At 45.7% G+C, this 96,226-nt stretch carries 86 protein-coding genes and 2 tRNA genes; 50 read left to right on the forward strand and 38 right to left on the reverse strand.

Annotation, left to right across the window (positions count from 1 at the left end; genetic code table 11):
* Positions 1-15: 15 nt before the first annotated feature.
* The 3 genes from BGP75_RS23030 (at position 16) to BGP75_RS23040 (ending at position 1,743) form a co-directional block, all read left to right on the forward strand.
* A complete protein-coding gene (locus BGP75_RS23030; protein WP_304441985.1) occupies positions 16-135 on the forward strand; it encodes a hypothetical protein in 120 nt (39 codons plus the stop codon).
* Between the two features lies 1 nt (position 136).
* On the forward strand, positions 137-925 hold the full coding sequence (locus BGP75_RS23035; RefSeq protein WP_083705002.1) for an ABC transporter ATP-binding protein: 789 nt from the start codon (positions 137-139) through the stop codon (positions 923-925).
* A gap of 158 nt (positions 926-1,083) precedes the next feature.
* Positions 1,084-1,743, forward strand: a complete 660-nt coding sequence (locus tag BGP75_RS23040) for a CBS and ACT domain-containing protein (protein WP_076721274.1) — start codon at positions 1,084-1,086, stop codon at positions 1,741-1,743.
* Here the strand turns inward: BGP75_RS23040 and BGP75_RS23045 are convergent.
* The 4 genes from BGP75_RS23045 to BGP75_RS23060 form a co-directional block, all read right to left on the reverse strand.
* Positions 1,732-2,403 (reverse strand): nucleotidyltransferase family protein, encoded by a 672-nt coding sequence (locus tag BGP75_RS23045; protein WP_076721275.1) that lies wholly within the window; start codon positions 2,401-2,403, stop codon positions 1,732-1,734. The genes BGP75_RS23040 and BGP75_RS23045 overlap by 12 nt on opposite strands.
* A gap of 24 nt (positions 2,404-2,427) precedes the next feature.
* Positions 2,428-3,498 (reverse strand): XdhC family protein, encoded by a 1,071-nt coding sequence (locus tag BGP75_RS23050; RefSeq protein WP_076721276.1) that lies wholly within the window; start codon positions 3,496-3,498, stop codon positions 2,428-2,430.
* Positions 3,499-3,588: 90 nt separating this feature from the next.
* Positions 3,589-5,826 carry a xanthine dehydrogenase family protein molybdopterin-binding subunit gene (locus tag BGP75_RS23055; protein WP_233153013.1) on the reverse strand — a complete coding sequence of 746 codons (2,238 nt, stop codon included), beginning with the start codon at positions 5,824-5,826 and terminating at the stop codon, positions 3,589-3,591.
* Between the two features lie 10 nt (positions 5,827-5,836).
* Positions 5,837-6,295 carry a (2Fe-2S)-binding protein gene (locus tag BGP75_RS23060; protein WP_076721277.1) on the reverse strand — a complete coding sequence of 153 codons (459 nt, stop codon included), beginning with the start codon at positions 6,293-6,295 and terminating at the stop codon, positions 5,837-5,839.
* 349 nt (positions 6,296-6,644) lie between these two features.
* Here BGP75_RS23060 and BGP75_RS23065 point away from each other — a divergent pair, with 349 nt between their 5' ends.
* Positions 6,645-7,526 (forward strand): AraC family transcriptional regulator, encoded by an 882-nt coding sequence (locus BGP75_RS23065; protein ID WP_076721278.1) that lies wholly within the window; start codon positions 6,645-6,647, stop codon positions 7,524-7,526.
* A 73-nt stretch (positions 7,527-7,599) separates the two neighbouring features.
* On the opposite strand, the gene BGP75_RS23070 is transcribed toward BGP75_RS23065, so the two are convergent.
* Together BGP75_RS23070 and BGP75_RS23075 are read right to left on the reverse strand one after the other, a co-directional pair.
* Entirely contained in the window at positions 7,600-9,432 is a 1,833-nt protein-coding gene (locus BGP75_RS23070) for a bifunctional diguanylate cyclase/phosphodiesterase (protein ID WP_076721279.1), read from the reverse strand.
* Between the two features lie 198 nt (positions 9,433-9,630).
* The gene (locus BGP75_RS23075; RefSeq protein ID WP_198939520.1) at positions 9,631-10,527 is read right to left on the reverse strand and encodes a type 1 glutamine amidotransferase; all 897 of its coding nucleotides are present in this window, start codon (positions 10,525-10,527) and stop codon (positions 9,631-9,633) included.
* Positions 10,528-11,177: 650 nt separating this feature from the next.
* Here BGP75_RS23075 and BGP75_RS23080 point away from each other — a divergent pair.
* The 4 genes from BGP75_RS23080 (at position 11,178) to BGP75_RS23095 (ending at position 15,262) form a co-directional block, all read left to right on the forward strand.
* Entirely contained in the window at positions 11,178-12,239 is a 1,062-nt protein-coding gene (locus BGP75_RS23080; protein WP_076721354.1) for an extracellular solute-binding protein, read from the forward strand.
* A gap of 166 nt (positions 12,240-12,405) precedes the next feature.
* A complete protein-coding gene (locus tag BGP75_RS23085; RefSeq protein ID WP_076721280.1) occupies positions 12,406-13,527 on the forward strand; it encodes an ABC transporter ATP-binding protein in 1,122 nt (373 codons plus the stop codon).
* 6 nt (positions 13,528-13,533) lie between these two features.
* Positions 13,534-14,397, forward strand: a complete 864-nt coding sequence (locus BGP75_RS23090) for an ABC transporter permease (RefSeq protein WP_076721281.1) — start codon at positions 13,534-13,536, stop codon at positions 14,395-14,397.
* Positions 14,398-14,407: 10 nt separating this feature from the next.
* Positions 14,408-15,262: an ABC transporter permease gene (locus tag BGP75_RS23095; RefSeq protein WP_076721282.1), complete on the forward strand. Its 855-nt coding sequence runs from the start codon at positions 14,408-14,410 to the stop codon at positions 15,260-15,262.
* A 315-nt stretch (positions 15,263-15,577) separates the two neighbouring features.
* On the opposite strand, the gene BGP75_RS23100 is transcribed toward BGP75_RS23095, so the two are convergent.
* Positions 15,578-15,784 carry a cold-shock protein gene (locus BGP75_RS23100; RefSeq protein ID WP_076721283.1) on the reverse strand — a complete coding sequence of 69 codons (207 nt, stop codon included), beginning with the start codon at positions 15,782-15,784 and terminating at the stop codon, positions 15,578-15,580.
* 720 nt (positions 15,785-16,504) lie between these two features.
* Entirely contained in the window at positions 16,505-17,434 is a 930-nt protein-coding gene (locus BGP75_RS23105; RefSeq protein WP_076721284.1) for an exopolyphosphatase, read from the reverse strand.
* Positions 17,435-18,002: 568 nt separating this feature from the next.
* Here BGP75_RS23105 and BGP75_RS23110 point away from each other — a divergent pair.
* Positions 18,003-18,824 carry an endonuclease/exonuclease/phosphatase family protein gene (locus BGP75_RS23110; RefSeq protein WP_076721285.1) on the forward strand — a complete coding sequence of 274 codons (822 nt, stop codon included), beginning with the start codon at positions 18,003-18,005 and terminating at the stop codon, positions 18,822-18,824.
* 158 nt (positions 18,825-18,982) lie between these two features.
* On the opposite strand, the gene BGP75_RS23115 is transcribed toward BGP75_RS23110, so the two are convergent.
* The 4 genes from BGP75_RS23115 to BGP75_RS23130 form a co-directional block, all read right to left on the reverse strand.
* Positions 18,983-19,726 carry a MipA/OmpV family protein gene (locus BGP75_RS23115; RefSeq protein WP_076721286.1) on the reverse strand — a complete coding sequence of 248 codons (744 nt, stop codon included), beginning with the start codon at positions 19,724-19,726 and terminating at the stop codon, positions 18,983-18,985.
* A gap of 120 nt (positions 19,727-19,846) precedes the next feature.
* Entirely contained in the window at positions 19,847-20,263 is a 417-nt protein-coding gene (locus tag BGP75_RS23120; protein WP_198939522.1) for a hypothetical protein, read from the reverse strand.
* Between the two features lie 183 nt (positions 20,264-20,446).
* Positions 20,447-22,048 (reverse strand): HAMP domain-containing histidine kinase, encoded by a 1,602-nt coding sequence (locus BGP75_RS23125; RefSeq protein ID WP_076721287.1) that lies wholly within the window; start codon positions 22,046-22,048, stop codon positions 20,447-20,449.
* Positions 22,041-22,820 (reverse strand): response regulator, encoded by a 780-nt coding sequence (locus tag BGP75_RS23130; RefSeq protein WP_304441984.1) that lies wholly within the window; start codon positions 22,818-22,820, stop codon positions 22,041-22,043. The genes BGP75_RS23125 and BGP75_RS23130 overlap by 8 nt, the downstream gene beginning before the upstream one ends.
* 443 nt (positions 22,821-23,263) lie before the next feature.
* Here BGP75_RS23130 and BGP75_RS23135 point away from each other — a divergent pair, with 443 nt between their 5' ends.
* Entirely contained in the window at positions 23,264-24,010 is a 747-nt protein-coding gene (locus BGP75_RS23135) for an ABC transporter substrate-binding protein (protein WP_076721288.1), read from the forward strand.
* Between the two features lie 292 nt (positions 24,011-24,302).
* On the opposite strand, the gene BGP75_RS23140 is transcribed toward BGP75_RS23135, so the two are convergent.
* On the reverse strand, positions 24,303-24,683 hold the full coding sequence (locus BGP75_RS23140; protein ID WP_076721289.1) for a hypothetical protein: 381 nt from the start codon (positions 24,681-24,683) through the stop codon (positions 24,303-24,305).
* A gap of 266 nt (positions 24,684-24,949) precedes the next feature.
* Between BGP75_RS23140 and BGP75_RS23145 the strand changes: the two genes are divergently transcribed.
* Positions 24,950-25,525 carry a YceI family protein gene (locus BGP75_RS23145; RefSeq protein WP_076721290.1) on the forward strand — a complete coding sequence of 192 codons (576 nt, stop codon included), beginning with the start codon at positions 24,950-24,952 and terminating at the stop codon, positions 25,523-25,525.
* 118 nt (positions 25,526-25,643) lie between these two features.
* Here BGP75_RS23145 and BGP75_RS26670 read toward each other — a convergent pair whose 3' ends face one another.
* From BGP75_RS26670 to BGP75_RS23180, 4 genes are all read right to left on the reverse strand, one after another.
* Entirely contained in the window at positions 25,644-26,996 is a 1,353-nt protein-coding gene (locus BGP75_RS26670; protein WP_083705005.1) for a DUF4214 domain-containing protein, read from the reverse strand.
* Between the two features lie 488 nt (positions 26,997-27,484).
* The gene (locus BGP75_RS23170) at positions 27,485-28,552 is read right to left on the reverse strand and encodes a cache domain-containing protein (protein ID WP_076721292.1); all 1,068 of its coding nucleotides are present in this window, start codon (positions 28,550-28,552) and stop codon (positions 27,485-27,487) included.
* Positions 28,553-28,790: 238 nt separating this feature from the next.
* Positions 28,791-28,967 carry a DUF454 family protein gene (locus BGP75_RS27835; protein ID WP_083705006.1) on the reverse strand — a complete coding sequence of 59 codons (177 nt, stop codon included), beginning with the start codon at positions 28,965-28,967 and terminating at the stop codon, positions 28,791-28,793.
* Between the two features lie 173 nt (positions 28,968-29,140).
* Positions 29,141-30,577: a catalase gene (locus BGP75_RS23180; RefSeq protein ID WP_076721293.1), complete on the reverse strand. Its 1,437-nt coding sequence runs from the start codon at positions 30,575-30,577 to the stop codon at positions 29,141-29,143.
* A 288-nt stretch (positions 30,578-30,865) separates the two neighbouring features.
* On the opposite strand from BGP75_RS23180, the gene BGP75_RS23185 reads away from it, so the two are divergent.
* The 17 genes from BGP75_RS23185 (at position 30,866) to BGP75_RS23265 (ending at position 49,028) form a co-directional block, all read left to right on the forward strand.
* Complete coding sequence (locus BGP75_RS23185; RefSeq protein ID WP_076721294.1) at positions 30,866-32,326, forward strand: sensor domain-containing diguanylate cyclase; 1,461 nt, start codon at positions 30,866-30,868, stop codon at positions 32,324-32,326.
* A 372-nt stretch (positions 32,327-32,698) separates the two neighbouring features.
* Positions 32,699-33,514 carry a motility protein A gene (locus BGP75_RS23190; protein ID WP_076721295.1) on the forward strand — a complete coding sequence of 272 codons (816 nt, stop codon included), beginning with the start codon at positions 32,699-32,701 and terminating at the stop codon, positions 33,512-33,514.
* A 28-nt stretch (positions 33,515-33,542) separates the two neighbouring features.
* Positions 33,543-34,781: an OmpA family protein gene (locus BGP75_RS27525; RefSeq protein ID WP_076721296.1), complete on the forward strand. Its 1,239-nt coding sequence runs from the start codon at positions 33,543-33,545 to the stop codon at positions 34,779-34,781.
* Positions 34,782-35,072: 291 nt separating this feature from the next.
* The gene (gene napF / locus BGP75_RS27840) at positions 35,073-35,570 is read left to right on the forward strand and encodes a ferredoxin-type protein NapF (RefSeq protein WP_076721297.1); all 498 of its coding nucleotides are present in this window, start codon (positions 35,073-35,075) and stop codon (positions 35,568-35,570) included.
* An 8-nt stretch (positions 35,571-35,578) separates the two neighbouring features.
* Positions 35,579-35,851 carry a chaperone NapD gene (locus BGP75_RS23205; RefSeq protein ID WP_076721298.1) on the forward strand — a complete coding sequence of 91 codons (273 nt, stop codon included), beginning with the start codon at positions 35,579-35,581 and terminating at the stop codon, positions 35,849-35,851.
* Positions 35,848-38,334, forward strand: coding sequence for a periplasmic nitrate reductase subunit alpha (gene napA / locus BGP75_RS23210; protein ID WP_076721299.1), 2,487 nt, complete (start codon positions 35,848-35,850; stop codon positions 38,332-38,334). The genes BGP75_RS23205 and napA overlap by 4 nt, the downstream gene beginning before the upstream one ends.
* A 34-nt stretch (positions 38,335-38,368) precedes the next feature.
* Positions 38,369-38,836: a nitrate reductase cytochrome c-type subunit gene (locus tag BGP75_RS23215; RefSeq protein WP_076721300.1), complete on the forward strand. Its 468-nt coding sequence runs from the start codon at positions 38,369-38,371 to the stop codon at positions 38,834-38,836.
* A 31-nt stretch (positions 38,837-38,867) separates the two neighbouring features.
* Positions 38,868-39,443 (forward strand): NapC/NirT family cytochrome c, encoded by a 576-nt coding sequence (locus tag BGP75_RS23220; RefSeq protein WP_076721301.1) that lies wholly within the window; start codon positions 38,868-38,870, stop codon positions 39,441-39,443.
* A gap of 23 nt (positions 39,444-39,466) precedes the next feature.
* Positions 39,467-39,604 (forward strand): TIGR02808 family protein, encoded by a 138-nt coding sequence (locus BGP75_RS23225; protein ID WP_076721302.1) that lies wholly within the window; start codon positions 39,467-39,469, stop codon positions 39,602-39,604.
* A gap of 432 nt (positions 39,605-40,036) precedes the next feature.
* On the forward strand, positions 40,037-41,452 hold the full coding sequence (locus BGP75_RS23230; RefSeq protein WP_076721303.1) for a rhomboid family intramembrane serine protease: 1,416 nt from the start codon (positions 40,037-40,039) through the stop codon (positions 41,450-41,452).
* Positions 41,453-41,780: 328 nt separating this feature from the next.
* Positions 41,781-42,992, forward strand: coding sequence for a M48 family metallopeptidase (locus BGP75_RS23235; protein WP_076721304.1), 1,212 nt, complete (start codon positions 41,781-41,783; stop codon positions 42,990-42,992).
* A 155-nt stretch (positions 42,993-43,147) separates the two neighbouring features.
* Positions 43,148-44,257, forward strand: a complete 1,110-nt coding sequence (locus tag BGP75_RS23240; protein ID WP_076721305.1) for an ABC transporter substrate-binding protein — start codon at positions 43,148-43,150, stop codon at positions 44,255-44,257.
* Positions 44,258-44,260: 3 nt separating this feature from the next.
* On the forward strand, positions 44,261-45,334 hold the full coding sequence (locus tag BGP75_RS23245; protein WP_076721306.1) for an iron ABC transporter permease: 1,074 nt from the start codon (positions 44,261-44,263) through the stop codon (positions 45,332-45,334).
* A complete protein-coding gene (locus BGP75_RS23250; protein WP_076721307.1) occupies positions 45,334-46,101 on the forward strand; it encodes an ABC transporter ATP-binding protein in 768 nt (255 codons plus the stop codon). Before BGP75_RS23245 ends, BGP75_RS23250 begins: the two co-directional genes overlap by 1 nt.
* Before the next feature lie 21 nt (positions 46,102-46,122).
* A complete protein-coding gene (locus BGP75_RS23255; protein ID WP_083705007.1) occupies positions 46,123-46,905 on the forward strand; it encodes a nicotianamine synthase family protein in 783 nt (260 codons plus the stop codon).
* Position 46,906: 1 nt separating this feature from the next.
* Entirely contained in the window at positions 46,907-48,184 is a 1,278-nt protein-coding gene (locus BGP75_RS23260) for an opine metallophore biosynthesis dehydrogenase (protein WP_076721308.1), read from the forward strand.
* Positions 48,177-49,028 carry a DMT family transporter gene (locus BGP75_RS23265; protein WP_076721309.1) on the forward strand — a complete coding sequence of 284 codons (852 nt, stop codon included), beginning with the start codon at positions 48,177-48,179 and terminating at the stop codon, positions 49,026-49,028. The genes BGP75_RS23260 and BGP75_RS23265 overlap by 8 nt, the downstream gene beginning before the upstream one ends.
* A 382-nt stretch (positions 49,029-49,410) precedes the next feature.
* On the opposite strand, the gene BGP75_RS23270 is transcribed toward BGP75_RS23265, so the two are convergent.
* The 7 genes from BGP75_RS23270 to BGP75_RS23300 form a co-directional block, all read right to left on the reverse strand.
* Positions 49,411-50,382, reverse strand: coding sequence for a rhodanese-related sulfurtransferase (locus tag BGP75_RS23270; protein ID WP_076721310.1), 972 nt, complete (start codon positions 50,380-50,382; stop codon positions 49,411-49,413).
* Between the two features lie 142 nt (positions 50,383-50,524).
* A complete protein-coding gene (locus BGP75_RS23275) occupies positions 50,525-51,295 on the reverse strand; it encodes an ABC transporter substrate-binding protein (protein ID WP_076721311.1) in 771 nt (256 codons plus the stop codon).
* A gap of 325 nt (positions 51,296-51,620) precedes the next feature.
* The gene (locus BGP75_RS23280) at positions 51,621-52,724 is read right to left on the reverse strand and encodes an adenosylhomocysteinase (RefSeq protein WP_076721312.1); all 1,104 of its coding nucleotides are present in this window, start codon (positions 52,722-52,724) and stop codon (positions 51,621-51,623) included.
* A 138-nt stretch (positions 52,725-52,862) separates the two neighbouring features.
* Positions 52,863-53,765, reverse strand: coding sequence for a phosphate ABC transporter ATP-binding protein (locus tag BGP75_RS23285; RefSeq protein WP_233153014.1), 903 nt, complete (start codon positions 53,763-53,765; stop codon positions 52,863-52,865).
* Between the two features lie 16 nt (positions 53,766-53,781).
* Positions 53,782-54,618, reverse strand: coding sequence for a phosphate ABC transporter permease PstA (gene pstA, locus BGP75_RS23290; protein WP_083705008.1), 837 nt, complete (start codon positions 54,616-54,618; stop codon positions 53,782-53,784).
* Positions 54,611-55,453 carry a phosphate ABC transporter permease subunit PstC gene (gene pstC / locus BGP75_RS23295; protein ID WP_076721313.1) on the reverse strand — a complete coding sequence of 281 codons (843 nt, stop codon included), beginning with the start codon at positions 55,451-55,453 and terminating at the stop codon, positions 54,611-54,613. The genes pstA and pstC overlap by 8 nt, the downstream gene beginning before the upstream one ends.
* Positions 55,443-56,282, reverse strand: a complete 840-nt coding sequence (locus tag BGP75_RS23300) for a phosphate ABC transporter substrate-binding protein (RefSeq protein WP_076721314.1) — start codon at positions 56,280-56,282, stop codon at positions 55,443-55,445. Before BGP75_RS23300 ends, pstC begins: the two co-directional genes overlap by 11 nt.
* Before the next feature lie 351 nt (positions 56,283-56,633).
* On the opposite strand from BGP75_RS23300, the gene BGP75_RS23310 reads away from it, so the two are divergent.
* The 7 genes from BGP75_RS23310 to BGP75_RS23340 all read left to right on the forward strand — a co-directional run bounded on the left by BGP75_RS23310 (position 56,634) and on the right by BGP75_RS23340 (position 65,574).
* Positions 56,634-57,944 carry an NAD(P)/FAD-dependent oxidoreductase gene (locus BGP75_RS23310; protein ID WP_076721316.1) on the forward strand — a complete coding sequence of 437 codons (1,311 nt, stop codon included), beginning with the start codon at positions 56,634-56,636 and terminating at the stop codon, positions 57,942-57,944.
* 425 nt (positions 57,945-58,369) lie between these two features.
* Positions 58,370-59,281, forward strand: coding sequence for an AraC family transcriptional regulator (locus tag BGP75_RS23315; protein ID WP_076721317.1), 912 nt, complete (start codon positions 58,370-58,372; stop codon positions 59,279-59,281).
* Between the two features lie 378 nt (positions 59,282-59,659).
* The gene (locus BGP75_RS23320) at positions 59,660-60,133 is read left to right on the forward strand and encodes a (2Fe-2S)-binding protein (RefSeq protein WP_076721318.1); all 474 of its coding nucleotides are present in this window, start codon (positions 59,660-59,662) and stop codon (positions 60,131-60,133) included.
* Positions 60,126-62,315 (forward strand): molybdopterin cofactor-binding domain-containing protein, encoded by a 2,190-nt coding sequence (locus BGP75_RS23325; RefSeq protein WP_076721319.1) that lies wholly within the window; start codon positions 60,126-60,128, stop codon positions 62,313-62,315. Before BGP75_RS23320 ends, BGP75_RS23325 begins: the two co-directional genes overlap by 8 nt.
* A gap of 88 nt (positions 62,316-62,403) precedes the next feature.
* Positions 62,404-63,438 carry an XdhC family protein gene (locus BGP75_RS23330; protein WP_076721320.1) on the forward strand — a complete coding sequence of 345 codons (1,035 nt, stop codon included), beginning with the start codon at positions 62,404-62,406 and terminating at the stop codon, positions 63,436-63,438.
* Positions 63,439-63,636: 198 nt separating this feature from the next.
* Positions 63,637-64,347 carry a Sir2 family NAD+-dependent deacetylase gene (gene cobB / locus BGP75_RS23335; protein ID WP_076721321.1) on the forward strand — a complete coding sequence of 237 codons (711 nt, stop codon included), beginning with the start codon at positions 63,637-63,639 and terminating at the stop codon, positions 64,345-64,347.
* A gap of 126 nt (positions 64,348-64,473) precedes the next feature.
* Positions 64,474-65,574, forward strand: coding sequence for a hypothetical protein (locus BGP75_RS23340; RefSeq protein WP_076721322.1), 1,101 nt, complete (start codon positions 64,474-64,476; stop codon positions 65,572-65,574).
* Between the two features lie 58 nt (positions 65,575-65,632).
* Here BGP75_RS23340 and BGP75_RS23345 read toward each other — a convergent pair whose 3' ends face one another.
* Positions 65,633-65,926 (reverse strand): hypothetical protein, encoded by a 294-nt coding sequence (locus BGP75_RS23345; RefSeq protein WP_076721323.1) that lies wholly within the window; start codon positions 65,924-65,926, stop codon positions 65,633-65,635.
* Between the two features lie 483 nt (positions 65,927-66,409).
* Here BGP75_RS23345 and BGP75_RS23350 point away from each other — a divergent pair, with 483 nt between their 5' ends.
* A complete protein-coding gene (locus BGP75_RS23350; protein ID WP_076721324.1) occupies positions 66,410-68,602 on the forward strand; it encodes a DUF4214 domain-containing protein in 2,193 nt (730 codons plus the stop codon).
* 226 nt (positions 68,603-68,828) lie between these two features.
* Here the strand turns inward: BGP75_RS23350 and BGP75_RS23355 are convergent, their stop codons facing one another.
* Positions 68,829-70,055 (reverse strand): bifunctional alpha/beta hydrolase/OsmC family protein, encoded by a 1,227-nt coding sequence (locus BGP75_RS23355; RefSeq protein WP_076721325.1) that lies wholly within the window; start codon positions 70,053-70,055, stop codon positions 68,829-68,831.
* A 135-nt stretch (positions 70,056-70,190) separates the two neighbouring features.
* Here BGP75_RS23355 and BGP75_RS23360 point away from each other — a divergent pair, with 135 nt between their 5' ends.
* Entirely contained in the window at positions 70,191-70,592 is a 402-nt protein-coding gene (locus BGP75_RS23360) for a DUF3830 family protein (protein WP_198939523.1), read from the forward strand.
* A gap of 76 nt (positions 70,593-70,668) precedes the next feature.
* On the opposite strand, the gene BGP75_RS23365 is transcribed toward BGP75_RS23360, so the two are convergent.
* The 3 genes from BGP75_RS23365 to BGP75_RS23375 form a co-directional block, all read right to left on the reverse strand.
* On the reverse strand, positions 70,669-71,043 hold the full coding sequence (locus tag BGP75_RS23365; RefSeq protein WP_076721327.1) for a phasin family protein: 375 nt from the start codon (positions 71,041-71,043) through the stop codon (positions 70,669-70,671).
* A gap of 221 nt (positions 71,044-71,264) precedes the next feature.
* Positions 71,265-71,591 (reverse strand): hypothetical protein, encoded by a 327-nt coding sequence (locus tag BGP75_RS23370; RefSeq protein WP_076721328.1) that lies wholly within the window; start codon positions 71,589-71,591, stop codon positions 71,265-71,267.
* A 248-nt stretch (positions 71,592-71,839) separates the two neighbouring features.
* The gene (locus BGP75_RS23375) at positions 71,840-73,048 is read right to left on the reverse strand and encodes a polysaccharide pyruvyl transferase family protein (RefSeq protein ID WP_076721329.1); all 1,209 of its coding nucleotides are present in this window, start codon (positions 73,046-73,048) and stop codon (positions 71,840-71,842) included.
* A 240-nt stretch (positions 73,049-73,288) separates the two neighbouring features.
* On the opposite strand from BGP75_RS23375, the gene BGP75_RS23380 reads away from it, so the two are divergent.
* Both BGP75_RS23380 and BGP75_RS23385 read left to right on the forward strand, forming a co-directional pair.
* On the forward strand, positions 73,289-74,497 hold the full coding sequence (locus BGP75_RS23380) for a hypothetical protein (RefSeq protein WP_076721330.1): 1,209 nt from the start codon (positions 73,289-73,291) through the stop codon (positions 74,495-74,497).
* Between the two features lie 525 nt (positions 74,498-75,022).
* Positions 75,023-76,042, forward strand: a complete 1,020-nt coding sequence (locus BGP75_RS23385; RefSeq protein WP_076721331.1) for a DUF4214 domain-containing protein — start codon at positions 75,023-75,025, stop codon at positions 76,040-76,042.
* 163 nt (positions 76,043-76,205) lie between these two features.
* Here BGP75_RS23385 and BGP75_RS23390 read toward each other — a convergent pair whose 3' ends face one another.
* From BGP75_RS23390 to BGP75_RS23405, 4 genes are read right to left on the reverse strand one after another with little or no spacing between them, the layout of a single operon-like run.
* A complete protein-coding gene (locus BGP75_RS23390; RefSeq protein WP_076721332.1) occupies positions 76,206-76,784 on the reverse strand; it encodes a DUF3299 domain-containing protein in 579 nt (192 codons plus the stop codon).
* Positions 76,785-76,793: 9 nt separating this feature from the next.
* Complete coding sequence (locus tag BGP75_RS23395; protein ID WP_076721333.1) at positions 76,794-78,050, reverse strand: ABC transporter permease; 1,257 nt, start codon at positions 78,048-78,050, stop codon at positions 76,794-76,796.
* Positions 78,025-78,768 carry an ABC transporter ATP-binding protein gene (locus tag BGP75_RS23400; protein ID WP_076721334.1) on the reverse strand — a complete coding sequence of 248 codons (744 nt, stop codon included), beginning with the start codon at positions 78,766-78,768 and terminating at the stop codon, positions 78,025-78,027. Before BGP75_RS23400 ends, BGP75_RS23395 begins: the two co-directional genes overlap by 26 nt.
* 49 nt (positions 78,769-78,817) lie before the next feature.
* Entirely contained in the window at positions 78,818-79,414 is a 597-nt protein-coding gene (locus tag BGP75_RS23405) for a DUF2796 domain-containing protein (protein ID WP_076721335.1), read from the reverse strand.
* Between the two features lie 790 nt (positions 79,415-80,204).
* Between BGP75_RS23405 and BGP75_RS23410 the strand changes: the two genes are divergently transcribed.
* The 3 genes from BGP75_RS23410 (at position 80,205) to BGP75_RS23420 (ending at position 82,376) form a co-directional block, all read left to right on the forward strand.
* Positions 80,205-80,293 (forward strand) — tRNA-Ser (locus BGP75_RS23410).
* 26 nt (positions 80,294-80,319) lie between these two features.
* Positions 80,320-80,396 (forward strand) — tRNA-Arg (locus tag BGP75_RS23415).
* A gap of 192 nt (positions 80,397-80,588) precedes the next feature.
* Positions 80,589-82,376 (forward strand): DUF1566 domain-containing protein, encoded by a 1,788-nt coding sequence (locus BGP75_RS23420; RefSeq protein ID WP_076721336.1) that lies wholly within the window; start codon positions 80,589-80,591, stop codon positions 82,374-82,376.
* Positions 82,377-82,525: 149 nt separating this feature from the next.
* Here the strand turns inward: BGP75_RS23420 and BGP75_RS23425 are convergent, their stop codons facing one another.
* Positions 82,526-85,090 (reverse strand): FAD-dependent oxidoreductase, encoded by a 2,565-nt coding sequence (locus tag BGP75_RS23425; RefSeq protein WP_076721337.1) that lies wholly within the window; start codon positions 85,088-85,090, stop codon positions 82,526-82,528.
* Between the two features lie 500 nt (positions 85,091-85,590).
* Here BGP75_RS23425 and BGP75_RS23430 point away from each other — a divergent pair, with 500 nt between their 5' ends.
* Both BGP75_RS23430 and BGP75_RS23435 read left to right on the forward strand, forming a co-directional pair.
* Positions 85,591-86,055: a flavodoxin family protein gene (locus BGP75_RS23430; protein ID WP_076721338.1), complete on the forward strand. Its 465-nt coding sequence runs from the start codon at positions 85,591-85,593 to the stop codon at positions 86,053-86,055.
* A 113-nt stretch (positions 86,056-86,168) separates the two neighbouring features.
* Positions 86,169-87,053: a DUF1989 domain-containing protein gene (locus BGP75_RS23435; protein WP_076721339.1), complete on the forward strand. Its 885-nt coding sequence runs from the start codon at positions 86,169-86,171 to the stop codon at positions 87,051-87,053.
* A gap of 62 nt (positions 87,054-87,115) precedes the next feature.
* Here the strand turns inward: BGP75_RS23435 and BGP75_RS23440 are convergent, their stop codons facing one another.
* Together BGP75_RS23440 and BGP75_RS23445 are read right to left on the reverse strand one after the other, a co-directional pair.
* A complete protein-coding gene (locus BGP75_RS23440; RefSeq protein WP_076721340.1) occupies positions 87,116-87,526 on the reverse strand; it encodes a globin in 411 nt (136 codons plus the stop codon).
* Between the two features lie 180 nt (positions 87,527-87,706).
* Positions 87,707-89,011, reverse strand: a complete 1,305-nt coding sequence (locus BGP75_RS23445) for an acetyl-CoA carboxylase biotin carboxylase subunit family protein (protein WP_076721341.1) — start codon at positions 89,009-89,011, stop codon at positions 87,707-87,709.
* Positions 89,012-89,309: 298 nt separating this feature from the next.
* Here BGP75_RS23445 and BGP75_RS23450 point away from each other — a divergent pair, with 298 nt between their 5' ends.
* A complete protein-coding gene (locus BGP75_RS23450; protein WP_076721342.1) occupies positions 89,310-89,549 on the forward strand; it encodes a hypothetical protein in 240 nt (79 codons plus the stop codon).
* Positions 89,550-90,416: 867 nt separating this feature from the next.
* Here the strand turns inward: BGP75_RS23450 and BGP75_RS23460 are convergent.
* Complete coding sequence (locus BGP75_RS23460; RefSeq protein WP_158070165.1) at positions 90,417-91,301, reverse strand: hypothetical protein; 885 nt, start codon at positions 91,299-91,301, stop codon at positions 90,417-90,419.
* Complete coding sequence (locus tag BGP75_RS23465; RefSeq protein WP_076721345.1) at positions 91,231-91,947, reverse strand: tetratricopeptide repeat protein; 717 nt, start codon at positions 91,945-91,947, stop codon at positions 91,231-91,233. The genes BGP75_RS23460 and BGP75_RS23465 overlap by 71 nt, the downstream gene beginning before the upstream one ends.
* Before the next feature lie 1,030 nt (positions 91,948-92,977).
* On the opposite strand from BGP75_RS23465, the gene BGP75_RS23470 reads away from it, so the two are divergent.
* The 5 genes from BGP75_RS23470 to BGP75_RS23490 all read left to right on the forward strand — a co-directional run bounded on the left by BGP75_RS23470 (position 92,978) and on the right by BGP75_RS23490 (position 96,019).
* On the forward strand, positions 92,978-93,253 hold the full coding sequence (locus BGP75_RS23470; RefSeq protein ID WP_076721346.1) for a hypothetical protein: 276 nt from the start codon (positions 92,978-92,980) through the stop codon (positions 93,251-93,253).
* An 88-nt stretch (positions 93,254-93,341) separates the two neighbouring features.
* On the forward strand, positions 93,342-93,692 hold the full coding sequence (locus BGP75_RS23475; RefSeq protein WP_076721347.1) for a hypothetical protein: 351 nt from the start codon (positions 93,342-93,344) through the stop codon (positions 93,690-93,692).
* Positions 93,693-93,823: 131 nt separating this feature from the next.
* Positions 93,824-93,958 carry a zinc ribbon-containing protein gene (locus BGP75_RS27845; RefSeq protein ID WP_076721348.1) on the forward strand — a complete coding sequence of 45 codons (135 nt, stop codon included), beginning with the start codon at positions 93,824-93,826 and terminating at the stop codon, positions 93,956-93,958.
* Positions 93,959-94,215: 257 nt separating this feature from the next.
* Entirely contained in the window at positions 94,216-95,124 is a 909-nt protein-coding gene (locus BGP75_RS23485) for a hypothetical protein (protein ID WP_143821166.1), read from the forward strand.
* Between the two features lie 97 nt (positions 95,125-95,221).
* Positions 95,222-96,019: a hypothetical protein gene (locus tag BGP75_RS23490; protein WP_076721350.1), complete on the forward strand. Its 798-nt coding sequence runs from the start codon at positions 95,222-95,224 to the stop codon at positions 96,017-96,019.
* Positions 96,020-96,226: the final 207 nt, after the last annotated feature.

Genomic DNA, 96,226 nt, shown 5'->3' on the forward strand with positions numbered 1-96,226 from the left:
AACATGGGGCTGGTGATGCAGATCTCGGATCGGGTACTGGTGCTGGGCTTTGGTTGTCTGCTGGCCGAAGGCACCCCGGAAGCGGTGCAGAACAACCCTGAAGTGATCAAGGCCTATCTGGGTGAGGAAGTCTGATATGACCACAGAGCATCAAGCGAATCCTGACGTGATTGCTGAAAACCGAGCCCAGCCGCCGATCAGCCCCGCGACAGAGCCTTCGTTAAAAGTGACCGGGCTGAGCAGCCATTATGGACCGATTCAGGCCATTGCCGATATCAGCCTGGACGTCTATCCCGGTGAACTGGTGACGATAGTGGGGGCCAACGGTGCCGGAAAAACCACGTTGCTACACACCCTGTCCGGTGTTCAGAAGGCCACCGCAGGCTCGGTTATCTTTGAAGGGCAGGATATTACCAACCGGGCTGCCCACCGTATTACCGCTGAGGGGATCTGTCACTCTCCTGAAGGACGTCAGGTGTTTGCGCCCCTCAGTGTTGAAGACAACCTGCGACTGGGAGCATTTGCCCGCAGGGCCGATAAGGCTCAGCTGGAGGCGGAGATTGAGGGGATCTATGCGCTGTTTCCGGTGTTAAAAGAGAAACGGCAGTTAGCGGCCGGTACCCTTTCGGGGGGCCAGCAACAGATGCTGGCGATTGGCCGGGCGATGATGGGACAGCCGAAATTACTGTTACTGGATGAACCCTCGATGGGACTGTCACCGTTGCTGGTGGGGGAGATCTTTCGGGTGATTCAGGATCTGAACAGTCAGGGCGTGACCATTCTGCTGGTGGAGCAAAATGCCCGGGCGGCGCTACAGATCGCGGATCGGGGCTATGTGTTGGAATCCGGGCGGGTGGCGATCTCGGCGCCGGCCAGAGAGCTGCTGGAAGATGAGTCGGTGCGTAAAGCCTATCTGGGTCATTAAAAGAGAGCCGTTAAAAGAGGGTCAGTAAGAGCAGGGACCTGGAAGCACAGTGTATCTATTGGGCATTTATTCCAGCCGATGCCGTCAATAGCTTCCTGTCGGCTGGCCGATGGCAGCTTCAATACAGCAAAAGAATAAAAGACCAGAGGAACCAAGCAATGTATGTAGAAACCATAATGACCTCTGAAGTACTGATGGTCGAAGAAGACACCAAGATGAGTCATTTGGCCGGATTGATGCAGGCCAAACGGATACGGCATATGCCGGTGGTGAACGGAGCCGGGGAGCTGCAAGGCATCCTGTCTCACCGGGATGTGCAAAAAGCCTCACCCTCGGATATCACCACCCTGTCGGCAGGGGAGGTGAACTACCTGCTGGCGAAACTGACGGCCAAGGACATCATGCATCGCAAAGTGATCAGTTGCGCGCCGGATACGCTGGTGGAAGATGCGGCCTGCCTGATGCGGGAGAAAACCATCGGTTGCTTGCCGGTGGTAAAAGACGGCAAGCTTGAGGGGATCATCACCAGTGTTGATCTGCTGGACTTTTTTCTGGATATCACCGGTTGTCGTGAAGCCGGGGCGGCCCGGGTGGTGGTGCGACTGGAGGATCAAAAAGGGGTGCTGTCAAAGCTGCTGGCCTGTTTGGATGATCTGGGAGGCTATGTGGTGAGTGTGATGACACCGCAGCATCAGGAGCATGATGATGCCGGTATACGTAACGCCATTATTCGTTATAAGGCCGACAATCCGCAGCAGGTCAACGAGCAGTTAAAGGAGCGAGGCTATCAGTTGTTGAGTGAAGTGTTACCCTGCTGATCTCTTCAGCCATTTTTGAAGATCTTCGCGACAGTCAATATCAATCGCCGCTGCAGGCATGGGATACTCAATAACCTCAGGGGCGTTACTGTCGGGACAGTCGTTATCTGAATGGCTTCGATATAATAAGGATTTAGCACCCTGATCGCCGGTTAACGCCTGTAGCCTGGAGAAGCTGTTAGCTCCAAAGATGGCGGGAACACCACGCTTGTTTTGATAATAGCCACAGACAATATTGCTCCCGTTAAATCTGGTTATCAACTGCTGAAGCTCTGCTACTTCAAGGGCTATCTGGTCTGCCAGCAGAATCAGTACACCACTATAGTCTGGGGCCAAGCGGGAGACCCCCTGAGCGATCGAACTGCCCAGGCCATTAATCCAATCGATATGCTTTATTAAAGTAGCGTTTTGTATATCTGCGTTAATCCTGGCTGCAGAGATAGCGGAATGCCAGGCTCCTGTGACGACATAGACTTGATCGGGGCTGAGCTGATTAGCTTTATCTATACAGTGCTGTAATAAGGGTTTTCCTTCGATAATGGTCAGTTGCTTACAACTGCCGAAGCGGGATGCCTGCCCTGCAGCCATGATCATTACCGCTATTTGATTTGACTTTTTTACTGAAGTCACCCGCATCTGTTTCACCATATCCTGGGCCATGATATTCCAATACTACAACGAAGACTAAGCTGCCAGGTCTTTGTCTGGTGCTTTATCTGGGATGCAGGATGTTGTGCTACCAAGGATTCCGCTCAGAGAATGACCTGAGTGTCTTCTTAAGCTGGCATGACATTCTGCCAGAATTGACAGAGCGATACTCTCTGGAAGCTCTGCACCAATATCCAGTCCTGCTGGGCCTGCGATCGCTGTCTTTAACGGTTGCCCTGTTAGTTTGGCCTCTGTCAAAACCCGATCCCGACGACTTTCAGGACCTAATATTGCGAGATATTTCAGGGTATTGTCCTGTAAAGACTTTAGTGCCGATGCATCCAGCAAAATGTTGTGGGTCATCAGAACGGCTGCGTCGACAGCCTGGGTCCTGGCAAAAAGGGACAATTCTTCAACTGAACAATCTGGAATCCTGTCAGCGTCCATAAAGAACTCCCGACGGGCATTAGCAGGTCGTGGATCCCAAAGACTGACCTTCCAGCCCAGCTGGTGGGCAATGGAAACCAGTGGCCGTGCATCAATACCACCACCGACTACCAGCAAATGGGGGTCGGGTACAATGGGTGTTACCAGCCATTGCTGATCGCCTTCCTCTAGCAGTGTGGCTTTTGCCGGAGCCGGTATCGATGAGAGCTGTTCGGATGCGACAAACCGAGCCTCAACTGTGCCATCTTTATCTGCAATACGCTGATAAAAATAACCACACCTGCGCTCGCTGAGCAACTGATGTAATTGATCCAATCGCAGGAACTGATTGTCACTACGGATCGGTTGCAGAAGAATATGTACAGTTCCGCCGCAGCCAATACCCAGTTGAAATGACAGATCATCTTCGTCACTGCCATCGTAGCATAGCGTTAGCGCCTTTCCGCTTTGCATGACGCGTCTGGCGTGTTGCTGGATATCAGACTCCAGACAACCGCCACTGAGCATTCCAAACTGTTGACCAAGACTGTTAAACAACATCATAGCACCGGGTTTGCGGTAACAGGGCCCCTCGGTTTTATATACAGTCCCCAGTACCCATTCACTTTCATCACGATGCTGATGCCACTGTGCAAGAAGATGAGATAACTGATTTGCCATGTCTGCTTCCTCAAAAAGTCGAGTGGAATAACAAGTGCAACAGAGAACAGGGGCAATAGGGTGTGCCCCCGTTTCCAGCTAAGTCCGCAATCAGGACAGTTTCAATGGCAACTTGTTGAAGTGCTGCCCGGTCAGGTCTGTCAGAGCATTTGCAACCGCTGGTGCAATGGGAGGAGTACCTGGCTCTCCTACTCCAGTCGGTGGCTCGGCAGAGGCGACGATATGCACTTCTATCTCGGGCATCTGTGTTATTCGTAGTACCTGATAATCATGAAAGTTTGATTGCTTAACCTGACCGGATTCATCCAGCGTAATTTCACTCATTAGAGCAGGGGATAAGCCGAAGCCTATACCGCCTTCCATCTGCGCTCGGATAATATCGGGGTTTATCGCAATACCGCAGTCCACTGCACAGACTACTCTTTCCACCTTGAAGTTTCCGTCTGCCTGTAGCGATACTTCTGCTACCTGGGCTACGTATGTATTAAATGACTTATGTACGGCGACACCCCGCCCCCAGCCCTTTGGCAGCGGGGTGCCCCAGTTTGCCTTTTTGGCGACAAGTTCCAAAACGCCCCGATGGCGAGGATGTTGTTTCAATAGCTTGAGACGAAAATCAACGGGGTCCTGTGCTGATGCTCTGGCCAGTCGGTCGATAAACACCTCTGTAGAGAAAGCAGTATGTGAGTGGCCGACAGAACGCCACCATTGAATAGGGACCTGAAGGTCAACGGTATGCAAGTCAACGTGAAAATTGGGAATCTGGTAGGGTAGGTTGTAAGCTCCTTCTACTGAGGTCGCATCAACACCATCTTTTACCATAAAGGCTTCGAATGCCGTACCTTTTGCAATAGACTGGCCGACTATCCGCTGATCCCAGGCAATCAGGTTGCCGCTATCGTCGAGCCCCGCACGGATTTTATGGAAATTCATCGGCCGGTAATAGCCTCCACGGGTATCGTCTTCTCGCGTCCATACCAGCTTTATTGGAGTACCTGTAACGGCTTTGGCGATGTAAGCTGCTTCCAGTACATAGTCGGATTGGGGGTTGGCACGGCGACCGAAGCTACCTCCGGCATAGAGCATGTTTATTTTGACCTGTTCTGGAGCGATGCCCAATGCGTTGGCTACGGCACCTTGATCCATCGATTGAACTTGCTCTCCATTCCATATTTCACATCCCTGTTCATTGACCCGTGCGACGCAGTTCATAGGCTCCATGGCTGAGTGCGCCAGGTAGGGAAATTCATAGCTGGCTTCGATCAGTGTCGCCGCATTAGCAAGGCTGGCATTAATATCACCATCGCTACGTGCACTGATACCGGGTTCTTCAGCCAACCTCTTAAATTGATCCATCAAGGCTTTTGAATCCTGTTTGATGGCTTGGCTTTCGTCCCAGTCAAGCACCAATAGATCACGGCCCTGCTTCGCACTCCAGAAATCTTTTGCCAGTACGGCTACACCACTGGGAATCTTAACAACGTTTACAACACCCTTAACTGTGCGCGCTTTACTGTCATCAAAACTGCGTAGCCTGCCACCGAACCGAGGAGGATGAGCGACTAATGTCGTGAGTAGACCCTCCATTTTTACGTCTTGTGTATAAATGGCCGAGCCGTTGGTCTTACCTCGGTCTTTGCGTGGAAGTGAGCGACCAATAAGTACAAAGTCCTTGGGGTCTTTCAATTGTATTGAATCTGTTTCCGGGATGGGTTGCTGGGCTGCCAGCTCGGCCAGTTCGCCAAATCGGGCACTGTAGCCCTTTTGGTCATGACTGACGACGCCTTTTTTTACACTGATCTCTGCCGCTGGAACCTGCCATTTGATTGCAGCAGCTGCCACCAGCATTGTTTTCGCGGTAGCGCCAGCGATACGCATCTGTTCAAAAGAATTTGCAATGGCTGAGCTGCCTCCTGTCCCTTGAGCGCCCCAGTGCAGATTTTTATAGCGTGCTGTATCAGCGGGTGCTCCTTCGGGCTGGATCTGATTCCAATCAGCATCCAGTTCTTCGGCTATCAGTGTTGATAGACCGGTAAATGTTCCCTGACCCATCTCCAGATGTTTCATTACCAAAATAACTTTGTCGTCACTGCTAATGCGGATAAAGGCGTTAGGAGCGAAACTGCCATCCTTCCCCGTGTTCTCTAATCTGTTGCGACCTGAGTCTGAACCTTGAGCCAGGACAGGAGGTATGTTTACAGCTATGGTTAAGCCGGTGCCCACTCCAGTCATTAGTTTCAGGAAGTCACGTCGATTGCTAAGCGTTACTGATTCCTGACTTGTCTGGTTATCAGTTGCTGCTGTAAAAGAAGATCTGGTGTACATCATGCGCTTATCCTCAAGTCAGTTGTGTAGCCGCTTGTTTAATGGCTTTACGAATCCGTACGTAAGTCGCGCAGCGACAGATATTCCCTGCCATGGCAGTGTTAATTTCCTCATCGGTAGGATCAGTGTTCTGTTCCAGCAGGGCGGTAGCTGACATAATTTGCCCCGATTGACAGTAGCCGCATTGAGCGACTTCCAATTCTGTCCATGCCTGTTGAATGGCTTTTGCTGCAGGTGAGTTAACACCTTCGATTGTGGTGATTGACTTGCCTGCCGCTGCTGACAGTGGGGTTACACAGGATCGGATTGGCTGCCCATCAAGATGTACCGTACATGAACCACAGAGTGACATCCCACAGCCAAACTTAGTCCCGGTCATCTGAATGTGGTCGCGAATCACCCAAAGCAGAGGTGTGTCAGGTGTGGCGTCGATGGGGTGGTCAACACCGTTGACCTTAATTGTGACTGGCATAGCTCTCTCCTGATAGTAATCCCTGAACTATTTATTGCTGGATGTTTATTACGAACAACCTGTTGCTGTTTGGTTGTCTTTTAAAAGTGGGCTCAATAACGAACTGAGTACCGGTTGCTGCTGTCAATTACTGGTGTTCTTTACTATGGCTCCAGATAGGGATAAATGGTTATCACGATCTTCCAAACTATTTGCACAATAATCCAAAGTTGCTTCTGGCTTGTGGAGTTATGGTTTGCTCAAGTGCCATAATTCTTTCCAGGGTTATAGTGTAGCCGTAGAGCCTTAAATCAGTATTTTCAAAACCTGATCAGCATTGTTGTTTTAATAAAGAAGTGGGAGAAACGGAGTGGAAAGTAACTTTGAACTGGCTTCAACCATTGCTCGGTTTACTGATCAGGAAGGCCTAAATCCAACCAGGATAAATGGTTTGATGCTCTATCGTTCAGACACTGTGCAACCGCGGACTCCGGTGATCTATGAGCCTGCTGTCTGCCTGGTTGCTCAAGGGCGTAAACAAATACACTTCGGTGAAAATTCTCGTAATTATGATCCCTGCAATTATCTGATTAACTCCCTAACCATGCCTATAGAAGCGGAAGTGCTGGATGCTAGTCCGGAAAAACCCTATTTGGGTTTAAGTCTTGCGGTGGATCGTTCAGTTGTCAGTCAGTTAATTATGGATATGGATCGGGTTGATGTGAAAGCAGACCATCCTGAAGTTCAGGATATTATTAGAGCGACTGCTATTACGGATCGATTACAACAGTGTTTTGTCCGATTGATTGAGTGTCTGGAACAGCCTATGGATCGAAGTATTCTTGGGGCAAGTCTGCAACGGGAAATTTTCTATGAAGTTTTAAAGGGACCTCAGGGGCCACTGCTTCGCAACTGTGTTGCCAATCATGCAGGTGCTAATCGCATAGCCGGGGTCGTGCATTACATCGAACAGCACTACCAGAAGCCGCTGGATATCGAGTCAATTTCCAAGTATGCAGGCATGAGTTCTTCATCATTGCATGAGCATTTTAAACAAGTCACTTCCATGTCTCCGATGCAGTTTGTTAAAAGTTTACGGTTGCACCGGGCACGTAGCCTGTTATTGAATGGCAACCAGGCTAGCGAAGCTTCTTATAGTGTCGGCTACAGCAGTCCATCTCAGTTTAGCCGCGAGTTCAAGCGCTTTTTTGGCGACACACCTCGTGAAGTCCAGGCAGCGGTGGCGAGGTAATTTCCAAACATCCTGGTGGTCGATGGTTTGACTATTATTGCTGGTGACAGTCACTGGTTGTTATTGATGATCGTCACTGATTGTTATTGGTGACGATCAGAGACAGTTCCTGAGGTTGCTGGCGGGCCAATAAGTGCTGATACGTCTCCCAGTCTGTTGGTTTGTGTAGCAGGTAACCCTGGGCTAGATGGCAATGGCGTGCGGACAGATATTCCAGCTGTTGCTGAGTTTCGACACCTTCAGCGACAACCGTCAGGCTGTACATTTCAGCCAGCGACAGGATTATATCAACTAACCGATTCTCTTTGCTGTTATCAACGTTGGAAATAAAGCTACGATCAATTTTTAATTTATCGATGGGATAGTGAATCAATTGATTAAAGGCGGTATAACCGGTTCCAAAATCATCCAACGCCAGGCTGATGCCAAGATCCTTTAACGCTCTAAGGTGCGTGATACTGGAATCATCGGCGTTCACTAAGCTGGTTTCAGTCAGTTCCAGCTCTATTTGAGAGGCTGCAATTCCATGCCGCTGCAGGCAGCCATCAAACCATTGTACAAATTGAAAATTAAGCAGCTCAATGGCAGAGATGTTGATCGACAGTGTTTGGATCTTCCTCTGCTCCTCAGTCAAGGTTGAAAATTGACTTAATGCTTGTTCTATAACCCAATAGTCGATGTCTCGAATCAATCCGTACTCTTCAGCAATAGGGATAAATTGATCAGGACCGATATTTGCCATACCAGAGTGAGTACAACGAATTAAAACCTCTGCACCGACATAGCTATCAGTGGCTATATCATACATTGGCATGAAAACCAGTTTGAATTGGTTGTCTAGTATCGCTTCCCGAAGGGTGCTTTCTATATGGGTTTTGGTTTCTGCCTGCTGGTGTATCTTATCGGTAAAAAACTGGAAGCGATTTTTACCCAGGGACTTGGCTTCACGCATGGCGGCATTGGCGTGATTGAGCAACACTTCTGAAGAGTCGCCGTGGTTTGGAAAAATAGCAATCCCGACACTGGCCTGTATTTGAATTACGGAACCACTTTCCGTCAGCAATGTTGATAGCCTGGCCATCAAATCCTGAACAATAGACTGGGCTTCAAAGTCTGAGAGATCTGCGATAGCGAGAACAAATTCATCAGCTGAGGGGCGAGATAATATCCATTGATTTCCCGCTGACGGCTCTAGCTGGTGAGGTTCTATCGTGTCCACGATAGTGCGGCTGACAGCTACCAGCACCTGATTACCAATACTATGACCAAAGCAATCATTAACCCGCTTGAAATTATCCAGGTCAATTGCAAATACTGCCAGACTTTGATTTCGTTTAATTAACGTTGGTATCTTTGATGTGAGCCATTGTATAAGTCCCCGGTGGTTTAATGTCTCTGTCAGAAAGTCTTCCGACAGCAGTTTCTCAAGTCGCTGTTGTTGAGATACCAAAGTGACAGTGAGAGAAGCAACCAGTACTACGGTAATAAACAGTCCCAAAAAGAACTTGGCAGCGAGCATTCCTCCCAGATGCTCTGCCGCAGCAAGAACACCAAAAACGGATAGTAATATACTGTATATACAGGCCCTGCGGACAGGATGAACGATGAACAAACCCGCAATGGCTGGATATAGAAACAGTACGCCACGCACCCCTATTTGATGGCAGGCAATGAGTAAGGTGACGCTTAGCGAAAGTAGAAACGACTTCGCGATGATTTTATTTGGTTTGTCTTGTAATGCCTGAGCTAAAGAAACAGCTAACAAAATTGCACATACTGCGGTGCCAATGCCAATGTATGTACTCTCAGTCAGTAGATGATGTAACGCATAAACCACTAGTGGTATTAGCACTACGGTATGAAAAATGATTCTGACTTGCTTTGAAAAAGTATCTGCGTAGAGCATCTGCCGGGTTCCTATGATTGGCAGAACAAGAAGAGAGTAATGCCATAGAAGCAGCCTACAGGAAGCGCTAGCTTTACAACGGTCTTGGGTAACACTAGCAGGGTATTGCTAAAGATACCCAATTAGATCGGGTAGATTTTTGATTGGAGAGCATGGCTCGCAGAGCCTGAGTGTTTGATAAAAGGCATAGAGCTTGCGTCAGAGTGCATTCAGTTTCCTGTTCTGTCGATTCTTCTGGTCCATGGATGGTAATACCAGATGATTAATCCAGTTTTTGATTTCTTGTTGGCGTATGTCAGTGTTGGTGAGGTCGGGACTGATACCAAGACGCCAGGCGATATCTTTGCGTGATGCATCCCGGTGTAGCTTTTCCAGTTCTTTTACAAACACATCTGCGCTTTCTTCAGAGTCAAAAAAGCCTCTTTTTGTATGAGCCTCCCGGCGACAGTGGCAGAGTGTGGCAAGTTCATGCAAATCATATTCGGGGTGATATTGGACTGCCCAGAAAACCCCTCCCTGATATGTAACGCTAACTGCCTGAATTTTAGAGTGATCGTTACCTGCCAATACCTGAGCGCCTGGGGGTAAGTGAGTTATTTCATCACAATGACTGATAAAGCCATCAAATACGCTTTTCTTGTCCTGAAACAGAGGGTGACTTCTGCCTTCCTGTGTCAAAGCTATGGATCGGGCTATACCGAATTCCATGCCAGCGGGGTGGGCAGCACAGCTCCCCCCGGCAGCGGTGACCGCTAACTGTGCTGCCCAGCAACTACCAAATTGGGGTATCCGTGATTTGAATAAGGTTTGTGCCAGATCTATCTGTTGGGAAACTTCAGGAACATCCTGGTAGATCGTCAGGTTTGACCCAGTCCAGACGATCCCATCGTATTGAGAAAGCACCTGCTCGCTTGGCAGGGAGGCTGGATTGTCTGCGCCGAACAGGATATCGATCCGACTTCCTGGTGCACACTGCTGAAGCACTTTTTTATAGAGCTCTCCTGCTACACTCGCTCCACCGGCCTGAAGTTCTTCGCGAGCTGGTTCTGGATAGCCATCAATGACTAGAAAAACTGGACTTTTATCCGTCAACACAGAGTCTCCAGGCAGGTTTTAAATTCAATTTCTTTGGTTCTGGCCAATCCGGCCTGTTTTGATCTGTGTAGCTAAAGCTTGTTTGCCACTCTAATCCGGTACTCTGAGCCGATACTAGGGCAGCATTGGTTTTTTCGTTATATCCATTTTATACCAATTGATAAGTCCAATTTGTCTGTGTTGTGATATATCAGCTTTGCTGAGAAAGCAGTTATTTTTCTATTGACATTTCTAAATGATACTTGCTAGTTTGAAATAAGGCTTGCTTCGCATTAGATGTGTCTAATGTTCTATGAGATCCACAATCAAACACCTGTGGTAAGGCTGCTGTCTTCATTTTTACGTAAATTAAATCATAGTTAACAATGCTTTATCTCAGTTTTGAGATAAAGCAGGCAGTTGCTCTGTGTTGGTTTTTACGTTGTATTTTAATGTTCGAAAATATTCGTAAAAGAATATTTCATGTTTGGCTTTGCGGTGACAAGACTGTATTTGTAGTGACAAGACTGTAGATGTTGTATTCATAAATATGAAATATTGAACACATATAGTGTGGCGGGGCGACATCGATATCGCATTAAAGAACAGTTCTGATGGGTTCACAATCACCAATAACGATACACTGGAGCATAATAACAATGAAGAAACCGATGAATAAGACAGCCTTAACTGTGCTTGCGGGAACATTGGCGCTGGTCGCCTTACCGTTGAAAGCAGAGACCCTGAGATTGATGACATGGGGAGGGTATGCTCCAGATAATGTTGTCGAAATGTTTGAAAAGGAAACCGGCATTAAGGTTAAGGTGACCAAGTCGAATAATGAAGGAATGATTTCCAAGCTACGAGCAACTCGTGGTGCAGGTTTTGATTTAGTTCAACCCAGTCAGGATCGAATTGTGAGTGCCCAGGCCGATTTTAATATCTACAAGCCTATTGATCTGTCGCAGATTGACACCACTCAGATGGTGGGATCAATGCTGGAAGCCACCAAGAAGAGTACTACCCACGAAGGGAAGGTATACGGAGTTCCACATGTCTGGGGTACAAGCGGGCTTGTGGTAAATCGTGATATGGCGAGTAACGTCAGGGACTATACCGATCTTTGTGGTGCTGATGTAGCGGGAAAGGTTTCATACCGACTGAAACGTCCTACCTTGATAGGTTTTGCTTTTGCAATGGGTGAAGATCCATTCGCGGCCTACGGCGATAAAGAAAAGTACAGCCGGATTATGGATAAAGTAGAGAAGAAGCTGATCAGCTGTAAAGCCAACGTGAAAACTTACTGGAGTGGTGGTGATGCCTTGATCAACCTGGTTCGTTCCGGAGAAGTTCATGCAGCCATGGCGTGGGATGCCGGCGGTTGGAAAATAAATAATGAAAACAAATCTGTCACCTTTGTTGCTCCTCGCTCCGGTGCTCTGGGTTGGATCGATACATTTGCCTTGCCACGTAAAACTAAAAACGAAGCCGCTGCATACAAATGGATTAACTTTGTAATGCAACCGAAGGTAGCAGCGATGATTACCGAGTCTGCCGGTAACTTTACAGCATCCAAGGGGGCTGATAACTATGTTAATGATACGCTTAAAGCTCAGTATCAGGAGAGTTTTCCTTCGGCTGATGTAGATAATATTAAGTGGTATCCACCGGTTCCAGCAGGCCTGGAAGAAATAGAAGGTAAAGTATTGGATCGTGTAAAATCAGCAGGATAATCGCTGCAATAACAGATCAAGTTACAAGGAAGTAACATTCCCGCGTCTGAAAGCGGGGGATGAATAGGGGGAATAAAATCCTTTAACAATTTATTTGCCCTTGATTGTCTCGCGACTTCCTTTGGTTTTTTGCCAGTATCTTTTGCATGTATTTTCAGGGCCAGTTATGACCACCAGCTCCCCTATCGATCTCATTGATCTTGAGTGTCGGCAGATAAGAAAAACTTTCGACCGCTATTTTACAGCGGTGGATGATGTGTCTTTCAGTATTCCCAGGGGATCATTTTTCTCTATTCTGGGTCCTTCTGGCTGTGGAAAAACAACCCTTCTCCGTATGCTCGCAGGTTTTGAACAGCCGACCAGTGGTGAAATATTTATCAAAGGAAAATCGGTCACTCGTACACCGCCAAACAAAAGACCTGTAAACATGGTATTCCAGCATCTGGCGCTTTTTCCGACGATGACCGTCGCGGAAAATATTGCCTACGGACTGCGTCGGCGCCGGGTGGGGAAGAGTGAAATAGCTGACCGCGTCAAGAGTGTTTTGAAACGGGTGGGATTACCTGATTCTGGGTATAAGAAAATTGATCAGCTGTCAGGAGGACAGAAGCAACGAATAGCGATTGCACGTTGTCTGGTTTTAAATCCAGATGTTTTACTGTTAGATGAGCCTCTTGGCGCTCTCGATCTAAAACTCCGGGAGCATATGAAAGTTGAGTTAAAGCAGTTGCAGGAGGAGTTTGGGACGACCTTTGTGTACATCACCCATGATCAATCTGAAGCTTTGGTTATGTCAGATCAGGTCGCCGTGATGAATAATGGGGTTTTTGAACAGCAAGGGGCTCCCCGGGATCTTTACTATCAGCCGCAAACTGCGTTTGTGGCGGGTTTTGTTGGAGAAAGTAATCGCTGGTTGGGAAAAGTAACCAGTACCAATCATGCAGGGATTGAGCTGATGACCGACTCGGGGCTCAAGCTAAGCGGACAATTCGGAGCAGAGCAGTCACTGGTTGTCGGAGATCGGGTGGAGGTCTTTGTTCGCCCTGAGGCTATTAGTCTTAGCCGGGGAGGCGGTGATTCCAAAGGACAGAACAGACTACGGTGTGATGTCGGTAATGTGCTCTTTGATGGGGCTAAGAGTCAGGTGCTTGTCGTTGATCCTGTGACCGATGGTGAAATAACGGTCAGTCTTCCACAGACGGCAGATTTTGCCAGTTTAATCCGTGGTGAACCGCTGGCGCTGGCCTGGACTGCTGAACAAACCCGATGTTTTCGTGCTGAGGGGTAGGCTGTTATGAGAACTTCGGGTGGATTTCGCTTAGGTCTGATGTTGCTGCTAAGTCCAATGTTGCTGTGGTTGTTGCTGTTGATCATTCTGCCCCATATAAATATGGGGATTATTTCACTGAGTGAACGTGTTTCGTCTAACAACTATGTATTTAGTCTGAATAACTATGAAGAATTCTTTGCTGAATCTTTGTATTGGAACACATTCTTGCGTACTGCATTAATGAGTATTCTAGCCACCATTCTGACTCTGTTGATAGCCTTTCCTGTTTCTTACTATATTGCCAAAATGCTCAAGGGGCGCTCTAAGGGATTGGTGTTTGCACTTTGTTTGATACCTTTCTGGGTTAGCGAGTTAGTACGTACTTATGGATGGATGATCTTGTTAAGAGAGTCAGGAGTTTTTAGTAATTTCCTTCAGTGGCTTGGATTGGCGGATGGTCCAGTAGAGTTCCTTTATAATGATATAGCCATTATGGTCGGTCTGGTTTATACCTCTATGCTGTTCATGGTTGTACCTTTGGTGACCACTCTGGATAGTTTGGATAACAGCTATATTGAAGCAGGATACGACCTGGGCGGTAATGGCTTCACTGTGATGCGCGAAATAGTTATTCCTCATGCGACTCCTGGAATTGTATCCGGGTGTATTGTTGTATTTATGTTGACGCTGGGCAATTACCTGACTCCGGCGTTACTGGGGGGCAAGGATAGCCTCTGGTTTACCGAACAGATCTTTACACAGTTTATTACTCGTTTTAACTGGGAGCAGGGATCTGCTTTTGGAATACTGTTGCTGGTTTTATCTTCGTTGATTGTCTGGCTTGGTTTGAAAGTGACCCGCCAGTCCTTCACTCGCGTTATGTCCTGAGGTACTGGCTATGATTCCGTCAATTCCCCAGAGTCGCCGTTTTCGCATAACCTACAATGCTTATGTGGTGTTGTTTTTTCTTTATCTTGCTGCTCCTCTGGTGGTGGTCGGGACCTTTGCCTTTAATGATAGTTTGTTTCCATCATTACCTTGGAATGGGGGGACGCTGGATTGGTTTCTGGGTGAGCAGGGGCCTAAGCTTGGGCTGTTTCACGATGAAGAGTTGTTAGAAAGTGTTGGTATCAGTCTGGTGGTCGCGACCTTTACTACGGTTTTGGCGCTGGCTTTAGCCTGCTGTAATGCTTTTTTATTTGAGCGGGAGAGTTTTCCGGGTAAAAATTTGCTGTATATCCTGATGTTGATGCCTCTGGTTATTCCCGGGGTCATTCTTGGTGTTTCAATACTGGTATTTTCAAGCAGCATTGCCAACTGGTTTGAGCTTCAGCTCGGCTGGGATCTGGAATTTCTGCTCCCAGGGACGACTTTGGTGATCATCGGTCAATTCGCATTTATCAGCACCATCTGTACGCTGATTGTTTCTGCCCGGTTACGTAAGTTTGATCAGAGCCTGGAAGAGGCTGCATTAAATTTAGGTGCTTCAAAACTTGAAGCTATCTACACTGTTACGCTGCCCTATCTGAAACCTGCCTTAATTGGTGCGGGCATTGTGAGTTTTCTGATGTCATTTGAAAACTTTAATACCACGTTGATGTTAGTTGGATCAGATGCGCCTCTGACTATTGCTATGTTTGATCGTCTGCGTGAAGGGGCAACACCTGTATTGAACGCAGTATCACTGATGTTGATGCTGGTGTCTTCAGTACTTGCGATAATTAGTCTGATTGTTCAGGGGAGCAAAAGATGAAATGGCTTTAATGACCGCTGAATTCAATTGTTGATTCCAAACCTCTGAAAGCTGCTTGAACAGAAATACAGGGTAACGTTTCGTCGTTTACAGCAGCAAGAAGCGTTAGGTGAGTCGGTGCTCTTACCTGCTGCGAAGACAAGATAATATTATTGTGGTCGGAAGGAGGGGGTTGGTTAGCTGCCGCGGATGGCTTTATTTCAGCACGGACACACAAGCAAAAAAAAGCAAGCCTTGAAGGCTTGCTTTTTTTTGCCCTCTTTAAGAGGGAAGGCTTGAAACGCGTACGCCGCAAGCCCTAAGTCAATCGAGCAATTAGATAGCTACGATGTTCTCAGCTTGAGGACCTTTTTGGCCTTGAGTTACGGTGAACTCAACTTTCTGACCTTCAGTCAGAGTTTTGAAGCCAGAACCAGAAATAGCGCTGAAGTGAGCAAAAACGTCAGGACCAGATTCCTGCTCGATGAAACCAAAACCTTTAGATTCGTTGAACCACTTAACGGTACCAGTAGTAGTAGACATAGTCATATCCTATTAATTCAAGAGTAATTAAAGCCTTCTAGGAAGGCAATTTGGCTGGAAGTGGTGCTGTTACTTATGAAGAACAGGACGAAGTACTGAAAAACAGGACATCGAAAATCTGTGCATAAATATAAGACGTACTTTCAAGCTGCAGGAATTATATACAGCTTTCGATCGGAGTCCAACCAAAATACGAGATAGTGTTACCGAAAAAGTAAAAATTCAGTAAAAAAGTGTGTTTGCCTTACGAAAATGACCCGGTGAATCGCGATTGCTACTGAAATTGTTCGATTTTTTATCGGTTCTGAGTTGCTGGAATCTGATAGGAGTCGAGCTGAAACAGGGGGTTTTAAATAACATTGTCAGAGTTTTTGATGGGGCATTGGTTCCCTGGCCTGAGTATTAATTGAGTTGCTTTTATCTGACGGAGTATTGCTTGGCTATCACAGCCTCGGGTTTGAAGTGTGTTTTTACATGCTTGTGAGAATACTGTAGAAGGTAGGGCTGTCAATGTCAGCTATAGATTGGTTTATAGCGGGGGATGTTTGTGTCATCGGCTGTACAAAGAAGATGGTGGCCAGGGTTGCCTGACCACCGCTCACTTTTCAACACAAAGTGTCGCACTTGTTATCTGAAATTACGGCTGCCTGATAGTATTTGAAGCTGATCTCATTGGATCTTATGAAGCTTACCTAATCGGATCTATATAGCAGACAGGATCTAGCCGTCTGCATTGATCTGAGTAATCAGCTCCTTCAGTACTGCTTCCGCCTGGTCGTTTGCTACCTGGCAGGTGCCCGCTGCGTGATGGCCTCCGCCTCCATGTTTTAGCATTAGTTCACCAATGTTGGTTTTTGAACTGCGGTCAAATATGGATTTGCCGGTAGCGAACACCGTGTTCTGTTGCTTAAGCCCCCAGAGTACGTGAATGGATATGTTGCACTCTGGATAAAGGGCATAGATCATGAAGCGATTGCCTGCCCAGATTGTCTCCTCATTACGTAAGTCCAGAACTACCAGATTACCGTGAACCGTTGAACAACGTTGAATCTGTTCTTTAAACTTGCTCTCCTGCTCAAAATACAGCTCAACTCGTTCTTTGACATCAGGTAATGCGAGTATCTGTTCGATCGTATGGTCCTTGCAATACTCGATCAGGTCCATCATCAATGCATAGTTGGAGATTCTAAACTCTCGGAAGCGCCCGAGGCCGGTGCGTGCGTCCATAAGGAAGTTCAGAAGTACCCAGTTTTCGGCATTGAGTACTTCTTCCTGACTGAATTGGGCAGAATCGCCCTTATCAACCGCCTCCATCATTTCATCCCAGGCTGCTGGGAAAGCTTTATGACCACCGTAATGCTGCCATACTACCCGCGCTGCTGAAGGGGCATCAGGGTCAATTACATGGTTGTCTGCTTTTTCATTGCGGATTGTTTCAGAGAGGTGATGATCAAAAGACAGATACACTCCCGGGACATAGGGCAGGTTGGTAGTGATATCACGATCGCTTATGTCAACCTTACGATCCTGCATATCCTTGGGGTGAACAAACTTGATATCGTCAATTAGGTCCAGATGCTTAAGCAACACTGCACACACGAGACCGTCAAAGTCACTTCGAGTAACGAGTCGATATTTTTCACTTGCCATCAGAGCACTTCCTTAAGATTGTACTTTCCTGAAAAAATACCACAGCTGGCAAGGACTCTAAAGTGTTTATCAGCGATAGAAAGCCAACTTCCCGGGTATGAATTGATGCATGGCAAGCGGATTCATTGTTAATAAGGAGCCGCTATCCTAATCAACAGCCATTATTTAAAAAACTGATCCTGCGGGGTAGCAAACAGTGGTAACAGTCAGTCAGAAAGTTGCCGCATGTCTATGGCAGGGTGATGCGTTTAAAACCTCTACCCAGACTCTTTAGCTTTGTTACAATGCGAAATCCGCTTCACTATCACTCGGGGGATTATATAAACTCGGTGCAGTGTATCGCTGTGATACCCGGGTAAAGATATAGTAGGCGCGATAGGTCGAACTTAAGGAGCAGTGAAAAGGAATAACTTCGCGACAAAAAATTATAAAAAGAACTTGTCGACACAAGCAGTACTGGCTAAATCCAGTGACTACTTCCGCAATATTCTCCTGGCACACACGGGAATTGGTAGCGGCTGCTAGATTGCATGCGGCGAGTCAATGAGCAGGAACTAAGGAGAAGTAGATGAGACGTGCATTCACCCTAATCACTTTACTTATGATAGCCGCTAACGTGCAAGCGCTCACGGTGATGTCTATCAATACTGAATGGTTCTGGGATGAGGAAAAACCCCATGAAGGAACTCAGCCTTTCGGTCCTAAGGGGAAGCCGCCTTCCACCAAGCAGGTAGAGTTAAAAGCTCTCGCTCTCGCCCAAATCATTAATCAGAATAAAGCAGATATTGTCGGCCTGGCAGAAGTGGAGGGACGGGCTGTCGTCAAGCGGATCATTCCGTATCTGGATGGTGAATGGAATATCGCCTTTAGACAAGGCAGAGACAGCAAGACTGGGCAGGATGTTGCGCTGATAACCAAGCTTGATCTGATAGCCGGTACCGTCACAAATTTCCCAGATGCCAAGGGGGTCTATAAGGGAAGGCAGGCACGCCCGACTAAGGTACTGGGGGTTGGATTGCGCCAAAATGGACAAAAGTACTTTGTGGTAATGACCCATTTTATCTCCAAGCACGATAAAAATGATAAAAAAAGATCCGCTCAGGCTAATGCCGTTGCTCGAGCTGTAGTAAAGCAGGCCCGGTCTTACGATCATATGATTGTCATGGGGGATATGAATGACACACCGAACTCCGTGACCTTAAGACAGATCAGATCGGCGGGGCTGACTTTAATCTCTGGGGAGGACGATTACTCTTACGTCTATAAGGGTAAAAAGGAGTTGATAGATCATGTACTGGTAAGTAAATCGCTGGCAGAGGGTGCAAGCTTTAAGTCCGTTGATCTGGGCCCTATCAGTGATCATCATGCTGTGGTCGCAACGTTGAAATAATGACAGTGTTTAATGGTTGTAAAGCGGAGGTTCTTATACGCATAGAGGCCTGGATTATTGTTTTATACAACAGTCCCTGCCCCTATGTGTTGGCTGTTGGGAGGATTTTCTCGATCCAGCGTTTTTTGAACTTACCGCAAGACTGGTTGAGCCCGGTGTTAAAAACTATAGGTCACGCCCAGCATCATCATCCAGGTGTTATCTCTGTTTACGATCGATGAATCTTTAATCTCACTGCTCAGCCAAGTGTAGTTTGCAGTGTGGATCAGCTGCCAGTTTTCATCTAAAGGCACCAGTAATTCGTACCCTATATAGGGGTTGACAGCGGCATCTGCCTTATAGGCCGCTCTGTTGGCTGTCGCTTCATTATTGCGAACGCCAAAATAGTAATCTGAGTAATCCTTACTTAAATAGTTAATGCCCACAGCTGGAGAAAACTCAGCGTAATCTCCGAATGACAGCAGATGACTATAACTGAAATCCGCAACGAAGCCTTTATGGCTACCGGATATATCATGTAGCCAAGCTGCGTTCAACGTTCCATTGCCGAGTTGATAGCTGATACTTAAGCCCAGGTCGATACTGGTATCTCGTTCGGCCATACCGGTAAAAAACGTTGAATCACCGCTGTCAAAACCACTACCCGTTGAGGTTAATGTTGCATATAAATTGATAGGAGATTCGTCGTCGCCTATTATTCGATAGTTCAAGCCCTCCGTTCCTATGCTGAAGTCCTCACCCTGATATTCAGCAATCAGAAAAGCAGCATTGTCATCCTTAAAGTCTTTGTAAGGTGACTCAAACGTGACTGCCCCAAGACCAAGACTGACATCTCCAGCCTGAGCTAACATTCCATTTGAAATCAAAGCGATGGCAGTGGCTGTAAGTAATACGTTCTTCATTAGATTAACCTTGTTAAACAAAATTCAGATAAGTTTGAAAGTGTGTGTTATTAAGTTTGAGCGTGTGTTGTTATAGGGGAACTATGGATCAGTTTCCTGGCCTTTAATCGGGCTGCTGGTCTAGCCGACTACTCGGTGACCTCGTTGCTGCATGCATTCGATAAGGATTTCTTTTCGTTCCTGGCGAGTGTCCCAGGCGCGGCCCCCTGCTCCGATTGCTGCGGTTAACAGTCCAGCTCCGACGGCCCCTTCCCAACCATCCTCCAGGCCACCAATGACTGCTCCAACACCCGCACCTAGCAGAGCTTCTGATTTAACATCGTCATTCAGGTAGTCACGCTGTTCTGCCAGTGCGCTGCAGGTGGCCAGGTCTTCTGTGTAAACAACATTTTTAGGTCCATCAACAATGGGTTGATACTGCGCAGCGGTGGAACCGCAAGCGCTGAGAAGCGCACAGCAACACAGCAAAGCAGTGATGTCACCTATATTGTGCAGGGAGTGATTGGATTGCATGATCAGCTTATGAATAAGTCCCATGGCTTTCGTCCTTTGCGATTGATGATGGGGCTAGAATAACTGGCTGAAGGTAAAGGTTCTGTGACTGAGGTGTATCTGAATGTATCGATTTGTTGCGACAGAAAATGACTTTGTTTTAAGGTGTTTATTTAACCAGCTGGCAAAGCCCCATGGTGAAAATACAGGGGCTTAATCAGAGAAGGGTTAGGGGAGAGAAATGGTGAAGCGTGCGCCACCTAGCGGGGATTCTCCCGACTCTATCGTTCCCGAATGAGACTCGATAATTTTTCGAGTGATAGCCAATCCTAAGCCGTACCCACCGGATTGCTTGTCGCGGCTTTCTTCAATGCGGGAAAACACTTCAAATATCCGTTGTCGATGTTCAACAGGAACTCCCGGGCCATCGTCGTCAACATGAATAACCAGAGAAAATGCGGAGCTGGGGTCTTTAACCGGTTCGACACGTATTTCATGGTGGGCATAGCGGCTGGCATTTCGCAGTAGATTTTGTAGTGCCCGAACCATGTCTCGTGAACGCATCAAATGGTAATCATGCTCTGTAATTCCCTTTGCGTTCAGAGTGATATCAGTATCACCGGCATAGCCTTTGGCATGTTCAATCAGTTTGTTGAACCAGGACAGCAGAGGAATGTTTTCTGGCTCGGCTAATGGAGCACTGCTTTCGAAACGAGCATAAACCAACAACTCATCAACCAGAGAATCAAGTTCGTCCACATCACTGTTAAGGCTGTCGAGAAAACGGCTGCGATCTTCTGCGTTGTCTGCGTCATCAAGCATTTCAATCCCAAAACGCATACGAGCAATTGGAGTACGTAATTCGTGGGATACGGCGTTGGTGAGCTCACGATGGCCGTTGATTAACTGGGATATTTGAATGGCCATGGTATTAAACTGTGATGCCAGTCCGCCAAGGGCTGAGTGGCGGCGGATACCGGCTCGAGCGGACAGGTCGCCAAGTCCGAATGCGTCGGCGGCACGACTGAGTTCACGAATGGATTTCCATAATGGAATAACCCATAAAAGGATTGCAATAGCTAATAAGGCTACCAGAATGAAGATGACAATGCTGTTTAACTTGGCCGTAGAAATAGGCAAAGGGATTGGACCGGCGGTAAGGATTATGTCGGTGTCGAATAAACGTTTATGGATCTTCCAGTCATGACTTTCTCTATCGACATAAAGGATTTTTCCAGCTAGCAGCCACTCTAATTGCTCAGTATTAAACAGTGACGGATCCAAATCCTGTAGCTCCAGAGGAAAGCCAAATCTAGGTCTCAATTCGGCGATAGTTAACGGCCATTGGCTTTGGGGTTGCTGCTTTAATTGTTGCTCAATCAGGTAGTAGGTTCCCTGAGATTCACGGTGAGCGGTTTCTGCTGTTGAGTCGCCGAAACTAATGGTTAAAACCCTATTGGTATCCTGATAGCGTCGATAATAAATTTCTGATTCCTGAATAATCTGAGTAACTGTTTGGCCATTCATGAGTTGCTGCCAGCTGTCATCATCCAGCCGGCTTGTCTCACGGCTCATCAGCGTAATCTGGTAACCGAAATGAGGTTGTATTTCAGCAATCGCGTTATCTTCCTGTACTATGTTGCTGCCTGCCGGACCCGCGATAGATTCGATCGAATCTTCAAGCAGCTCGAAGGTACCCTGGGAAACACGGGTATCAAATTCTGAGATTTCCTTGTTCAACAGTTTTTCCGGCAGGTATTCGACACCTGAGAGAACGGCAATACTGAACAATATAAGGATCAGATAGAGAGGGAAAAAAAGTCTAAACATGGTTATTCCAGGCATCCGCTACAAAAAGATAACCTTTGTTCCACACAGTTTTGATACGCTGTGGTTGGTGGGCATCATCTCCTAACTTCTGGCGTAATCTTGATATGCGGATATCGACCCAGCGATCGATGCCATCATAATCTATGCCTCGAAGAGCTTTTAATATTTGCTCACGGCTCTGCACTTCGCCTGCTCGAGCGGCTAAAAAACAGAGCAATTCAAATTCATTCGTGGTTAATTCGATTTCTTTTTTCATCAGCTCTACCTGGCGTGATGCACAATTGATTTGCAATGTGCCAAAATTGAGTCGCTGCTTAGCCTCCTGACTGGCAGGTTGATGATTACCGGCCCTGCGTAGTAAGGCATTAATGCGGGCAAGCAGGAGTCTTGGATGGACCGGTTTGGTGATGTAGTCGTCAGCACCTATTTCCAATCCAAAAATCTGGTCAATTTCTTCATCTCTGGCCGTTAACATCAGGACGGGGCCCTGATAACCGGATTGAATCTGCTTGCAGACTTCAATACCATCCAGGCCTGGTAGCATCAGATCAAGTATTACCAAGTCTGGTTGTTCTTCTAAAATACGTTTTACCGCAGTATCGCCACGGGGCTCATGATCGACCTGAAAACCTCGTTGCTGTAAATATTCCTGTGTGAGTTGCGCAAGTCTCCAGTCATCTTCAACAACCAGGAGATGTTGTCCGTTATGCTCTGTCGCCATTGTTCTTTTCTCTAGCTCACTGTTAGTCAGGTAATGCCAAAAAAGTGCCATCGTCGTACCCCAATGCGTCACTGAAAAGGGAACTGACCGTTGTCTATTAATCATAGTCTGGTGATTCTGACAAACTTGGACCCAGAATCATTATCGACTGATGCGTGAAGCGGTTCTAGCAGTAACAGGTATCAAAAATGTATCGATATGTACGGACTTTAAATATGGGGACTGAAATTTATGCTAAGCGGCTATTACTGCCGCTGGAAGCAAAGGCGTTGAAATAAAACCTATCACTCATAGGCTATAGTAAACGTGATATTGTCAGCGAGAGCTGGATAGCTGAATTCAAGGAGAGTTTTAGCGTAATGTTTTTTGGTTCTCTCATGTATTTTCTGTCAAGTAGAGATACTCCTGTAAGTATAAGTCTTCCATCGATACTGCATCATTTGCTGTTCTGTCCGTTGCGACGCTTGTCTATGCGTCGGAGGGGCGACAAATGGATGTATCTTCTTATCGCTGTTCTCCTGATTGATATGGATTCCGTTCGGGCGACTGAACAGCTAAACCCAATCAGATTTGGAATTATGGGGCAGTCGCCTTATGGTTTTTTCTCTGAAGCTGGTATTCCCAAGGGGTATTTGTACGATATTGCTAATGCGGTATTGGAAGAAGCGGGATTTTTGCAGGATACAGTGATTCTGCCACATAAGCGTTTAATGTCAGCCTTGATTGCCAAAGAGAGAAATTGCTCTCTGTTTGCCAGTACTCCTTTGATATCGGAACAGAATATTCTTGTTGAACCGATTGGTAAGTCTGTTCGTTTGGGCGTTCTTCCAAGAGCAGGTATTCACCTGAATGACTATGAAGATTTGAAAAGTATTTCTATCGCTGTTGCGAGAGGGGTCGCTTTCCATCCTCGTTTTGATAACGATAACACCCTTAATAAGGTCAAAACCAAAAACTATTACCAGGATGCCCTGATGTTGAAACGCGGTCGTGTGGAAGCGGTCGCCGGTGCGATAGGTAGTCATCTACATAATCTGAAAAAGATTGGTTGGGGAGCTGATAATGTCGGAACTCCACTGATCCTTACTGAGTTGCCCATATGGTTGGTCTGTATAAAGAATGATCTCAGCAAGGACCTGATTGGTCGCCTGCGAATTGCCGTTCAGAGCTTGCGTGAGAGAGGGGCCATTACTGATATTGTTGAAGACTATTTGGGGAAAGCTCATGGCGAGCTGCAATAGTCGGAATAGCAAGAGGAAAGTCATGAAGGTGTAGGGGCTGTTTTCTTACGAAGATCGTCTGTATTTAAAGCTGTTTTTATTCAAACCAGGATTTTTGCATAGCTTTCACGCTCCATATCACCTGCTTAAACGGTAAGTGATATGGGTGAAAGTTTTGGTTTAATCAGTTGATTCAATACCGGATGTGATAACGCCACACGTTGTTCGCTGTTGCGCCCGGATAGAATTTTGATGTATAGGTACTACTCAGAAGATAGTCGTCGGGAAGCCCGGAGATGGCTTAGGGGAAGCGTTACCAGCGGACCACTTTTCCTTGGTCAAATACCATTCCGGTCGCTGCCTGGCGATGATTGACAAAAATATTATTGATAGAAACTCCCAATCGCTTTGACACACTCTCAGCAACGATGCTGAGCATCTTCTCAATATGCGCCTTGGAGTGAAAGTCTGGAGCCAGCAAGTCAACCAGAATCGGGTGAGAGTTTTCCGGCTGATACTTTGGCGCCTTTCCAGCGACGGCATAATGTCCGGCGTTAAAGAACTCCCAGGTCGCGGAGACATGTTCGGCGGCGACATCGGTTCCTTTGGCGAAATCCAGGGTTATTGCTTCGACGACCGGCTGAATATCGATAGCTGTCTCAAATGGCAGTGATTTGATATGGATAAATGGCACGCTAATAGTCCCTTGGTTGGTTCTCCCGGTTCCCACCGCATTATGCGATGTAAAGAAGAGGGCGTTAAGAGGTTCCCGAAAGGTTTCATATTACTTTATATTGCTCAGTTTGCCGAAGAGAAAGCCTCCGGTGTGTCTGATGGGCTTTGCTGGTTGTAGGGAGGGCGCAATTCCTGTAATACTCTTTCGCCACTAATATTAATAATTGAGATATCTCATTTCTTCGAGATTTATAGACAACTACCAAAAAAGTTAAGGACAATTCTATGAAATCTATGCTGACAGCTTTGTGTCTAGCCGGTGTGACGACGGTCGCTCAGGCTGACTGGAAACTTAACCCTACTGACTCTGATTTTAATTTTTCATCGATCAAGAAAAATCATGTCTATGAATCCCATACATTCAATCGTTATCAGGGCTCTATCAGCGATAGCGGTGATGCTGTCCTAGAGCTGGATCTGACCTCTGTCAGTACGGGTATTGAAATTCGTGATCAGCGAATGCAAAGCATGCTTTTCGACACGGCTAAGTTCCCATCTGCAAAATACCAGGTGAGTTTAGATGCTGCTAGCCTGGATAGTCTTAAGGCGGGTGAACGAAAGCAACTGAAGATTGAAGGAACACTTTCACTGTTTGGAATTGAAAAAGCACAACCAGCTACTTTGAATGTCTTCAAACTGAGTGATGAGCGCATTCAGGTAAGCACGGCGAAGCCTATTGCATTGAAAGCTGCTGATTTTGGTCTGGATGGTGGCGTGGAAGCACTCCGAAAAATTGCTAACCTCCCTGTTATTTCATTGGTTATACCGGTGAACTTTAGTCTGGTTTTTGACAAAGAATAGGCGCTCCAGGAGGCTGGAATGGTGATTCAACAAATGTAGATCAGCCTGACAACAGCCTAGCCTATCATCTAGGCTGTTGTCAGTGAGGGGGGATCATTATAAGCCGTTAATTGAGTGCTTAAAGGCCCTCTAAAAAGAGCATGTTGCTTACAGTTATATAAGTCAGTTCGACATATTCGTTGGATTGTGTCATATCGATGAAAGCACCTGCTTGTGTTTTTTCACCTGAAGTGAGTGCTTCAACCCAAAAATCAAACCCTGATGGGTCGGGTTCTCTGCCAAAGACACCACTATAAATATGCGTGATTAGCTCTTCGTTGCTTATAATGTCATCAGCATCGCTATCGGCCAGTGTTACGAATTCTTCGGAGTCGATAAATCCCGCTGCCATTGAGTTTAGATCATGGCGTCCTTCCTGTATTTCATTAAGCCACCAGTTGTAGCCCTCCTCGTCAGGAAGTCGACCTAATGCTCCGTAGTAGGATCTATACAGCTGAGCCTCTTCGGCTTCGATAATGTTACTCCCAATACTGATTGAAGAATCCCAAAGATTGCCATCATCATCGATGATTTCAGGTTCAGGTTCAGGTTCAGGTTCAGGTTCAGGTTCAGGTTCAGGTTCAGGTTCAGGTTCAGGTTCAGGCTCTGGTTCTGGTTCAGGTGCTGGTTCAGGCTCTGGTTCAGGCTCTGGTTCAGGCTCTGGTTCAGGCTCAGGTTCAGGTTCAGGTTCAGGTTCAGGTTCAGGTTCAGGTTCTGGTTCTGGTTCAGGTTCTGGTTCTGGTTCAGGTTCAGGTTCAGGTTCAGGTATTTCAGTTCCGAAAAACTCGACGGAGGTGTTGATTCCCATGGAATCCAATTCTTCGGTGTAATAAGTCCGAGCATTACCTTGTTGATCTGTGATACTTACGCGCTCAACGGTGTAGGTGCCACTATTGTTTGTTTCTCCGATGCCGAAAGTTTGAGTTGAACTGCCATCTTCCCAGGAATCATAAATCCCTGTTCTTAGATCTATCGTCGTTGGGATTGTCAATGAGGTTAATAGGGGAGCTGTGACATCTTGTGTCGAGCCGATTAAATCGACTGTGGTATTGATCCCCATGGAATCCAATTCTTCGGTGTAATAAGTCCGAGCATTACCTTGTTGATCTGTGATACTTACGCGCTCAACGGTGTAGGTGCCACTATTGTTTGTTTCTCCGATACCGAAAGTTTGAATTGAGCTGCCATCTTCCCAGGAATCATAAATTCCATAGAGTCCCAAAAAAGCAGTATTGGTGTAGTCACCTTCAGAGTTGAGAGTATGGCGATAGGACAAGGTATTATCAAAATAGACGACAAGCTTATTGACTCCTGATAGGTCATCACTAGCGCTGGCTGCAAGGGTTAATCCAGTATCTCCTGTGGATAAGTCTACTGTTGTCGGCACAATCAATGAGGTTAATGTCGGTGCAATAATGTCTGCTGAACTCATGTAACAACTTCCTTATTTACTATCTTTGACATAACGCTGTACAAATTCGTCTCTAAAGACTCTATTTAGAGCATGAGACGGGTATATCCTGCTTGCTGTCGCTTTGCGATGTCATTTGTGTGAAGAATTCTGTTTATTGAAACGGATCTTGGCAAAATACAAATGACCACCTTCTATAGTCTTGGCACTTATGTCGATATAGAAAGGGCGGTAAGGTTTTTACGGGGAGAGGCTTTCCCCATCCATGGTCAGGTTTCTGGTACGGTCTCGTTCCAAACGATTGTTTGATGGCGGTAATTTATCAGTTGAATCAAGTCACTACAACTGGATTTTGGATGGTTTTGTTTTTGATAGGGTATTGATCTTGACAGATATCAATGGAGAGGTGTTATTACAGAAAAATAACTTGTCAGATTACTATGGATTTTAATGGAAAATTTTTAGAAAGCAGGACTTCTGGTTTAAGCCCTGCCAAATTGGGCTTCAGGTTACTTTTTCTTCAATCGATCAAATGCCATTTGCAGGCTGATTCCCATACGTTCTATAGCCTTTGAAAGTGCTCCAATTTCATCTGAACGTTTAGTTTCATTAATTTCAATGCCTAATTTCCCCCGGCTGATTTCATCGGCAATTTCAGTGAGATTACGGATAGGAGTCAGTAGTAGACGGCCCATAATCATGTAGAGGACCAATGAAGCAACCAGGGCGCTGATTACTGCCCCGATAACGGCGTTGAGACTGAGGTTATAGGCATCTGCCATCACCTTGTCTTTTTCCAGGACCACACCGATTAACCATTCGCTGCCGTAGAGGTTTTCCAGAGGACGGAACGCGGTAAGTACTGAACGGTTTTCAAGTTCCAGTTCCTGCAGGTCTGGTGTGAGTGATGGGCGTTTTTCACCAAACAGTGCCGTTAATTGTTTTCCGTTCAGGCTGCTGTCAGGGTGGCTAATGATCTCTCCGTCAGCGTTGATCAAGTAGGCGTAGCCGGTGTTGTTAAAATTAAGAGTGTTTACCGCATCTGAAACGGTTTTCAGGCTCAGGTCTCCACCAACAGCTCCTTTGAAGGTTCCGTTGTCAGTAATATTTGCCACCGCAGAAATGAGAATATCGTTAGTTGCTGAATCGGCATAAGGATCTGTCAGCAGGGCTCTGTTATGGGCTCGGGCGAGGGGATACCATGGACGTTTTCTTGCGTCCCAATCGTTGGGAGGTGACCAGCTTGGATCATTCGAAATGGGTTTCCCGTTTGTCTCCAGGCCCCCAAATATCAGAATAAATTCGTCCTTCAGTAACGGAGTGTTCATGGTGTTCTGAATGGTATCGGTGTTGTAGTCAGCTGCTATAGTCTGTGCCATCAGGTCAATGAGGGCCAGTTTTCCGTTCAACCAGTTGGTTATCTGGTGTGACAGGACAACTGAAGCTTCATTAATACTGTTGCCTGTTTTTTCGTAGAGCGCATCTCGTACCATATGATACTGAATCCAGGAAAATACTGAGAATGCGAGAATAATGATGGCAGAAACGACCAACGGGACTTTTTGGGATATTTTCACAAACACCTCCTGTGCGGAATGAAGCGGGGCTGCCCGATGGCTCTCATAGGCTGCACCCCATTGTTATTATTGTTTAAACCCGGACTCGTGCCGAGCGTGAGGTTTGGGGCTGTAAAATAGTAGATGGGCTGGAAAAATCGCTAAATATCAGGCGATTAGAAGTGAATAAGTATTCACGTCAGTATTCAAAGCGGTAGTGCCAGAATTGCTATACGGATGGGGCCAGTGTGATTGAGGTCTACGTGCTTCCCGGTAGCGGGTTGCTTTGCAGCCAAGCGTGCCCGCGGGGAGAAGATTTAGCAAAACACCCTGGGACAAGTAGAACAAAACAGCTGGTAGGTAAGAGGGGTAAAAATACGCCCAGCGTACCTGCTCCCAAAGCAAGAATATCCACAGAACGATAGATAATCTTCATGCGTGATCATCTGGTTTATATTGAGTCAACAGCAGGTCAGGAAACCTCCGATTAAGCTCCATCTTTGTTCTATGAGCACTGGGTACTTTTTCAGAGGTTCCTTCGCTGCTGCTATTCCCTGCTCGCTTTCCTGGGCTGGGTTAGATACCGGTCATTCGTCTTAGAGTGGCTGTTTACAGGGAAAGCCCCAGAGCCTTGGCGACCCCTTCACCATAAGCCGGGTCTGCCTGCTGGCAGTTGTTGATATGACGCTTTTGAATATCGACAGAAGCACCACCCAGTGATCTGGCCGTATTTTCAAACAACTTTTGCTGTTGCTCCGGGGTCATTAGTCGAAACAGATTTCCTGGTTGTGAGTAATAGTCCGTATCTTCTCGGTGATCCCAGTGAGCGGCAGCTCCGGAAAGTGCCATTGCCGGTTCTGTGTAATCAGGTTGCTGTTGCCACTGGCCACTGCTGTTCGGCTCGTAACCAATGGTGCTGCCAAAATTGCCATCGGTACGCATGGCTCCATCACGGTGATAACTATGAACCGGGCATTTTGGAGCGTTAACAGGTATTTGATGGTGGTTGACTCCCAGTCGATACCGCTGGGCATCGCCGTAGGAGAATAAACGTCCCTGCAACATTTTGTCAGGCGAGAAGCTGATACCGGGTACGACATTGGCTGGATTAAACGCAGACTGCTCAACTTCAGCGAAAAAGTTCTCCGGGTTACGGTTCAGCTCCAGTTTGCCCACTTCTATCAGAGGATAATCAGCTTTTGGCCAGATCTTGGTTAGATCAAAGGGATTGAAAGGGCTTTCTTCAGCTTGTTTTTCACTCATAACTTGAATACTGAGCTTCCAGGAGGGGTTGTCACCTTTTTCAATACTCTCGTAAAGGTCACGGTGATGACTTTCACGGTCCTGGCCTACCAGCTTTTCTGCTTCCTGATCACTTAGGTTTTTGATTCCCTGATTGGTCTGGAAGTGAAATTTGACCCATACACGCTCATTATCAGCATTAATCATGCTGAAGGTGTGGCTACCAAAACCATGCATATGGCGGTATGAGGCAGGGATACCCCGATCGCTCATGACAATCGTTACCTGGTGCAGAGCTTCAGGTAGTGAGGTCCAGAAATCCCAGTTATTTTGAGCGCTACGCATATTGGTGCGCGGATCCCGTTTAACGGCATGGTTAAGATCGGGAAATTTCAGTGGATCACGGAGGAAAAATACCGGTGTGTTGTTGCCCACCAGATCCCAGTTGCCCTCTTCGGTATAGAATTTCAATGCAAATCCGCGAATATCCCGCTCCGCGTCAGCTGCACCACGTTCTCCGGCAACGGTTGTAAAACGAGCAAAAAGCTCAGTTTCCTTGCCCACTTCAGAAAAAATCTTAGCGCGCGTGTAGTTTGAGATGTCGTTGGTGACTGTAAACGTGCCGTAAGCACCAGAGCCTTTCGCGTGCATACGTCTTTCAGGAATGACTTCACGATCAAAGTGGGCAAGCTTTTCCAGGAACCATACATCCTGAAGCAATTGCGGGCCACGAGACCCCGCGGTCATTACATTCTGGTTATCTGCTACCGGGCAACCCGCAGCAGTGGTTAATTTCTTTGTCATATCCCTGTCCTCTCTTATCAATTTGGTCGGTCGATAATTAGATTCGTCGAGAACTACAATAGGATATATATTGATATACTTAAAATTAATTGACGTTATTTGTTTGATAGTTAATAGCTATCGGAAAGGTGTTTTATCGTTTTGCTATTGTAAGAAGGTATAGTGTATAGGTATCAAACAGACATCGGTTTTTGGGTTTATCAGTGTATTGTCACCATTTCTATTCCATCCTTCTGGTGAAGGCTCTATATTCTTGCCCTACAGATACCCTTCGGGGAAGGATATGAAATGAAGTTGGGCTGGAATAATACGCTGTCGGTGCGAGAACCATTGATAGCGCTTGTTAGTTTGATCCTCATCGGAGGATTTTTAATCACTAATGTCAGTAGCTACTATGTTTCCAAGAACAGTTTGCGTGAGGCGATAATTGACAACGAACTGCCTCTGACCAGCAACAATATATATTCTGAAATTCAGCGGGATTTGCTCCGACCCGTTTTTGTTTCGTCTCTGATGGCCAATGACACCTTAGTGAAAGATTGGCTGGTGGATGGTGAGCAGGATTTGGAAAAAATTACGCGTTACCTGGCTGAAATTCGCAGAAACTACAACGTCTTTACCAGTTTTCTGGTCTCTGAGAGAACCGGCAATTATTATCATTTTACCGGCCTGAGTCAGGTCGTTTCTGAAGAAGACCCCAGGGATGCCTGGTATTTCCGTGTTCGCGATATGCCGGAGCCCTTCGAGCTTAATGTGGATTTCAACGCAGAGCAGGGGGATACCCTGACCATCTTCATTAACCACAAAGTTGAGGGTTATGACGGAAAGCTCATTGCGGTTGTCGGTGTTGGGCTGAAATTCGGCACTGTAGCGAATATTGTCGGCCGTTATAAAGAAAACTATGGACGGCATATTTACTTCGTTAATGATGACGGAGATATTCTGGTGCGTTCTGAGGGTGCGCCAGTGGCCGAGGATAATATTCGTTCGGCCGCAGGTATATCCGCCGTTGCTCCTGCAATACTGGAGGTCGATCAGGGGTTCTTTGAATATGAGCGTGATGGCGAGAGTATGCTGGTAAGCAGCCGCCACATTCCTGAACTGGGGTGGCGGGTGATTGTTGAGCAACAAGAATCAGAAGCGCTGGCCTCTATTCGTGAGAGTCTGATAATCAATACGCTTGTTGGCTTAGTTGTTATAGCAATGACTATTCTCATCGTCAGTTATACCGTTAATCGTTTCCATTCCCGTCTGGAGACCATGGCGTCCCGGGACAAATTGACAGGCGTGGGGAATCGCTCGATGTTTGATCTGACTTTGGAGCAGGCACTGCAGCGTTATCGTCGTGATGAATTAACGTTTTCAGTTATTCTGATGGACATTGATCATTTCAAGCGTATCAATGACACCCTCGGCCACTTGGAAGGTGACCGGGTTATTCAAAACGTTGTTCAGGTTATCCGAGAGGCTATGCGAGAGTCTGATGTACTTTGCCGGTGGGGGGGAGATGAGTTGATAGTTCTGGCTCATAACTGTTCGCTTGAAAACGCAGTCCAATTAGCCGAGAAAACACGTAAATCAATTGAAACAGCGAGTTTTGCGGTTTATCTCGATGGTGAGCCTGCCACTCTGAGTGGTGGGGTTACCGAAGTTAGAGCCGGAGACAATGCCGATGATTTGATTCGTCGAGCCGATGAGGCGCTCTATCAGGCCAAGCAGGAAGGTCGCAATTGTATACGGCCTGTCTGACGCTAGGTGATTGAGGGTTAAAACCGAAAGAGCTGCCGGGAGTTTAGAAGTGTTGATCAGGAGTTTAGAAGTGTTCCCCGTGTTGGCCGTTATTACTGGGCACCAGGGGTAAGTCTTATTATATTATTTTGTTTTCCCTGTGGTCTGAATCCACTTTGCCGCATTGGGCGGCAGAGTCTTGCCTTGTTGCTTTGTTAGTGGTTGTCGCTTGCTCTTGTTTTCCCCTCCTCTAGGTCGTGTTCTTTGTGCAGTTTGCTGTTTTTTAAGGAAATGTCTAATTGTGGTGTGTTATTTGCTGTGAGTTATAGCAATGTCATACCAACCCCGTAACACTGCTGTCTATACAGACCAGATGAATCCAGGAGATATGTGATGAACCGTACTGTTGCATTAGTTATCTGCACATTAGCTGTCGCGTTCTCAGCTATTACTCTTGTTCTGGGTGCAACCTCTGGTTGGGTGGTGGCAACGGTAGGTTTTATCTTTGTCGTTGGCGGCACTTTGTTGACAGCAGTGGTTAGTGAAAGTGCTGAGAGGCTTGAATCTTTGTTCTGGAGTCTGCCACAGGTATTTAAGATCCATAATCCCAAACTTGGTCATGATCGGGATATCTTGCTTAATGTTGCAGAAAATTATCGCCGTGGTCGTATTCGCTGGGCGGATGCCTATGCAAGGAAGCTGGCAGACCCGTTTCTTCAGCAAGGAGCACAGTTAATTGTCGATGGAAGCTCTGCCGAAGATATCAGCCGTGCCTTGACCTGGCGTATATCCAGCATTAAGGAAGAGGAGAAACGACGCCTGCAGATCATGCACGCTCTGGCGGGCTTTGCTCCTGCGTTTGGTATGTTAGGTACGCTGCTGGGACTTGCTCATATGCTCTTTAGTTTGGGGGATGAAGGATTAACCGCAGTCGGAGCTTCAATGGGATTTGCATTGATTACAACAGGATATGGCCTTGTTGCAGCCAATCTTATTATTAAGCCCGTGGCAATGAAAATGGAGTATCGGGCTCGGGAAAAGCTGGCTTGGCACAATGTAAAGTATGAGCTACTGGTCATGCTTTACAAGAAGGAGCATCCTTCCCAGATGCAAGATACGCTGCAATCTCTGGTTATCAGACAGGAAGAGGAAATGCAGGGTGGTGTTTCTGGCATGGCTACGATGACAGGATTGTTGAAGGCCTCCTAATCTAAGTTAGAGAATCTTGCCAACCATCATGCGACATTTTCAACAACAGGCAACAATCGGTGCTTTTGCTACCCCTGCTGATCCCTGGGAAGGGCGTGCACTTGATTTTGAATGGCGTGACAATTGGTTGTTGGGCTATATCGATATATTGACTCTGTTTATCACTTTGTTGGTGGTCCTTCTGGCTCTCGGAAATCAAACTACGGCATCAGACGAACAGGCGGTGTCGGAATCCCCAGTCGTCCAAACTCAACAGGTTCTGCTTAACAGGCCGATACTGACTCCTCCGCTTTCTGGCCAGGCTACAGCAGACTCGGCGGCAGCGAACCCCGTGTCCAAGGAAGCGCTGCAAGTGACCGAAACATCGACATTATCCGTGATGGATGTTGAGGTTTCCTGGGGAGACTTTGAAGAAACTTCTCAGCCCCAGCCTTCTATAAAAATAACCTCACTAGCACTCAACCAAGCACAGGGGCAGGGATTTCGTCAGTCAAAGCCTCAACGGCCTGAGTTAACCGTACTTGCTCAAACAGAACAAGAGTCTGGAAAGTTAACTCCGAGGAAGCCAGCCACTCAAGAGTCAGTTCTTAAGCCGTCAGGTTTGGCTGTAGACATTGCAGAAGCTTCCTTTGAAGAGCCCTCTGTGACAGCAGAAGAAACACAATCTGAGTTTCCATTAGTGGCTGATTTTCAATCTCAGCCCCAGCTTCAATCTCAAGTTCCACCTCTGCCTCAAGCCCCGTCACAGCCTCAACCGTTAGTTGATTCTGATTCAGTGGAATCTCTTGTTGAGGAAGCGGCTGTTGAATTTCCGTCACCTTCTTCAGCATTTGAGCGGATGGTAAAGCAGTTGGCCGCCGAAGGTTTGGATAAACGGGTTAACGTTAAACCCCTTGCACAGGGGGCTCTGTTAGAACTGCAAGATAACATCCTGTTCCCGCTGGGCAGTGCTGAGTTGAAACAGGAGGGGCTCTATCTGTTGGAAGACCTGCTGAAGATTCTTATGGATAAGGGCGGTCGCGTTTCAGTAGAGGGGCACAGCGATAATCAACCCATATTCAGTAGTCGTTACCCATCCAACTGGGAGCTATCTTCGAGTCGTGCAACTCAAGTGGCTCGGTATCTTATTTCCGGTGGCTATGATCCCGCTAAGCTCCGAGTGGTGGGATATGCGGATACCCAACCTGTGGCATCAAACGAAACGTCAGAAGGGCGTGCACAAAATAGAAGAGTTTCTCTGGTGGTAGAGTTTTTAGAGAAAATCTGACCTTCTTTCAGGGGATCTTCGAATAAGTCCATTATGTTCTCAGCGAACCCAAAGGACTTGTTCGCAGGTTACTGACTATTGATCAGCTCCAATCCTGGCTTGTTATTGTATTTCTTTGCGATCACCTCCTTCTTGGCTTTTTATCCTAATGCTGTCTACGCTTCTCTAGTGTGTATAAATCGCACTTATTGATTTATCTCAATTTCTTTTGTCGATTGGCAAGAGAGAATGTAATTGAGGTGTTTTATAACCTTATCGAATAAATGGTTATGCGTAGAGTTGGGGCAAGGCATGGGTATTGATGTACAAAGAAGAGCCCTTTTCAGAGGGAAAGTTGTTGCCTCGAATGCGATTCGCATGCCTTGGTTGAAAGGGACGGAGGATTTTACAGAATTATGCACTCGATGTAACCAGTGCGTCACTGCTTGCCCGACGGGAATCATTAAAAATGGGGATGGTGGTTATCCTGAAGTCGATTTTTCTGTCGGAGAATGCACTCTTTGTTCAGCATGTGCCGAGGCATGTGATGAAAGTCTTTTCGATCTGACTCAATTATCACCCTGGGACTTAAAGGCCGGAGTTTCAGAAAACTGCCTCAATCAACAATCTGTTTATTGCAGAAGTTGTGCTGAATCCTGCGAGCCTGAGGCCATACAGTTTAGTTTCAATAGTACGCTTTTTGTCTCCCCTGCGGTGAATCTCTCCGATTGCACAGGCTGTGGTGCCTGTGTATCTGTGTGTCCAGCGAAGGCAATAGACGTGAAGAGTTTAAGATCAGGGGGAGTGTAAGGACAAAGATGGAAAACCAAGAAGTTCATGTTTCAAGCTTAATCGTCCATGTGCGCCCAGATTGTCTGGAAACGGTTAAGGCGAGAGTAGCTGAGTTAGATGATGTTGAAATATATGGAGACAGTGAAGAAGGAAAAATTGTCGTGGTTTTAGAAACGACAAAGCAAAAATACATAACCGACATCATCGACAAAATTAACAATTTAAAGGACGTACTAAGCACGTCTTTAATCTTCCATCAAATTGAACAACTTGATTCGTCATGTGAGGACGATTTATGAAACTTACCAGACGTGCACTTATAAAGGCTAATGCAGCAGCGTCAGCAGCTGCGCTTGCCGGTGTGAACTTATCGGTGTCTGCTACCAATTTAATTGCCAGCAGTGATGAAACTAAGATCAAGTGGGACAAAGCACCTTGTCGGTTTTGTGGTACCGGTTGCTCGGTATTGGTAGGAACCCAGGATGGTCGGGTTGTGGCTACACAAGGTGATCCTGAGGCACCTGTTAATAAAGGACTGAATTGCGTAAAGGGATATTTCCTATCAAAAATCATGTATGGGAAAGACCGTTTAACCACACCTTTATTGCGTATGAAAAACGGTCAATATGATAAGGATGGTGATTTTGCTCCTGTTTCCTGGGATCAGGCTTTTGATGTAATGGCTGACAAGTGGAAAGCTGCATTAAAAGCTAAAGGGGCCACTTCCGTTGGCATGTTTGGCTCGGGTCAATGGACGGTGATGGAAGGCTATGCCGCGTCCAAGTTAATGAAGGCTGGTTTTCGTTCTAATAATATCGATCCGAATGCGCGTCACTGTATGGCATCCGCCGTTGGTGGTTTTATGCGTACCTTCGGGATTGATGAACCCATGGGGTGCTATGACGACTTTGAACATGCCGATGCTTTTGTGCTCTGGGGCTCCAATATGGCGGAGATGCATCCTATCCTATGGACCCGTCTGACAGATCGCCGCTTAAGCCATCCGCATGTCAGAGTGAGTGTGCTTTCAACCTTCAAGCATCGGTCTTTTGAGTTAGCAGATAATGAGATTGTTTTCACTCCTCAAACAGATTTGGCCATCGCCAATTATATAGCCAACTACATTATCGAGACGGATGCGGTTAACTGGGAGTTTGTGAATAAACACACCCATTTTAAGCGTGCAACTACGGATATTGGTTATGGATTGCGTAATGAGCATCCGATGCAGAAAGCAGCCGCCAACCCAAATTCCGGCAAAATGCACCCGATGACCTTTGAAGAATATAAAGCTTCAGTTGCCGAATATTCTGTGGAAAAAGTATCTCAACTTTCCGGGGTATCAGAAGAAAAACTGATTACCCTTGCCAAACTTTATGCCGACCCAAAAACCAAGGTGATGTCCCTTTGGACGATGGGGATGAACCAGCATACCCGAGGTGTCTGGATGAATAGTCTGGTTTATAACATTCATCTGCTGGTCGGTAAGATTTCGCAGCCGGGAAACAGTCCGTTTTCATTAACTGGACAGCCTTCAGCTTGTGGAACAGCGCGTGAGGTAGGAACTTTTTCTCACCGACTGCCCGCAGATCTTGTGGTGACCAAAAAGGAACACCGGGATATCGCAGAAAAAATCTGGAAGCTACCGGAAGGTACTATTCCCGCCAAGCCGGGCTTTCACGCCGTTGAACAACATCGACGCCTGAAAGATGGTGATATGAACGCCTATTGGGTGATGTGCAACAACAATATGCAAGCCGCTCCTAACCTGATGGAAGAAGGGCTACCAGGCTATCGTAATCCTGAAAACTTTATTGTTTGTTCTGATCCCTATCCGACAGTGACGGCTCAGGCTGCCGACCTGATTTTACCTACGGCCATGTGGGTGGAAAAAGAAGGTGCTTATGGTAATGCTGAGCGTCGCACACAGGCCTGGTATCAACAAGTTAAGCCTATCGAAGGTGCTAAATCCGATCTTTGGCAATTACTGGAGTTTTCCAAACGCTTCAACATAGAAGATGTATGGCCTGAAGATCTACTTGCCAGCATGCCTGAGTATCGTGGAAAAACTGTCTACGACGTGCTTTATCGTAACCAGCAAGTTGACGCATTCCCTCTCAGTGAAGCTCAGGAGTTGAATGATGATGCCCGTGATCAGGGGTTTTATGTGCAAAAAGGGCTGTTTGAAGAATATGCAGCTTTTGGACGGGGACATGGTCATGACCTGGCGCCTTATGATCGTTATCACCAGGAACGTGGCCTGCGTTGGCCGGTGGTCAATGGTAAAGAAACCCAGTGGCGTTTTGCTGAAGGCTCTGACCCCTATGTAGAAAAGGGAACCGGCTTTCAGTTTTACGGAAAGCCGGACAATAAGGCAAATATCATTTTTGCCCCTTATGAGCAGCCCCCTGAAGTGCCCAATGAAGAGTACGATCTGTGGCTCTGTACAGGGCGTGTATTGGAGCATTGGCATTCAGGAACCATGACTCGTCGCGTTCCTGAACTGTATCGGGCTGTTCCGGATGCACTTTGCTATATCCATCCGGAAGATGCTGCAAAGCGTAACTTGCGTCGTGGTGATGAAGTGCTTATTGAATCGGTTCGCGGAGAAGTACGCTGCCGTGTTGAAACCCGAGGACGTAACAGACCTCCTGAGGGTTTGGTCTTTGTTCCCTGGTTTGATGCGAGAGTGCTGATTAACAAGGTAACTCTGGATGCTACAGATCCATTATCGAAGCAGACGGATTTTAAGAAATGTGCTGTCAAGATCAGCAAAGTTTAATCAGACGCAATAGCCATTAGGCGGAGATTTAACCATGAAACAAGTTTTGATAGCACTGCTGGTTACAGGAGCATTGTACTCGCTCCCTGTACAAAGTACTGAAGTCGCTAATATAGAAAATGTAAATAACGGTGGTGTTGCCTCATTACGAGGGATTACTGAATTGGATACTACCCGTAAAGCCGACCCGATGAAGCGTGTTGAAAAAGATCGAAGCCCGATCGACCGAGACTATGTTTATCAGCCGCCTCTTATTCCTCATCAGACCCGTCATTACGAAGTGTCTTTAAACGCGAATAAGTGTCTGTCATGCCATAGCTGGAAATATGCCGGGGAAATGGGGGCCACAAAAATCAGCGTGACTCACTACCAGAGTAGAGAAGGGCAGGTTCTCTCGGATGTGTCTCCACGGCGTTACTTTTGCTTACAGTGTCATGTAACCCAGGCGGATGCGGCACCGTTGGTAGAGAACGAATTTAAGCGAGTGGATTCTTTGCGCTGATTTTTCCTGAAAGACAGGATGGGGTTGTGATATGAAACTTGTGTCGAATTTTTGGCGAAAGTTATGTAAACCAAGTAACGCGGCAGTAGGCGTGGTGATTGGGATGGGGTTTGTTGGTGGAATCCTGTTTTGGGGGGCCTTCAATACAGGGATGGAGGCAACTAATTCAGAGGCATTCTGTGCCAGTTGTCATGAGCCCATAGTTAATGAGATAAAGGAAACTATTCACTATTCGAACCGTTCCGGTGTCAGGGCCATTTGCTCCGATTGTCATGTTCCTCATAACTGGGCGGACAAAATTGTTCGTAAGGTTCAGGCAAGCAAAGAAGTCTTTGCATTCGTGATGGGTAATATCTCCACGGAAGAAAAATTCTACGCTCGCAGAAAGCACTTAGCCCTGCGTGAGTGGCAGCGTATGAAGGAGAATGACTCTCAGGAATGTCGAAATTGCCATGATTTTGATTTTATGGACTTTTCTGAACAGGGACAGCGAAGCGTTAAACAGCATTCAACGGCCCTGGCTTCCGGTGAAAAAACCTGTGTTGATTGTCACAAGGGGATCGCTCACCAATTACCCGATATGTCTGATGTCCCTGGCTGGCAGTAGATAAAAAGAAGGAGTTAGAGTCCATGAGTACTTTAGAATACATTATCTGGCAGATACTGGGATACTCAGCGATGCCACTCATTCTGCTGATTGGCTTTGTCGGGGTATCTGTTTTTACTGTCTGGATACTGTCATTAACCAGTGATAAAGAGCGTTCTTGAGCGGGTTGATCGTTCTTAAAGCCAGTAACCCCTGATATTTTTCGGGGGGTACTGAGTGAATGTTTAATGATTAAATATGGTTGAAATTGAGGTGATTAATTTCAACCATAACTTATCTGAAACCGTTTATCTAAAACGGTTTTTACAACGATTCTTTAGAGTCACTTTATATAACTGTTGATTGCAGCGCCGGTACAGTGGCTGTTTGAGACAGTACCTGACTTTTCCAGCAGGGGAGCCGAGAGGCTTTCAGAGTAATCAGATATCAGCGTTAACGATTTTCGACATACTGATTCTCCTATCAATCATCATGGTTGGCATTTGTTAAAGACCGTTGTCGTACCTGTTTTTACTTTATTCTGAAAAAAATAAACAGTATGTTAGTCTTCTAACCCCAAGTTTCTGAAAACGTAGTGAAGGGAGTCAGTGTCTATGGTAATCATTCCAACGGAAAAACGTTTTGATTGGAAGCATTCTCCTGTTTGTTTATTTTTTATCGTATTGGTCAATATTCTGATCTTCTTCTTTTATCAGTCAGGAGATGGTGAAAAGTTTGGCCGTGCAGTCACCTCCTATAATAGTATTGGTTACTTTAGTACTGAATGGCCTGTTTTTAAGAAGTACCTGGAATCAAAAAATGAAACTCGTTTGCTGGCAGAATATAATGATATATATCAGCAAGGTGATTATGCGCAATTGAGCTACCATTTGCTGAGCAATAACGATTTTTTTGAATACCTGAAGGTTAATAGAGATAAAACGATTAATCTTAAGCAGATAGGCCACTGGAGACAGCGCGAAGCTATTCAGAAAGAAATACAATCCATGAGCAATCTGGCTTATGGCGTCAGACCCGATCAATTAGATCCAGTTACCTTGATAACGCACCAGTTCTTGCACGGAGGTGTAGGACATTTATTAGGGAATATGTTTTTTCTTATCGTTTGCGGGTTTGCAGTAGAAGCCGCAATCGGACATTTTCGGTTCCTTATCTTTTATCTGATTTCAGGAATAGCGGGTGGATTGCTTTACGCAATAATTAACAAGACCAGCCCGGTAAGTCTGGTCGGTGCGTCAGGTTCCATCTCTGGTGTTATGGCTATGTACCTCGGTGTTTTCAGGCTTAAAAAAATCGAGTTCTTCTACTGGTTTTTCATTTTTGTAGGATACTTTAGAGCACCAGCATTACTGTTATTGCCATTCTATATTGGTAATGAACTCTATAGCTATTTTACTAATGTTGATTCAAATGTCGCATTTATGGCACATACTGGAGGTTTTATTGCTGGTAGTCTGCTGATTCTCGTTTCGTTGTTACTCCACTTAAAGGTCGTTAATGAAGACTATGTTGAAGAAGATCAGAAGATTGATCCTGGTCAGGAGAAGCTTGCCAGAATCTATGATCACATCGAAAAGTTTCAGTTCGATGCAGCCCTAAAAGCAGTGAATATAGTCATCGCTGAGCAGGGGGCGACATTTGATCTTTTATATTTACGATACAGTTTATTAAAAATTGAGAAAAAGGGAGACTATCAAAAGTCTCTTATGGATTTATTTACCATGGAAAAAATCAGCCCTCCTCAACTCAAAAAGATTGAACAGGTCTGGCTTGATAATCCAGATCAACATCAATACCTGAATGAAGACGAAACGTTAAAGCTAGGTTGGAGGTTATCCTCTCTACCTGATATCAGGACATCTGAAAACCTGTTTTCAATATTATATGCCAACGAAAAAAAACATCCTTCATTAGGGTTTTTTGCTCGAAAGCTGTCAGTCGTTTATGAAGGTTTAGATAATAAGGCCAAGAAAAATAAATATGAAAAGATTGCGGATTCGCTCCTTTAAGTAAGGCAAACTCCATATTTTTCTGAGTATTCAGAGTAAAGTAGTCAAGGAAGCTATGAACAAGCTACAGAGAACATCATGGACATATTCATAGCGTCCTAAACAAAGAAGAGAAGGCATAATGGACTATTGCAAATATCACCCATTGGTACCTGCGACCTATTCCTGTAAAAGCTGTCAGGTGTCGCAATGTGATCACTGCATTGACGAAAGTGGACACCATGGTGTTGAGCGTTGTTTTGTATGCGGGACCGAGGTGGAGCATCTAGGATCTGTCAACTGTATTGAACCATTCTGGAGAAGATTACAGGAAAGTTTTCGCTACCCAATGAATCGTTCAACATTGATGCTAATAGTTATTATTTCATTTCTTTCAACTATTGTTTCTTCGTTGCCGTTTTTAATCTCGCTGTTCCTTCTGATGGCCCTGACCGGGGTTATGGTCAAATACAGCTTTTGCTGTTTGCAACAAACCGCGAGGGGGCTGCTTATCGCTCCCGATATCTCGGATGGCTTTGGGGGAGGTGTGAGGTTAATTTTATTGCTTATGGTTGTCTTAATTGCCATGTCCCTTTCGGTGTATGCAGTAGGTACTCATTTAGGGGGAGGTTTTGCGGGACTTCTGAGTATTATCTATATTGTGGGCCTACCGGCTGTCCTTATTAACTTTGCTCTTACTGAAGAACTCTCAGATGCGCTGAACCCCTTAAGTATGTTCCGTCTAATTGCTGCTATCGGATTACCCTATGGTCTTCTGCTGGTGTTTATTATGATTATGGCTGCATCTGTTGGAGTTATCAGCGAGCTAATTGGCAATGATTATTCGATCATTTCATCGACACTTCAGAGTATCGTTTTTTATTACTACCTGGTTGTCACTTTTCACATCATGGGCTACATCATATTTCAAAGTCAGGGGGACTTAGGATTTGTTGCTCGAGAAGATTATGGTGATGAAAACCAAGTGAGACCTAGTGAAGAGATTTTATTGGCTAAGAGCAGTGTTCTGGTTAAAGAGGGTGACTATGATGAGGTGATTGCGTTGTATAAGAAAGCCCTTGTTGAGTTTCCTAACAGCAAGGTTTTTAACGAAAGATTTTTTGAATTCTTATATGCAACAAAAAATGTAGAACTGCTGAACAAATTTTCTCAGAAATACTTCAGATTTTTAATCAAATCCAGACGAGAAGATCTACTGTACCGTTCTTATAGACGAGTGTTAAGGCTAATCAAGGACTATATGCCTGATACAGCGGAGTTGAGGTTTAGTCTGGCTAATTGCTGTCACCAGGCGGGAGATCCATTATCAGCAGTAAAGCTGATTAATGGTTTGCACCGTTCACACCCAGGTTATAGTGGTTTGGCCGAAGCATATGATCTTATGGCGAAGTCATTGGATGATATGCCAAACATGGAAGATAAGGCAGAAAAATGCAGGAAGCTTGTCAGTCATTTTAACAGCAAGCTATCCGAAAAAAAGACACCTGTCGCAGATACAAAGGTACAAAAAAAGACGACTTTATTTTCATTGGAAGAGTAGCAGTCTGAGGTCTGATTCCCCGGTTGATCGGTTGTGGCTCCAACCATTCGGTGAGTATTTATTATCTTATTGATAATGGTTCTCAATTCAGTTGTTGTTTCTATAAATGTTATGTTATAACATTTCTTTCCAGGTAGCATAATTGAGGATAAGTGATGAAGGGACGTTTTTTGAAAGTACTTGGTGTAGCAGCTTTGGCTGTGGGCTCTATAACGAGCGCTTTCGCAGACATTCATTTCAAGGATGTAATGGGCAGGGACGTGCATTTGGAAAAACCGGCTGAAAGTCTCTTTCTGGGCTTTTATTTTGAAGACTATCTAGCAATCGCGGGACCAAATGCATACAAAAAAGTACCTATTTTTCCCCGTGCATCCTGGAAGGACTATCGTCAATCTCAATGGGCGACTTACAGCAAAATCATTCCTGAACTAGAAACCATCACAGACTCTGGTTCTATCTACACCGGTACTTTCGATTTCGAAAAACTTCTCACAATCAAACCTGATGTCGCTTTGATTGCAGCGTGGCAGTTTAAGGCCCTTGGTGAAAAAGTGGAGATTCTTGAAAAGAGTGGCATCAAAGTGGTCGTTGTTGACTTCAATGCTCAGACTCTTGAGAGGCACCTGACCAGTGCACGTGTTATCGGCAAAGTTATGGGCACAGAACGTCGTGCTGAAGCCATCGCGACAGAATATGAAAATACGGTGAAAGACGTTCAGGACCGTGTGTCGAACTACCTGAAATACCACAAGTCTCGCCGTGTATATGTTGAGCTTGGTACCGGTGGCCCGAATGAGTATGGCAAATCTTACTCGAATTCTATGTGGGGCAATATCCTGAATATGGCTGGTGCAGATAACATTGCCACGGGAAAATTCCAAGGGTCTGCTCAGCTGACCCCGGAATATGTACTGAGCAAAGATCCTGAGGTGATTTTCGTATCTGGTGCTCACTGGGCGAACTACGGTGACAGTGCACTGCTTGGCTTTGGTATCTCGCCGGAGGAAGCACAGGCGAGATACCGTCCATATCTTGACCGGGCTGGTTGGAAGCAATTGACGGCGGTTAAGAATGGTGACGTTTACGGCATATACCATTCTGGCACGCGCACTATTTACGATCATGTCTTTCTGCAGTATCTGGCGAAATCCATTTACCCAGAGGCATTTAAAGATGTTGATCCAGCGGAGTCTCACAAAGCTTTCTTCGATAATTACATGCCACAGAAACTGAAAGGCACCTTTATGATTCAGGTGGAACGTTAAGCTATGGCTGAAGTCGTTAACGCATTGTCGCCTCCTGAGCTTCGAGCAGAGGGCGGCTCTGGTATCTATCAGCGAATGCAAAAGAAGCGGGTAAAAATCCTACTTGCGACTTTGTTGGCGGTTGGAGCTTTCGTGTTGTTTGATATAGCTACCGGCTCATCATGGATTGGAATTGATCAAGTTGCAGAGGCGCTTATCGAGGGGCCATCAGGTGAGAGTTTATCAACCACGATCGTTTGGCAGCTTCGGCTGCCAGTCACCCTGACTTGCCTCGTTGTTGGTGGGTCACTTGGACTGGCTGGCGGGTTAATGCAAACCTTGCTGGCAAACCCGCTTGCCAGCCCATATACGCTTGGAGTATCTGCTGCTGCGGGCTTTGGTGCCGCGTTAGCGTTGCTTTCCGGTTATTCGTTGTTTGGTTTGTCCTGGCTGGCAGTGCCATTAGCGGCGTTTGTGTCCTCCGGGCTTGCCAGTATGGCAATTTACATGATTGGTTGTACGCGGAATATGGATACCAAGGTATTGATTCTTGCGGGTATAGTCGTGCTTTTCTTCTTTCAGGCGCTGCAATCACTGGTTCAGTATCTGGCCTCACCAGAGGTATTACAGCAGATCGTATTCTGGCTATTTGGCAATCTGTTGAAGGCAAGCTGGCTCTCTTTCTTTGTGTCTGGCGTTATCTTGTTGGCTGGTCTGGTTATCACGCTTCCGAAAGTCTGGGCGCTGACGGCGTTATCGTCTGGTGAAGAAAGAGCACAGGCTCTGGGTATTAACACCCGCAGGTTGCGGCTGCAAATGTTTTTGCTGTGCTCATTGCTGACGGCGGGAGCTGTGTCTTTCGTTGGAACCATTGGCTTTATTGGTTTAGTCGCTCCCCATTTGGCAAGAATGCTGGTCGGTGAAGATCAGCGTTTTTACCTTCCGCTAGCGACCTTTATGGGGGGGCTGCTTCTGTGTGCTTCATCCCTTGTCGCTAAGTTAATTGTGCCGGGCACTATCATTCCGATAGGCATTGTTACGTCTTTGGTGGGGGTACCGTTTCTTCTCTACTTGCTGGTGGGCAAGAGGCTAAGTTAATGACATCTTTATCCATAGAAAATCTTTCAGTAACCGTTGGGCGAAAACCTGTTTTGAAGAAAGTCGACGCTACTTTTCATGGCGGTGAGTTTTCAGCAATTTTGGGTCCCAACGGTGCAGGGAAGACAACGCTGCTAAAAGCCATGATGGGGATTCTGCCGTATAAGGGAAGCGTTCTATCAAGAGGAAAAGACGGGCAGGTATTGTCGCTAAAGTCTTTCTCTTATCTTTGTCAACTTAATAAGTTTTCCAGCCAATTGACTGCAATTGAAATGGTGTTGCTTGGGCTGGTTCATCAGCTGAGCTGGAATATCACTTCAGAGCAGGAACAGAAAGCGGAGACCGCTCTAAAGGATTTAGGTTTGACTCACTTGGCGGCTAGGCAGTTTTCTCAACTCAGCGGTGGTCAACAACAACTGGTTTTGTTGGCGCAGGCTCTGGTTTCTGAACCAGAGGTACTTTTGTTGGATGAACCGACCAGCGCGTTGGATTTGAAGCATCAGGTTCAGGTATTGGATCTCGCCCGTAAACATACCAGGACAAATAACACGATCACCATTGCGGTATTGCACGATCTGTCTCTTGCCGCTCGTTACTGTGAATATCTGCTTTTGTTGGATGATGGTGTAGTACAGCACAGTGGTAAGCCAGACGATGTGCTCGATTCTGAAAAACTCAGCCGGATATATCAGGTACATGTGGACGTAGGTTGCTGCAGTCATGGTCATACCCATGTGACTCCTGTCCGCCCTCTCGACACTGAGTAAGCCATATCAGGAATTCTTACTATGATAACTAGCAGGCACTATCAATTATTAGTGGCCATATCTACCTTTGAATCTCAAATTTATACCCTGACACAGTACAGTTTTGAAAGCTGCGAGTGTTTTACGCTGTTGCAGGAAAAACTGGATGAACTCTGTGCTTGGATTTTGGAGGAAAAGCAACAGATTATCAGCGACGAAATGAAGCTGAATCCAGAGCATGACCGGCAGCTTAAGCGCCTTCGTGAAACAGCAGTTAAAGCCTTGTGTATGTTGGAGAAGCACCAGTCTCAATGCGCCAGGGATCATCAGTTGAGTGTAAGTGAGTACTTGTGCCAGCTATCTGAAAATATCCAGATTGAACTTCGTAGTGCAGAAATTGAAAGCAGCTCGAGGGTATTGTTTATTGGTTCAGGCTCCTACCCGCTTTCTGCATTTATTATCTCCCGGCTTACTGGTGCTGTCGTGCATGGTATCGATATTGATGAGCAGGCGGTTGCCATGGCGAATCAACTGGACTCTTCACAGATTGCAACGACTTTTGGTTGTCGCGATCTGCTCACCGAGTTTAAGGCTTTCCGGCCAACGCATGTGGTTATCGCTTCGCTGGTGGAGCACAAGTGGGAGTTGCTCAATCAGCTTAAGCCGTATCTTGACGGTTCACACCGCGTTTTAGTGCGCTTTGGAAACGGGCTGAAATCCGCTTTCAACTACCCTTTTAACCCAAATCTGATGGAAGGCTGGGACACCGAACTTATTCGTAATGATGCCGCTGTGTATGACTCTGTGTTGATGGGGAGGGTTTAGCGTGAGTGCTTCACTAGGCAGAGTGTTGATAGTGGGAGCTGGACCTGCTGCTTTCCAAACAGCAAGAATTATCGCGAATCAATGCGACAGCTTAGGTCTGGTAAATAGATTGTCAGAACGCTGGTTATCTATGTATCAGCTCCTGAATAAGGACGGTGTTGCGCAGGTAAATGCGGCAACACCTTCGCTGGAGCGGCTGTCGGGGAGAGTAAAGTTTGATTTCGTGTTTAAGGAACTTTCAAGCATAAGGGGACAATGGGATACGTTAATTCTGGCGACACCTTCGCATGTCTATTGCGATGTGCTGGGATCTTTACCCAATAGACACTTTCGTTCTGTCAGGCAAGTTGTGCTTATTTCGTCGTTATTTGGTGGTCACCAATTGGTGAAGGGCTTTTTTTCTGACTTGAAATTGATGCCTGATGTGCTTGTGTTTTCTAACTACTTCGCCGCGACAAAATTCAACGCTGATAACGCGAGTGTTAGTGTTATCACTAAAGCTGCAAAAAAACGGATATACGCCTATTCCAGCAGTTCAAAGTGCAACGCATTGCTGCTGTTTGAGCAATCGCTGGGCGAGGTGGGCATCGAAGTGGTTGCTCTGGGTAATGGGTTCAGTGTTGAGGGCAGGAACATCACCTCTTACGTCCATCCTGCTTTCTTTATTACCCCATTCTCATTGAATCATATCTTCAGTGAAACGGGTGATATCAAATATATGTATAAGTTGTTCCCGGAGGGACCGGTGACAACGGCGACTATCCATACCCTGGTGGAATTGTGGCGGGATATTTCCAAACTTACTCAGCATTTCTCCGGTACAGCGTTCAACTTGCTGCAATTTTTAAACGATGACAACTATCCTGTGCATCAACAAACCATCAGTCGAGATCAAATCGATAGATTCATGGAGTTATCGCCGATTGAGCAAGAGTATCTGATATACGTCAGGTACAGCGCCATCTTGATTGATCCGTTCTCAACACCTGATGCAAAAGGACGCTACTTTGATTTCTCCGCAGTGCCCTATGCCAAGGGCAAGGTAACAGCGGGCAAATTGCATTTTCCCCGAGTGCCAAAAGAAGATTTGCAGACGCTTTACTGGTTTAAGGTGCTTGCAATACATGAAGGCATTGAGTTGCCAGCCGTTAACCGTGTTTTAGAAATATTTGAAACTTGGCTGAATGAACAACGGCTTCCAAATCAACTAATTGAAGAGTTTTACGCCCAAGCGGAAAACAGCCTGAGTTGGGTTGTTAAAGGAATTCATTATGAATAGAGGAGTCTCATTAGCGATATTTTCAGCGTTTGTTTTTAGTGTGATGAATGCACTTATCAAGGCTGCAAGCCTGACCATCCCAAGCTCTGAAATCGTTTTTTTCAGAAGTGCTATTGGTACCATTCTGATTCTCGGGTTGATGTGGCAGGCAAACATACGATTTTCCACAACAGGAGTGCCATTGCTGATGCTACGCGGCCTCTTTGGCGCCTTTTATCTACTCTGCTTCGTTTATACGATCGCGCACATTCCCTTGGCGGACGCCGCGATATTGGCGTATTTGTCTCCTTTCTTCGTCATCTTGCTTTCTAGCTTGGTTTTGGGGGAGCAGCTACCGAAGAAAGCTGCATTTCTTTTACCCACTGTTTTAGTTGGTGTTGCCCTGGTCATTAATCCCTTTAACTTTAACTCCTTTAATATTTACGCACTGGTAGGTATAGCAAGTGCCTTATTTGCGGCGGGAGCCTCTATCACCATCCGTTACTTAAGCAAGAAGCACCATACCTATGAAATTGTATTCTACTTTCTGTTTACTGCCATGTTGGTATCGGGTTGCTTGATGAAAGATGAGTTTGTTATTCCTCAAGGTATCGCTTGGGTGTATTTGATTGCGATTGGCCTGGTGTCTCTTATTGGACAAATTTGCCTGACCAGAGCGTTCACCCATGAAAACGCCGCTGTTGTAGCAGTAACCCGCTACATTGGGTTGGTATTCAATGTCCTTTGGGGTGTGATTTTCTGGCTAGAAATTCCGGATTGGATGACTGTGCTGGGTGGTGTAGTCATTGTCGTTGCTTGTATTACTCTTTCATTGAAGGTTCAGCCAGGTAAACCTCAAAGCTAGCTTAAATGGTCTTTAGGATATGTGCGGTTAAGTCCCTCGAATGAGATAATTCAGGCTAATCTAATCTCTGGTGAGATTGGATAGCTAACAGTCGTTATCCTTTGCTGGCTGAAGATCAGGCTGGCCTGCTGTTCGCTTTGCCGTCCACCTCGAAACCACGTAAATCAAATCAGATCAGCTGTTATAAGGACGTATTTACTAGCGACTTTCCTAATTAATGGTGTGCACCGTTTACACCCAGATTAAAGCGGTTTAGCTCAAGCGTGTTTTCTTAGACGAAATTATTGGCAGGTTAACAAAGAAGAATAGTCAGGAGTTTGTTTTCCCCACCCTGTTAAGGTTTATGGAAGGCTGGGGATTTTTAGTGCATTAATGACCGGCTTTAATTTACAGCCGGTACTTTTAATCTCTTCTTCTCCTGACTGTTTTTTAGCATGGTTCTTGCCTCTGTACCGATATGCTGATGGCCACGCTGTGCGGCCAGGTCTATTTGTTTCTGACGTTCTGAGAATCGGTGTTTCTGTGTTGCTGACTTTTTGTCATAACAGTGATGGCAGCTGACGCCCCGAACGTATTTATCGCTTTCTTTATCCTGCGCTGTGATTGGGAGACGGCAGGCGTGGCACTGATCATAGCTTCCTTTTTGCAGCTGATGGTTAACAGAAACTCTCTCATCGAACACAAAGCAGTCACCTTTCCACATGGAATCCTGTTCTGGCACTTCTTCAATGTACTTTAGAATCCCTCCCTGCAGGTGGTAGACTTCTTCGAAACCTTGTTCTTTCAGGTAAGCTGTTGATTTTTCACAGCGGATACCACCAGTGCAAAACATTGCCACCTTTTTGTTTTTCTCTTTATCAAGATGTTTGCTGACGTATTCAGGGAACTCTCGAAACGTATCTGTTTGAGGGTTTATCGCATTTTCAAAAGTGCCTATATTTACTTCGTAGTCATTACGAGTATCAATAACAGTGACTTCAGGGTCGCTGATTAACTGATTCCAGTCTGTCGGTTTGACATAGGTTCCAACCACTTGGTTTGGATCAATGCCTTCGACCCCCATCGTCACTATTTCCTTTTTGAGTTTGACTTTACAGCGCTTAAAAGGAGGCCTGCTGGTATGAGATTCCTTATAACTCAGGTCACTGAGTCGGGGATCTTTTTTCAACCAGGCGATAACTGCATCCATCTCTTGGCGCGTTCCTGCGATGGTGCCGTTTATTCCTTCTTTAGCAAGTAGCAGGGTTCCTCTGATATGGTTATCTTCCATAACAGACAGCAATGGTTTACGCAGTTCCTCGACATTATCCAAGGTTACAAATTTATACAGTGCGGTTACTACAAATTCAGACATCTTTATTCCGATAAGCTAACTAGAACGTAAATCTAGTGCGTGGATGGGTGGGGCAGTATATCAGAATCGAAAATTAATTCAGACTTACTCGAGAAGTGTATTTAACTTGTTGTTTTATTGGATATTTTTTATATGAAAAAAGTTAGTTTCCATTCCGCAAACGTTGGACTTGACGCTCAATGATGGCGTCAATCTCACCAGCCATCTGGGCCTGCTTCAGATCTTGATTAAGTCGGTTAATAAACTCCTTCATTCCCATTTTTTTGGCAAACCCCAGGAAATTAGGATCTTCTACCAGAGGTGTTGGCAGGATTGCGAATTTATCTTTATTTGCGAGCAATGCTGCGTCCTGGCTTAGCGCCTCTTCAAACCCTAATCGTCCTGTGCCGATCAAGGCGACATCAATACGATGCTGTAGCAGTTTCTTCAAACGGTTTGTGGCACCTCTATAGTCCTCCTCGTAAATAAATATATGCTTCTTTCCTCGCTCGAATTCATCACCATAGCTTGAGCCAGCATTGCCACCCACCAACTTGCCTTTGAGGTCATCAATAGTAGAGAACGGGAATGCTTTTTCTTTTAACGTGACTAACAATATTTTGTCGACATATAGCACTGCTGAGTAATCAAAAAGCTCAAGGCGTTCTTTGTTCTTGGATAATCCCAAGACACCTCCGGTTCCATTAAGGCCGCGAGAGTAGGCGCGTTTCCATGGGGTCATTTCTATCTTCAGGCCGTACTTGTGCTTGCCATCCAAGTGCTTAAGAGTTTTCACCATCAGATTATATTTTATGGGTTTTACCGGGGGGTAAAAAATTGCTATGGAAGGTTGTGAGTCCCCCAGAGTGATAGCAGGGTTAAGCCACAGAAGTAAGATTATCAGGGAGGAAAATAACCTCTTCGTAGCTTTCATCTTCTAACCTTGGGTCTTGCATTTCAGGGCTGCTTTTAAGATAGTGCCGCGCAGTCCTTTGACACCATAGAGAGAGCAGGGCTTATATTTGATGCCGGTTTGAGCGTCCTGGGTTGTGGCGGGTTCCTTAAAACAAGTATAGAAGAAGTGCGTCATAAAAAGGAATAGAGAACGATACCAGCAAGCAACAAGTAAGTCTTCTGTGTCTCCGGCTGTTGTCCATCTGGCAGCCACAGTATTCGCAGAGAGCAAATAGCAGCAATGCAAGAATAAAGGAGGGTGGACACTGTCCTGGCCCCTCCAGGATGTGGTTACTGCCTAAATATCAGAAATGGCGAAGCCAACAGGAGGCTAGCCGGGTCCTTTGCTGTTCCGGTAATTCTGAGAGGCCAGCAGGAAGTTGTTTGTTAACGATTAATTCTGTGGCCAGAATTACTTCGCCTTGAACCAGAAAAATATAGGGGCCGACTTCTGCGTTGTGAATGAAATTGATCGCATTCCCGCCATTGGCCAGATAGAAAAACTGTCCTAGCCTTTGATAGCGACTGATATGCTCGGTGACTTGTACAACTTCGAAGTTTTCATCCGCTCGGGACAGTTCCAATTCATCATCAGATGATGTGACTGAAAAGATAAAGGCTCCGTTCTTTACCATCGAAAAATCATGGTTGCTGAGAGAACGGTTGCCAGTTGCACAGAAAATAACATCACTGGTTTTTAGAGCTTCCTCTTTCTCCTGCAGACTGAAGCCCCGAGATCGTGCCTCGATTGCACGGGAAGGATTAATATCGACTACCCGGACATTAATATTCCGGGCATGCAGGGACTTGGCGACAGAGCGGCCGATCTTTCCGTATCCAAACACCACGGCATTGCCGCCATTCATAACATAGTGACATTGGCGCATCAGATTTTCAGCTGAGTAAACCAATGATTGTCCTGTCAGGTAATCTTCGGGACCTTTTAGCGGGCTGCGGGCTATTGAAATAATCGGCACCGGGGGCTCATCAATAGCTTCATAGCGTTGGTGGCCGTTTTCTGTAACTTCAATGACACCCTGCAGATTACTTTCAAGCAACTTCGGAAGCTTGGTCAGAGTGCTGGCGAAGTATCCACCGACATCGATTAATATTAAGCCGGGTCTGTCCACATAGTCATTGATGGTTGCCGCAGTCACCTCAAGGGATGCGAGCTGGCTACGGGTGCGAATTACTACTGGCATATGCCCCTGAACCTTTTCCAGTGTCCTGCGGCTTATACTGCGTGGCTTGGGGATGACGATTGCGAGGTCACCAATTCGTCTGAGGCAGTCAAGGTAGATCTGCGGGTTGTCCAGTAAGTGTGTTACGACAACAAAGCTGATCTCCTCACTGCGCTCGGGCTGAATATCTTCAAAGAAGTGATTTCCCTTTATAAACAGCGGATTCATGGCAGTACTCCCTGAGAGGTTATATAGGTGTTTATTCAGAAAACGCCCAAACACTCTCAACCGGCTGGAACCGGGAGTCAATTTATCTCTGTATCTTCATGTTTATGAACCTGTTTCTAATGGCAGGGCTTTGCTGCTCTAGCCTTGCAGTCCCTGACAAAATGCCTGGGTAATAGGATGGACCGGCCGTTCGAAGATTGACCGAGTGTCACCGCTTTCAATGATGCAACCACAACCTGCCTGTACCCAGCAGACAGCAACATGATCTGCAATCCGCCGCGCCTGGGCCAGGTTATGAGTAACCAAGAGCACGGTATATCGAGATTTTAATCCCTTAATCAGCGTTTCTACTTTAGCTGAAGAGAGAGGGTCCAAAGCGCTGCAGGGTTCATCAAACAGCAGGACTTCAGGATCTAACGCCAGACAACGGGCAATACACAGGCGCTGTTGCTGGCCCCCTGAGAGTGCCAGGGCGCTCTGCCCCAAGCGATCTTTGACTTCGTCCCATAGACCCACATCACCCAGGACATTCTTTATAGTCTTTCGAATGACCGATTCATCTCGCATGCCATGATCCCGCAGCGGAAAACGGATGTTCTCTTCTATCGACATGGGGAACGGATTGGGGGATTGAAATACCATGCCGACCCGACGGCGGAGCCTGTTGAGGTCAGTCCCCTTGGCTAAGATATTATCTTTTCCCAGGAAAATTTCGCCACTAACCTGACACTGGGGAGTTAAATCAGTCATACGACTTATGCTGGCTAACAGACTGCTTTTACCGCAACCAGAGGGCCCAACCAAGGCTGTGATGGATCCTGAAGGTATGTCCAGACAGGCTCCTTCGATAGCATTGGTATCACCGTAGCGTACGTTAACTTTTTTTAGAGTAAGACCCGGGGCAGAGAGCGGTTTTTGGCGGCTTTTATCTTCAAGGCTTTGCTCCTTTTTAGCGAATGCTTCGGTGCTGGAACCTGTTTCAATCTGAAAAGCTGTCGTTAACTCTGAATTCATTGGCTGTTTACGCTTTAATACATTCATGAACGCTTTCATGGAGCTACTCAACGTGTTGCCAGCGCCGCGATAGATAGCGGGCCAGCACATTAATCAAGACTATCATCATCACTAATATCAGTGCGGTTGCTGCTGCGTTGCTTTGACCTCCCGGAACGTTCATTGACAAATCGTAAATATGAACTGACAGAGAGCGTCCAGAGTCCATAACACTTCCTGGCATCCGGGTTACATAGCCAGCGGTGAAAATCAGAACAGCAGTTTCTGCTAATGCGCGGCCAATGCTGATAATCATAGCCACGGCTATGCCTCCACTTGCCGAAGGTAATAGGATACGGCTAATAAATCCGGCGTGACTGATATTGAGAGCAATGGCTGCTTGTCGGTAGCCTTTGGGGCAGGTCCGCAACGCCTGTTCTGCTGTGCGAATAAACAGCGGTAACACCATGCAGGCCAGGCTCAGGCCGCCGGAAAGGATAGAAAATCCCAGTCCTAGCTGGATAGCAAATACAGCATAGCCAAACAGTCCGAATACAATTGAGGGAACACCCGCAAGAACATCCAGGCTGAAACCCAATAGTTTCTCGCTTTGGGAATGAGGTATAACGAATTCACTGAGATAGAGTGCGCAGCCCAATCCGATCGGGATCGTTGTTAGCAGACATACCCCAAGAATCCAGAATGTGGATATCAGTAAAGAACCAACACCGCCACTACGACCTGCATCCAATGGTTGATCAACGATAAAGTTGAAAGACAGGTGAGGCAGGCCTTCCCTGACCACGTCCCATAACATGGACAGGGGCAATACAACCAAGGCTATTGAGACCAGCCAGATTAGCACGGTAATTCCGGAGTCCAGCTTCTGCCCGTCATTCATGCTGCATTCTCCGGAAATGGCTGGCTACCGCTACCAGGGTAATGGTTAACAGGAGTAATAACAGACCACTGATAAAAAGGGCTGTACGGTGCTGGTCCACCGCATAGGACATCTCCAAAGCAATGTTAGCGGTCAGGGTACGGACAGGTTCAAACCAGCTGGACGGTATTTGTACTACGTTGCCACAAACCATCAGCACAGCCATTGTTTCTCCTAGTGCACGTCCCGTTTGTAATACCACGCCTGAGAGAATTCCTGGCATCGCTACCGGTAAGGTGATCCGTTGAATGGTGCCCCAGCGGCTCAAGCCCATGGCCGCCGCGCCCCGGAGGTATTGTTGTGGAACCGCTGCCAGGGCTGCATCCGCTGTTAGAGCCACCAGGGGGAGAATCATCAAGGCCAGCACTAAGGCGCCTGCTAACAGACTTGCTCCAGGAGGGGCTAATCGGTTAATCCAGGGAACCAGAACGACGAGACCCCAAAAGCCGAATACCACTGATGGCACACCGGCCAGCAGTTCCATCAGTCCCCGGTATAGTCGGGCGAGGGCAGGTGGCGCATAAAATTGACCAAACAGCGCTGCGATAATACCCAAAGGAGTCGCCAGTAATACCGCTCCTCCTGCCACAAAGAGACTGCCTAGCAGCATAGGAGTGAGCTGAAAGGCACCTTCTTGCGGGTACCAGCCATCAGCCTGGAAAAAAGGTCCCAGTCCTATTTCACCTATTAATGGAGAACTCTCCTGAATCAAAAACAGCAGGATAAACAGCAATATACTTGCAGATAACCAGGCTGCTGTGCGTAAACCCCGGGTGAGCCAGATATTAGTGCGCATTGACAGGAATGAAGAATTGATTTTTGACAAGAGAATGCACGCTATCTGATTGTGCGAACTCAATAAATTTTTTGCTCCAACCTTCCGGGGGGCCGGAAGTAACAAGGTTTAAGGGACGTGATAGTGGAAAGTCACCACTTTTGACCGATGAGATTGTGGCAGCGATCCCCCCTAAGCCGAGTATCTTGATAGCAGTATTTTGAGATACTTCGAACTCTGCGGTGCCGATTGAAACGTACCCAATTGCTGCAGGAGAGCCTGCTACTGTTTTGATACCCTGTTGATTGTCGCCAATAATAATGTCGGCCTTCACTTGTTTGTTATTAAGTTTGAAATACTTAAGGAACAGCTCTAGGGTAGAGCGACCTTCTGCTTTGTTTACGACGGTAATGGCTTGATCTGGCCCTCCCAGTAGACGCCAGTTGTCAATTTCACCGCTATAAATAGCGACGATATCCTGATCTGTTAACTGATCAACCGGGTTTTCTGTATTCAGGATCAATGCAATACCATCATAGGCAATCTCATGAGCGAAAAGATCCATTTCCTTCCCATTTAATGGACGGGATGCCATGCCTATATCTGCCACTCCCGAGCGAGCATCTGCAATTCCGCGAGAAGATCCGCCTGTCTGGACATCGACTCGAACATTGGGGTGCCGGGCCTCGAACTCCCGGGCCAGCTCTGACGCAAGTGGGGCAATAGTGCTGGACCCTGTGAGGGTTAGTTTCTCCGTAGTGGATGGACCACAACCCCAGAGGCCTGAAAGTAACATGCAACCGACCAGCAAATGTCGTATAAAAAATGGTCGAATACCCCAAGTGCTCATGTATTCACTCCCTCATCAAGCAACTAACAAGATACTAAGAAATAATAAAATCGTAGAAATCAGAAAAGCTATCAATAGAGTGCGAAAGAAGGCAAACGTTACTGGCAGTTGTGCTTTTTGCTTTTTTGGTGCTGATTAAATTGCTGTACAAGTATTCGAATGGAGGATAAATTGATTAATCGCACTTTGGTGGCAGTGTTTTGATTACCTGAGACTGCTTTTAACCTGTTGTGGATTTCAGGCTGAAAGTTACTGAATGACCCGTTTATCAGATGATATTCCCATGCTCCAAAAAGCTTCAGGTATGGCTCGATTGAAGCAAGGGAATATTTTTTGATATAGGGTAAACCCATGAAAATTGTGATTGTTGGAGGAGGGGCTGGTGGTTTAGAGCTAGCGACAAGATTAGGAAAAAAGCTGGGACGAAAGGGCAAGGCCGAAGTGCTTTTGCTTGATCGCAACCACACTCATATCTGGAAGCCTCTTCTGCATGAAGTGGCATCGGGCTCTCTTGACGTGGGTGTTGATTCCGTGGGCTATCGGGCTCATGCTCATCAGAATGGCTTCATGTTCAAGCTTGGAAGTCTCTGTGGTATTGATCGTCAACGTAAGGTTCTTCACTTGGAGGCATTGGCTGATGCCGAGGGTGAAGAAATTTTACCTGAACGAGAAGAGACATATGATTATTTAGTATTGGCGATTGGTGGTGTCTCTAACGACTTTGGAGTCGATGGTGTTGCGGCTAACTGCACTTTTCTTGATAGTCCGGAACAGGCGACTTCTTTTCATCAGCGGTTGGTCAATCACTTCATTCGACTTAATCGTAAACTGTCTCAGGGCGAAACCCATCAAGAGCTACATGTTGCTATTGTTGGAGGAGGAGCTACAGGAGTCGAACTTTCTGCCGAGCTGTTCAAGGCAAGAGAGTGTTTTACAACCTATGGTTTGCATCATATAAAGGCCGAGCACTTGAAGGTCTCCTTAATAGAAGCGGGCCCGAGACTGCTGCCAGCATTGAGTGAAAATATCTCTTTAGCGACCCAGAATGAGCTGACCAGGCTTGGTGTCAATGTTCATGTCTCCACTGTAGTGGCAAGAGCAGAGAGTAACGCTCTGATAACCAATAATGAACATCGCTTTGATGCAGATCTTGTGGTTTGGGCTGCAGGAGTTAAGGCTGCGGATATGCTGGCAGGCTTCGAGGGACTGGAAACTAATCGCGCTAATCAGCTTATTGTCGGACCGAATTTGCTGGTGAAGGGGGACCAGTATATTTTTGCATTAGGGGATTGCGCCGGTTGCCTGATAAAAGGTCCCAACGGGGAAGAACAATGGGTGCCACCCCGTGCGCAGTCGGCCCATCAAATGGCGAACCTGGTCGCCAAAAATATCATTCATCTGATAAAGTCTGAGCCCCTTGAAAACTTCGTCTATAGGGATCGCGGTTCTTTAGTTTCCCTCAGCCACTATACCGCGTTCGGAAAACTGATGGGTGGGCTCTCAAAAGGCAGCCTGAAGGTGGAAGGGCGGATTGCCCGGATGGCCTATGTCTCACTATATCGTATGCACCAATTGGCAATTCATGGCTGGTACCGGACGTTGCTGGTCACTCTGGCTGACAAGATCAATCACTTTATCCGTCCTCGGCTAAAGCTGCACTGATCGATCACTTGGGTTTCTTAGCTTTTCGCCCATATCCCTGTTGCGCAGGGGTATGGGTATCTCTCTTATTTAGTTCCCTTTGATCAAAGGGCCCCGGAATTTCTGACTCTCTTTACTTCAATCTTATCTTTAATGGGGGCTCTGTAGTAAGCCTATCCGAGGCTGGGGACCATCTGATTAGGGTCTTTCGGAATAATTCTGCTTTCCAGGTAAGAGCTAGAGATAGTCGGTTGAATGTACTGATACTAAATAGCATCTCTCATTGGACTGCTTGACTGTGTAGTTCCGAAAAGTGCCATATAAGCGCTGATCTGTCTCTTCAGATACTCCCTGTCTGAGCCTAAATTGAAGCAGTAATTCAATTCCATAGCACTAGAAAAGTGACAGAGAGTCGTTGCCTGACAATAGAGGAAAAAGACAGTAGCATGGGTAGATTGGGGCAAATAACCGGGCAATCAAGGCTGATGGACAACGATTGGAAAACGGTAAACGAGGGTGATATTACAGAGATCGGATTAGCTGATGATGCCCTTTTTATGATTGACGAAAAGCGCGGTGAAATTCCAGAGCTCTATCGCAATCCTCACCGCCACCGTTTTTATGAAATGATCTGGATTCGCGGGGGAAATGGCGCCCATGTGATTGACTTTATTGATTATGTCTTTGAGACAGACAGGCTCTACCTGATCACCCCGGGGCAGGTACATCAGTGGCGTACCTGTGATATTCAGGCAACGGTGATTGTTTTCTCAGAAGCTCTGCTGGATAGGGCATACCGCGAAATGTTGCTACAGGGGGCGCGTTTATTTCGCATGACGGATAGTCCGCCATTTTTGGATCTGGATACTGCAGTTTCAAAGAGGTTGTCGCAGTTGTCTGGATTGATGTTTTCGGAGTATGCACGAAAGCCTGTCGATACGACGATGGTTAGGCCACTCCTGAGTGCCTTTCTCTATGAACTGGCCCGTTTAGAGCGTCATGGAGAACAAGTGCTCGGTAATCCTCATTATAAGCGGTTGAGCCGTATGACTGAATTGATCGATGCACACTACCATGAGCATCGATCGGTGGAGTTTTATGCACAGCAGTTACATATCACCAGCAAAAGACTCAATGAAGTGACCCGTGAAATTATCGGTAAGAGCGTTTCCCAAATGGTTCATGATAGAGTGATTCTTGAAGCCAAACGTGATCTGTCATTGTCCCAGGATAGCGTGAAGACTATCTCTTATCGGCTTGGCTTTCAGGATCCTTCCTATTTCGGACGCTTTTTCCGCAGACAGGTGGGACAATCCCCCAATGCGTTTCGAGACGGTTTTCAACGTCTCCCACATTGAGACTTTCCATGATTCAGATGATTATCTTAGGAATAACCTAAGGCAACCCGCTCACTCTACTTGTCCGCGCTTTAAATCATTATTTACCATTTAGTTTTACTACCATTTTCAGGGAGATTTCTCTCTGATTTTTACTCTTATCTCCATTCAGCCGTATTCATTTGCAACAAAAATCCCCATGAAAGAGACCAAGGGATCAGCTTTGTCCTGTGTTTCAAAAGTACCAGCATAAGTGTTGATCGTCTCTTTATGTCATCAGCTCATCGCTCTAACTTGGAGGCACATATCTTATAAAGGAATGTTTCCGATGGCACTTCATCTAATTAGCCAATTTTGTGAGTACAGCTTCCTCAGTGTTGTTTTGGGAGGGACGGTTGAATGAAATTTACCTTGACTATCAATGGTGCCCAACACCAAGTGAACTTGGAGGAAGACACTCCGTTACTCTGGGTTTTACGTGACAGCCTGGGAATGACTGGGACAAAATTTGGTTGTGGGGTCGGTGCCTGTGGTGCCTGCACCGTGCACTTGGATGGACAGCCCGTTAGATCCTGTCAAATTCCCCTTAGTGCTGTTGGTAACGCCAGTATTCAGACTATTGAGGCGGTTCATGAATTATCAGCAGGGCAGCAGATCCAGGACGCTTGGATTCAGGAACAAGTTCCACAATGCGGATATTGTCAATCAGGGCAGATAATGAGCGCATCGGCTCTGCTTCGTGAAAACCCTACACCCAGTGATAGCGAAATTGATAACGCTATGAGGGGCAATATATGTCGCTGTGGCAGCTATTCCGAAATCCGCAAAGCGATCCATCTGGCGGCTTCCAAGGGAGATGTTAATCATGGTTGAACAGCTGACATCGACATCTGCGTCAGAGGGCGCTAAACAGCTTAGTCGCCGTGCTTTCCTTAAGGCTTCAGCAATTATAACGGGTGGGCTTCAGTTAGCATTGATGATGCCCTCCATCGCGCAGGCCGAAAAGAGTGAAGATGCTTTTACCTCAGGAGCCTATATTCGTATTACCCCGAATAATCAGGTATTCCTTACTATCGGACAATCTGAGATGGGCCAGGGTAGTCTCACTGGTCTGGCCCAGCTTATCGCAGAAGAACTGGATGCAGATTGGGCAACGGTAATCGTAGAAAGAGGGGAGGTCCATTCGGCTTTCTTCAGGCCTAACGCTCCCATCCAGGTGACTGGTGGCTCGGGGTCGATCCGATCCTTCTACATGGTGTTACGCCAGACCGGGGCCGCTGCGAGACAGATGATGCTGTTAGCCGCTGCTCGTCATTGGAACTTACCTATTGGCAATTTAAATACCAAAGATGGAATGGTGATCGCCCCTGGTGACCAAAGATTGTCGTATGGAGATCTGGTATCAGATGCCGGAGCCCTGAAAGTACCTGACTTACTCAGTGTTCCATTGAAGGATGAGTCGGAATTCCGCTTGATCGGTAAACCCATGAAGCGACTGGACATCCAGGAAAAAGTGACAGGTGAGGCTCCATTTGGAATGGATATTCAACTGCCGGGTATGTTGACTGCCGTCATCCTTCATCCGCCAGCCTTTGGTGCCAAGTTACTTGCTTTTGATTCAACGGCTGCAGACAAAGCACCAGGTATCAAAGCAATTTTTCCAGTCTCTGAAGGCCTGGCCATTGTCGCGGACAGTTACTGGCATGCAGTCACTGCCAGGAAATCTGTAGCTGTCAGCTGGTCAGATGATAAACCCGCCTTCGATAATGATGTGCAAAACAAGAAGATGATGGAACTGGCCCTCCAACAACCGGGATTGGTTGCGTTGGAGCGTGGAGATCAGAGAGGGATCTTCTCGGCCAACCACGTTAGTGCACAATATGATGTTCCTCATCTTGCCCATGCCTGCATGGAACCGCTGAACTGTACTATCCAGCTTCGTTCTGACAGTGCCGAAGTCTGGACCGGGACTCAGTTTCAGACTTCGGCCCAACAAACAGTGGCATCCGTCACTGGTCTCGCTCCTGAATCAATCGCTATTCATACACAGTATTTGGGTGGCGGTTTCGGACGGCGCTCGGCACAGGATTTTATTCGCCTTGCAGCAGAAGTCGCCCAGAAGTTTGATGTGCCGGTAAAGACTGTTTATAGCCGAGAGGATGACATGAAAGCCGGGTATTACCGACCAGCTGCCTGTTGTCAAATGGCAGCAGATCTGGACCACAATGGTTCTCTTGTTGCGTTCCAGGCGAAGTTAGCCGTGCCTTCGCTGGTCAAGCATACGGGCTTGAAATTTCTGATGTTACCAGGAGGGGTTGACTCAACTGCGGTGGAAGGGCTGGACGATCACTCATTTCCCTATCAGGTGGCCAATGGGCGTGTCGAATGGGTTGAGCATGATCCGGGTGTGCCGGTGTGGTTTTGGCGTTCAGTGGGAGCCAGTCAGAATTTTTTCTTTCTGGAAACATTTGTTGATCAACTGGCTGCAAAGAGTCGACGTGATCCTCTTGAATTCAGGCTGGCCCATTTGGAAGAAAAGCCCCGTCATCGACGGGTTCTGGAGGCTGTCGCCTCAGCAGCCCGTTGGGGTACTCCTGATGCGCCTGGAGTAGCCAGAGGAATTGCGGTGGCTGAAAGCTTTGGTAGTGTTTGTGCTCAGGTTGTGGAAGTAGAGCTGCAAGATGGATTTCCAGTGGTGCGTAAGGTCGTTTCCGCACTTGATGCAGGACGTGTAATTAATCCCGCTATGGTGGAAAAACAAGTGCACGGATCCGTACTCTACGCACTTTCTGCCCTATACAGTGGCCGAATCAGTTTCGAGAAAGGTCAGGTAGTGGAAGATAATTTCTGGACCTATGAACCGGTGCGAATTGATCGATCTCCAGTGATGGAAACTTTGATACTGCCTTCAACCGCTCCTCCCGGGGGCGTTGGTGAGCCTGCCACGCCACCGCTGGCCCCCGCTGCTTGTAATGCGCTTTTCGCCTTGACAGGTAAGTTGGTTACTTCGCTTCCTCTCAAGGGGCAGAGCTTCAAACTACGACATTCGATATAAACCGATATTCTGTATTTCTTTCAAAGGCACGACCCTGTCGTGCCCACTCTTGACGGATTACTAATTGATCGTTTTAGGAGAGTTATAAATGGCGAATCAATTATCTCATTTACTGACCCAATGGCACAAAAATAGAGATGACGCAGAGTGGGTGCTGGGTACAGTTTATAAAACTGAAGGTCCCTGCTACCGTAAACCCGGTGCAATGATGCTTTTTAATAGCCTTGGCCAGCAGTTCGGAATGCTCAGCGGGGGATGCCTGGAATCCGACATCCAAAAGCACGCCCGTCAAGTTATGAACAATGGCGAGGCCAAAACCCTCTGTTACGACGGTAGCGATGAAGATGATTTGTCATTTCAGCTGGGTATTGGTTGTGGTGGCACGGTATACATTCTCTTGCAACCGATCAATAAGGATAACCAGTATTTGAGGTTGGACTTGTTGCGTCAAGCTTTAACTAAACGAGAGGGAGGATACTTTTATCAACGCATAGCGGATGGAGCTGGTGCCGTAGAAAGCCGTTTTATCGAAACTAATCGGTTTTCAGGGAGTGGTAATCGTTCCAAAGGTAGAGGTCCGGTAAAACTGATAGACGAGGGTGATCAGCAATGGCTGGTTACACCGATAATGCCAGAGCCCCACCTGCTGGTTGTTGGCGGTGGATTAGATGCACGTCCATTGGTAGCAGTGGCTCATGAGCTGGGGTGGAAAGTCAGCCTTTGGGATCCGCGTCCGGCCAATGCACGGAGAGAATTCTTCATGACTGCTGATAGAATTCTCAATGGAGAGTTAGATCAATTGCTAGGTGACGAGGCCGATTGCAGAATCGATGCGGCTGTCCTTATGAGCCACAATGTTTCGTTGGATGCCGCGGCGCTAAGAGCATTGCAAGACGTACCTCTGAGTTATTTAGCCATGCTGGGGCCAAAAAGCCGTTGTGTTAGGGTCATAGAAGAGGCGGGTCTGACCAATACCCAACTGAATACTCCCATCGCTGGGCCAGCGGGTCTTGAACTGGGCGCAGAGTTGCCGGAAAGTATCGCGTTATCAGTATTGGCAGAATGTCATGCCCGATTAGAGTGTTGTTCGGCTCGTTCGTTAAGTGGGATTTTGGACAGATAACAATCAATATGTCTGCAATTGTTACCTGCGCTTCTGAGCATCTTGAACACCAGAGTCCCTAAAGGCTCGTTCGTAGATATCTTTGTAATTGGATTACTAAGGTTCTGTTCTTGCTTTAATTTACCTAGAATAGTGGACTGGTCAGGAGTATGAGTTTGATCATTCCTGATATTTTTTACGTTTAGGTAAAGGGTTGTTATGGCTATTGAATCTATTGTGATTTTAACCGGAGCAGGTGTCTCGGCAGAGTCCGGGATACGGACATTCAGAGCAACCGATGGACTGTGGGAAGATCATAAAATAGAGGATGTGGCTACGCCTGAAGCCTTTGACCGTAATCCTCGCCTGGTGCACAGCTTTTATAACGAGCGACGAAAGCAATTGCTGTCTGCTGAGGTGAGGCCAAACCCTGCTCATCATGCATTGGCAAAACTGGAAAAAGAATTTCCTGGTAAAGTTCTCCTGATTACTCAAAACATAGATAACCTTCATGAGCGGGCCGGTAGTAATAATCTGATCCATATGCATGGGGAATTGTTGAACCTGAGATGCCGGGAATCAGGAGTTATCTACAGGGTTGAAGAAGAGACCCAGCCTGAGGACTTATGTCAATGTTGCGGTTCATCCGGAAATTTGCGACCAGATATCGTTTGGTTTGGAGAGCTTCCGATGAGTATGGAACGTATATACACTGAATTAGAACAGTGCGATCTGTTTATTTCTATAGGGACCTCTGGAAATGTCTATCCGGCCGCTGGTTTTGTTGAAATCGCTAACGATACCGGGGCGCTGACGGTTGAATTAAATCTGGAACCTTCAAAGGTAAAGTCAGCGTTTCATCAGGGCTTCTATGGTCCTGCCAGTGAAGTGGTGACTGAATTTGTTGCGGATATTCTTAAACAGGTTTGAAGCACCCTGCTTTCTGCGAAGTACCTGAGCTGAAAATTAACGACAGGCTGGATTCATTTAGCAGATTCTGTCAAGTAGGCTACAGTTCATAGGTAGAGGTCCAATATTTGCGTAGGAAGCAGACAAATGACTCTTATTATGAAGAATAAGGTAGACATCTACCTTCAGCATCCTGAGCGATTCCAGCTGGATTTACTCAACCAGAAAAGTATCTGGATGGACAATGTGGTCCGGCCTCTTGGCAGCCATTATGAAGACTCGAAAAAGCAGATTGATGCAGTAATAAAGATAGCAGATCAACGCAAGAAAGCTCAAATAGCCCGGCTAAAAAAAATAGAACTGTATCACGATATTGTTATGGGGGTGCTTTTCTTTGGAATAGATATCATTGCGGCGGGTGCGTTAAAAAACGTATCTGTTCTTTCTAAAAAATACAGTTCTAACAAAGATTTTGAGACACTGATGAAGTCATCGGACAGCTTTGAAAAAGCGATGACTCAGTTTATGTCGCAAAAAGCTTCAATTGTAGATAATATCGTTGCTAACTTTGACGATAAAGTAAAAGGATTAGCCTCCACAGGGACTGTTAAATCTGCTGGGCAAACCGTTAAATCCCTGTCTGCCAGTGTCCAGAAGACACTACCAGCAACGGTAAAAACTCAATGGGCAGGTCCGCAAAAGTTCCAGAATGAATTAGAGACTTTTTACTCTTCAACTTGCCGTTCCATCAATGAAGTTTTTGTCGATCAGGTTCGAGATTCCAAAGCATCAGCTGATCGTAAAAAATCGATTATTAAGTTGCTGGTGAACCTACCATTCACCATGCCACCAACACTGAGTCTGAAATCCTTTGGTGACACCTTTGCAGCCTATTTTGAGCTTTGTTACTGGGTGCGTCTGGTGGCTGCAACCGCTCAGCAAAAGGGCCATTTTGGTACGATTGAAGGTTACCTTGCGGATGTTATCAACGAGCGTGTTCTGCACTTGAGTGGACATCACTTCACCCATCGAGGTGGTCAAAAGATAAAAAGTGTAAACATGTATAGCAAATGGGGAAATATGCCGCTTGGTAAATTGCGGAATAAGGATATCAGAATGGTCTGGGATGGTTGGTGCTCTAATGCCCACGCCAGCTACGGTAAACTCATGCTAAAAGACGCAAAATTAACAGGGGTAGACGCAATTTTTATCTGTCAGGGAATCAGTTGCCAACAAGCTTATAAATAGTCTTTATTGTACTCTGAGATAGTGGCAAATAGATGATTTGTCTTTTTTTGCAGCTTTGTTAACCTTTGATTGTTTCGCTAGCACTGGCCAGCACCGCTTTTTGATGATGGTGATTAACTCTGCTTATGCGCTTGCTTACTCGGCGTACCCAACGAATAGCTTCAAGTCGGTTGCTATCTTCTGAAACTTCTAATTTTCCCAGTGCAATTGATTCTGCCACAGTTTCACGGTAAGTATCGGCCATTGCCTCGATTTTCCAGAAGCTACGTTTGGCATGAATATCGGCATCTAACCAGCGATTGTCATTGATATCCCCTCGGTCTCCGGTACCGCTACTGCGGATGGTGATCATACCCAGTGAAAAGAGCGCGAGGCCTCCATGAGTGGTTATGATTGCAGAGAGATTATCAATAGCAAACGCCTTGAAACGGCGAATATTATTGAAAGCTATTTAACAAGAGTCGTTGCTGTTTACCTAAGGAGCATTCGTTTTATGGGATCAAAGCCAGCTGGGGAACGGACCTGTATTTTGTAATGCATATGGACTTGCATCGAATCTTATTACTAAATCAGCGAATATGATCAAGGCTTCTTGCCATAAGCCAGACGTTATCGTTCAATGGTGCAAAGCGAAAGGAGTCATCTGTCCACAGGAAGCAGAATAATCATCGTTAGTAATTGTTGGTGTTTGTTATTTTATAGTGGATTGCCAGCCTATTAAGTTTTTGCCTAAACAACCAGAACTTAAGTCGTTCAACTCTCTTCGTAAAAACTATTTTTTATATTGCGTGTTTTCATTGTCTGCTAATTTGTACTAGTCAAAAAAGGGAAATTTATGTCACTCACTGACACTCTGGTAACCGTTCAGGAACCAGTCGCGGCGACTGTTGAATTTGATTTTGTCCGTAATAGTCTGGACTTGGTGATTGATGGCTTGGGGTATTTTCAACTCGATGACGGCCAAGGGGGAGTGAGCTACACCCGTGAAGGAAAGTTTGAATTGGATAAGGATGGCCATCTTGTCTCTGTGAGTGGAAAGTATCTACAAGGGTTCGGCCTGAGCGCTGATGGAAACCAGCAGCCGATTGGCAATATGGCATTGTCACAGACTGAAAGTTCGCCTACACCGACTTCAAATATTGATCTGTCAATCAATATTAACTCAGACGTCAGTGCGACAGATTTGCTAGGTCCCTACGATATGTCGGACTCCTCTACATTCAGTTTCAGTACGACAACTCATATTGTGGATAGTCTGGGGGACGAAAATGCCCTGAGGTTTGATTTTGTTGAGCAATCATCGGTTCATGAGCGTCAGACTGCAACCTTCACTACTGCAATCAGGACGGGAAGTATTCAGGTGGCGGGTGTGAATATCTCGCTGGAGGAGGGGGATTCTTCAGCAGAAATAGCTTTGTTGGTTGCCGCGCAAGAGACTGCGGTTCGGATGGCTGATCCCCGAGTTACTTCAGTAGTTGTGGATCCCGCTAATACCAATAATGTACTGATTACTTATGCCGCCTCAGCCGCCGATGTTGAAGAAATTATTGTGACTGATGTTGGTGATACCGGTGTAATATCGACCATTGTTTCCAATCCATACTTGGCCGCGAATGAAGTTCAGATGGTGGAAATAAGCGCTCCAACGGCAACAGCCCAGATCTTTTTTGGGGGAGTTGCTATTGATGTGAGCAATACGACGATTGCGGCCGATACCGCAGCAGATGTAGTGAATCGAGTCATTGCCAAGCAAGGGGAAATTATCGAGGCGACTCCGGCTATCGAAAGTTTGGCTGCCGATCTCAGCTCAGTACCACCCAGGATCATCATCACCTATAAGCCGGAAGAGGGTGATGTGGCACAACTGGTTGTTGATGAAAATGGCACTGGTGTGTTTCATGGAACGGACCTGGCAACAACCGTTGAAAATGGTGACAACAGTTATCAAGGCGTCTATCAGCTATATGCCTATCTGAACGGTAACGAGCTATTGGATATCGGCAAGCAGGTAGCGGCCGGGGCAACAGGAAGCATAGTGACGCCAAGGACTACCGAGCCCGGACCTGTTTTATTGATCTTTGATCCGGAAGATGGAACTCTTCGTTCCGTTAATGGCACATCAGTTGATAATTCAGGAATTGCTCCTGAATTAATCCTGATCGGAGCAGACCCTGCGGACCCTAGCCATCTCCCTAATTTAGACCTTAGCGGCACCACTCTGTCAGCCACTGAGTCAGCAGTCATATCTGAAACTCACGATGGTTTTGTCAAAGGAGACCTTATAAGCTTAACTGTTTCCTATGATGGCATTCTGACCGCAAGATTCAGTAATGGTCAGGAGTCTAACTTAGGTATCATTGCCCTGGCTATATTTGAAAGTTCAAGCAATTTACAAGCAATTGATAATAATGAATGGCTGGCAACACTGGAGTCCGGGCAGGCTATTTTTAATCCACCGGCAGAAGGTATGAACGGAGAGTTAAAGTCAGCATTTGCAGAATATGACGGAGACTATGGTGATTATAAAGTTACTGTGACAACGAGTGGATTTTTTATCGTACCTATTGCTCAGCCGTCGCAAGCCGAGACGGTCATCGGGGTGGATCGAATTCAGTTTGCAGACACCAACCTTGCTCTTGATATTAATGGAACAGCAGGGCAGGTTTATAGAATTTATAAAGCAGCGTTTGACCGTACGCCAGACGCTGAAGGGCTTGGGTTTTGGATAGATACCGTGGAACACGGGGGGACTCTCCAGAATGTAGCTGCTGGATTTATTCACAGTAATGAATTTCAGACACTCTACGGAGATAATCCCTCCAATGAGTTATTTTTGACCTCTCTCTATCATAATGTTCTGGATCGTGATCCCGATCAGGACGGATTTCAATGGTGGTCGGATAAGCTTAACTCTGGTGCTGAATCCCGGGAAGATATTTTGGTCGATTTTAGCGAAAGTCCCGAAAACCAGGCAAATGTCATCGACCTGATTGGTGATGGTATTGTTTATGAGGAGTGGCTTGGATAAAACCGGGGAGCAAGTTATCAGGTCTTGGTATTAGAGTTGAAGGTTTAGTCTTGTCTATGGGGAGTCTTAAGGCAAGACTATCCCGTAGTTCATAGCAAGGTTAATTCAGTGCTCTGGTCATTTTCTGTCATTGATCCGAGAGACTTAGCCATGATTTGATCCGTTTCTTGTCGTTACTTCAGTGTAATTACTACTCTTCTGAGTCTCCTCCATCTTTCATTATCTGTTAGTCGGTCAGTTCAGTTTCAATCTCCAGCTCACCATCTAAGGTGCGATGCACCGGGCAACGGTCAGCAATTTCCAGTAAACGTTTGCGCTCTTGATCAGACAGGTCCCCTTTCAGTGTCACGTATCGATGAAGTATTTCTATTTGCTTAGGACTGTCCTCGCAGTTTTCACAATCTTCCATGTGTTGACGATTGTGGGTTAGCTCTACGGAAACATCATCCAGTTTAATCTTCTTTCGATTGGCATACATGCGAATTGTCATTGAGGTACAGGCTCCGAGAGCGGCAAGTAAATGTTCATAAGGATCAGGACCCAGGTCGTCACCACCCAGTGAGGTGGGCTCATCAGCTAGCCATACATGAGTATCTGACAACAGGGTGCGGGTAAACTGCTTGTTCTTTTCTGTTACTAACACATGGCCCTTTTTCAGCAATGGGGCTCTTTGTTCAACGATTTCAGTGTCGGCTATAAACCTAGTGGACCAGGCTGCAATCGTTGCTGCGACATATTCTGAATCACGAGGCTGGGTTAGCAGGTGATCGGCATTATCCAGACTGATAAAACTTTTGGGGTGCTTTGCGGTACGGTAGATTTTTTCTGCTTCGTTAATAGATACGGTTACATCTGCAGGTGAATGGAAGACTAGTAGTGCCTTTTTCAATTTAGCGATTTTTTCATGCTGGTTGTGTGAAGTCAGATCATCCAGAAACTGCTTTTTTATGGTAAATGTCCGACCTCCTAAATTGACTTCCGCCTGCCCGGATTTATTAATGTCTGTGGTGTTACAGGCAAACTGTTTTGTAACATGCTCAGGGTCCGCAGGTGCCCCAATTGTTACCACTCCTGTTGCTTCGGGCACTGCATGAGCAGCGGCTAAAACAGCGCTGCCCCCCAGGCTGTGACCTATTAATAAGGATGGTGGGCGATAATTATCACGTAAATAGTCGGCTGCGTGCACCAAGTCTGCTATGTTGGAAGAAAAGTTGGAGTTGGCGAATTCTCCATCGCTACTTCCCAGTCCGGTGAAATCAAAACGCAGCACGGCGTAACCTTTAGCGACTAGTGAGCGTGCAATACGAGAAGCTGCGATCATATCTTTTCCACAGGTAAAACAGTGAGCAAAGAGCGCAAAAGCATGTGGGTTGTCACTGGGAGTTTCCAGCAATCCGGCTATCAGCAATCCATCGCTTCCCGGAAACTCCAGTTTAATTCGACGAATGGGCATAGTGTTTTTCCTTGATGGTCATAGAACGGATAATAAAGAGTAGTAAAGAATAGATAGATAAAGAGTAGAGACTGTGGATATGCTCTATCATTACAAAATATCCGCTAAGCCCGAACAGTAATGTTAGAGATGAAAATGATTATAGAAATAGATGGATACAAATTTGAGGCTGTTTTGGAAGAAAAAAAATCCCCAAAAACATGTCTGGCCTTTCGTCGGGAGATGCCCTTTGAAGGTCAAATCGTTCATGTTCGCTGGAGCGGTGAAGGGGTATGGATCCCATTAGGTGATCGGGATTTCGCTGTAGAATATGAAGATGCTACATCCTATCCGGCACCGGGTCAGGTACTCCTATATCCGAAAGGCAAAAGCGAAACTGAAATATTGATTGCCTATGGTTGTGTTCAGTTTGCGTCTAAGGCGGGCACGCTAGCCGGAAATCATTTTGCAACAATTACTTCTGATTTTGAAAAACTCAGAGAGATCGGAGTGTCAACTCTGTGGGACGGCAGTAAGAATATAGTGTTTAGTATCTAGACAGAGGAAGTCGATCTGAAAAACAGAAAGGCCCCTAACATTTCAGATAGGAGCCTTCAGTAAGAACAAGCTGAAATTAAGCAGCTTTTGGGGCAGCAGGTGTTAGAGCTGGAACGGCTTTAGCAACGACTTCCTGGCTCTCGGTCAGGATAGCCTGAACTTCTGCGAAGTACGCTTTTGCATCTTTAGCAGCGGTCTGAGTGCTTTCCGTCAAATCCTGCATGCTGGATTTTGCGATTTCAGACTGTTCAGTAATAAATGCAGTAAAACCTTCGACATCTTTGATTTCCATAGCCGCCTTTGCGCGGGCTTGGGATAGGCTCATTTGCTTTTTGGCAGCAGCCTGCTGTGCCTCAAATACCTTAGTGAGGGTCGCAGTGTTCAGATCAACAATCTTCTGAATCGGAGCGGCAAAAGAGGAAAAATCGGTAGCTGAAATATTATTAAACATGTCTATAGATCCTTGAAAGTTAAAAAACGATAACGTGGGGATGATACCGCTTGTTTTGCTGCATTGCAACATGGCGGCTTAGCTATCAGGATCAATGAGGAATATGAAACTAGTATGAATTTAGATAAAAACTTGGTTTTTATCACACAGGAGGTCTTATCAAGAGTTCTGACTGCAAAGCAGAAGCTTGAATGGAAGATATCTGGTGTCGGCTTGGACAGCTATGAAGCAACCGCTTTCTCCTCTTTAACGTATTCCCATCCCCTTGCTTTCATACAGACCCTGAATAGTGAGCGGTACTCTTCGTAGTAACCAACATGATCATTAAAGTGTGGGAAATGCCTGTAATGGTATTGATGCCGTTCGTAAAAGTGGGGAAAGTGATTGTAAAAACCGCCACGTTCATTGTTAGCTAATTGGTCACAGTATTGCTGATCCTCATCGAGTTTTTCAGCTCCCAGGTTCTCTGGATGTTTCCAGGTGTATGTGACACCAGCACATGCTGCTAAAAGCAGACATGAAACTGTCAGTGTTATCATTCTTCCCATTATCCATATCTCCTGAGAGTATGTTCCACCTACAGTTTGACATTGGAGAAAGTGGAATTACTCAGTAAAACTCAAAATAAATATGCCCAGGCTGGTTAGTTGGAAGATTTCTAAGAGCAATTCTTTGTGCTTATGATGGTGTCAAAGATAAAGGGGTTAGTCGAATGACAATGAATAATAGGAGAAGTAAATTTCTCCGAAACTTACACAGCGTTAAGTGGCCCTTTAAAGTATAACTATTTGTGTCTTCATTTATCCTGATCTACCATAAACGGACTCATTTTATCGAAGTTATCCATGTATTTTGAAATCAGACTTCGACTTAAGTCCTTCATTAATTTTTTGTCGATATTCATTGATTTAATAACAGATTCAGTAAGATTTTCAGGCAGTACAGCACGGGGCATTTCTGGTAAATCCCAAGTGTCCATGTAATTAACTTGCTTTTGTATCTTGGGAAGAAGCCCAACTCGCGGTATTGAAAACGACATGGATGTCACTATTCCGTGTAAACTTGTTCCACAATAGCAGGATGAGTTTTTTATTAGATTCATAATTTCAAAAACTCCACCGTCTTCGTAAATATGATACTTAACATCGGGAGTAAGGTTTTTAATTATTTTATGAATTCCGTCAATGTCACGATGTCCAGCCGCATTTCCTATAGCTATAAATACAATTGGTAGTTTAGTGGTATGGTAGAGTTCAGAGATACTCTTAGAAAAATCATCGCCGTACAAATTGGAGTTAACTTTGGAAATTTGAAAAACAATGTATGAGTTTTTTAATTCGTTGATTAAGCTCAAAGTTTCTTTGTTTGTGTTTCTATTTATTTCCTCTTCTGAAAATAAATCTACAATCATTGTTGCTGAATCTGGTGATAAAAATATGTCAGATTTGCAACAGTCTGAGATACCTTCTTTGGATCTTGTATCTCTGACTGAAATGTAGGAGGCCTTGTTTAGACTCTCTTTAAAATCATTTATATAATCATTCGATATTTCAGAGGTCGATATGGCCCCGACAGAATTAAAAATAACTGATCGATGATCAGATAAATCTTGGTCGATTGGCTGGAAAGGAAAGTCTGAATTAATTCCAATATATTTTTTTGAAAAGTATAGTAATTGTTTAGAAAAGTATCTGCATACTATCCTACGAAAAAATGACTCGAAAATATGTGGGATCAGGTATCGAATTGCAGGTATCCAGGTACAACCGATTATATGGCCTCCAGCTAAGATGATGACAGCACTATCAGATGATTTTCGGAGAGAGTTTTTAATACTATCTGTTTTTAGTGCACCGTACCTTGAGAGATCACTCTCTATCATTCCTGCAATAAATATCCTGGAATTCTGATGTCTGTTTTTGATTAGACGCTGCATCACTAATGGAAACAGAAGGTCTCCGTAGTTATGCCGATCAAAAGCCCCGTATAAAATAATATCTTTCATTGCATTATCTGCATAATAATAGAAAATAACTTACCAGTTTATCAATAATTTCTTATAAATAAAAGTTAATGTTATGGAAGTACTGCAATCGGGTTTTTTCTGTGCCCGTTGTTTTGTATGTTCCTGATGTCATTGATATATGTCGTTTTTTCTCGTGCTTAATATAAACTTTCAGGGATACAGGGCTAATTCTTCTATACTCAGACTGACTGATACGTTAAGGACATTGAGGGAACAAAAATGACTTATCAAGTAGATCTCAAATTGGACACCATCTCTGTTAGCTTATTAATTCCTTCTGAGCGGGGGACTGGCATAGGTAGTCAATGGCGAATTAAGACTCTCACACAGGGGCTTGGGTCTGGCAGACGTGTTCTACCAGCTAAAAAGAAAAGTTTTAATGCTACTGTCGGCTCAAATGCTACTGTTGCCGTGAACAAAAACATTCAGAGTCGTACATTCAAAGGTAAGTTGGTGGAAAGTAAAGTGTCAATTCATGCGCTGGTCTTTCCTGTTGAAATAGATGACATTTCCGATATTGGAGAGAGTGCTGCCGTAATACACAGTTTTGCCATGCCTGACTGTGTTAATGCTGTTGTAGAGAGTCAATTCAGTGCAAGTAGTACCGTCACGGCAAAAGGAGGTGATGAACCCGCAAAAGTTCAGATTACATTCGGGTTTACGGTCCGTGTTGAGCGAGAGTTGAGCATAGAATCCTGCTGTCCCCAGATTATCCTGGAATTTGAGAGTGCTATTGCAGAAATGATGGCGACTCGAAAGAAGCTTGTGATGCTTAAGAATGAAAGCTCCCACTACATTGCAGAAATTAAAAGAGTTGCTATGCGTTATGATGAAGAAAACAGCCTTAATGCGGAGGTCACTGCATTTGAAGCTCTTGGAGGATGGGAGGCCGTAGTTCTTATGCTTCCAACTGGTGCTGCGGCTATAATCGATACATATGCCGTTAGTGGTATTGTTACCACGCACACGACTCGAGAAGCTGGGAAACGAGGTGCTGTGGCTTTATCTAAGTCTGCTAAGGCTGCAATAAAGGGAGTTGCCTGGTTGAGTGTACTGGGTACTATCTATGGTGGTGCGAACAATATCGGAGATCATATAATCAGGACAGGCCACACCGCTAAACGGACAGACAGACTGTGGGAAATTTATGATTCCATGGACCCTGAACTTATTGATCAAATAGATCTTTGGATTGCAGATCTAGAGGCTGTTCTTACACCGGCAAAAGATAAATTGGCAGAAATTAAGGCTTCACAATGGAGTTCCGATCTGTGTGAACGAGCTGGGGCGGAAGTTGCTTTGCTAGAGTCAAATAACAGGTTACGCTTGAACTTGGAAAGCAATGCAACTGCTTTTTCTTTTCAGATTAAAGAGGGAATGAAATTTTTGAAAGCGATGATGGATTGGCTGAAAAAGAACCGGTTCTAGGTTTTTTTCACGATGCCTTCTCACTCATTTTGGGCTCTCTACTGTTGAATCGACGTCGTTTAATTATTGAGAGAAATTTCTGTGTCTTTTCAATATTTCCTACGTCGATTCTGCCAACACTACCAACATACATCGCTTACCTTATTAAAATAGTTAATAACTGCCTGTTTGTTCGTTCAGTATACTAAATACCGATGCTGTATTTTCTACATTGGGTAACGGGATCTGTTAGCTTGTATTTATTTGAATAAATTATTACCAGTATGATCAAAAAACTCGATAATTGCCTTGGTGGCTACAATCTTTTTTTTATCGAATCTATTACACTGAGGAACTTGTGAATGAGTCCATAGTGTTTTCTGTGAGCTTTCTGTGCAACCAGATATCAGCGTTAACGGTTTCAGGCAACCAGTATGCCTGTAATTGTTGCCTCAATCTTTGATTGTTCTGAAAACCAGGGGTCGATTGGTCTTGCTTATATTTTTCTAACGCACCCAAGTATTGTTATTCGAAGGAGTGACCGTTATGACAGCTTCCATCTTGTCTGTTCTGCAAGCTAAAAAAATGTTCATTGCATATTATGGACGTCCTGCTGATGCCGAAGGTCTTGAGTATTGGTCTAATCGGATTGAAGAGGAGGGTGCTAGTGTTGTCGCTGATGCATTTGGAGCTTCTGAAGAGTTCAGTGCTAACTATGGACATCTTGGTATCACAGAGCTTATATCCGGTTTATATCAACAACTTTTCGGACGCACTGCTGACGAAGACGGTTTGGACTATTACGTCAGGGAAGTCCTTATGGGCCGGTTTTCAGTACCAAATGTAGCATTGGCGATTATTGATGGTATTCCTATAGGAAGTGACGATGAAACAACGGTAGCTAATCGAGTTCTTGTCGCTGATTACCTGATGGATAATATGCCCGAGTCTGTCTTTCGATTAGATATATTGGATGATGTTACCTCTAATTTTTCGACTGTGAATGAGGCATATGCGTTGCTGGACAGCGAACGCAATGATGATTTTCCTTCTGCTATTACGACCTCTGGCAGTCTATTAGATAATGGTCAGGTCAGTGGAATCATTGAATTCGATGGAGATGACGATTGGTTTGGAATAAGTCTGCAGGCTAGTAATAGGTATACGTTTGATCTTGTAAGTACCGACAACAACAGCGGACTTACCGAGTCACGGTTGGCTATACTTGATGATCAAGGAAATGTTCTTATTACCGAATCCAGTGGGGCGGGTAATGATATTGCTTTACCTTATACTCCATCTGCTGATGGAAACTACTTCATTTCTGTAAGGGGGGTAGATGATGCCCTTGGCAGCTACAGGGTCGAGTCAAGTTTCGTGGATGCTGTTCAGCAGTCAGCAATTTCGACTGTAACACCGATAAGGATAGCTATTGATGATTCGAAAGAGGAACTGGAATCCTTTCAAACTCAGTTCGATTTTGGAGAAGAAGTTGTCCCGGATGTAGAAATTGCTGTCCTTGCAGATATTGGATTACCTTCCAGCGACCAATATTTGGTTATTTGATGGAGGGGGGGCGATAAGGAACATACTTCAATTTTTAGGATGATCGCTAATAACAAAGTGTAGTTTATTCTGCATCTACCCCTTTTGAATCTAGCAAAGGAACCCGAGCAAGTCCTGATAAATGCTGGTTCCTTTTCACCGAGGTGGTAAGTCCAATGCGTTACTATTCATAAGGAACGATTTCAGTGGCATCAATGATATACCCAGCTTCCGCCAACTCTGTACTAAGTTTCTCCACCCGCATTATTCCAGTGACCCAGACAATATCAAACAGGTTACGTATTGTTGCTCTGTTGCCGTTCTTGACCCTGACGTAAACAGTCTGATTCAGCGGTGGAGGAGGGACATGGATGCAGGCGCCAAAGTAGGGTACCAGCAGAAATTCAGAAGATGATGTGCCATCGGTTTCCAGGGGGACTACGTAACCTGGCAATCTGATCCGATTACCATTCAGAGAGTTGTTGACCGGTGATAGTTTTTCAAGCTCTTCCAGCCGTTGCATCAGTTCTTCTACGCGCAGATCGTCATCAGGAAGTTGATCTATGTTGTACTTTTGCTGATATTTCTCAACCAAGCGATCGGGATTAAACTCCGCTGGTATCAGATCATTCCACTCCAGTGTTCTTACTGGAGGCCTGTTGTCTTTAGTTATATTGTCCTGCGCTGGGTTGGCGTTAAGCTCATAAGACATAAGCCAAAGAATAGCGCTGGTTGTCAGAATGCAGGTGATTTTTTTTAACATGGGAGTTTCCTATAGTCGTATACACATGCCGTCAGCCAGTGAATAACGATAGGCTCTATATGCTGGAATTAGCCCCGCCAGCATGCCGGCCGCGCATGCAGCGCTCAGCAGCATGAGTTCATGGGACGAAGGGGGATGAATCGGTAGAAAAAGTCCTAGCTTTGTTTGAATAATCGGCCTTGCGATTAATTGCACAGCATAAAGGGCTGATACGCCTATCAGCGCTGCAATTGCCATTATTAAGCCGGACTCTCCTACAAATAATACAAAGACGTGCCTGGGTTTTGCCCCCACTGAACGCAGTACTGCCATTTCTCGCCGTCGCTCATTCAGGCTGGTGAGAATTGCTGTCGCCATACCGCTGATACCCACCAGAACCACTAGTGCTGAAATAATGAAAAGTGCGTGCTGACCGATTGCCATCATATCCCATAACCCCTGTAAGGCTGCACCAGGCAGCACCGCCAGTAGAGGCTCTTCAGGGTAGTCATTGATAATTCGTTGCATACGAAAAGTGACGACCCTTGACTTCAGTCCAATGAGAAAGGCGGTAAGAGTCTTGGGCTGTAAGTTTATTGGCAGGGTATCTGCATTAACGTGCCTGCCGGTTTTTGCGGAACCGTTGTTCCAGCCTCTGTGGATTGCTTCAATACCTTCCAGACTGACATGTACTGTTCTATCAACAGGTGTACCGGTCTTTTGTAAGATTCCTACAATACGAAATGGTTTGTTATCGTGCTTAATAAAACTGACTTCGCCTGTTCCGTGGGCCAGAATAATCTCCTGGCCAATAGAATATTGGAGACCCTCTGCTACATCAGCACCAATTACCGCGTCGTAGATATTGGAGAAAGGATCACCTTCAGCAAATTCCAGGCTCTGGTTACCGGTGTATTGGTAGTGACGGAAGTAATCGAGATTGGTACCCAGTACACGAAACCCTCGGTGGGAGTCACCCAGTGATAGAGGAATAGTCCAGGCTACATGTTGTTTGTTGCGAATATCTTCGTAACTTTTCCAGGATACATTGTTGGTTGGATCACCAATGCGAAACACTGAATACAGCAACAACTGTGTCGGTCCGCCGCGTGCTCCGACAATTAGGTCAGTCCCTGAGATGGTATTGGCAAAACTCTCTCGCGCATCATTGCGTAAACGTTCCACTCCAAGTAAAAGCATAATACTCAGAGAAATGGAAAGAACAGTGAGGGCAAGTGTGAGTTTTCGGTTCAGAATGCTATTAAAAGCCAGCGAAAGTATGTGCATCGCTTTCTCCCTGAAGTCCTGCGCGGTTTATTTCAGCCAGTTGTAAGCTACGATCAAACTGAGGCTCTAATGTCGAATCATGGCTTACAAAAACAAGAGTTGTGCTCTGTTCTGCGCATTCTTTCAACAGCAGTTGTATAAAAATTTCTTGCCGATCCGCATCCAGGGCTGATGTAGGCTCATCCGCAATTATCAGCTCGGGGGATCCGATAAGTGCTCTTGCCGCTGCGACTCGTTGTTGCTGACCTACGCTTAAATCAGTTACCGGCTGCTGTAACATCTTCAGGTCAAGATCAAGATGTTCCAGTAATCGAACAGCTTCTGCTTGCATCTTGTTGCCGGAGGCCTTGATATTCTCCTTTCGCTTTTTCGAGAAGCGACAAGGCAAGAGAACATTGTCGATGACTGAGAGATAGGGAATAAGGTTGAATATCTGAAAAATGAAGCCTATATGTTCGGCGCGAAAGGCATCACGCCTGGCAGAACTCAGATTGTTGAGATTCTGTCCCAGAACGGTAACATCACCCTGTTGTGGTGATAACACACCAGCGATCAAGCCAAGCAGGGTGCTCTTACCACTGCCGCTGGAGCCCTTAATAAAAACGGTTTCAGCCCGCTTTATACGTATTTCCGCCACATCAAGGACTGTCGGTGTTTCTGGTCTCCAGCTGTAGATCAGATTTTGGATATGGATAGCATCTGTACTTGTGTTCATCATGGTTACTCTGATTAGAGATGGCCTCTTGAGGCCATTCTGCATGCAGCCGCTATTTTAATTTCAGGATGTTGTTTTCAGCATTGAGTTCGACGCTTAGCTGATCAGTAGCAGTAACGGCTTGAGTGCGTAAATGCAAAGCTCCGGGAAAAACTTCAAACAAGGCTAAGCGCAACTCGGATAAGTGTTTTGGCTCGGCGCAGTTGAATTCATATTCAATATCAAAGTCAGCATGGTCTTCTTCGTCAGGTTTCAACTCATCATGGTGATGTTCCTCGTGTGACTTATGGTTTTCGACATCTGGTGTCGAATCATCATGATGGTTCTTGTCTTCCAGTAATGCTGAATCAACCTTTGCATGGATCAGTTTGCAGTTGGCTGCCGGGCTGGGGTTAAAAAGCCGCAGACCGTCCTCAAGCCACATGGTTGCCCATTCAACTTTGCCACGCTCATCCTGATTGGTGGGAATATGCTCAAAGCCTGCAATGTTCATTGCGGGCATTGAGAGATCAATTAGAAGCTTGTTTTTTTCTATAGCAACATTCAGTAAGCCTCCACCGTGCTCATGTACATCGTGTTGGCGTCGTTCTTCTGCGATCGCTGATGAAACCGAGGCGCAGGTGAGTAGTGAAAGAATAAAGATATTCATTGAGTTCACGGGTTATCTCCTTTATCTAACAAAAGACCTCGCGTCCAGATAATGGGGCGAGTGTGTAAGTCGTTTCTTGAGATTGGTAATCAGGAGATAGAGGGGGGACCACGGGGATTAACAGTACGGATGTCAGCCGCTACAAAGAGGCTTATGGCGGAGGAAAGGGGAACTGCGGTAAACGGCAGAGTCAATACGACTAGGCCGATATTTGGTAACGAGTTATTGCTGTTTGTGCCATACACACAAAGCTGGCACTCGATATCAAAACCAATGATAGCCTCGTCGTGGTTGTGAGAAACCGACTCTTGAAGCCCCCATAGCAATATAACTATAAACACAAGGTTTATAGTCCGTTGATATTTTGTCTTCTGGCATACAATAAGCGGCTGCACTAACGTATCTTCTCCGAGGCTGCACGAAGCCCTTTGGTTTTAGTCATTTTCTTAAAATATGTTATAACATAACACTTGCTTGTAAATAAACCAGCATTCAGAGCCCTGATTGTTTTTTAAGGTATGAACGGAAAAAACCCTTGATCTGATCGCTCCTAAAGTCAGGAGGGAGGAGGGGGCTGCTTGAGGGGCTGATAAAATGGCTTCCAAGTCCCATTTTTCGAGAACTTTGTCAGGAAGTTAAAAATATTTCTCATGAACAGGTCCTTGGGGGTGAATTTTTAAATAAATCAGGTATAGTGCCCATCTTCTCGGTATCCGAGTATACGAATATAATAGATATGCCGAACTTGGTTGAACTTGCGGTTTTTCTGTTATATTTATGCATGCTAAGGGGTGAGCTGGCCGAGTGGCTGAAGGCGCGCCCCTGCTAAGGGCGTATACTGTAATGGTATCGAGGGTTCGAATCCCTCGCTCACCGCCACCTTGCATGTTAGTGTTGATTTTTGAGCGCCCGTAGCTCAGCTGGATAGAGTACCTGGCTTCGAACCAGGTGGTCAGAGGTTCGAATCCTCTCGGGCGCGCCATCTCAACATCTGCTTTCAGCATCGAAATCTCCCCTTCCAGAATTGAGTCCCATTTCGTACCAATAGCGCATTTTGCTAAACTTTCCATCCGCTGGTCAGCTGAGAATTCCACATTATCTCCACATTAATTGTCCTTGAATCAGATAAGCTGGCTGGTAACACTTGTCTTTTATTCTGCTCAAGAGAGACGCCATGAGTAATTCACAGAGTTACACCATTGTTGATACTGGACAATCCACCTACTATGACGCTGATAGCGTTATTAGTGCTCCAGGGATTAATGACAGCTTTTTCGGTCAGGATGCACATTACCAGGGAGCACAGGCGTCCTATCAAGATAACGGTGACGGTACGGTTTCTGATCTTAATACCGGTCTGATGTGGCAACAGCAATATGCGGGTGATATCACCTACAAAGAGGCTGTTTCAGGAGCTGCTGACCTGTCGTTGGCGGGTTACAGTGATTGGCGCTTACCTACCATCAAAGAGCTTTATTCCCTGATGGATTTCAGTGGTTACACCGGAGCTTCTGCCAGCAATTCTAATCCTTATCTCGATACAGACTACTTTGATTTTGAATATGGTGATACTTCCAGCGGTGACCGTTTTATTGACGCACAATACTGGTCGTCTACTGAATATGTGTCTACAACCATGGGGGGAGATTCGACGACTTTTGGTGTTAATTTTGCCGACGGGCGTATTAAAGGGTATCCCAATGGCGAAACATTCGGCCCTGAAATCGAGCGTTACGTACGATACGTTCGTGGAAATGATGATTATGGCGATAATTACTTTATTGATAACCATGACGGTACTATCAGTGATCAATCAACTGATTTGACCTGGTTGCAAGCTGACAGTGGTGAAGCACTGAGCTGGGAAGATGCTTTGGCCTGGGCTGAGAATCTGGAATATGGCGGCTATAGCGATTGGCGCTTGCCTAATGCCAAGGAGTTGCAAAGTATTCTCGATTATAGCCGATCTCCTGACAGCAGTTCTTCAGCAGCGATAGATCCGATATTTGAAGTTACTGATATCGGTACGCAAGATAATGTTGAATACGGCTACTACTGGAGCAGTACGACGCATGTAGAGGGGGGAAGCGGCGATCATGCTGTTTATCTGGCTTTCGGACGAGCATTGGGGTGGATGGAGGAAGGCAACTCTTACTCTTTGCTGGATGTGCACGGGGCGGGGGCGCAACGCAGCGATCCGAAAACGGGGGACCCTGACGAGTATCCCTACGGTTTTGGTCCTCAGGGTGATGTTATTCGAATATACAATTACGTCCGTGCTGTAAGAGACTCTGAAAGCAGCGATGTTGATACGGATGATCCGGATACTTACGATAATACCGTAACCGGGACTGATGATAACGACAGTTGGATGGCAGGCAGTGGTAATACGCGGTTTGAAGGAGGGAATGGTACTGATACCGTTATCTTCAGCCAGTCGAAGGAGGATTATCAGATAACCGTTTCCGATAATCTGATTGTAGTCTCTGGTACTGAAGACATTGCGGCTGAAGGGATGAGCACACTGGTTGATATTGAGCGTCTTTATTTTGATGATCTGGCCTGTGCTTTTGATGATGATGGCGTGGCCGGGCAAGCCTATCGGCTGTACAAAGCAGCTCTGAATCGAACCCCGGATAGCGAAGGACTGGGCTACTGGATAGATGCTTTGGACAATCGGTTATCGTTGCATGAGGTCGCTGATAGTTTTATTCAAAGTAGCGAATTTCAGGAGCGTTACGGGGTAGATATCTCCAATGAAACTTTTTTAGACAGTCTTTACAACAATGTTTTAGGTCGAAGCCCGGATAGCAGTGGTTATCAGTGGTGGCTAAATGTGTTGAACTCAGGCAGTGATACCCGCGAAGGTGTTCTGATAGGGTTTAGTGAAAGCGCCGAAAATACAGTTAACGTCAGTGACCTGATCAGTAGTGGGATTACTTATGATTTGTGGATCAGTTAGTAAAGCGTATCAATAAAGGGAGCCCATCCCTGTCGTTGTATAAAACTTAAGCCAAGATCAATGTCGGACAATGAACTTGGCCTAAGTATCTGCTGTTAAGAAGCCTGCTCTATATATGAACTAAGTGCTGGCCTCATTGAAACAGCTATTTATGACTTGGGTAGTTTGTTTTCAGGATCATACAAAGCACCGTAGCCAACAGCCTCTACCTTGATTGGGAATGATTCGTTGAAATATTCCATGACGAATTCGCGTCCTACCTCGGCGATTTCGGCCGGAAGATAACCAAGCCCAATGTTCTTTCCGATGCTTGGACCATAAGCAATACTGCTCAGGTAGGAGCGACGGCCTTGTGAATCTACCGGGACTTCCCCTGTTGCCGGATCAATAATCGGACATTGACCCACAGGATAGCGAGCAACGCCTTGAGAGTCGACGTTGTCTATCATGGTAAATGTGCAAAGGTAAGCAGGCTGCTTTTCTCGGCTACGTATTTCAAGGAAAGCCTCTTTTCCGTGGAAGTCAGCTGCTTTTACTTTCGGTCTGGCAAGCCCCACTTCAATCAGGTTGTATTCAGTCAGAATATCTGCGTTTTGTAAACGCAGGCTTTTTTCCATACGGCGGGAGTTTGCATAGGTCTCAATACCAACCGGTGTTGCGCCCTGTTCAAAGACAAGATCCCACAGAGACAAGCCATAGCTGAACGGAACATGCAGCTCCCAGCCCTGCTCGCCCACGTATGAGATCCGGAAAGCCATAACGGGTATACCCTTCAGGGTAATATGCTTGGTCGTTGCAAATGGGAAGTTCTCATCTTCAAGCTGTTCCGGCTCATCTGCAATTGCCTGCAATGTCTTACGAGCGTTAGGTCCCCATACGCCCAGGCAAGCCTGTTGATCGGATTTATCTTCAATGTAAACATGCCAGTTACGATCTTCAGCCATACGCTTCAGCCATATCAGGTCTCGGTGGCCAGCATCGGCACCATCAATCACCTGATACTTGTCTTTAGCCAATCGAATAACCGTCAAGTCAGCGCGGACGCCTCCCTGATGATCCAGGAAGTGTGTATAAACCCCTTTACCGATAGCCGTGTCGCCACCGACCTTAGCTACGCAGGCGTATTCCATCAAGGCTTCAGCGTCAGGTCCAAGTACCTCAAATACCGCAAAATGCGATAAGTTGATCATGCCGACATTATCGGACATCGCCAGTTGTTCAGCATTGGAAACACGCCAGAAGTGGCGGTTATCCCATTCATTTTCACGAACAGGAACCTGATCAGCGTATTTTTCAAGCAGATGCTCGTTGGACGCATATCCGTGCGCGCGCTCCCAGCCTGACAGCTCCATGAAATATCCGCCCAGCTCCTTTTCACGAGGCCAGAAAGGGCTGCGACGCAGATCGCGGCCTTTAGAGAATGGCTCGCGAGTGTGTACCGCCGGATTATAAATCTTGAATGCACTCTCGTAGCAACGATCATGAATATAGGTTGGGGTTTTTTGAATAGGATAAAAGCGAGCAACATCAATACTGTTAATATCAATATCGGTATCGCCATCGGTCATCATGTCTGCCAGTAACTTTCCGATTCCTGGGCCATCTTTAACCCAGACCGCTTCGGCATACCATAGACCCCGGGTATTGGGTGACTCACCGACAGACGGACCGCCATCGGTGGTTACCTGTAACAGACCGTTAAAGGAATGTCTTTCATCGTAACCTAACTCTCCCAGAATCGGCGTAAGCTCTATTGCTCTCTCCAGCGCATCCATCACATGTTCCAGAGGTAAATCCCGTTGTGAAGGTGACCAATGGGATTCGCCGGGCTCAAGCAAGTCTTTGGGGTGCAGCAAACGAGGTTCCTTCTCTTCATAATAACCCCATTCGATCTGGCCACCTTCGGAAGTTTTGGGATCGCCTGTGTCACGCAGATAAGCTGAATTACCCTGGTCTCGTAACAAGGGATATCCTATCTCTTTTCCTGTACCTTCAAATTCGTTGTAAGGGCCAAAAAAGCACAACGGATGGTCGACGGGCATGATCGGTAAATCTTCGCCAGCCATATTGGCAATAAGGCGGCCCCAGAGACCTGCACAAACCACTACATGATCGGCTTCAATGTAGCCGCGACTGGTGTGGACCCCTTTAATGCGGCCATCTTCTATTTCAAGATCTGTGGCTGAAGTATTGGCAAATGCCTGCAGTTTTCCTGTTTCTACCGCATTTTCAACCAGTTCTCCGCACACGGTTTGAGAGCGAGGAATAACCAGGCCGGCATCAGGATCCCACAAAGCACCCTGAATCATATCCTCTTCAATTAGTGGAACTAATTCCTTTGCTTCTTTTGGAGTGACCATTCTTACTTTTGAACCAAAAGCCTTTCCAGAACTAACCCTGCGCTTTAGCTCCTCCATACGCCCATCATCATCGTGACGAGCAACTTCAAGCCCGCCGATACGGCTGTAGTGGCCCATTTTTTCAAAGAAATCAATACTGTATCTAGTCGTGTAAGTGGTCATGTTGTCATGCGCCGTCATAAAGCAAAAATCTGACGCATGTGAGGTCGAGCCGATATCCGTCGGGATAGCCGATTTGTCGATACCTATAATATTATCCCAACCTCTTTCGATCAGGTGGTGTACAACAGAGGCACCAACAATGCCCCCCAGACCAATAATAACGACGTTTGCTTTAGCCGGAAATTTTGCCATGAAATTAATGTCTCCTAGAAAATAAGGTGCAAGCGCGGGGGAGCAAGCTACTCAGGTATAAGGTTAGGAAAATAAAGTGAATATACAAACGCCAGCTTGAAAAAACCGCCAGAGGGATGCACGACAAATGGGATTTTGTCAGAGACAGCAGCCCAATTGCTCAGCAATTGAAACCCGTTGTTAGCTTTCTCGCTGTGGGCAGTCACGAAGCAATATCCATTGATAGACGCCTGAATTTTCGACCAAGCAATATTTCAACTTAACTGTGCAGAGAGACTTAATCGCAAGCGACCTTGGTGTGCCGAAAAACGCCTTTTGGGGTGGCGATAGAAGCTGTGAGTTAATTGAGGCTGATAATTGTCAGTTCTGATAGTGATTTCTGGCTATTAGGTCGTCGTTTTCGTGAGCAGGGGATGTCCTTTGTTGAGGCTGTAGGTGATGCATAGACCAAATCATACTATAGTCATGATCAGTCATTAGCCACTAGCTGAATACTCAAAATGAGCAAGTATTTATTGATCGTAGCCCATGCTCCCTCTCCCAATACCCGTCTTATAACTGAAGCGGTTCTTCGAGGTGCAAACCACCCTGATATTGAGGGTGTCAGAGTTCGGTGGATACCTCCTTTGGATGCGACAGCCGAAGATGTTTTAAAGGCTGATGGTCTGATTCTTGGAACCACCGAAAATTTTGCATACATGAGTGGAGCGATGAAGGACTTTTTTGATCGAATTTATTACCCCTGTCTGGAGGTAAAGCAAGGGTTGCCTTACGGTTTGTTTATCCGTGCTGGTAATGACGGACAGGGAGCTAAAAATAGTGTTGAAAAAATTGTAACAGGGCTGCGTTGGAATGCTGTGCAGGAGCCGCTTGTTATGCGAGGGAAATTCCAGGATAGTTTTGTCGCTGATTCTGAGGAGTTAGGGATGACTGTTGCTGCGGGGATGGAGGCAGGTATTTTTTGATAAGGATCGTTTGGAGGAAAAGGGAGACAGTATTTGAGTGTTCCCAGGCTGGCTAGAGCCCCGAGAAGCGAGTTTGTAGGTTCCTTAGTAACCAGAGATAATCGGATTGAGCCATGATCAAATCCTTCAGTAAAAACAGAAACTCACACGCCGTGGAGCCAAAAGATGCAGTCGAAAGACGATCAGCAAAACCGGTGATCTGTTACGGTGTTAATGCCTTGCCAGCCTTCGATACGGATTTTTACCAGCAGGCCAGACAAGACATGAAAAAGGTGGCCGAGATAGTGGTTCCACCTCGGGACGGAGGATCATTTACGGTACCGGCAGGCCATTTTTTTCGCATTGTCAGCGTGGAAGGACCGCAAGTTGGCGATCTTAATCTGTGGAATGCCAATGATCTCTCGGAGCGTTTTTTCAGCGGCAAAACACGCCAACTGCATGCGACCCATGTGAGTACCGGAGATCGGCTCTGGAGTAATTTGCCTGGACTACGGCCTATGGCCACCATTACTGAAGATACTCTGGCATGGTATGGCTGGGATGAAGATGGTGCGGGTGTGCATGATGTGATCGGAACTCGTTGTGATCCCTATACCAACTACCTGCTAAAGGGAACTGACTACAACCACTGTTGCCATTCCAACCTTACCCGTACTCTGGCTTCCGCCAGAGATTTGCCAGTGGCTGAGGCAGAAACTTTGGTGCACGATGTGCTGAACGTCTTTATGTGCACTGGTTTTACCCGCGATACCCATCAGTATTTTATGAAGGCAAGCCCCGTACGGCCGGGAGACTTTCTGGAATTCTTCGCTGAAATCGATTTACTGGGAGCCTTATCTACTTGTCCCGGTGGTGATTGTGGTAGCAGCCACTCTGATGACCAGACCGCCTGTTATCCTTTAAAGGTGGAAATATATCGTCCTGCAGAGCGGGCTCTAACCGGATGGAACACTCCTGAACGAAATGGATATGGCGGCCAGCACGGTCTGGGCTGTTAGTAATCATCTCGGTGGCAGGGTTTGTTGATCGATAATTATCGCAAAGTCTGCTATCTGTCAGTTTATCTGCTGGTGTGTTTGTGGACGAGTTCTCGTATGTGAGCCAGTTGATGCTTCCAGGCTAACTCCATCTCTTGATTAAATTCACTGCCCAAGGTCTTCTTCAATGCTTCGGTTAAAGAGAGAAAAAATCCACCATACATCTCTTTGTCCACGCCATATTCATCATGGTCTTTCACATCTGAAAGCAGGTTGTTTTTGAAAATATCGGGGCGTGTCAGATTATCAATGATGGTCAGAATAACGCCATTAAACATTTTGCTGCGAGACTCAGGGTCGTCTTTGGACCACAATAGAACAGCCTCAGGGTGGGCGTTGAAAAAAATTGAATAGGTTTCATTAATCAACTTTTCGCTTTTTTCATCATCCAGCAGTTGTAGGGTTGAATAAATTTTATCTAATTGGTTTTCCATGTATGAAACTGTTTGTCTCGTCAGTAGGGGGCTAATAAAGGGATATTAACACTAAAAACAGCGACTTAAGGCTTGCTCCTGTTTTTTTTAAAGCCTTAAGTATTGATGCTGTGCTCATGCTCTCACATTATTTTCCAGAACACTATTCTGCCTGTTGATTATCAGAAGTAGCGTTTGCCGCTATTCAGCAACCCAGTGGCCTGGATATTCGCAATCGTCTGGAACCTGTTTATAGATTTTCGTGCGGATTTCTCTCTCCTTACGGATTAGCTCGCTGACGGTATCTCCCGTAATCCACAGTTGTAGCAGCATGACACCGGCTGCCGTCATGTCCTCCCTGGTCAATTGATCTTCACGTTGGCGATTGTGTCGGATTAAAATCCCCTGGTCTTGCTCCAGCTGATCCACATAGTTGTAGTCCAGTATGTTGCAGACCCGGTCAGCATGTTTGCCGGTAATAAGTACGATCAGTGTGTATTTGAAATCTTCACCTGCCACCCATTTTTGCCATGGACTGTCCGGCAAACGCTTCCCTGACTGGACTAGCTCAAGGTTGTCTTCAAAGAGTGAGGTGCCAAAAGAGTACAGGTAGTTGTAATGATAGCTGTGGGCTGCACGTGGATTAATCTCGGTCAGGGCAATTTTGCCACCGGGCATGATCCAGAATTCAAGATTGAAGAATTGATTTCGATAGCCCAGGTCTGCTAGCCGTCCCATGTAGTCTTTCGCCCAGGCACCTATTGCAGCCGCTTGCCGGGCGTTGATGCTCAAGGGGGGAGTGAGATATCCCAATGCCTGGTGGTTTGAGAAATAGACCTCTTCCGTCAGAGCATAGTGTACTACTTCCCCTTCTGCAGTAACGTACCCCTCGTAGCAGTATTCAATTGCCTGGTTCATATCAACTAAATGTTCTGCAATGAAAGGGGGCAAAACAGGCGGCATATCCTCTGGATTGATGTCTCTGGAGAAGTGTTCGTTCTGGAAAGCGATCAATTCCTGAAGAGCTGTGTCTTCCCGATAGTTTTTAAGGACCTCGCGCAGGTTTTCCGGTGTTGAGATCTTGAATATTCCACGGCCTAATGACAGCGATGTGTTCTTTAGCATGAAAGGCCATTCAGCGATTTTGGAAATAATCTGTTCGTCGGTTTCATGCAACGGGTCGATAGCCTCAAACCAAAAAGGATCTTCTTCGAGCGTACGCATAAGGTATTTGTTCATACAGTAGAGAAAGGCCAGCCGGGATTGTGCCCGGTTCCCCAGTTGCTCATTAATCAGGATGTGGTGGAAAGCATCTTTTTGAGCAAAACCGGCAACTGCCTGGATGTCCTGCTCATGACATTCTGCAACAATGGAATCGACGTCTTCCTTTTCCCAGCCCTGCGGCGTCAAAACATGCACGTTATAACGCTCTTTCATCATGGAGATCGCTTTTTCCATATAGGGTTGTGGACTCAGAAATCCAACCGTCGGCTTGTTGCTTTCCATTCAGGGCTCCTTTCAATATGCATCATCAGGTGTCTTACGGTCATTGAGCAGTAAGACTTGCATTAGATAAGAACAGATTGATCCTTCTGACGCTTACTTGAAGGCGACCTGTGGCGGATTGTTGAAGAATACAGGTAGGGATGAGACACACTCTGTGTAACTCAGAACCAGCTCCGTGCCCTGATGTAAAACTTGCGTCTTTTGACACTCTTGTCTATAGCTAAAGAACCCCAAGGCGATATTGCGTGTCTACTGTTGTAGTGGTGCGGTGAAATTATTCGCCTAAGGAGTCTTTGCTATGTACCATCGAGTTGTTAACCATCCCAAATTGCCAGTGAACTGGCGGATGCTGGTGTTAACTCTGGTTGTCGGCATTGTCGTTCTTATCCCTCTATATTTGCTTTATAACGCTGGCATTATTTCTGCGTCTCTCACCATCTGGGCAACAGTGTTGGTGTTTATCTTTGCTGCCGGGTATGAGTCTTATCTGTTCTATCTGATTACTAAAGAGATGATCAATCGGATGGAAAAAGACTGAGCGACAAACCTGAATATTGCTTTGCAGTGGCTATATCTACCTGTTTTCGAACATCAGTCGTATGAGAATAGCGGCTTGATTCATGCTTTTCATGAAACTTACGTTGTGCTTTGTATGTTTTTTATTTGTAATGATTTTTATCGTATTTATAAGATAATCACATCAAAAATATATGTTAAAAGGCTTTCGAATATTCTGGTTTAATTGAACTTGTTATCGAAAATTAAGGTGGTGTTAAAGGTTAGCGAGTTATTTTGAAAGTTTTCGCTCTGTCGGGAAAAGTTTTTTATTTAGGGCTGACTTTGTCGCTATTTTTGTACTGAGTCTCTAATGATGGATTGGTAACATCTGTCGAGCACCCTTTCAAACGATAAACCCGTTCCTCACCTCTGACCTGGGCTGTTCGTGAGCGTGTCTTCTCACAGGAGATATAGCCGGCTTCGTTTATCCTGTATTTAGTCCACTCATTAAGAGTGTTTACTAGAATGAGAAGGACTATAAGTGTTCCTATTGCTATATGTCCATAATATCGTCCAATCCACCAATTTTTTTTGTTATTGATGATATATTGACCCGCATGGAGTATCGGCATTCCTAAGATCATGAGAATATAATAAAAGCCACTGTCGAATTTTAGCTCATTTTCATGAGCATCTATTTTCGAGAATATGTCTATGTAATGCTCTATCGAAAAGTATAGGGTGAAAATACTTACAGTATCCCAGAGCAACCAATTTAACTTGGCAACTCTGGGAGTAACCCATCTTGATAAATCTAACATTAGCAATGCCTTTATTTTTTAAGTATTTTGGCTAAATAACACTAATAGCTAGTACTTCGGATGAATGTTTGAAAACGTTGCCATAATTAATATATACCAGCCCTATTTAAAGATCTATTTATATAAGACCTTTCCCATTTGTAAATTTCTCTATTTATTGTGTGGGGTATTTTCATTGCTGCAGAGATTGCTTGATTTAGGTTTATACCTGCACGCTCGTACATTGCTATAAGTTCTGCAGTTGCCCCCACCTTATCATCAATCTTATTCAGAATATAGCCAGTAAATAGGCCAACAAATATTGCAGCGACTAGAGGAGCTGCGATAGCGCTAGCTACCCCTATTGCACCAGTTGCAGCTGAAGCGGCAACTGCACTAAGAATTGCAGATATGCCTATTTTGACAATATCTGCACTCACTGTTCCTAGAAAATCATGGAGTGTTCTTTTATCGTTAAAGAAGTAATCGACAACCTCTATTCCAACGCTCAATACAATGGTAATAACAAAACCCCCTTTTACGGACTTCATAATACCTTTGGGGCCAACAGACATTCGTACTACTTGTGGATTGGAAGCAAGGTATCTAGTGCCTTTGAATATTTCCCTGCTTCCTGGGTATCCTTTAAGGATTACATAGGTTTTTCCGCGGTAGTTCTTGATAACAGCTTTACCCTGATAACCGAACTCTTTAAGCAGTGTTTTAGTTAGCCAGATATCTTGAGCGGGAGCTATTAATCCAGATCCAAATTTTGCCCACGCCGAGTAATCAATCCCTTTTAATTCGAACTCTTCCAATATTTGTTCTATAGAAATTATTTGTATAACATGTTCGTTTTTCTTAAGTTCTTCAACTAGTGCGTTTCTAACTAACATTTTTAAAATCCATTTATTTAATAAATTAACAAGTGGCTTTTGGTTCTGCTTTCCTAAACCAATAATTTGCAAAGTTTGAGTTTTTTTCTGCCCCATGACCGGTACAAAAAGCATAACCTAGATATAAGGCTGCTGTACTATTTCCAGATTCAGCGGCCTGAATATACCAATTATGAGACTTATTATTGTTTATACTGGTTCCTATTCCATATTCATACCTCCGCGCTAGAAGGAACTGTGCGTTAACATCTCCTTTGTTTGCCTGCTCTATTTGAAGTTGCAGCATTTCTTTTTGAGTAACGGGTTTCATACCTTTTGGTGTGGATATGTGTTGGAAATCAAGGAGATTGGCCGAAGAGTATGTAAGCTTGTCTGCTTCTTTGGACCAAAATATTGCAGTGATGTATGAGGGATCGAGTATTTTGTTATATGTAAAATACGTTTGAGCTAGTTCTCTGGCTGCTGAAGCGTAACCACGGTTGGCACTATCCTTGAGGTAAGCTATCGCTTTGTTAATATCATAATCTTTATAATCAGGAGATAGGTAGATTAATCCTAAAAAATAGTCTGCTTCAGCTAATGTTGATTGATTTTGTATTGAACTTAATATCTGAATCGAAGTTGCATAATCTCGCTGATAGAATGCTTCTATTGCTTGATCTATGTTTTTATCACGTGCATGTGAAATAAGGGGATAAATTAGACTCGTACTTAATAAAAAACCGATTATAAACCGTGCCATGCGCCGATACTCCTTTATCTATTGTTCGGTATGGGAACGCGGGCGATAATAGCCAGCCTAGAGCTTGGGGTCAATATATTGAGTGATAGTAAAGGAGTCAACGGGGTTTGACTCTGTCCACGTGCGCTGATATCGGATTGTGAGATACTGGCTACATGGGGTGTAGAGAGTAATTATGGCGAATGATATTGGTACATTAGAAATAAGTGCTCTCTGGCCCCGCCTCCTTTTTACCGGAAAGTTAGATGCAATTCTGGATTAGCCAGTTCTGCTGATAGTTTTATTTCGCCCCGCCGGGCGAGTTACTTTGTAAAGCCCGACAAAGTGACCAAAACGTGCTTTCGTCGTAACTTGTTGCGAAACAGCTCCATGACTAACTGTGTTGTTCTATGCTTTTGCTAGAGGGGCTGTTCTCAAGCGAACGAGTTTTTATTGGTATTTTGGTGCTGCTCCAGATTTTTCGTTAAACATCGTTGCTGATGACTAAACCGGCCCTCATCTATTGGGGTGTTGGGGAGTGTGGTTAGTTGGGCCGTTTTAGAACGATCGTGATTGTTCTGGTCGGTTCGTGTTGCTCCGTAGTGGATTAGAATAAATGTTGATCGAAAAATAATCCCTCCGTCCCGTTTTTTCCGTTTTTCCCTCAACAACGCCATGAACCAGCAACTGGCAGATTTAAAGCAATGCTATGATTTGGGCTGGTTTTTATCGGAAGAAGATCGGCGGTGAACGGGAAGGTTGACAGCCGTTGTTCAAGGGAAGCGTCCGTCTATCCACTGAGTTTCTGACTTGGTAAAAATAAAAACATATAAATAACAAGGGCATAAGATAGCTTACTCGGGCTGCTGCTACGAGATAGTTGGAAGGGACATAGACGGACATTTCCGTGTTTCTTCTGTCCTAATAAATTAGGCTTTGCTAACGTATTGATTCTTTACTGATAATGGATGATTATGGAACGAAATGTGTTGGGATAAGTGGATGTGGGATAAATGGACGCGTCCAGTGAATAACGCTGTTAAGGGTCACAATGAGCAAATGTAGCAACTGCGATTTATGGCAAATTCCTAGAGGGTTCCAGCGGGCATCGGATTATGCTGCAACCTCTGTGAAGCTATTGGAGGCCATTAATCGGCAGGTACTCACCCTGGTTTCTGACGAAAACTTCGAGGGCGGTAAGGCTTCAAATCAAAACTGGCCAAAGCACTCAGTATCTGCAAGCTTTGAGTGCACTAAATGCGGCAAAGGTTTTGCCCTGGTTGTTGACGTTGATGCATGCAGAGGTGGGTTCCATACAAACCCTTAACAAGTCAATCAATGTCGCCCCTTCGGGGCTGGACCTCCGCACTGCGTGCTCCGGCCCATTATTGAGGCGTTAAGTTTCCAAGGAAGTCATGAGTCAGAATATTGAAATCATAGATCTAGGTTTTTCGGTCGCAGACGCCGAAGATATTACTTTCAAATTTGACGGTGCTGACCTCGTATTGGAATTCAATGATTGGAAAGAAAAGCATGTCACTATTAGGTGTGAGAATACGCTAGGTTTCAAATTTCAAAATGCGGAATACGAGCTATCTGGATCAGAGCGCTTTGATTCTTGTCACATCGTACATGACTCCGAGTGGCTAGAAGAGCACCTCAAGCAAGGCGAGGCCTGGGAAAGTGAAAAATGGCTTCACTATAAGTTAAACTTTAATGCGGCTGGCGTGGTCGAGATTTTATGTTCCAAGCTAGCCAAAACTTAACAAGCAAAGGCAGCATCGCCCTGCGGGCTGGACGCGCTAACGCGCGCCGCTGCTTTGGGCGTTAAGTGCTACTCGCTGCCGTAGCATTTGAAACTTAAAATTTGGCAGCATGACAAAAGGAGAAAGGAACTATGTCAACAACTGGAGAAAAGCCTGGGAAAGGCACCTATACATGTACAAACTGTGGAGAAACCGTCACCCTCGATGATCATGACGACACTCTTCCTCCATGCCCTCGGTGTCACAAAACAAACTATACTCCCTGATTAAAATGGTATAGCTAATAAAGGAGACAGCTATGGGAATTAAACCTGGACCAAAAAGAATCGCCGAGTCTACTGGCAAGCCAGATAGGCGCCAACGAGATAACAAAAAGACTCCCGGCAATAAACCATCACTTAAGCCTCACAAGCACAAGAAAGGTGACTAAAAGCACTTAACAAAGCCAGCCAGAGGGAACAAAAAACCGCCGCTTCGCTCTGGTTTTTCGTCCCCTGCTGGCGGCGTTAGGCAAAACCAGTTTATGAAGAGACCTTCGCGAGATCCAGGAACAGCTATAAAGCTAAACCTCCGCCGAGAAGTTAACTTTGGCTGTCCAGTTAGGCATAAAGATGGTTCGGGCTGCGGATGCCCTATACTTACATTTCATCATTTTGACCCTCCATGGGCCGGAAACTACCTTCACAACCCTGAAGGGATGATTGCTCTTTGTCCTCATCATCACAATCAGGCTGATGGGGGGCTGTGGAGTAATGAGCAACTTAGAATAATGAAAAAATCTCCTTTTGTTGATGATGTACTCAGGGTCCAATGGCCATGGCAACCAGAATCACTTGTAATTAAAGTGGGAGCAAGTTTGGTTGTAGGAAGTGGCTCACCATTTCGCCTCGATGGATTACCTGTATTGCATTTTTATCCAGAAGAAATTGAAGATCTAGGAATAAGCACCGTAACCTTTGACTCTGATATACGGGATGCAAATAGAAAGAGCTGGCTAAAAATAAAAGATAGCTATTTTGACTTACGGTTGAAAAACACAACTAATGTCATATTTTCGGCTCAAACTAAAACGTTTTTGGCAAAACACAATGACAATACATATATTTCTCTGAGATTTAAGAAATATACATTTGGAGAATATAAGGCATGGTTAGAAAGCTTTATGCCTAATCCAGAAATTGCTGTTAGCGCATATAATTCCACGGAAAAAGTAGGGGCTGTTGATAGTGATGGAAATGTTTCGGTTATTCTATTTGAGGGTTGTTTTAAGACCCACAAAGTCGGCCTAAGTGTAAAGAAGGACAAAATACATTTTGAAAGTTATCTGCCAGGAAGGTTTGAATCATTCGAAATGGGAACAACAATAGTGAGTGCGGAGCATCGAGCAATAATGAGAATGCATAATGGTCCAGAATTCTTCTCACTCGGATAATTCTTGCCTAACAAAAACAGGCAATCGACAAACCACTCGCAAGCTCGTGGTTTGCCATTGCTGTAAACGTTAGCTATCAGAAGGAATCACCGTAGCAATGATAGGGAAGATATTAAACAAAATTTTTACTGATGTCTTATGGCCTAAATGGCTAGGATTTGTTTCAAAATCAGACAGCCCTAAAATATGGAAGCGTGTCTTTAAGAAATCTTCTGAAACTACAAATACTATCCCAGTTGACTTGGCTGTACAGCTCTCGTCGGCCCCGTCCGTAGTGCGCCTTATGTTAAGTACATTTAAACCCGATCGGAATGTACCTACCGCTAAAGACTTCGCAATTAGTATTGCTTTTGAACTCGGTCAGCAAGATTATCATTTCAACACAGATCAAAAAGTTAGAGATTGGCAAATTAGAAACTTTGCCTCCACGGTTCGTAGAGAGTGGTTATCTGTAATAAACGAAAGTCCAGTTCTTAAATCCAGATTTAAAGATGTAAGAGATAAGCACCCTTCAGAGTTTTTATCTGAGTCCGCAGAATGTACGCCAGAGTTAAATTCAGTGCTTAATGATAAAACAGAGCTAAAGAAATATTTCTTCCAATCCTACACTACACCAGACGCTACAGAAAAAGTAATAGTTTGGCTTCCTGGTGAGCACGGAGCGGTAAAGTGGAGTCCAGAGGAAAGAATAACCGTTGAAGTCGGTTTGAATGCAGCTTTAGGGGCTGATTTGGGCTTCTTTAGAATGGGTCACGATTATTCCTTGTACGATACTTCAGATAAGGTTGAGTGGCTGAGTGTGGCTTATCGCGATGACAAGCGAGCCCTTGAAACAATGGACTTTGGTTTCCGAAGCGTTGGAGTAAAAACTGAACATAGGTTATGGGTGAAATAGCTAATCGGGTAGCCGGAGGTCTTTAACCTCCAGCCCCCACAACACCCTGCATGCGGGGCCGCACAGGGCGTTTCACTTAGGATAGTGAAGCTTGATCCAACCATCACGTAGAGCATAGAGTCCTTGGGATTTCAGATAAGCATTAGATAATGCCTGCTGTATTCCTGGAGTTTTGGAGCTGCGCCATGGTCCTTTGCTGGTTAAACC

Origin of the sequence: Motiliproteus sp. MSK22-1, from assembly GCF_001968815.1 — a bacterium.
In the GTDB taxonomy this organism is placed as follows: domain Bacteria; phylum Pseudomonadota; class Gammaproteobacteria; order Pseudomonadales; family Balneatricaceae; genus Motiliproteus.

Excerpts from the sequence above, each read along its gene's own strand:
- BGP75_RS23030 (WP_304441985.1), top strand. The coding sequence starts at position 16 with ATGCAGATCTCGGATCGGGTACTGGTGCTGGGCTTTGGTTGTCTGCTG.
- BGP75_RS23035 (WP_083705002.1), top strand. The coding sequence starts at position 137 with ATGACCACAGAGCATCAAGCGAATCCTGACGTGATTGCTGAAAACCGA.
- BGP75_RS23040 (WP_076721274.1), top strand. The coding sequence starts at position 1,084 with ATGTATGTAGAAACCATAATGACCTCTGAAGTACTGATGGTCGAAGAA.
- BGP75_RS23045 (WP_076721275.1), bottom strand. The coding sequence starts at position 2,403 with ATGGCCCAGGATATGGTGAAACAGATGCGGGTGACTTCAGTAAAAAAG.
- BGP75_RS23050 (WP_076721276.1), bottom strand. The coding sequence starts at position 3,498 with ATGGCAAATCAGTTATCTCATCTTCTTGCACAGTGGCATCAGCATCGT.
- BGP75_RS23055 (WP_233153013.1), bottom strand. The coding sequence starts at position 5,826 with ATGATGTACACCAGATCTTCTTTTACAGCAGCAACTGATAACCAGACA.
- BGP75_RS23060 (WP_076721277.1), bottom strand. The coding sequence starts at position 6,295 with ATGCCAGTCACAATTAAGGTCAACGGTGTTGACCACCCCATCGACGCC.
- BGP75_RS23070 (WP_076721279.1), bottom strand. The coding sequence starts at position 9,432 with ATGCTCTACGCAGATACTTTTTCAAAGCAAGTCAGAATCATTTTTCAT.
- BGP75_RS23080 (WP_076721354.1), top strand. The coding sequence starts at position 11,178 with ATGAATAAGACAGCCTTAACTGTGCTTGCGGGAACATTGGCGCTGGTC.
- BGP75_RS23085 (WP_076721280.1), top strand. The coding sequence starts at position 12,406 with ATGACCACCAGCTCCCCTATCGATCTCATTGATCTTGAGTGTCGGCAG.
- BGP75_RS23090 (WP_076721281.1), top strand. The coding sequence starts at position 13,534 with ATGAGAACTTCGGGTGGATTTCGCTTAGGTCTGATGTTGCTGCTAAGT.
- BGP75_RS23095 (WP_076721282.1), top strand. The coding sequence starts at position 14,408 with ATGATTCCGTCAATTCCCCAGAGTCGCCGTTTTCGCATAACCTACAAT.
- BGP75_RS23100 (WP_076721283.1), bottom strand. The coding sequence starts at position 15,784 with ATGTCTACTACTACTGGTACCGTTAAGTGGTTCAACGAATCTAAAGGT.
- BGP75_RS23105 (WP_076721284.1), bottom strand. The coding sequence starts at position 17,434 with ATGGCAAGTGAAAAATATCGACTCGTTACTCGAAGTGACTTTGACGGT.
- BGP75_RS23110 (WP_076721285.1), top strand. The coding sequence starts at position 18,003 with ATGAGACGTGCATTCACCCTAATCACTTTACTTATGATAGCCGCTAAC.
- BGP75_RS23115 (WP_076721286.1), bottom strand. The coding sequence starts at position 19,726 with ATGAAGAACGTATTACTTACAGCCACTGCCATCGCTTTGATTTCAAAT.
- BGP75_RS23120 (WP_198939522.1), bottom strand. The coding sequence starts at position 20,263 with ATGGGACTTATTCATAAGCTGATCATGCAATCCAATCACTCCCTGCAC.
- BGP75_RS23125 (WP_076721287.1), bottom strand. The coding sequence starts at position 22,048 with ATGTTTAGACTTTTTTTCCCTCTCTATCTGATCCTTATATTGTTCAGT.
- BGP75_RS23130 (WP_304441984.1), bottom strand. The coding sequence starts at position 22,820 with ATGGCACTTTTTTGGCATTACCTGACTAACAGTGAGCTAGAGAAAAGA.
- BGP75_RS23135 (WP_076721288.1), top strand. The coding sequence starts at position 23,264 with ATGTATCTTCTTATCGCTGTTCTCCTGATTGATATGGATTCCGTTCGG.
- BGP75_RS23145 (WP_076721290.1), top strand. The coding sequence starts at position 24,950 with ATGAAATCTATGCTGACAGCTTTGTGTCTAGCCGGTGTGACGACGGTC.
- BGP75_RS26670 (WP_083705005.1), bottom strand. The coding sequence starts at position 26,996 with ATGAGTTCAGCAGACATTATTGCACCGACATTAACCTCATTGATTGTG.
- BGP75_RS27835 (WP_083705006.1), bottom strand. The coding sequence starts at position 28,967 with ATGAAGATTATCTATCGTTCTGTGGATATTCTTGCTTTGGGAGCAGGT.
- BGP75_RS23180 (WP_076721293.1), bottom strand. The coding sequence starts at position 30,577 with ATGACAAAGAAATTAACCACTGCTGCGGGTTGCCCGGTAGCAGATAAC.
- BGP75_RS23185 (WP_076721294.1), top strand. The coding sequence starts at position 30,866 with ATGAAGTTGGGCTGGAATAATACGCTGTCGGTGCGAGAACCATTGATA.
- BGP75_RS23190 (WP_076721295.1), top strand. The coding sequence starts at position 32,699 with ATGAACCGTACTGTTGCATTAGTTATCTGCACATTAGCTGTCGCGTTC.
- BGP75_RS27525 (WP_076721296.1), top strand. The coding sequence starts at position 33,543 with ATGCGACATTTTCAACAACAGGCAACAATCGGTGCTTTTGCTACCCCT.
- napF (WP_076721297.1), top strand. The coding sequence starts at position 35,073 with ATGGGTATTGATGTACAAAGAAGAGCCCTTTTCAGAGGGAAAGTTGTT.
- BGP75_RS23205 (WP_076721298.1), top strand. The coding sequence starts at position 35,579 with ATGGAAAACCAAGAAGTTCATGTTTCAAGCTTAATCGTCCATGTGCGC.
- napA (WP_076721299.1), top strand. The coding sequence starts at position 35,848 with ATGAAACTTACCAGACGTGCACTTATAAAGGCTAATGCAGCAGCGTCA.
- BGP75_RS23215 (WP_076721300.1), top strand. The coding sequence starts at position 38,369 with ATGAAACAAGTTTTGATAGCACTGCTGGTTACAGGAGCATTGTACTCG.
- BGP75_RS23220 (WP_076721301.1), top strand. The coding sequence starts at position 38,868 with ATGAAACTTGTGTCGAATTTTTGGCGAAAGTTATGTAAACCAAGTAAC.
- BGP75_RS23225 (WP_076721302.1), top strand. The coding sequence starts at position 39,467 with ATGAGTACTTTAGAATACATTATCTGGCAGATACTGGGATACTCAGCG.
- BGP75_RS23230 (WP_076721303.1), top strand. The coding sequence starts at position 40,037 with ATGGTAATCATTCCAACGGAAAAACGTTTTGATTGGAAGCATTCTCCT.
- BGP75_RS23235 (WP_076721304.1), top strand. The coding sequence starts at position 41,781 with ATGAATCGTTCAACATTGATGCTAATAGTTATTATTTCATTTCTTTCA.
- BGP75_RS23240 (WP_076721305.1), top strand. The coding sequence starts at position 43,148 with ATGAAGGGACGTTTTTTGAAAGTACTTGGTGTAGCAGCTTTGGCTGTG.
- BGP75_RS23245 (WP_076721306.1), top strand. The coding sequence starts at position 44,261 with ATGGCTGAAGTCGTTAACGCATTGTCGCCTCCTGAGCTTCGAGCAGAG.
- BGP75_RS23250 (WP_076721307.1), top strand. The coding sequence starts at position 45,334 with ATGACATCTTTATCCATAGAAAATCTTTCAGTAACCGTTGGGCGAAAA.
- BGP75_RS23255 (WP_083705007.1), top strand. The coding sequence starts at position 46,123 with ATGATAACTAGCAGGCACTATCAATTATTAGTGGCCATATCTACCTTT.
- BGP75_RS23265 (WP_076721309.1), top strand. The coding sequence starts at position 48,177 with ATGAATAGAGGAGTCTCATTAGCGATATTTTCAGCGTTTGTTTTTAGT.
- BGP75_RS23270 (WP_076721310.1), bottom strand. The coding sequence starts at position 50,382 with ATGTCTGAATTTGTAGTAACCGCACTGTATAAATTTGTAACCTTGGAT.
- BGP75_RS23275 (WP_076721311.1), bottom strand. The coding sequence starts at position 51,295 with ATGAAAGCTACGAAGAGGTTATTTTCCTCCCTGATAATCTTACTTCTG.
- BGP75_RS23280 (WP_076721312.1), bottom strand. The coding sequence starts at position 52,724 with ATGAATCCGCTGTTTATAAAGGGAAATCACTTCTTTGAAGATATTCAG.
- BGP75_RS23285 (WP_233153014.1), bottom strand. The coding sequence starts at position 53,765 with ATGAATGTATTAAAGCGTAAACAGCCAATGAATTCAGAGTTAACGACA.
- pstA (WP_083705008.1), bottom strand. The coding sequence starts at position 54,618 with ATGAATGACGGGCAGAAGCTGGACTCCGGAATTACCGTGCTAATCTGG.
- pstC (WP_076721313.1), bottom strand. The coding sequence starts at position 55,453 with ATGCGCACTAATATCTGGCTCACCCGGGGTTTACGCACAGCAGCCTGG.
- BGP75_RS23300 (WP_076721314.1), bottom strand. The coding sequence starts at position 56,282 with ATGAGCACTTGGGGTATTCGACCATTTTTTATACGACATTTGCTGGTC.
- BGP75_RS23310 (WP_076721316.1), top strand. The coding sequence starts at position 56,634 with ATGAAAATTGTGATTGTTGGAGGAGGGGCTGGTGGTTTAGAGCTAGCG.
- BGP75_RS23315 (WP_076721317.1), top strand. The coding sequence starts at position 58,370 with ATGGGTAGATTGGGGCAAATAACCGGGCAATCAAGGCTGATGGACAAC.
- BGP75_RS23320 (WP_076721318.1), top strand. The coding sequence starts at position 59,660 with ATGAAATTTACCTTGACTATCAATGGTGCCCAACACCAAGTGAACTTG.
- BGP75_RS23325 (WP_076721319.1), top strand. The coding sequence starts at position 60,126 with ATGGTTGAACAGCTGACATCGACATCTGCGTCAGAGGGCGCTAAACAG.
- BGP75_RS23330 (WP_076721320.1), top strand. The coding sequence starts at position 62,404 with ATGGCGAATCAATTATCTCATTTACTGACCCAATGGCACAAAAATAGA.
- cobB (WP_076721321.1), top strand. The coding sequence starts at position 63,637 with ATGGCTATTGAATCTATTGTGATTTTAACCGGAGCAGGTGTCTCGGCA.
- BGP75_RS23340 (WP_076721322.1), top strand. The coding sequence starts at position 64,474 with ATGACTCTTATTATGAAGAATAAGGTAGACATCTACCTTCAGCATCCT.
- BGP75_RS23345 (WP_076721323.1), bottom strand. The coding sequence starts at position 65,926 with ATGATCACCATCCGCAGTAGCGGTACCGGAGACCGAGGGGATATCAAT.
- BGP75_RS23350 (WP_076721324.1), top strand. The coding sequence starts at position 66,410 with ATGTCACTCACTGACACTCTGGTAACCGTTCAGGAACCAGTCGCGGCG.
- BGP75_RS23355 (WP_076721325.1), bottom strand. The coding sequence starts at position 70,055 with ATGCCCATTCGTCGAATTAAACTGGAGTTTCCGGGAAGCGATGGATTG.
- BGP75_RS23360 (WP_198939523.1), top strand. The coding sequence starts at position 70,191 with ATGATTATAGAAATAGATGGATACAAATTTGAGGCTGTTTTGGAAGAA.
- BGP75_RS23365 (WP_076721327.1), bottom strand. The coding sequence starts at position 71,043 with ATGTTTAATAATATTTCAGCTACCGATTTTTCCTCTTTTGCCGCTCCG.
- BGP75_RS23370 (WP_076721328.1), bottom strand. The coding sequence starts at position 71,591 with ATGGGAAGAATGATAACACTGACAGTTTCATGTCTGCTTTTAGCAGCA.
- BGP75_RS23375 (WP_076721329.1), bottom strand. The coding sequence starts at position 73,048 with ATGAAAGATATTATTTTATACGGGGCTTTTGATCGGCATAACTACGGA.
- BGP75_RS23380 (WP_076721330.1), top strand. The coding sequence starts at position 73,289 with ATGACTTATCAAGTAGATCTCAAATTGGACACCATCTCTGTTAGCTTA.
- BGP75_RS23385 (WP_076721331.1), top strand. The coding sequence starts at position 75,023 with ATGACAGCTTCCATCTTGTCTGTTCTGCAAGCTAAAAAAATGTTCATT.
- BGP75_RS23390 (WP_076721332.1), bottom strand. The coding sequence starts at position 76,784 with ATGTTAAAAAAAATCACCTGCATTCTGACAACCAGCGCTATTCTTTGG.
- BGP75_RS23395 (WP_076721333.1), bottom strand. The coding sequence starts at position 78,050 with ATGCACATACTTTCGCTGGCTTTTAATAGCATTCTGAACCGAAAACTC.
- BGP75_RS23400 (WP_076721334.1), bottom strand. The coding sequence starts at position 78,768 with ATGATGAACACAAGTACAGATGCTATCCATATCCAAAATCTGATCTAC.
- BGP75_RS23405 (WP_076721335.1), bottom strand. The coding sequence starts at position 79,414 with ATGAATATCTTTATTCTTTCACTACTCACCTGCGCCTCGGTTTCATCA.
- BGP75_RS23420 (WP_076721336.1), top strand. The coding sequence starts at position 80,589 with ATGAGTAATTCACAGAGTTACACCATTGTTGATACTGGACAATCCACC.
- BGP75_RS23425 (WP_076721337.1), bottom strand. The coding sequence starts at position 85,090 with ATGGCAAAATTTCCGGCTAAAGCAAACGTCGTTATTATTGGTCTGGGG.
- BGP75_RS23430 (WP_076721338.1), top strand. The coding sequence starts at position 85,591 with ATGAGCAAGTATTTATTGATCGTAGCCCATGCTCCCTCTCCCAATACC.
- BGP75_RS23435 (WP_076721339.1), top strand. The coding sequence starts at position 86,169 with ATGATCAAATCCTTCAGTAAAAACAGAAACTCACACGCCGTGGAGCCA.
- BGP75_RS23440 (WP_076721340.1), bottom strand. The coding sequence starts at position 87,526 with ATGGAAAACCAATTAGATAAAATTTATTCAACCCTACAACTGCTGGAT.
- BGP75_RS23445 (WP_076721341.1), bottom strand. The coding sequence starts at position 89,011 with ATGGAAAGCAACAAGCCGACGGTTGGATTTCTGAGTCCACAACCCTAT.
- BGP75_RS23450 (WP_076721342.1), top strand. The coding sequence starts at position 89,310 with ATGTACCATCGAGTTGTTAACCATCCCAAATTGCCAGTGAACTGGCGG.
- BGP75_RS23460 (WP_158070165.1), bottom strand. The coding sequence starts at position 91,301 with ATGGGGCAGAAAAAAACTCAAACTTTGCAAATTATTGGTTTAGGAAAG.
- BGP75_RS23465 (WP_076721345.1), bottom strand. The coding sequence starts at position 91,947 with ATGGCACGGTTTATAATCGGTTTTTTATTAAGTACGAGTCTAATTTAT.
- BGP75_RS23470 (WP_076721346.1), top strand. The coding sequence starts at position 92,978 with ATGAGCAAATGTAGCAACTGCGATTTATGGCAAATTCCTAGAGGGTTC.
- BGP75_RS23475 (WP_076721347.1), top strand. The coding sequence starts at position 93,342 with ATGAGTCAGAATATTGAAATCATAGATCTAGGTTTTTCGGTCGCAGAC.
- BGP75_RS27845 (WP_076721348.1), top strand. The coding sequence starts at position 93,824 with ATGTCAACAACTGGAGAAAAGCCTGGGAAAGGCACCTATACATGTACA.
- BGP75_RS23485 (WP_143821166.1), top strand. The coding sequence starts at position 94,216 with ATGAAGAGACCTTCGCGAGATCCAGGAACAGCTATAAAGCTAAACCTC.
- BGP75_RS23490 (WP_076721350.1), top strand. The coding sequence starts at position 95,222 with ATGATAGGGAAGATATTAAACAAAATTTTTACTGATGTCTTATGGCCT.